The 115,343-nt window shown below is 51.6% G+C and carries 110 protein-coding genes and 2 pseudogenes (1 of these 112 running past the window's edge); 25 read left to right on the forward strand and 87 right to left on the reverse strand.

What is annotated here, in order from left to right; all coding sequences use genetic code 11:
• From EDM52_RS15605 to EDM52_RS15615, 3 genes and pseudogenes are all read left to right on the forward strand, one after another.
• Positions 1 to 166 (forward strand): annotated as a pseudogene (locus EDM52_RS15605) (IS5/IS1182 family transposase); the annotation flags it as partial.
• 187 nt (positions 167 to 353) lie between these two features.
• Complete coding sequence (locus EDM52_RS15610) at positions 354 to 1,361, forward strand: BMP family ABC transporter substrate-binding protein (RefSeq protein ID WP_122909904.1); 1,008 nt, start codon at positions 354 to 356, stop codon at positions 1,359 to 1,361.
• A 6-nt stretch (positions 1,362 to 1,367) separates the two neighbouring features.
• The gene (locus tag EDM52_RS15615; protein WP_122909905.1) at positions 1,368 to 3,188 is read left to right on the forward strand and encodes a sensor histidine kinase; all 1,821 of its coding nucleotides are present in this window, start codon (positions 1,368 to 1,370) and stop codon (positions 3,186 to 3,188) included.
• A gap of 3 nt (positions 3,189 to 3,191) precedes the next feature.
• Here EDM52_RS15615 and EDM52_RS15620 read toward each other — a convergent pair whose 3' ends face one another.
• From EDM52_RS15620 to EDM52_RS15640, 5 genes are all read right to left on the reverse strand, one after another.
• Entirely contained in the window at positions 3,192 to 4,028 is an 837-nt protein-coding gene (locus EDM52_RS15620; protein ID WP_245996996.1) for an alpha/beta hydrolase family protein, read from the reverse strand.
• 147 nt (positions 4,029 to 4,175) lie between these two features.
• Entirely contained in the window at positions 4,176 to 4,589 is a 414-nt protein-coding gene (locus EDM52_RS15625) for a S1 RNA-binding domain-containing protein (protein WP_122909907.1), read from the reverse strand.
• A 172-nt stretch (positions 4,590 to 4,761) separates the two neighbouring features.
• Positions 4,762 to 5,250 carry a VanZ family protein gene (locus EDM52_RS15630; protein ID WP_245996999.1) on the reverse strand — a complete coding sequence of 163 codons (489 nt, stop codon included), beginning with the start codon at positions 5,248 to 5,250 and terminating at the stop codon, positions 4,762 to 4,764.
• Positions 5,251 to 5,355: 105 nt separating this feature from the next.
• On the reverse strand, positions 5,356 to 8,604 hold the full coding sequence (locus tag EDM52_RS15635) for an efflux RND transporter permease subunit (RefSeq protein ID WP_122909909.1): 3,249 nt from the start codon (positions 8,602 to 8,604) through the stop codon (positions 5,356 to 5,358).
• Positions 8,597 to 9,835 (reverse strand): efflux RND transporter periplasmic adaptor subunit, encoded by a 1,239-nt coding sequence (locus EDM52_RS15640; RefSeq protein WP_122909910.1) that lies wholly within the window; start codon positions 9,833 to 9,835, stop codon positions 8,597 to 8,599. The genes EDM52_RS15635 and EDM52_RS15640 overlap by 8 nt, the downstream gene beginning before the upstream one ends.
• 347 nt (positions 9,836 to 10,182) lie before the next feature.
• Between EDM52_RS15640 and EDM52_RS15645 the strand changes: the two genes are divergently transcribed.
• The 3 genes from EDM52_RS15645 (at position 10,183) to EDM52_RS15655 (ending at position 12,402) form a co-directional block, all read left to right on the forward strand.
• Complete coding sequence (locus EDM52_RS15645; RefSeq protein ID WP_122909911.1) at positions 10,183 to 10,875, forward strand: CoA transferase subunit A; 693 nt, start codon at positions 10,183 to 10,185, stop codon at positions 10,873 to 10,875.
• A gap of 40 nt (positions 10,876 to 10,915) precedes the next feature.
• A complete protein-coding gene (locus tag EDM52_RS15650) occupies positions 10,916 to 11,572 on the forward strand; it encodes a CoA transferase subunit B (protein WP_122909912.1) in 657 nt (218 codons plus the stop codon).
• Positions 11,573 to 11,721: 149 nt separating this feature from the next.
• Complete coding sequence (locus EDM52_RS15655; RefSeq protein WP_122909913.1) at positions 11,722 to 12,402, forward strand: alpha/beta hydrolase; 681 nt, start codon at positions 11,722 to 11,724, stop codon at positions 12,400 to 12,402.
• Here the strand turns inward: EDM52_RS15655 and EDM52_RS15660 are convergent.
• A complete protein-coding gene (locus tag EDM52_RS15660; RefSeq protein WP_122909914.1) occupies positions 12,380 to 13,600 on the reverse strand; it encodes an MFS transporter in 1,221 nt (406 codons plus the stop codon). The genes EDM52_RS15655 and EDM52_RS15660 overlap by 23 nt on opposite strands.
• Positions 13,601 to 13,723: 123 nt before the next feature.
• Between EDM52_RS15660 and EDM52_RS15665 the strand changes: the two genes are divergently transcribed.
• Complete coding sequence (locus tag EDM52_RS15665) at positions 13,724 to 14,611, forward strand: LysR family transcriptional regulator (protein WP_122909915.1); 888 nt, start codon at positions 13,724 to 13,726, stop codon at positions 14,609 to 14,611.
• A gap of 78 nt (positions 14,612 to 14,689) precedes the next feature.
• On the opposite strand, the gene purU is transcribed toward EDM52_RS15665, so the two are convergent.
• The 5 genes from purU to EDM52_RS15695 all read right to left on the reverse strand — a co-directional run bounded on the left by purU (position 14,690) and on the right by EDM52_RS15695 (position 28,108).
• Entirely contained in the window at positions 14,690 to 15,586 is an 897-nt protein-coding gene (purU, locus tag EDM52_RS15670; RefSeq protein WP_122909916.1) for a formyltetrahydrofolate deformylase, read from the reverse strand.
• Between the two features lie 308 nt (positions 15,587 to 15,894).
• The gene (gene addA / locus EDM52_RS15680; RefSeq protein WP_122909918.1) at positions 15,895 to 19,725 is read right to left on the reverse strand and encodes a helicase-exonuclease AddAB subunit AddA; all 3,831 of its coding nucleotides are present in this window, start codon (positions 19,723 to 19,725) and stop codon (positions 15,895 to 15,897) included.
• A complete protein-coding gene (gene addB / locus EDM52_RS15685; RefSeq protein ID WP_122909919.1) occupies positions 19,694 to 23,194 on the reverse strand; it encodes a helicase-exonuclease AddAB subunit AddB in 3,501 nt (1,166 codons plus the stop codon). Before addB ends, addA begins: the two co-directional genes overlap by 32 nt.
• A 15-nt stretch (positions 23,195 to 23,209) precedes the next feature.
• Positions 23,210 to 26,860 (reverse strand): AAA family ATPase, encoded by a 3,651-nt coding sequence (locus tag EDM52_RS15690; RefSeq protein WP_122909920.1) that lies wholly within the window; start codon positions 26,858 to 26,860, stop codon positions 23,210 to 23,212.
• Positions 26,861 to 28,108, reverse strand: a complete 1,248-nt coding sequence (locus tag EDM52_RS15695) for an exonuclease SbcCD subunit D (RefSeq protein ID WP_122909921.1) — start codon at positions 28,106 to 28,108, stop codon at positions 26,861 to 26,863.
• Positions 28,109 to 28,265: 157 nt separating this feature from the next.
• Here EDM52_RS15695 and EDM52_RS15700 point away from each other — a divergent pair, with 157 nt between their 5' ends.
• Entirely contained in the window at positions 28,266 to 29,042 is a 777-nt protein-coding gene (locus EDM52_RS15700) for a hypothetical protein (protein WP_122909922.1), read from the forward strand.
• A gap of 83 nt (positions 29,043 to 29,125) precedes the next feature.
• Here EDM52_RS15700 and EDM52_RS15705 read toward each other — a convergent pair whose 3' ends face one another.
• The 32 genes from EDM52_RS15705 to coxB form a co-directional block, all read right to left on the reverse strand.
• Complete coding sequence (locus EDM52_RS15705) at positions 29,126 to 30,040, reverse strand: COX15/CtaA family protein (RefSeq protein ID WP_122909923.1); 915 nt, start codon at positions 30,038 to 30,040, stop codon at positions 29,126 to 29,128.
• A gap of 133 nt (positions 30,041 to 30,173) precedes the next feature.
• Positions 30,174 to 31,109 carry a heme o synthase gene (cyoE, locus tag EDM52_RS15710; protein ID WP_122909924.1) on the reverse strand — a complete coding sequence of 312 codons (936 nt, stop codon included), beginning with the start codon at positions 31,107 to 31,109 and terminating at the stop codon, positions 30,174 to 30,176.
• Positions 31,110 to 31,293: 184 nt separating this feature from the next.
• Positions 31,294 to 31,752, reverse strand: coding sequence for a DUF420 domain-containing protein (locus EDM52_RS15715; RefSeq protein ID WP_122909925.1), 459 nt, complete (start codon positions 31,750 to 31,752; stop codon positions 31,294 to 31,296).
• 41 nt (positions 31,753 to 31,793) lie between these two features.
• The gene (locus tag EDM52_RS15720; RefSeq protein ID WP_122909926.1) at positions 31,794 to 32,666 is read right to left on the reverse strand and encodes a cytochrome c oxidase assembly protein; all 873 of its coding nucleotides are present in this window, start codon (positions 32,664 to 32,666) and stop codon (positions 31,794 to 31,796) included.
• 227 nt (positions 32,667 to 32,893) lie between these two features.
• Positions 32,894 to 34,336, reverse strand: coding sequence for an NAD-dependent succinate-semialdehyde dehydrogenase (locus tag EDM52_RS15725; protein WP_122909927.1), 1,443 nt, complete (start codon positions 34,334 to 34,336; stop codon positions 32,894 to 32,896).
• Positions 34,337 to 34,358: 22 nt separating this feature from the next.
• Positions 34,359 to 34,862: a 1,2-phenylacetyl-CoA epoxidase subunit PaaD gene (paaD, locus tag EDM52_RS15730; RefSeq protein ID WP_122909928.1), complete on the reverse strand. Its 504-nt coding sequence runs from the start codon at positions 34,860 to 34,862 to the stop codon at positions 34,359 to 34,361.
• A gap of 14 nt (positions 34,863 to 34,876) precedes the next feature.
• Positions 34,877 to 35,710 (reverse strand): 1,2-phenylacetyl-CoA epoxidase subunit PaaC, encoded by an 834-nt coding sequence (gene paaC, locus EDM52_RS15735; protein ID WP_122909929.1) that lies wholly within the window; start codon positions 35,708 to 35,710, stop codon positions 34,877 to 34,879.
• 17 nt (positions 35,711 to 35,727) lie between these two features.
• Positions 35,728 to 36,069, reverse strand: coding sequence for a 1,2-phenylacetyl-CoA epoxidase subunit PaaB (gene paaB / locus EDM52_RS15740; RefSeq protein WP_122909930.1), 342 nt, complete (start codon positions 36,067 to 36,069; stop codon positions 35,728 to 35,730).
• Positions 36,070 to 36,078: 9 nt separating this feature from the next.
• Entirely contained in the window at positions 36,079 to 37,047 is a 969-nt protein-coding gene (paaA, locus tag EDM52_RS15745; RefSeq protein WP_122909931.1) for a 1,2-phenylacetyl-CoA epoxidase subunit PaaA, read from the reverse strand.
• Positions 37,048 to 37,168: 121 nt separating this feature from the next.
• Complete coding sequence (locus EDM52_RS15750; RefSeq protein ID WP_122909932.1) at positions 37,169 to 37,993, reverse strand: methyl-accepting chemotaxis protein; 825 nt, start codon at positions 37,991 to 37,993, stop codon at positions 37,169 to 37,171.
• Between the two features lie 116 nt (positions 37,994 to 38,109).
• Positions 38,110 to 39,342, reverse strand: coding sequence for an ABC transporter substrate-binding protein (locus EDM52_RS15755; RefSeq protein ID WP_122909933.1), 1,233 nt, complete (start codon positions 39,340 to 39,342; stop codon positions 38,110 to 38,112).
• 35 nt (positions 39,343 to 39,377) lie between these two features.
• Positions 39,378 to 40,121 (reverse strand): ABC transporter ATP-binding protein, encoded by a 744-nt coding sequence (locus tag EDM52_RS15760; protein WP_122910052.1) that lies wholly within the window; start codon positions 40,119 to 40,121, stop codon positions 39,378 to 39,380.
• Positions 40,122 to 40,129: 8 nt separating this feature from the next.
• Positions 40,130 to 40,909, reverse strand: coding sequence for an ABC transporter ATP-binding protein (locus EDM52_RS15765; protein WP_122909934.1), 780 nt, complete (start codon positions 40,907 to 40,909; stop codon positions 40,130 to 40,132).
• Positions 40,906 to 41,934, reverse strand: coding sequence for a branched-chain amino acid ABC transporter permease (locus tag EDM52_RS15770; protein WP_122909935.1), 1,029 nt, complete (start codon positions 41,932 to 41,934; stop codon positions 40,906 to 40,908). Before EDM52_RS15770 ends, EDM52_RS15765 begins: the two co-directional genes overlap by 4 nt.
• Complete coding sequence (locus EDM52_RS15775) at positions 41,934 to 42,812, reverse strand: branched-chain amino acid ABC transporter permease (RefSeq protein ID WP_122909936.1); 879 nt, start codon at positions 42,810 to 42,812, stop codon at positions 41,934 to 41,936. The genes EDM52_RS15770 and EDM52_RS15775 overlap by 1 nt, the downstream gene beginning before the upstream one ends.
• Positions 42,813 to 42,948: 136 nt before the next feature.
• A complete protein-coding gene (gene paaX / locus EDM52_RS15780; protein ID WP_122909937.1) occupies positions 42,949 to 43,776 on the reverse strand; it encodes a phenylacetic acid degradation operon negative regulatory protein PaaX in 828 nt (275 codons plus the stop codon).
• 164 nt (positions 43,777 to 43,940) lie between these two features.
• Positions 43,941 to 44,363: a thioesterase family protein gene (locus EDM52_RS15785; RefSeq protein WP_122909938.1), complete on the reverse strand. Its 423-nt coding sequence runs from the start codon at positions 44,361 to 44,363 to the stop codon at positions 43,941 to 43,943.
• Between the two features lie 45 nt (positions 44,364 to 44,408).
• Positions 44,409 to 45,608, reverse strand: coding sequence for a thiolase family protein (locus EDM52_RS15790; RefSeq protein ID WP_122909939.1), 1,200 nt, complete (start codon positions 45,606 to 45,608; stop codon positions 44,409 to 44,411).
• A gap of 43 nt (positions 45,609 to 45,651) precedes the next feature.
• Positions 45,652 to 46,851, reverse strand: coding sequence for a thiolase family protein (locus EDM52_RS15795; RefSeq protein WP_122909940.1), 1,200 nt, complete (start codon positions 46,849 to 46,851; stop codon positions 45,652 to 45,654).
• Complete coding sequence (locus EDM52_RS15800) at positions 46,848 to 47,603, reverse strand: 3-hydroxyacyl-CoA dehydrogenase family protein (RefSeq protein WP_122909941.1); 756 nt, start codon at positions 47,601 to 47,603, stop codon at positions 46,848 to 46,850. Before EDM52_RS15800 ends, EDM52_RS15795 begins: the two co-directional genes overlap by 4 nt.
• Positions 47,590 to 48,444, reverse strand: coding sequence for a 3-hydroxyacyl-CoA dehydrogenase NAD-binding domain-containing protein (locus EDM52_RS15805; protein WP_122909942.1), 855 nt, complete (start codon positions 48,442 to 48,444; stop codon positions 47,590 to 47,592). The genes EDM52_RS15800 and EDM52_RS15805 overlap by 14 nt, the downstream gene beginning before the upstream one ends.
• A 22-nt stretch (positions 48,445 to 48,466) precedes the next feature.
• Complete coding sequence (locus tag EDM52_RS15810) at positions 48,467 to 49,243, reverse strand: enoyl-CoA hydratase-related protein (RefSeq protein WP_122909943.1); 777 nt, start codon at positions 49,241 to 49,243, stop codon at positions 48,467 to 48,469.
• 9 nt (positions 49,244 to 49,252) lie between these two features.
• Positions 49,253 to 50,026, reverse strand: a complete 774-nt coding sequence (locus tag EDM52_RS15815) for an enoyl-CoA hydratase-related protein (RefSeq protein ID WP_122909944.1) — start codon at positions 50,024 to 50,026, stop codon at positions 49,253 to 49,255.
• 31 nt (positions 50,027 to 50,057) lie between these two features.
• Positions 50,058 to 51,386: a phenylacetate--CoA ligase family protein gene (locus EDM52_RS15820; RefSeq protein WP_122909945.1), complete on the reverse strand. Its 1,329-nt coding sequence runs from the start codon at positions 51,384 to 51,386 to the stop codon at positions 50,058 to 50,060.
• 91 nt (positions 51,387 to 51,477) lie between these two features.
• Positions 51,478 to 52,263, reverse strand: coding sequence for an enoyl-CoA hydratase-related protein (locus EDM52_RS15825; RefSeq protein ID WP_122909946.1), 786 nt, complete (start codon positions 52,261 to 52,263; stop codon positions 51,478 to 51,480).
• Between the two features lie 35 nt (positions 52,264 to 52,298).
• A complete protein-coding gene (locus EDM52_RS15830) occupies positions 52,299 to 52,685 on the reverse strand; it encodes a PaaI family thioesterase (protein ID WP_122909947.1) in 387 nt (128 codons plus the stop codon).
• A gap of 101 nt (positions 52,686 to 52,786) precedes the next feature.
• Positions 52,787 to 53,248 (reverse strand): PaaI family thioesterase, encoded by a 462-nt coding sequence (locus EDM52_RS15835; RefSeq protein ID WP_122909948.1) that lies wholly within the window; start codon positions 53,246 to 53,248, stop codon positions 52,787 to 52,789.
• A gap of 3 nt (positions 53,249 to 53,251) precedes the next feature.
• Positions 53,252 to 53,551, reverse strand: coding sequence for an EthD family reductase (locus tag EDM52_RS15840; RefSeq protein ID WP_122909949.1), 300 nt, complete (start codon positions 53,549 to 53,551; stop codon positions 53,252 to 53,254).
• Between the two features lie 225 nt (positions 53,552 to 53,776).
• A complete protein-coding gene (locus EDM52_RS15845) occupies positions 53,777 to 54,094 on the reverse strand; it encodes a cytochrome C oxidase subunit IV family protein (RefSeq protein WP_122909950.1) in 318 nt (105 codons plus the stop codon).
• Position 54,095: 1 nt separating this feature from the next.
• Positions 54,096 to 54,722 carry a cytochrome c oxidase subunit 3 gene (locus tag EDM52_RS15850; RefSeq protein WP_122909951.1) on the reverse strand — a complete coding sequence of 209 codons (627 nt, stop codon included), beginning with the start codon at positions 54,720 to 54,722 and terminating at the stop codon, positions 54,096 to 54,098.
• On the reverse strand, positions 54,722 to 56,566 hold the full coding sequence (gene ctaD / locus EDM52_RS15855; protein ID WP_122909952.1) for a cytochrome c oxidase subunit I: 1,845 nt from the start codon (positions 56,564 to 56,566) through the stop codon (positions 54,722 to 54,724). The genes EDM52_RS15850 and ctaD overlap by 1 nt, the downstream gene beginning before the upstream one ends.
• Positions 56,567 to 56,608: 42 nt before the next feature.
• On the reverse strand, positions 56,609 to 57,637 hold the full coding sequence (gene coxB / locus EDM52_RS15860; protein WP_122909953.1) for a cytochrome c oxidase subunit II: 1,029 nt from the start codon (positions 57,635 to 57,637) through the stop codon (positions 56,609 to 56,611).
• A gap of 336 nt (positions 57,638 to 57,973) precedes the next feature.
• On the opposite strand from coxB, the gene EDM52_RS15865 reads away from it, so the two are divergent.
• Positions 57,974 to 58,816, forward strand: coding sequence for an SDR family oxidoreductase (locus EDM52_RS15865; protein ID WP_122909954.1), 843 nt, complete (start codon positions 57,974 to 57,976; stop codon positions 58,814 to 58,816).
• A gap of 216 nt (positions 58,817 to 59,032) precedes the next feature.
• Here EDM52_RS15865 and EDM52_RS15870 read toward each other — a convergent pair whose 3' ends face one another.
• The 12 genes from EDM52_RS15870 to EDM52_RS15925 all read right to left on the reverse strand — a co-directional run bounded on the left by EDM52_RS15870 (position 59,033) and on the right by EDM52_RS15925 (position 74,568).
• A complete protein-coding gene (locus EDM52_RS15870) occupies positions 59,033 to 59,383 on the reverse strand; it encodes a hypothetical protein (protein WP_122909955.1) in 351 nt (116 codons plus the stop codon).
• A gap of 124 nt (positions 59,384 to 59,507) precedes the next feature.
• Positions 59,508 to 60,125, reverse strand: coding sequence for a SurA N-terminal domain-containing protein (locus EDM52_RS15875; protein WP_122909956.1), 618 nt, complete (start codon positions 60,123 to 60,125; stop codon positions 59,508 to 59,510).
• Between the two features lie 120 nt (positions 60,126 to 60,245).
• A complete protein-coding gene (locus EDM52_RS15880; RefSeq protein WP_183185139.1) occupies positions 60,246 to 60,665 on the reverse strand; it encodes a hypothetical protein in 420 nt (139 codons plus the stop codon).
• A gap of 186 nt (positions 60,666 to 60,851) precedes the next feature.
• Positions 60,852 to 63,728, reverse strand: a complete 2,877-nt coding sequence (locus EDM52_RS15885) for a VWA domain-containing protein (RefSeq protein WP_122909957.1) — start codon at positions 63,726 to 63,728, stop codon at positions 60,852 to 60,854.
• On the reverse strand, positions 63,718 to 65,571 hold the full coding sequence (locus EDM52_RS15890; protein WP_245997025.1) for a vWA domain-containing protein: 1,854 nt from the start codon (positions 65,569 to 65,571) through the stop codon (positions 63,718 to 63,720). The genes EDM52_RS15885 and EDM52_RS15890 overlap by 11 nt, the downstream gene beginning before the upstream one ends.
• 24 nt (positions 65,572 to 65,595) lie before the next feature.
• The gene (locus tag EDM52_RS15895) at positions 65,596 to 66,477 is read right to left on the reverse strand and encodes a DUF58 domain-containing protein (RefSeq protein WP_122909959.1); all 882 of its coding nucleotides are present in this window, start codon (positions 66,475 to 66,477) and stop codon (positions 65,596 to 65,598) included.
• Entirely contained in the window at positions 66,474 to 67,457 is a 984-nt protein-coding gene (locus tag EDM52_RS15900; protein WP_122909960.1) for an AAA family ATPase, read from the reverse strand. Before EDM52_RS15900 ends, EDM52_RS15895 begins: the two co-directional genes overlap by 4 nt.
• Before the next feature lie 17 nt (positions 67,458 to 67,474).
• Complete coding sequence (locus EDM52_RS15905) at positions 67,475 to 69,259, reverse strand: hypothetical protein (RefSeq protein WP_122909961.1); 1,785 nt, start codon at positions 69,257 to 69,259, stop codon at positions 67,475 to 67,477.
• 3 nt (positions 69,260 to 69,262) lie between these two features.
• On the reverse strand, positions 69,263 to 70,150 hold the full coding sequence (locus tag EDM52_RS15910; RefSeq protein ID WP_122909962.1) for an ABC transporter permease: 888 nt from the start codon (positions 70,148 to 70,150) through the stop codon (positions 69,263 to 69,265).
• Positions 70,147 to 71,073 carry an ABC transporter ATP-binding protein gene (locus EDM52_RS15915; RefSeq protein WP_122909963.1) on the reverse strand — a complete coding sequence of 309 codons (927 nt, stop codon included), beginning with the start codon at positions 71,071 to 71,073 and terminating at the stop codon, positions 70,147 to 70,149. The genes EDM52_RS15910 and EDM52_RS15915 overlap by 4 nt, the downstream gene beginning before the upstream one ends.
• Complete coding sequence (locus EDM52_RS15920) at positions 71,070 to 73,502, reverse strand: DUF7408 domain-containing protein (protein WP_245997002.1); 2,433 nt, start codon at positions 73,500 to 73,502, stop codon at positions 71,070 to 71,072. Before EDM52_RS15920 ends, EDM52_RS15915 begins: the two co-directional genes overlap by 4 nt.
• A gap of 106 nt (positions 73,503 to 73,608) precedes the next feature.
• Positions 73,609 to 74,568, reverse strand: a complete 960-nt coding sequence (locus tag EDM52_RS15925; RefSeq protein ID WP_122909965.1) for a proline dehydrogenase family protein — start codon at positions 74,566 to 74,568, stop codon at positions 73,609 to 73,611.
• Positions 74,569 to 74,690: 122 nt separating this feature from the next.
• Between EDM52_RS15925 and pdxR (EDM52_RS15930) the strand changes: the two genes are divergently transcribed.
• Positions 74,691 to 76,121: a MocR-like pyridoxine biosynthesis transcription factor PdxR gene (gene pdxR / locus EDM52_RS15930; RefSeq protein ID WP_122909966.1), complete on the forward strand. Its 1,431-nt coding sequence runs from the start codon at positions 74,691 to 74,693 to the stop codon at positions 76,119 to 76,121.
• On the opposite strand, the gene pdxR (EDM52_RS15935) is transcribed toward pdxR (EDM52_RS15930), so the two are convergent.
• Entirely contained in the window at positions 76,090 to 77,514 is a 1,425-nt protein-coding gene (gene pdxR / locus EDM52_RS15935) for a MocR-like pyridoxine biosynthesis transcription factor PdxR (RefSeq protein WP_122909967.1), read from the reverse strand. The two genes, pdxR (EDM52_RS15930) and pdxR (EDM52_RS15935), sit on opposite strands and share 32 nt — an antisense overlap.
• Positions 77,515 to 77,619: 105 nt before the next feature.
• On the opposite strand from pdxR (EDM52_RS15935), the gene EDM52_RS15940 reads away from it, so the two are divergent.
• Positions 77,620 to 78,201, forward strand: coding sequence for a GNAT family N-acetyltransferase (locus EDM52_RS15940; RefSeq protein WP_122909968.1), 582 nt, complete (start codon positions 77,620 to 77,622; stop codon positions 78,199 to 78,201).
• 328 nt (positions 78,202 to 78,529) lie between these two features.
• Here EDM52_RS15940 and EDM52_RS15945 read toward each other — a convergent pair whose 3' ends face one another.
• Positions 78,530 to 79,849 carry a ribonuclease H-like domain-containing protein gene (locus tag EDM52_RS15945; RefSeq protein WP_122909969.1) on the reverse strand — a complete coding sequence of 440 codons (1,320 nt, stop codon included), beginning with the start codon at positions 79,847 to 79,849 and terminating at the stop codon, positions 78,530 to 78,532.
• Positions 79,839 to 82,103, reverse strand: a complete 2,265-nt coding sequence (locus tag EDM52_RS15950) for a DEAD/DEAH box helicase (protein ID WP_221175553.1) — start codon at positions 82,101 to 82,103, stop codon at positions 79,839 to 79,841. The genes EDM52_RS15945 and EDM52_RS15950 overlap by 11 nt, the downstream gene beginning before the upstream one ends.
• A gap of 246 nt (positions 82,104 to 82,349) precedes the next feature.
• Between EDM52_RS15950 and EDM52_RS15955 the strand changes: the two genes are divergently transcribed.
• Together EDM52_RS15955 and EDM52_RS15960 are read left to right on the forward strand one after the other, a co-directional pair.
• Complete coding sequence (locus EDM52_RS15955; RefSeq protein WP_122909971.1) at positions 82,350 to 83,201, forward strand: VOC family protein; 852 nt, start codon at positions 82,350 to 82,352, stop codon at positions 83,199 to 83,201.
• 18 nt (positions 83,202 to 83,219) lie between these two features.
• Complete coding sequence (locus EDM52_RS15960) at positions 83,220 to 84,257, forward strand: LLM class flavin-dependent oxidoreductase (RefSeq protein ID WP_122909972.1); 1,038 nt, start codon at positions 83,220 to 83,222, stop codon at positions 84,255 to 84,257.
• On the opposite strand, the gene EDM52_RS15965 is transcribed toward EDM52_RS15960, so the two are convergent.
• The 7 genes from EDM52_RS15965 to EDM52_RS15995 all read right to left on the reverse strand — a co-directional run bounded on the left by EDM52_RS15965 (position 84,215) and on the right by EDM52_RS15995 (position 89,844).
• Positions 84,215 to 85,195, reverse strand: coding sequence for a zinc-dependent alcohol dehydrogenase family protein (locus EDM52_RS15965; protein ID WP_122909973.1), 981 nt, complete (start codon positions 85,193 to 85,195; stop codon positions 84,215 to 84,217). The two genes, EDM52_RS15960 and EDM52_RS15965, sit on opposite strands and share 43 nt — an antisense overlap.
• Before the next feature lie 28 nt (positions 85,196 to 85,223).
• Complete coding sequence (locus EDM52_RS15970) at positions 85,224 to 85,814, reverse strand: TetR/AcrR family transcriptional regulator (protein ID WP_122909974.1); 591 nt, start codon at positions 85,812 to 85,814, stop codon at positions 85,224 to 85,226.
• A gap of 21 nt (positions 85,815 to 85,835) precedes the next feature.
• Positions 85,836 to 86,621, reverse strand: a complete 786-nt coding sequence (locus tag EDM52_RS15975; RefSeq protein WP_122909975.1) for a DNA alkylation repair protein — start codon at positions 86,619 to 86,621, stop codon at positions 85,836 to 85,838.
• Complete coding sequence (locus tag EDM52_RS15980; RefSeq protein ID WP_122909976.1) at positions 86,618 to 87,049, reverse strand: VOC family protein; 432 nt, start codon at positions 87,047 to 87,049, stop codon at positions 86,618 to 86,620. Before EDM52_RS15980 ends, EDM52_RS15975 begins: the two co-directional genes overlap by 4 nt.
• A gap of 119 nt (positions 87,050 to 87,168) precedes the next feature.
• A complete protein-coding gene (locus EDM52_RS15985) occupies positions 87,169 to 88,203 on the reverse strand; it encodes a permease prefix domain 1-containing protein (protein WP_122909977.1) in 1,035 nt (344 codons plus the stop codon).
• Positions 88,204 to 88,206: 3 nt separating this feature from the next.
• Positions 88,207 to 88,551 carry a PadR family transcriptional regulator gene (locus tag EDM52_RS15990; RefSeq protein ID WP_122909978.1) on the reverse strand — a complete coding sequence of 115 codons (345 nt, stop codon included), beginning with the start codon at positions 88,549 to 88,551 and terminating at the stop codon, positions 88,207 to 88,209.
• A 132-nt stretch (positions 88,552 to 88,683) separates the two neighbouring features.
• Complete coding sequence (locus EDM52_RS15995; RefSeq protein ID WP_122909979.1) at positions 88,684 to 89,844, reverse strand: iron-containing alcohol dehydrogenase; 1,161 nt, start codon at positions 89,842 to 89,844, stop codon at positions 88,684 to 88,686.
• Positions 89,845 to 89,955: 111 nt separating this feature from the next.
• Between EDM52_RS15995 and EDM52_RS16000 the strand changes: the two genes are divergently transcribed.
• Positions 89,956 to 91,449, forward strand: coding sequence for a vWA domain-containing protein (locus EDM52_RS16000; RefSeq protein WP_122909980.1), 1,494 nt, complete (start codon positions 89,956 to 89,958; stop codon positions 91,447 to 91,449).
• A gap of 58 nt (positions 91,450 to 91,507) precedes the next feature.
• Here the strand turns inward: EDM52_RS16000 and EDM52_RS16005 are convergent, their stop codons facing one another.
• Positions 91,508 to 92,374, reverse strand: a complete 867-nt coding sequence (locus EDM52_RS16005; RefSeq protein ID WP_183185141.1) for a LysR family transcriptional regulator — start codon at positions 92,372 to 92,374, stop codon at positions 91,508 to 91,510.
• 163 nt (positions 92,375 to 92,537) lie between these two features.
• Here EDM52_RS16005 and EDM52_RS16010 point away from each other — a divergent pair, with 163 nt between their 5' ends.
• From EDM52_RS16010 to EDM52_RS16020, 3 genes are read left to right on the forward strand one after another with little or no spacing between them, the layout of a single operon-like run.
• Positions 92,538 to 92,789, forward strand: a complete 252-nt coding sequence (locus tag EDM52_RS16010) for a hypothetical protein (RefSeq protein WP_122909982.1) — start codon at positions 92,538 to 92,540, stop codon at positions 92,787 to 92,789.
• Complete coding sequence (locus EDM52_RS16015; RefSeq protein ID WP_122909983.1) at positions 92,786 to 94,267, forward strand: sodium:solute symporter family protein; 1,482 nt, start codon at positions 92,786 to 92,788, stop codon at positions 94,265 to 94,267. Before EDM52_RS16010 ends, EDM52_RS16015 begins: the two co-directional genes overlap by 4 nt.
• Positions 94,268 to 94,285: 18 nt before the next feature.
• Entirely contained in the window at positions 94,286 to 95,236 is a 951-nt protein-coding gene (locus EDM52_RS16020; protein WP_122909984.1) for a carbon-nitrogen hydrolase family protein, read from the forward strand.
• A 43-nt stretch (positions 95,237 to 95,279) separates the two neighbouring features.
• Here the strand turns inward: EDM52_RS16020 and EDM52_RS16025 are convergent, their stop codons facing one another.
• The 4 genes from EDM52_RS16025 to proV form a co-directional block, all read right to left on the reverse strand.
• Positions 95,280 to 95,876 (reverse strand): DedA family protein, encoded by a 597-nt coding sequence (locus EDM52_RS16025; protein ID WP_245997004.1) that lies wholly within the window; start codon positions 95,874 to 95,876, stop codon positions 95,280 to 95,282.
• An 866-nt stretch (positions 95,877 to 96,742) separates the two neighbouring features.
• Positions 96,743 to 97,672 carry a glycine betaine ABC transporter substrate-binding protein gene (locus EDM52_RS16030; RefSeq protein WP_122909985.1) on the reverse strand — a complete coding sequence of 310 codons (930 nt, stop codon included), beginning with the start codon at positions 97,670 to 97,672 and terminating at the stop codon, positions 96,743 to 96,745.
• Positions 97,673 to 97,684: 12 nt separating this feature from the next.
• A complete protein-coding gene (locus EDM52_RS16035; protein WP_122909986.1) occupies positions 97,685 to 98,524 on the reverse strand; it encodes an ABC transporter permease in 840 nt (279 codons plus the stop codon).
• Positions 98,521 to 99,744: a glycine betaine/L-proline ABC transporter ATP-binding protein ProV gene (gene proV / locus EDM52_RS16040; protein WP_122909987.1), complete on the reverse strand. Its 1,224-nt coding sequence runs from the start codon at positions 99,742 to 99,744 to the stop codon at positions 98,521 to 98,523. The genes EDM52_RS16035 and proV overlap by 4 nt, the downstream gene beginning before the upstream one ends.
• A gap of 256 nt (positions 99,745 to 100,000) precedes the next feature.
• Between proV and EDM52_RS16045 the strand changes: the two genes are divergently transcribed.
• Positions 100,001 to 100,546, forward strand: coding sequence for a GbsR/MarR family transcriptional regulator (locus EDM52_RS16045; protein WP_122909988.1), 546 nt, complete (start codon positions 100,001 to 100,003; stop codon positions 100,544 to 100,546).
• A gap of 247 nt (positions 100,547 to 100,793) precedes the next feature.
• Complete coding sequence (locus EDM52_RS16050; protein WP_122909989.1) at positions 100,794 to 101,354, forward strand: cysteine hydrolase family protein; 561 nt, start codon at positions 100,794 to 100,796, stop codon at positions 101,352 to 101,354.
• Positions 101,355 to 101,428: 74 nt separating this feature from the next.
• Here EDM52_RS16050 and EDM52_RS16055 read toward each other — a convergent pair whose 3' ends face one another.
• Positions 101,429 to 101,629, reverse strand: a complete 201-nt coding sequence (locus EDM52_RS16055; RefSeq protein ID WP_122909990.1) for a YwbE family protein — start codon at positions 101,627 to 101,629, stop codon at positions 101,429 to 101,431.
• Between the two features lie 98 nt (positions 101,630 to 101,727).
• Between EDM52_RS16055 and EDM52_RS16060 the strand changes: the two genes are divergently transcribed.
• The 5 genes and pseudogenes from EDM52_RS16060 (at position 101,728) to EDM52_RS16085 (ending at position 104,106) form a co-directional block, all read left to right on the forward strand.
• Positions 101,728 to 102,204, forward strand: a complete 477-nt coding sequence (locus EDM52_RS16060; RefSeq protein ID WP_122909991.1) for a hypothetical protein — start codon at positions 101,728 to 101,730, stop codon at positions 102,202 to 102,204.
• Positions 102,205 to 102,399: 195 nt separating this feature from the next.
• Positions 102,400 to 102,783: an Hpt domain-containing protein gene (locus EDM52_RS25710; protein ID WP_122909992.1), complete on the forward strand. Its 384-nt coding sequence runs from the start codon at positions 102,400 to 102,402 to the stop codon at positions 102,781 to 102,783.
• A gap of 183 nt (positions 102,784 to 102,966) precedes the next feature.
• Positions 102,967 to 103,095: pseudogene (locus tag EDM52_RS25715) on the forward strand (spore gernimation protein); the annotation flags it as partial.
• Positions 103,096 to 103,511: 416 nt separating this feature from the next.
• The gene (locus EDM52_RS16080) at positions 103,512 to 103,715 is read left to right on the forward strand and encodes a cold-shock protein (RefSeq protein ID WP_122909995.1); all 204 of its coding nucleotides are present in this window, start codon (positions 103,512 to 103,514) and stop codon (positions 103,713 to 103,715) included.
• Between the two features lie 79 nt (positions 103,716 to 103,794).
• Positions 103,795 to 104,106 (forward strand): hypothetical protein, encoded by a 312-nt coding sequence (locus tag EDM52_RS16085; protein WP_122909996.1) that lies wholly within the window; start codon positions 103,795 to 103,797, stop codon positions 104,104 to 104,106.
• A 58-nt stretch (positions 104,107 to 104,164) separates the two neighbouring features.
• Here EDM52_RS16085 and EDM52_RS16090 read toward each other — a convergent pair whose 3' ends face one another.
• The 4 genes from EDM52_RS16090 to EDM52_RS16105 all read right to left on the reverse strand — a co-directional run bounded on the left by EDM52_RS16090 (position 104,165) and on the right by EDM52_RS16105 (position 107,576).
• Complete coding sequence (locus EDM52_RS16090; protein WP_245997008.1) at positions 104,165 to 105,295, reverse strand: histidine kinase N-terminal domain-containing protein; 1,131 nt, start codon at positions 105,293 to 105,295, stop codon at positions 104,165 to 104,167.
• A gap of 126 nt (positions 105,296 to 105,421) precedes the next feature.
• On the reverse strand, positions 105,422 to 106,312 hold the full coding sequence (locus EDM52_RS16095; RefSeq protein ID WP_122909998.1) for a BclA C-terminal domain-containing protein: 891 nt from the start codon (positions 106,310 to 106,312) through the stop codon (positions 105,422 to 105,424).
• Between the two features lie 69 nt (positions 106,313 to 106,381).
• Positions 106,382 to 107,155 (reverse strand): hypothetical protein, encoded by a 774-nt coding sequence (locus EDM52_RS16100; RefSeq protein WP_183185145.1) that lies wholly within the window; start codon positions 107,153 to 107,155, stop codon positions 106,382 to 106,384.
• Positions 107,156 to 107,270: 115 nt separating this feature from the next.
• Positions 107,271 to 107,576, reverse strand: coding sequence for an alpha-helical endospore appendage domain-containing protein (locus tag EDM52_RS16105; protein ID WP_122910000.1), 306 nt, complete (start codon positions 107,574 to 107,576; stop codon positions 107,271 to 107,273).
• Positions 107,577 to 107,772: 196 nt separating this feature from the next.
• Between EDM52_RS16105 and EDM52_RS16110 the strand changes: the two genes are divergently transcribed.
• Positions 107,773 to 109,173, forward strand: a complete 1,401-nt coding sequence (locus tag EDM52_RS16110) for a methyl-accepting chemotaxis protein (protein ID WP_122910001.1) — start codon at positions 107,773 to 107,775, stop codon at positions 109,171 to 109,173.
• Positions 109,174 to 109,214: 41 nt separating this feature from the next.
• Here the strand turns inward: EDM52_RS16110 and EDM52_RS16115 are convergent, their stop codons facing one another.
• From EDM52_RS16115 to EDM52_RS16165, 12 genes are all read right to left on the reverse strand, one after another.
• Positions 109,215 to 110,060, reverse strand: coding sequence for an N-acetylmuramoyl-L-alanine amidase (locus tag EDM52_RS16115; RefSeq protein ID WP_122910002.1), 846 nt, complete (start codon positions 110,058 to 110,060; stop codon positions 109,215 to 109,217).
• Positions 110,060 to 110,518, reverse strand: a complete 459-nt coding sequence (locus EDM52_RS16120; RefSeq protein ID WP_122910003.1) for a phage holin family protein — start codon at positions 110,516 to 110,518, stop codon at positions 110,060 to 110,062. The genes EDM52_RS16115 and EDM52_RS16120 overlap by 1 nt, the downstream gene beginning before the upstream one ends.
• 117 nt (positions 110,519 to 110,635) lie before the next feature.
• Complete coding sequence (locus EDM52_RS16125) at positions 110,636 to 110,836, reverse strand: cold-shock protein (protein ID WP_122910004.1); 201 nt, start codon at positions 110,834 to 110,836, stop codon at positions 110,636 to 110,638.
• A gap of 121 nt (positions 110,837 to 110,957) precedes the next feature.
• Positions 110,958 to 111,743, reverse strand: a complete 786-nt coding sequence (locus tag EDM52_RS16130) for a LolA family protein (RefSeq protein ID WP_148038766.1) — start codon at positions 111,741 to 111,743, stop codon at positions 110,958 to 110,960.
• Between the two features lie 277 nt (positions 111,744 to 112,020).
• Positions 112,021 to 112,158 carry an XkdX family protein gene (locus EDM52_RS16140; RefSeq protein ID WP_122910007.1) on the reverse strand — a complete coding sequence of 46 codons (138 nt, stop codon included), beginning with the start codon at positions 112,156 to 112,158 and terminating at the stop codon, positions 112,021 to 112,023.
• Positions 112,155 to 112,283, reverse strand: coding sequence for a hypothetical protein (locus tag EDM52_RS25470; RefSeq protein WP_276330124.1), 129 nt, complete (start codon positions 112,281 to 112,283; stop codon positions 112,155 to 112,157). Before EDM52_RS25470 ends, EDM52_RS16140 begins: the two co-directional genes overlap by 4 nt.
• A gap of 254 nt (positions 112,284 to 112,537) precedes the next feature.
• A complete protein-coding gene (locus tag EDM52_RS16145) occupies positions 112,538 to 112,765 on the reverse strand; it encodes a hypothetical protein (protein WP_245997011.1) in 228 nt (75 codons plus the stop codon).
• Positions 112,766 to 112,789: 24 nt separating this feature from the next.
• Positions 112,790 to 113,563, reverse strand: a complete 774-nt coding sequence (locus EDM52_RS16150) for an XkdQ/YqbQ family protein (RefSeq protein ID WP_245997013.1) — start codon at positions 113,561 to 113,563, stop codon at positions 112,790 to 112,792.
• Entirely contained in the window at positions 113,536 to 113,889 is a 354-nt protein-coding gene (locus tag EDM52_RS25720) for a hypothetical protein (RefSeq protein ID WP_245997016.1), read from the reverse strand. The genes EDM52_RS16150 and EDM52_RS25720 overlap by 28 nt, the downstream gene beginning before the upstream one ends.
• Before the next feature lie 92 nt (positions 113,890 to 113,981).
• Complete coding sequence (locus tag EDM52_RS16160) at positions 113,982 to 114,260, reverse strand: hypothetical protein (RefSeq protein WP_122910008.1); 279 nt, start codon at positions 114,258 to 114,260, stop codon at positions 113,982 to 113,984.
• A gap of 231 nt (positions 114,261 to 114,491) precedes the next feature.
• The gene (locus tag EDM52_RS24745) at positions 114,492 to 114,740 is read right to left on the reverse strand and encodes a hypothetical protein (RefSeq protein WP_183185146.1); all 249 of its coding nucleotides are present in this window, start codon (positions 114,738 to 114,740) and stop codon (positions 114,492 to 114,494) included.
• Positions 114,741 to 114,810: 70 nt separating this feature from the next.
• A protein-coding gene (locus tag EDM52_RS16165) for a cupin domain-containing protein (protein ID WP_122910009.1) crosses the window boundary here: on the reverse strand, positions 114,811 to 115,343 show its 3' portion. The gene runs 28 nt beyond the window's last position; the window shows 533 of its 561 coding nt (coding positions 29-561); the start codon falls outside the window, past its right edge; its stop codon occupies positions 114,811 to 114,813.

Consider the following 115,343-nt stretch of genomic DNA (forward strand, 5'->3'; position numbering starts at 1 on the left):
GAATGCCTATTTGAAAGAATTTTTCCAACTGAACAACGTACGCTATCGCACAGGGAAGAGGGCCAAAGTTCATTTTGATTTGGTAACTCTTGTTTATAATGCCGCTAAATTAGCCACTGATCGGATTCGTAACGCACTGGAAAACAAGAAGCCAGTCGCGGCTTAGTTTTTAAAAAAGGATAAAGAAGAGATTGGGGCAGTCTGTATATTTTTAAGATGAGCAATTATGAAATTGATTCAAGTCGAAATGATTACCTTTTGACCCTGCCCTAACTATTTAATTGTAGTACATATGGCTCTCGTAAACTTGTTGGGTGCAAGAGTCGAGTCTTTTGTCACAGGAGGTATGGTACATGCCCGGACTGCGACCGTTTCCCACTCTGTTTATCGGCTTGATTATAGGACTGCTCATCCTCATCACGAGCCAGTTTCTCGTCAGCATGAAGCACATCCAATCGATTAACCAGAATGGACATTCATCCAATAAAATACGTGTTGCCCTGCTGCTGGAAGGCCCCACCTATGACCAGGGCTGGAACAGCAGTGCCTTGGAAAGCTTGACGGAGCTCCAGAAAAAGCTTGGCTTTTCACTCGAAGTCGCCAACAATGTGAAGCCTGAAGAAATTGTTGATGTCGCCCAGAAGTTCGCCTCCAATGGCTATGATCTATTGCTTGGGCACGGCGTCATCTTTTCTGAGCCATTCACGAAGGTAGCCGTCTATTATCCGCAGACTCGTTTTGTCTCTTTTAATGGTGAAGCTCCCCATGAAAACCAGACAACCATTCGCTATGACATGAAACCAGCGGGTCACCTTGTTGGCATGCTGGCTGCCAAAATGACAAAATCTAGTAACGTCGGCTATATTCTCGTGAACAAGCCACCTGAATTCGCACAGGTCGAAGGATTTCGCGAGGGCGTCAAAAGGGTCTCCCCCTCTATTGCGGTGTCGGTCGGGTATGTCCCAGATTTTAATGACCATGCAAAAGCCGTAGAGGTTACCCGTGAGATGATTGCCTCAGGGGTTGATGTCATTTATACCACGGGAGACAGCTTCAATCTGGACGTGATCACAGAAGCACAGAACGCAAAAGTCTATACGATCGGATACATCGCCGACCAGCGATATATCGCTCCTGACTACGTACTCGCTTCGCTCGTGCAGGATGTCGGGGAATGTTATCGCACGATTATGGAACAATTCATCCAGGGCAAACTTCCGCACGGAAAGGTCATGTACGGACTGTCCGAAGGGGTAAACCGCTTTAGTTCATTCGGTCCAATGGTCCCCCAGGAGATACGTGATGAAATCAATCAGGAGTTGAGTAAGCTCATTCAACAGCCTGTTCCGCATGGAGGGTAAAAAATCATGTCTCTCTTCCGCAACCTGGGTTTTCAGAAAAAAATGATGCTGAGCTATCTCGTCATGATGCTGTTGATTGGATGCGTTACCTCATTATTCAGCTATCAAATGACAAAGGTAACTGCAGATGAAATGTATTTGACCCAGACATTGTTGCCGCAAACCAGTGCACTTCTGGAAGTAAAAAATCAGGTGTACGAAAAATCGTACGCCCTGAAAATGTACACGACTACCAGAGATGAATCCTATCTCGACCAGTATTACACCAATCTGATCGACAGCTCCCGATTTGAAACAGTGGCGCCGACCCAGCTGAACAGCGGGCTGTTCTCTACCATCGATTCCATCCGCAAGCTGGACTTTCTGTTTATGAACAAGATCGATCCTCTCTTGCAAGCGAATAACGTGACAGCAGTCAGCTATGTCCTGAACCATGAGGTGCAGCCTCTCATCGAACAGCTGGAGCGGAACCTTTCCTTTTCGCTCGACGAGTTGGAGTATCAGACCAACAAGGAGTTTCAACAGACTACAGACAGCATCGAGGTCTCCTTGATCCTTACTTACTCGGTATCTGTTGCCGCAATCCTATTCGGGTCCTTCTCTACCCTGTACTTCGGCAGGGAGCTGCTGCGGCCGATCCAATCCCTGCTACGGCAGGTTCGTGAGGTATCGAGCGGAACATTCGGCCAGCAAATTGTCTACACCAGTCAGGATGAATTCCGTGAGCTGGCGGATGAAATCAACAAGATGTCGCTCAACATCGCTACGCTCTTTGAACAGGACAAGGCACAACGGCTGGTTCTGACCGAAGAAAGAAACCTGCGCGAGCAAATTCTCAACTCGCTGCCGGTGGGCATCATTACGCGCCCCACTCCTTCTGCCGACATCCATGTAAACCAGCTGGCCAAAAATCTTGTGAAACTCGATGAAAAAGGGTATCCCGTCTATCAGGAATCACCGGAGCCGCTTCTGGACGCAGAAGAATCCTCGTGGTTTGTGAATCGAAAAATGACGCTGTTCAAGCAGGACTGCACTCCTTTTACAGCATTGGTATCCTACGTTCCATTGCACAACCATCATCCACAGGCGGAAACAGGCTGGATGATTGCATTTCTCGATATAACCGAGCAGGAAAAAGTGCAGGAGTACCTCCATCAGTCCGAGAAGCTGGCGATGGTCGGTCAATTGGCTGCAGGCGCTGCCCACGAGATCCGCAACCCTTTGACTGTCATTTACGGGTTCATTCAATTGCTGGAGCAGCGCTTGTCCGAGGAGGAACGGGAACTTCATTTTGTGCCTTTGATCCTGAAGGAAATCGAGCGGGTAAACCGGATTGTGACAGAGCTGTTGATGCTGTCCAAGCCGTCCCTACCCAACTATCGAGAAGTCAAGCTGACCCATGTGCTACATTCGATCCTGCCTTTGATGCGGGCTGAGGCCATGTTGCACGGTGTTCAAATCATGGATCACTGCGACCCGGATACACATATTCACGTAGATGTGGAACAGTTCAAGCAAATCTTGCTGAATCTGATGAAAAACGGCATCGAGGCCATGGAAGAGGGCGGTGTCCTGACTATTGAAAGCCGTGTGGAAGAAAAAACCGTTCACATCGTGGTCAAAGACACAGGGGAAGGCATCGCACCTGAATATTTGGTACGCATTTTTGATCCATTTTTCTCGTTGAAGGAAGAAGGTACGGGTCTGGGGTTGCCCATATCACGCAGGATGGTAGAAAATCACGGCGGAGAGATCAACATCCAGAGCAAACGCGGACAAGGGACAGAAATCGATATCGCTCTGCCCCTTCATCCGAAAAATATATAAGTCTCATCCCTTGTCCTGGTGCCGCGTTCCCTGCTGGTCCAGCCAGTCGAACATGCGTCTGGTATACATCTCTATATCATCACTTTTGAACAAATGGCTGGCACCTTCTGCCAGCCATATTTCATGGGGCTTCCCGTGCTCCTGCAGGGCATTCGCCAGACGATGGGCATGCTCGACACTGACGTTCTCGTCTTCCGTACCATGAATGATCAGCACCGGGCAGGTGAGCTCCGACACTCGATACAGGGGAGTTCGCTCGCGGTATGCATCGACCTGCTTGTGTGGGTGACCGACGATACGCCGCAGCATTCGCCGAAGATCTACGCGCTCCTCATAGGTCAATAATAGGTCGCTGACCCCTCCCCAGACTACCGCAGCCAAGAGATTGGGACACTCCATCGCAGCGAACAAGGCCATGATCGCTCCCCGCGAAAAACCGTACACACTGATCCTTTCCTGATTGACGTAGGGAAGCTGACGCAGCACCTCATAAGCCGAAAAAACATCGTGGCGATCCTCACCACCAAATTCATCGCGCCCTTCCCCGCCTTCATTGCCCCGATAGTGAGGGGCCAGTACGACATATCCAAAAGCCGCCATCTGGCTGATCCTCTCGGGCCTTACCTGTCCCACTCCGCGTATCCCTCCACGACAGTAGAGCAATGCCGGCAAGCCCTTGTTTTCCCCATCTGCGCTCTCCTCCATATCGGGAACAGCCAGCGCAGCTTTGACCTGCAATCCCTGACTTCTGTAATGCACTGTATACAGGGATACGCCGGGAATCACAGCTTCTTCAGCCGTGATCGCTACCTCTGTGAGCCCTTCGTGACTCGTATACACCTTCTCCTCTCCTTTCCGCTGTGATTCATTGCCTAGTATCCGTAGCCTGCTTGTCCTCCACTCACAAAGAAAGCAGGACATACATCCCAAAAGAAAAAGGACGGAGATGTGATCCCGTCCTCTTTGTCTGTTACGTTATGACAAGGCTTAATAGCCACGTTTTGCGTTCTTTTTGTTAATCGTCGCAAGATTTTCTTCGCTGTGCTTCAGCCATTTCTTCAACTTATCTTCAAAGGAAGCAGCGTTATCTCGTCTTGCGTTCCCACCGCGGTCGCCTCCACGATATCCACCACCACGACGCTCTTCGCGTTCCGGACGCTCAGGCGCTGGGAGTGCGGCGCGAACCGAAAGCGAGATTTTACCTGCATCATCAATCGAGAGGACTTTTACCTTAACTTGTGCTCCCACGGAAAAGTGATCGTTGATATCCTTTACAAAACCGTTTGCTACTTGGGAAATGTGAACCAGCCCTTGTTCCGTTTCACTGATTGCTACAAACATCCCAAACGGTTTAATTGCTGTCACTTTTCCTTCGATGATGCTGCCCACTTGTACTGCCATCCAGTTTGCACTCCTTTTAATTTTTCCGAAAAATGGTGAGGGGCTCCAATAGATTCCTCATTACCTTAGTATAACAGAGAAATTCAAATACTGAAAAGCCTATTCTTACTAAGCGATGCAGCTAACCATACAATACTTCCTAGAATGGGTACTTTTCCTACATTTTATTACGCTATTTTCGTACTTGCCATATATTGGATACCACGATACACGCAAGCATGAACAGTGAACCAGAGGCATCCAGCAGGACGTCATTGACAGCTCCAACCCGATCCGGTGTAAAGGTCTGGTGCCATTCGTCCAAGACAGCCGTCCCGAGACTCAAGAATGCACTCCACGGCAATGCGGTTGCAAAAGACATCCAGTAACGCAACACACTGTACCAGCAGTAGGCCAAAAAGGCAAACGTGCAAAAATGAATGCCCTTGCGCATTAAAAACTCGATAAAGCCTGCTGTTCCCTTTTCTTCAACGCTCACTTCTCTGCCGCCGTACTGTAGCGTCACATCCTGAAATCGCGCTTCCCACTTGTTCTCATCTACCATTTCCGCTATCTTCCCCCGCATGTCCTGATCAGCATACGGTTGGGAAGAAGAGATGTACAAGCCGACCAGTACGGCGATCAAAAGCGTTATGTGCAGGAGCTTTCCGTATCTGTGCACCTTGTACCTCCTTTGGCTTTTTCCTGTGTATATCATACATGATCTTATGCAGCTTCGCCTCTATATGCGAAAAGCACCCAATCCATACAGATTGGGCGCTCCCCTTTAAGCATCTTTACCCAGAGAGGAGGAGACTGGCAGGAAATCTTCCTGGGACAACTCCTTCTTCCTATTGCTGGGCGTATGCTTGGAATCTTGCAGCGCTTCTCTTCTCGCCTTTTTCAAGCGAAGGATCGCTTCTTTTTTGTCCTGACGGCGAATACGCTCGTTCTCCCACCAGTTCCACAACGAACGAATCACGATCGGCAGAGACCACTCTCCTTTGACCGTCTGTTTCCATTCAGCGGCAAACTGCATACCGGGAAGCAGCACCATCGTGGTAAAGGCGGCCAGCAGCACCCCAAACAACAGACTGCTCGTAAAGGAAGAGACGAAGCTCCCCTCAACCAGCCAACCGGAGGCCAATGGCAGACAGACGATGAGAATAGCAGCAAACACGACTGCTTGACCGGCTGCCACGCGTGACGTACTCGCACACAGCTCTTTCCAGATATCCGTAGACGAGGTACGATCAGCCAAGATTTGGTCCAGATAAATCAACGACTGCTGAACCATAATCGCCACTGCGGCTGCAATTCCGTAGAAGCCCATGACATTCAGCGGATGGTCCATGACCAGCAGACCCAATGTGGCCGCCCCTGAGATGAGCGGCAGCAGGGCGATGCCAAACATCCCATCCCTCGTTCTTCTCTGCAGCAACAGACTGGCAAGGAGCACACTGACGGCTAGACCCACGATAGCAATCACACGGCTACTGAAATCGTTTTTGCTCGCAAGCTCCTTTTCCAGCTTCTCTAGCTGATCCGCATTCAGTATGGTATACCCTTCTGGAATCGACATGCTCTTCTGTAGACGAAGAGGGATCGTAGATGACATGATATCGAGACGCATCGGAGAAGAGACTGCACTGCTGATCTTGAAGACGTACAAGCCATCTTCCCGGTTGTAGACAGGTTGCGGATCGCCATACGACCAGTCAACCAATTGCTCCAGTGGGACGGCGCCTTCCGGTGTGCGAATCAAGATCTGTTTTACCTGATCCGGGTGGTCCATCCAGTTTTCAGGAAAACGGGCGTTCACTGCTACATTTTTGCCGTTCCAGTGGACACTTCCTAATGCCTGCTCGCCCAAGTATCCCTCCAATTGGCGTCTGATGTCTGCTTCCGTCACCCGATAGCGTGTCAACATGTCAGTCTTGGGGCGCAGATCGAGATACGTACCCTTTCGAGCTTCTCCAATCCGGGCGTCTGTTACAATCTCGCGACCTTTGTCATCCCGCGTCGTCACGCGCAGTATCAGATTGAGAATTTCTTTGGAGATCTCTTCCCCTGGTTGGATTGACGGGCCTTTTACCGTAAACTCCATGCGAGATTTGATTCGGTCGTTCACCACAAGCAAAAACGGATCAGTCCCCGGAATCTCACGCAATTGCTTATCCAACTCCTTGTCCAGTTCGATCAGGGAACGCGTCCATTCGTATTTGTCCTTCATTTGCAGCGTAAAGGCAAGTCGGTCACGAGTAGCGATGGTATACACGTCACGCACTTCGGAAATTCCGCGCAGTCTCTCCTCAGCAATCTGTGCGGCTCGTATCGCATCATCGATCGTGCTGCCCTGCACCATTTCCAAGGTAAGCTTCTTCTCGTCTACCGCTGTGTGCACATAGGGATCGACAAGAACAAAGGAATGCAGCAGTACTGTGACAAATAGGGAGACTGCCAGGGTAACCCCGTACGTCAAATAGCCTTTTTTAACGGTGCTCTCCCAACGATTGAGCAAGTAGCCCGCCGCTTTATTCCGTGGCTTCGCCGTGCGGACGAGTCTCTCCTCGCGCTCTGTGATCCAAGTACCAGCGAGCACGGGAAGGATGAAGCTGTAGACGAGCAGCATAGCCAGCGTACCGAACAACAAGATCGGCCAGGCGCTCTGAAGGACGACTCTGTCCTTTGCCTCAATAAAGTCGGTCAGCATGACACCGAACCAGCAGGCCGTAAGCATCACAAGCGTCAACAGCACCGGTCTTGTCAATGACCAGGATGCCTGTAGACTGGAGCTGACAGTCAGAGTAGATTGATTGTACAGGCGTGAAAACAATGCTGATCCTGCTCCGATATAAAGCAGCGCAAACAGACAGACTGGCGCCAGTGTCGGCAAGGTCAGCGGCAATCCCGCCAGCCACATTCCGCCAAGCAGACTGCCCGTGGCCATCAGAACGCCGACAAAAGAAAGCAGAGCCACCGTTATGCTTTTTTGAATATAGCCGAGGGAAATCGCGACGAGTGCAGTCGCCAGCAAAACCAACCAGGTAAGCTGACTGAGCGAACGGCTAAGCGGCTCCATATTGTCCTCTACCAGATCTAGCTGGTATATGCCGGCTGCAGTTTCGTTCAATTCCTCGACTACCTGGAGAATCTGCGAGCGCATCGTCGGCACCTGTCCTGTTTCCGCCGCGTACAGAGTCACTCCGACTGCAGGTTCCCCGCGATAGACGGGCACTTCCTCTCCCTTGCTGCCGCGCAGATCGCGAATATCTGCCAGCGTCTTCAGGGGTACAAAACCCTGCTGCGTCTCAATCATCTGCTTGCCGAGTCCGAACGGCCCTTCTGTCTCGCTGTACCATTGGACCGTTGTCTGTTCCACTCCTCTGCCAATAGACCCTATCTGATCACCCTTGACCTCAGCGGGCAACTGATTTAGAACATCTGCTGGAGTAAGCCCATAGGCGTGCAGCATAGAAGGACGGAAAAGAATATCTACTTGCTGCCTCGCTGCCTGGGTGTCCAAATCGATCCGAGCCACACCAGGGAGGTTGATCAGCTTTTCATATACGGTAAACTGGGCAACATCGGAAAGCGTCTGAACATCTGCACCGCGCAGCAAGAAATATCCGATGCGACTATCGGCCAGATTGTCCTGTCTGATGCTCCACTCTCTTACTGGCAGCTGCTTGGTTACATCGTTCAGCTTTTTTTCCAGCCGTTCCCTGTAATCTGACCCCAGCCTTTCCGTTGTTTGTACAGTTAGGGTCGATATTCCTTGCCTTGATTCAGCTGTTATTTTCAGCGAACTTCCTAATGAACGGACCGCTGCCTCCACCGGGAGCGTGATCGTCTGATCCACCTCCATAGAAGAGAGCCCTGGGACGGACATTTGGATGGTGTATTCCGGAACAGGCTGTTCAGGAAACTTGCGAATGTCCATCTTCATGAATGCGCCGATGGACAACAGGATGCAGAGGACAGCCAGGATGCGGGCCAGCGATGGTACTGTGGATAAAAACGTCCGATTATTCATTTTCCAGCTTCACCACTTCGCCGTCCACGACATACGAGAGGCCTGATGCCAAGATCATGTCTCCCTGTTCGAGTCCCTGTTTGATCTCGTAGTAGGTTCCGTGTATGGCTCCCACTTCAACCGGTACTTTTTTCACAACCTGCTCCACGATCTTCATGACGTAGTAACCTTCTTCGGAAACTCCGACGCTATTGACAGGAACCACCAGGAGATTGTCCGCTTCCAAAGGATATTCGCAGGTGACGCTCATGCCGCCCTTCCAGTTCACTTCACTGCCTGTAACCGTCACTTCGACGGGATATGCACCGGTTTTCTGATCCATGACGGGAGAGATAAAGGTGACTTTTCCTTCTGCTTGCGTGCCGTCAGCAGATCGAACCGTCACGCTCGCTCCTTGCTGCCAGCTGGCAATCTGCTCTCCCTCAACCTGCAGATTTACCAGCCACGAAGACGTGTCAACCAAACGCATGACCTCACTGCCCGGTCCCGTTTGTTCAGAAGCTGTCTGGGAGATAGCTGCAATAACACCGGAAAAAGGCGCCTTTAATACCGCTGCAGACGCTTCCTGTTTGGCCCGGTTCAGCTGGACATTTGCCTGCTGGACACTGACATTGGCCGCCTGCATATCAAGCTGGTCGGCTCCTTGCAACAGTTTGTTGTAGGCTACTTCTTCTTCCTGCAGACTGAGCTTGGCTTGTCGTTCGGCGAGTGCCAGTCGGTCCAGTTCATCCTTGGAGATGGCGCCGTTGTCATACAAAAGCTTGGCCTGAGCATGATCCTCAGCCGCTTTTACCGCCAACTGCTTGGATTTCTCGACCTGTAGCTTCTGTGTTTCCAGCTCATGCGATTTGGGTCCCTGGATGGCCTGGCTTCTCCGAATATTGGCGCTGGCTACCTGTCCCTGCGCAGCGTTGATTTCCTGCTGCCACACCTCACCATCCAGAATCGCCAACGTCTGCCCGGCCTGGACGAACGCCCCCTTTTGCACCTGGATGCTGGCAATTTTGCCGGAGGTGCCAAACGACAGAGACAGCTCCTGACGCGGAGTCAGTACCCCGGACAATTCCAGCTTTAGTCCGTCTCGCTTGTTCGCTACCGTATAAGCATTCACGGTCTTTACTTTCATCACAGTCTCTTCCTCAGTTCGCTTGAGCTGCTCGATTTCCCCCTCCAGCTTTTGGCAGCCCACCAGCAACAAAGCCGCGAGCGAAAGACTGATCCACTTTTTCATGCTATCAACCCCCGCGCCATCATGTATGGCTTCTCTATCTTTTTCCATGACAAATGATCATAATAAAATAACTGACAAAATATATTTTACAGAAATAAGAGATAGTTGTATCATTTTTCAGTTATTTTTTATAATTGTTTATACATTGACTGAGAGGCCTGTCTGAACAGGAAGGAAAACGCGATTTCCTTCCTTTTTTCTAGCCGGGGAAAACTGTCACTCTTTTGTAACTCAGAACCTTTATAATAACGAGAGAAGGAAAAAAACGTGTAGTTGCTGTAAAAGGCTAATGTCAGCGCTTACACATTTTCCATTATCATCATCTTTTTATGGTGGGAGTGATCGTTTTGGCAAAAATTTACACTTCATACACAGACATTGTGGCTGATATTCACGATGGAGCCACCCTCTTGGTTGGTGGATTTGGACTCGTAGGAATTCCCGAGAATCTGATTATCGCACTGCGCGACAAAGGGGTAAAAAACCTGACTGTCGTCTCCAACAACTGCGGCGTCGACGACTGGGGTCTCGGCCTCTTGCTGCGGGAAAAACAAATAAAAAAAATGGTCTCTTCTTATGTGGGAGAAAACAAAGAGTTTGAACGGCAATTCCTCTCCGGCGAGCTGGAGGTTGAATTAACCCCTCAAGGTACACTGGCAGAGCGCGTTCGTGCCGGCGGTGCTGGTATCCCTGCTTTTTATACGCCTGCTGGCGTAGGTACACCAGTGGCTGAAGGCAGAGAAACGCGTTCATTCAACGGCAAGGAATACTTGCTTGAGCATGCCATCACAGGTGATTTTGCTTTGGTCAAGGCGTGGAAAGCAGACAAGATGGGCAATCTCGTCTTCCGAAAAACCGCGCAAAACTTCAATCCGATGATGGCCGCAGCGGGCAAAATCACGATCGTTGAGGTAGAAGAGATCGTGGAAACCGGCGAGCTGGACCCGGATCAAATCCATACCCCGAGCGTTTATGTCCAACGCGTGATTCAAGCTCCATCTTTTGAAAAACGTATCGAGCGGCGCACAATCCGCTCCTAATCCTAGCCGTAGAGATTTCAATCAAGGGAGGAAACAGATGATGTCGCTAACTCGTGAACAAATCGCCATGCGTGCCGCCCAAGAGGTGGAAGATGGCTTCTATGTAAACCTAGGTATTGGAATGCCGACACTGGTAGCCAACTACATCCCGGAAGGAAAAACCGTCGTGCTTCAATCCGAGAACGGTCTGTTGGGAATTGGACCTTATCCGAGTGAAGAGGAGCTGGACCCGGATCTGATCAATGCAGGTAAAGAAACCGTGACAGCCATTCCAGGCGCAGCTTACTTCTCCAGTGCCGAATCCTTTGCGATGATCCGCGGAGGTCATATCGACCTGGCGATTCTGGGTGCGATGGAAGTATCGGAAAAGGGCGACCTGGCCAACTGGATGATTCCAGGAAAAATGATCAAGGGCATGGGTGGCGCGATGGATCTGGTGCATGGCGCAAAGAAGATCGTCGTGATTATGGATCATGTGAACAAGCACGGAGAAACCAAAATTCTGAACGAATGCGCTCTTCCTCTCACAGGAAAAAACGTGGTGAACCGCATCATCACGGATCGCGCTGTCATGGATGTAACACCAGATGGACTGGTCTTGCTGGAAGTGGCTGAAGGCTTCACTGCCGAAGCTATCCAGGCATGCACCGAACCCAAGCTGATTGTTTCCCCGAATCTGAAAACCATCGGCGTCTAAGCATGAGACAAAACAAAAGCTGACTTCATCCTCACGATGAGTCAGCTTTTTACTTATTTTTCCACTTAGGTGGCGAATCGCTTTTCATTCTTCAATCGTACTATAATACAGAAATGAACCATCGCCCTCATCTTGAAAGGAGACGCATCATGTCCGAAACAGTCGGTTGCCTCATCATTCACGGTTTTGCAGGAGATATCCATGACATCCTCCCACTGGCCAAGCGTTTGCGTGAGACGGGGTACCAGGTGGAATGTCCGACTCTGGAAGGACACGGGATGACCCGCCGTCACCTGGCAAAAAGCAATCGACAAGACTGGATTCGTTCCGTTGACGAAGCGTACAAACGTCTCTCCATGCGAGCTGACACCATCGTGGTCATCGGTTTTTCGATGGGGGGGCTGCTTGCCTTCCACATCGCAACCACGTATCCGGTCAAATTGCTGATTACATTGAATGCACCGTATAAATACTGGGATGTCAAACAGGCAATGCGCTATCTGCGAGCCGATTTCCGTACCCACTCGCGCCGGTATGTGTCTGGCATAAGAAGGATTCCGTTTCGCAGCATGATCCAGTTTCGCCGCTTGCTCTCGGAAACCAAACCTCTGCTGCCTCAGGTGGCCGTGCCGTATGTTCTGCTGCAGGCGAAGCGGGATGACACGGTGCATGCTGTCAGCGCCACCTTACTCGCAAACAGCGTAGGGAGCGTAGAATCCACCCAGGTCACCTGGTACGAGCAGTCCAATCACATGATTTTGCACGGTCCTGAAAAGGAAGATGCGATCGAGCAGGTCCTCACCACCATCAGAGAGCATTGCTCACACTGATTGCTTTCGCCTCACGGACACGCAGCCAGACCATCCCCATCAAGAGCATGACCAGGGCGATCCCGCCATACATCAAGTCCAGACCAAAGCTGCCATCCATCCAATAGGCCAGCAAAGGTCCCAGTGCAGCACCCATATCGGTTACGACAGAGTACGTAGTCATCATCGCCGTACTGTTCGGCTGTTTGGACGCTTCATCGGCTGCCCAGGTATCCATCAAGGTCGTCAGAATCGTAGCCGTCAGCTGAATACCGAGCAGCATGAGCACCCACCAGGCAAAGCTAATCGGTGTGTGGAGCAAGCCAAACAGAAGCCCTGCTGCAAACATCGTCCCAACCAGCAATGGCTTTCTTCCATAAGCATCAGAAAGCCTTCCAAACCAGGGAGCAGCCCAGGGCTCCCATCCCCATCGGGCGCCCTGGAATATACTGGCCATGACAGCGGCTCCGATCACGATGCCCCCAACCACTGTAACAGGCTGACGCAATTCGATCAGCCTGCTTAACGTGGAGGCAAACACTCCTTGATAGGCCATCGCAAGCAAAAGCCCACTCATAAGAGTCACCAGCACACTTCCCTTTTTCCACGCAGGTGTCTTGACTGCCAGAGGTGCAAAGGACACCTCTACGTCGGATGGATTGGACTGACGGATGTACACAAAAATCAGTGCCAACGCAGGTAAAACCAGTGCTGCAAATAAAAGCGAGGTCGCCTGCATGCCAAACTGCGCCACCAGCAGGGCACCAGCTACCATCCCCCCCAGACTTCCGAGTCGATACAATCCGTTGTACATCCCCATCAATTGCCCGCGATTATGCTCAGTGGAGACCGAAATGATCAGCGTGTACGCCCCTAACCGCAGAAAGGTCCACGCAATCCCCCATAAACAGCGCAGCACAAGCCAAATCCAAAACCCCTGCAGCGCATATCCGGCTGTGGTCGCTAATGTCAGCATGACGGCTATGATCAATCCCGTTCGCACTCCCGAGCGTTCATACCATTTTCCAATCAAAGGCCCCAGAGGGATGCGCACCAGCCGATTCACCGAAAGCAGGATTCCCACCTCAAACAGAGACATCAATCCAATCTCTCGCCAATAAATCGGCAAAACCACGTACAGCATGGAATCTCCCAAGAGACATAGGGCGGTAACCAACGCTATCGCCCTCACCTGTTTCTTTCCGCAGCTTTCTTTCATGATCAGGCTCTTCTCCTTTGCTTCGTCCGCATTCTATGCTATACAGTACTAAAGAAGAAGGAATCAAATCCAATACATCTTTGCGCATCACTCATAAGCAATACTTATGAATGGGGAAAAATGATGAACCTGCACGCACTGCGAATTTTTATAGAAGTCGCCTCCAAAGGCAGTGTCACCGCCGCTGCCGATGCCCTGTCGATCAGCCAGCCAGCTGTAACCGCACAGATACGCAAGCTGGAGCAAGAACTGGATCTTGTCTTGCTTACGCCACAGGGACGCGGAATTGCCCTGACGCATGAAGGGCGTTTTCTCTTCGAAAAAGCCGAGCGGATCTTTGACTGGGAAAAAGAAATTGAGGAGCAGCTGGCACAAATCAAGCAAGGCACCATCGGGAAATTGCGAATCGCTTCCACTTTTTTACCGTCTCTTTACCTGCTGCCCAAGTGGCTGGCTTCCTATAAGCAGCAGTATGAGCAGGTCGAGGTAGAGATTCGCACCGGCAACTCTCAGCAATCCATCGAACGCCTGATTCGCTGTCAGGCTGATCTGGCCATCATTACCAACGAGACGTGGGATGATCGTCCGATTCGACGCCATCATTTGAAGGATGTCTTCTTTTGGTTTATCGTGCCAGCCCACCATCCGTTCGCAGGACAGGAAGTAACCTTAGACAAGCTTGTTCAGGAGCCTTTTTTACTTCGTGAGCAAGGAAGCTCTTCCCGCGAGCGGCTCTTCTCGCTCTTTCGCCACCACGGAGTCCAGCCTCCAAGGGTCGGCTTGCAATACCACGGCCTCGTGGAATCCATCCAGTCGGTACGCGCCGGGTATGGAACGATGCTGGCTCCGGAGCTGGCTGTGCGGGAGCTGGTAGAGCGCGGAGAAGTCGGCCGTGTCTATTTGCCTGATATCGAGATCAAGCGCCCGGTCTATCTTTGCCTGCGCGAAGAAGATGGATCCCCTCTGCCTGCTGTTACCCGATTTTTGGAGATGCTGCTTTCGGCTCCTTAACTCCCCATATTGAAAGAGGGCATCCCTTCAGCAGTTCAAATCTGCTGTCGGGATGCCCTCTATTTCGTCCTCTATCTTTTATGGGAAAACAATTGTCTTGTTCCCGTATTCCAGCACGCGGTCCTCCAGATGCCAGCCGACAGCACGCGCCAGTACGGTACGCTCTACCTGACGTCCGAGCTGCTTCAGCATCTCCACATCTTCCTGATGGCTGACGCGCTGAACATCCTGCTCGATGATCGGACCCGCATCCAGCTCTTCTGTCACGTAGTGAGCGGTCGCCCCGATCAGCTTCACACCGCGACGATATGCTTGCTCATAAGGCTTTGCTCCTACAAAGGCAGGCAGAAACGAGTGATGGATGTTGATGATGCGCATCGCGTAATCCTCCAGAAAACGCGGCGACAGAATCTGCATGTAGCGAGCCAGGATGATCAGATCTACTCCCTGAGCCGCAGCCAATTGCGCTTCTTCCGCCTCGGCCTTGTTCTCCTTGGTCACTGGAATGCAATGATACGGAATGCCGAAGGACTCAACGGTCTCTCTCATATCCTCATGATTGCTGATTACGACCGCGATATCTGCGTGCAGCTCTCCTGATTTCCAGCGCCACAGCAGCTCGAGCAGACAGTGGTCCTCCTTGGAGACAAAGATCGCAACCTTCTTGCGCTTTTTCGCCTCTACCAGGTACCACTCCATCCCGTAGTTCTCAGCAATTGGCCAAAACGCATCCTTCAGACCCTCCAGGCGATCTGCCAGGTTGACCAGATCGAACTCGATACGCATGAAAAAACGGCCCGTTTCCGGGTCTGTTGTATATTGATCCGACTGGACGATATTCGCGCCTTGTGCAAACAAAAAGTTCGAGACGGCTGCCACAATCCCCGCTCTATCCTCGCATGAAATCAACATGCGGGCACGGTCCTTGTTTTTCTGCTTGTAAGCTAGCCATTCTCTCTCTGACAAACGATGCATGATTTATTCTCCTCCATGAAAAATAGCCAAAAGTTGTTTGCAATTATATCATTTCCTATCGTACTTGCCATACCCAAATGATCTGCAAAATGATCCCTGATCAATAAAAACTTTTCTTTTACTATCGATTTCCAATTCCGTTCATCTTGCATACAACCACCCCACCACGTTTGTGAAGTGAGTAATCACTCGCTAATGAAAGCAAAAGAATACCAGCTTGTTTAGTGAGCTGGTTTTATCCTCAGAGAGTGGGAACGATTCAGTCAAGTTTGAGCTGTTCAAGAGGGAAATATGCATATTCAGGGTTTTCAGGAGATCCTTACCGAAAAACCTCCCGCCAGCATGAAGAGATGGCTTTCCAGCTGATCGTGGCTCTTGCCTGTAATCTGTTGAATGGCCCTCCCGTACAATTTCAGTTGCTCCTCATAGCGTCTGGTAATCTCTTTTATGACTTGTGGAGTTGGCTCAGCTCCGATCCAGTCCGATTTGAAGTCGATCAGAAGCAGATTTCCATCCAGCTCTTCAATCAGACAATCAATCACCCCTTGGACGATGACCTGCTCATAGCTGTCTCCCAAATCCGGCTCAACTTCATTTGCAGGAATCGCCAAGGTAAAAGGCAGCTCGCGATGCACGATTTTTGCCCGTATCATCCGCTGTCCCAGTGAAGTCGCAAAGAATCCGGCAAGCCCTGCCACATCTACTGCCCGAACCTGCTCCTCGGTCAAAAAGCGCCTTGCAGCCAGTGCAGCCACCTGTTCGCTGATATCAGCTTCATCCAGCGAACGGCGTAAATCCAGATGCTGCATAATCAAATGGGTGAGGGTACCTTTCTCCGCTCCGCTGAGTCGATGCGGCTTTTGCTCTGTCAAAAACTTGGGCTTCTCCGTAATGGAAGGCAGGGAAAACGACTGGCTTTTCACCTTTTCCTGTGCGCGGCGCCTCAATTCGCTGACACTCCACCTCGCTGCCACAAGCGGAGCCACTTCATGCGGGTCGCTCCAGCCCAGGAGACGATCTACCAGCTCGCGCGACTTCTCATCTGCTGGTCGTTCTGCAACCTCTTTGCGCTCCGTCAGCTGCTCCCAGCTCGCCAGGTCATGCTCCGATAGGGGTGTCCGCGTCCGCAGCTCATCAGCCTGATAAAAGTGGAACGACCAGATCGATTCGTCTGGGATCGTCGTTACCCGTACTGCTTCTCCATCGCCATGCTTCTCGGGGTAATCCCGCAAAGGTCCTGCCTCCGGATGGCGCATTAAAGCTCTGCCTACCCAATCGAGATAGCCTTTTGCCCGGACCAGATCTTCGTCTATCAGACGTTCCCCTTCTCCCTGGCTCCCCCAGTCGGAAATGCTCTTCGCCAGATTTTTCGAAGAACCAAGCAAGATCAGCTTTTCCCGTGCCCGTGTCAGAGCTACGTACAAAACCCGCATCTCTTCTGCCAGCAGATCGCGACGCAGCTGCTGCCGAATCCCCAATGCTGCCATACTCGGATAGCGCACCTGAGCCTCCTCGTCCACAGCCATCGGACCAAAGCCCAGATCCTTGTGCAAGAGGAAGTGACTTTTCAAATCCATCGTGTTGAATTGCTTGCCCATCCCTGCCACAAACACGACCGGAAACTCCAGCCCTTTACTCTTGTGGATGGTCATGATGCGCACCACGTCTTCATTTTCTCCGACGGTCCGCGCCTCTCCCAGATCGTTGCCTGCTTCCTGCATGCGGTCCACAAAGCGAAGGAATCGGAACAACCCCCGATACGATCCTGCCTCGTACTGTATGGCTCGGTCGTGCAAGGCTCTCAGGTTGGCTTGGCGCTGCTGACCGTTCTCCAAGCCTGCTACATAGTCGAGGTAACCCGTTTCCCGATAGAGTGTCGTCAAAAGCTCAGATAATGCCCCTCTTCGGGCCTGTGTCCGCCATTTGTCCAGCTGGGTGAAAAATCGATGCAGATCACGTTCCCAGCCTTTTGTTACAGGCTGCTCCTGAACGTACTGCATGACTGCCTGATAAAAAGGACCAGACGGGTACTGAATGCGAATGTGAGCCAAATGCTCCTCTGCCAGCCCTACGATCACAGAGCGCAGCACACCTGCCAGCGGGATGTCCTGCATCGGATTGTCAATGACCCGCAGCAGCGAGAGGACTGTATCCACTTCTGTCGTCGCGAAATAACCTGAGGTTTGCTCGGCGTAGACTGGGATGTCCGCAGCCACCAGCTCCTCTTGCATCGTTTCTCCCCATCCGGAGGTGGCCCGAAGCAGGATCACGATATCGCGGTATGCCAACGGGCGCAGACCACCTGTCTTTTTATCAAACACGAGCTGCGGCGCTTCCCCTTCTCCCGGCTGCATCCAGCGGCGAATCCGCTCTGCGATCAATCTCGCTTCCAACTGAGCTGCGCTTGCTTCCTCTGCCACCTCAGCGTCCGACTCACTGCCTGGGACAGAAGATTCCGCTTCTTCCGTACTCTCCGTATAGGCATTCGTCTCCCTTTCCCCAGACGTGTCAGATCGATCAATCAGATGCACCTCCACACGCAAGCGGTCTCGCTCGACCTCCGGATAGGAGGCTCGGTTGATCAATTCTGCAGATCGGTCGTAATCAATCTCCCCCACACCTGGCGACATAATCTGCCGGAAGAGGTAGTTGACGGCATCCACCACTTCGCGCCGACTTCGGAAGTTGGCTGCCAGATCGATACGCCAGCCCTCATCTGACTGACACGACATTTCCTGGATATCCGTTTGATAGGCGAGGTACTTGTCCAGAAAAAGCTGAGGCTCTGCCAAACGGAAGCGATAGATGCTCTGCTTCACATCCCCTACCATGAAGCGGTTTGCTGAACCGTTCGTCTCCACATCGCGCGATACCATCTGCAGGATCGTCTCCTGAACCAGATTGATATCCTGATATTCGTCTACCAGCACTTCAGCAAACTGTTCCCTGAGCTGCAGGGCGAGTGAAGATGGACGTATCGTTCCGGTCTCATCCGGCTCGGTCAGAATCCTCAGGGCCAGATGCTCCAGATCGCCAAAATCCACCAGAGAGCGTTCCCGCTTTGCCTGCTGAAAGGCTTCTGCAAAAGTCGCAACGAGGCGTGCCAGCGTCTGCATATGCTCTCCCAACCGGTTCAAATCTGCCAGATACTGCTGGACGGAAGTGGTAAAATACTGTTCTTTCAGGTCAGCAATCGCTTTTTTCACAGCGTTGCGCAAATCCTGGACCTGCTCCTTCACAGCAGGATCGGTACCTTTCACTGGCGGCAGCTTGGCAAAAACGACTGCCCGCACCGCCTGTTCCACAGCTTCCCAACCATCGTGACAAGCCTTTCGCGCACGAGAAAGGGCGTCTGCCTCAGCCTCCAGCAAGGGCAGATAGGCAGCAGGGCCGTCTGCCGAAGCAGCCAGCTCGACAGCTCTGCGCATGCTTTTCTCCATGCCCCCCAGCTCGAGTGCCAGAGAACGGCGAACACTTCTGGTCCATTTCAGACCATCCAGTCCTCTCTGCTCATCAACCTCAAACATCCGGGCCGCATCCGTCAGCCAGCTCTCCGGATTGGGATGGCTGCGTGAAAACTCGTACAGGCGAAGCAGCAAGGATACCAGCACCTGATCGTCCTGACCATCAAGCATGACATTTGCCAGGGCATGAAATGCTGGGTCGTGCTCGTACCAGTCCTCCAGCTGCTCCTCCAGCGTATCCTGGCGCAAGAGGTCCCCTTCCATCTGGTCTGCGATGCGAAAATCAGGGTCGAGGTCGATCAAATAGTAATACTGCCGCAATATTCCTAAGCAAAAGGAGTGCAGGGTGGTGATCGTAGCCCGTTGCAAGAGAGCGAGCTGACGACGCAGATGGGCGGAGTGAGGGTCTTCTTTCAGCGCCTTGCGCAGCGCATCCCCGATCCGGTGACGCATCTCGGCGGCAGCAGCATTGGTGAACGTCACAACGAGCAGCTGGTCTACCCCGATCGGCTCCGCTGTATCCATGATGCGTCTGATGATTCTCTCTACCAGTACCGATGTTTTACCGGATCCTGCTGCTGCAGCGATCAACAGGTTGTTGCCGCGACGGGTAATCGCCTGCCACTGTTCATCGGTCCACTGCTCAGGCTTGGTCTGTATGGGCTGCTTGTCCATCCAAATCTGCCTCCTCTCCTGTCATCTGCTGGGCGATCATCTCCCAGATCTCCTTGTTGTTCCACTTGGGCAGCAGTCGATGCTGATTGCCCCCTGTCTGTCCATCAAAGTGACAAACCGGCTTGTACGCGCAATAGTCACATGCCGTCATCGTGCCCTTCGTGTACGGTTCGATCTGGATATCACCGTTTGTCATGCGCGTGCTGATATCTTTCACCGTCTCGCGCACATACTCGGTCAGAGACTCAAATTGGTCGACGGTCGCCACAGAAGAACGGGACGACAGCGTTCCATCCTTTTTGATCTCGAATGGCACAAGCTCAGAAGCTCCCTGTTCTACCTCAGCGTCCATCATTCTCGCAAGCTCCGTGTCCGCGAGCATCAGGCCCTTCATCCTCAGACGCTTGGCCCTTTCCTTCGCTGCTTCATCCGCACTGAGCATTCTTTTGGCGGTGATGAACGGATCTGCTACCTGATAGTAGAAGACGCCGCCCATTTCAGCTTGCTTGCCCAGCCATTTTTGAGAGTTGGAGACGACGACATCCAGGTAGACGAGCAGCTGCAGGTTCAGCCCGTTCCATACATCCGAAAGCTGCAGCTGCTTGGAGCTGGATTTGTAATCGATGACGCGCAAGTAAGGAGTCTCACTGTCCAGTGATTGGTCGACCCTGTCGATTCGTCCGATCAGCTGCACCTCCACTCCATTTTCGAGAGAAAGTGCAAGACCAGGCAAATCTCCTTTGGGGCCAAACGAAACCTCCAGTCCAATCGGTGCAAAGCGGCTTCTCTTGGCGTGCTCACCCAATACGTAGATCGCTCTGCCGACTGCCCGCTTGAGCTTGCCAGACAAGAAGCGGTAGCGTGCCGTCCTGTTCAGGATGCTGCTTCTCGTCGCGGGAACGAGTTCTTCCACCACGTCGCTAGCCAGCTGCATGCTGTTCGCTTCCGTCAAGCGCCCCCATTCCAGATTCTCCTCATTCATCTTCTCGACAGCCCGCTTCAACGAGGCGTGAAACAGCTCACCCACATCAAAGCGCTCCAGCTTGTAGAGTGTGCGCTCTGACAATCGCAGCCCATGCGACGAAAAATGGGAGAACGGACAAGAGGAGAAACGCTCCAGCCTGGACACGCTCATCCGCAGCTGCTGTCCGTACAAGCCTTTACTCGTCTCCTGGCGCAGCTTGCCAGGCCGGTTCTCATAGCGAAGACCTGACAGCAGCCATTTTTCCCGCTTCTGATCCTCTGATGAACGTAAAAACCAGTCGTAGACCTCCCACCAAAAAACAGGCAGCTCCCCGCTTTTTTTCATGGTCCTGACCAGGGTCAGCAGATGACTGAAGACACGGCGAGGGTTTCCGAGCAGAAAGGCGTCCGACTCGGGATTGCCAGTAGGTTCGTTGTGAAAAACCTGATGCGAGACATCGGGAAGCACCTCTCGTATTCGAGTGAAAACCGTCGATGGCAACAGTGCCTTTCCCTCGTGATCTGCCAGCGCGCAGCTGATCAGCAAACGCTCGGAAGGACGCGTCATCGCTTGATACAGCAGATACGGCTCGGCCATCAGTCGCTGTTTGGCGCTCGGTGCCAGCTCGACCCCCATCTCTCCCAGTCTTTCGCGTTCAGCTTCGTCGAGGATTCCGTCTTCCTTGGGACGCAGTGGGATGACACCTTCATTCACCCCAAGCAGGAACAACGCCTTCACATCCGGTTGCCTGGAGCGTTCCATCGATCCGATCAGCACCTGATCCAGCGCTGGCGGAACCAAGCCCATCTCGATTGTCTCCAGACCGCTGTCCAATACCCGGGAATAAGTGGACAGCTCCATCTGTTCATCGCCCATGACCTCTACGATCTGATCCATCAGTGCGATCAGACCATTCCATACCTGACCGTGTACCTGGGCAGTCTGCAGATCTCTGTCTTTCTCTGCCTGCTGCTGCCAGCGTTCAAGCTTTTGTGGAGCATCCAGCGCAATCAACAGCTGATACAAGGCAGTCGTCATCTCACGCACATTTTCACCTGACGCTCGCTTCATTTCACGCTCAAATTGCAGCAGGGGTGCCGCATATTTGCGTCGCAGGGAATCAATTTGTTCATCCTCCTGCGCTCCCGCCGCTCCGCCAAACTGCCAAGCCGAATCCGCCCCCCACTGGCTGCCGTATACGCCATGTGCCAGCACATAATTCTCCAACATGTCGATTTCCTGACGCGCAGCGTACTCTTCGTCTGCAGCCAACAAATCTGTCTTCAGACAGCGGAAAACGGCATCGTAGCGCCAGCGTGTCACGACCACCTCCAAGGAGGAGCGTACCAGCTCGACTAAAGGATGGTGCAAAAGCGTCCGCTTCTGGTCGAGGAAGTGAGGAATTCCGTAATCCGTGAAAACGGCGCTGATATCATCCGCATAAGTGCCAATCTCACGCAAAAGAACACCCATGTCCCGCCAGCGGTAGCCCTCCTCCCTGGCAAGCGAGAGGATTTTCAGCGCTACAGCCTCTACTTCTGCACGGCGATTGACTGCAGAAAGCAGGGCAACCTCGTCCTTGCGCTTCGGATCAGGCGCTTGTCCCGGATCCCCCCACTGGAAATAGACGTTCTCCAGTTTATTCAACCAAGGGCTATCCACAAACCGATGCGGCAGGGTCAACAGGATCGGGGTCTCGATGGCAACACCGTTTTCTCTGGCGATCATCTTCAAAGCCTGATAGGTTCGCCACGACGGATAGAACAAATTCAGCTCATCCAGCTGCTCATCCCGTTCATCCGGGTCCAGTGTGAGCGCAATCGTCACCTGACGGGCATGCAGCATCAACTGCTCGATCAGCCGCAATTCCTGATTGGTAAAGCCCGTAAATCCGTCGATGAAAATCTCTGCTTCGCGGATGTAGGCAGAGTCGCATACTTTGCTGGCGACACGGTTGAGTATATCCTCTGCATCGCAGTAGCCATCGGCCAGATAGCCGTCATACAGCTCCATCATCAGGCGTAGATCCCCGACTTTTTGATTCAGGCTGGCTGTTCCCCACTCCAGATTTTCCGAGTGGGCAAAGCTTGCGCCGTACGATTTGCACTCGCTGATCAATCGACCGAGCTGTGCCGTAAAACCTGGCTGCAACGCAGTACGGCCAAAAACTTGGAGCTCGTCTCGATGGCGCTCCAAAAGCATCCGCAGCACCATGTTTTTACCGAGATCGTCGACAGGAATCAGTGTGAGATCCCCCAGCTCCTGCATGAGGCGATGAGCCAGCCGGCCAAAGCTGAGCACCTGCGAGCCCATCATTCCTCCGTAGCCGGATTTGACAGCCAGCTCATACTCCGCCTGGAAGCTTGCCTGCTCCGGAACCAGCAGGATCATCGGAGAGCCCAAAAGCTTCCCCTCTCGCGTCTCATGTATTCGATTAAACAACTGCTGGTGGACCGCCGCTGTCTTACCCGTACCGGCTCGTCCCAGTACAAATTGCACCGCCATACTTTCCTCTCCCCGCTATTCCATTTCCAGATTCAGCCGGCTGCCTGCCCCCATCGGCTCAGCTGGCGTCACGACCAATCGTCGCGGCATGCGCACGCGGATTTCCGGCACGTGACTGATCACTCCGATCGTAAAATCCTCCATGCGAAGTCGTTCCAGCGCATCCATGACCGTCTCCAGCAATTCCGGATCGAGCGTGCCAAAGCCTTCGTCGAGGAAGAAAAACTCCAGTCGCCCGCCACGCATCTGAATCTCCATGGAGAGAGCCAATGCGAGCGACAGCGAGGTCAAAAACGTCTCTCCCCCAGACAGGGTGCTGACTGGACGCCTCAGTCCTCCCGCAGCCTCGTCGCGCAAGACAAATTCACCTTCGTCGCCAATTTCCAGACCGTAACGATTCGCGGTCATCTTTTTCAGATGGTAGGAAGCGTCTCTTGCTATGGAAACCAGCTTCTCTTCGGCAATAAACTGAACAAACGCTTTTGCCTCAAACAGCTTTTTCAGCTCTTCCAGCCTGCTCTGTTCGTCCTGCTGCTCCTCTAGTCGCACTTGCAGCTCCAGCCATTTGCTGTGATTGCTCTCCATCCGGTCCACATGCTCTTTGGCAACCGCCACTTGCTTTTGTGCTTCCTGGAAGGAGTTCTCCCATTCCTCCCACGCTTCTTTGGCTGCCAGAACCTCTTCTCGCGTGACCGTGCGCCCGGCAATCGCCTCATTAAGGCGATGCTCATCATAGCGCAGCTGCCCCATTGCCTGCTCATAGGACTGGACCTGTGACTGTGCATGCTCCATGCCGTCTCGCGCTGCGTACAGCTCCCGGACACGCTCCACCGTCTGGATGCCGCTCTCTTGCAGCGCGCTTTGCAAGGCTTCCTGTGCCTCATTGCGCTGCTTCGTCAGCACCGCGTAGGCTTCCGAGTATTTGACGAGGTTTTTTTGAACCTGCTCTCGCTGATCGGCACACGCTTTGCGCTTCGCTTCAGCGGCCGAGACAGTCTGACGCAATCCAGACAGCGTATCCTCCACCTGACGCAAGCATTCCTGGGCAGGCTTGCCGCCTGTGCGCTCCAGCCACAGCGCATGCTTTTGCTCCCACATGCGTTTCCGGTCTTCCAGACGTTCCTGCAGATTGGCCTCCCGTCCTTTGCCCTCTGACTGCTGCTTTTTGGCAGACTCGCATGCTGCAAGCAAAGTTTTGCGCAACGCTTCTTTATCCGCACGCAAGGCTTGCAGCTCGGCCAACCGACGATCCAGCCTGCCCAGCTCCTCGAAGCGCTGCTCGATTTCCTCTACCGCCAAGTCTCCCCGTCTCGCTTCCAATTCGTCTGCGCTGCGCTGCGCTTCTTTCGTCGCTGTATCCAGTCGCAGTCTGCCTTCCGCGATCGCTTTTTCCAGCTGTTCCTGCAGGATTCGGCTTCGTTCCAGCAGGCGCAACTCTGCCGATTCTTCCTCTCGCAGCTTCTCTACCTGCTTTTGCAGCTGTTCGCGTTCCAGCTTTGCCTGCTCACGTGCTGTCTGTTTGGCTAGAAGTTCTTTTTCCTCTCGTTGGTAGACTGCCAGCAGCTCTTCAAAAGACTGCACGGTCCAAGGCTCCCCTTCATTCCAGCACTCTTTTCGGATCGCTTCGATCTTCTCTTCGATCTGCTTCTGCTCCGATAGCAGGGCAGTCTGCCGCTCTTCCAGGGCCGCGTGCTCCACTTTTGCGGTCAGCAGGGATTCTTTGGCCTGACGAGAATGCTGCTCCGCTTCGCGCAAAGCAGCTTCTGCCGCCTTGATGCGCGCACGCAGCTCGTCCCCCTGGTTAAGATTATTTCCTGGCTCTGAGCTGCTGTTTGCCTCATGAGCATGGTGTGTCGAACCACATACCGGGCATTCCTTTCCATCCTCCAGGCGCTCACGTAAAAAGCGGGCCATGTTTTCCTGCTGCCACTGCTCCCAATCCTGCTTCAGCTTGTCCCATTCCAATTGCTTGCGGGCAACAAGCGCTTCTTTTTCCTGCCAATCTGCTTCATAACGAGCCAGGATTGTCTCTGCCTGCTTGCGTTCCTGCTCCAGATGGTTCTCTTTTTCCTGCCAGCCTGCTTGCTGTTGCAGCTGCTCGCGCCATTGACGGCCGGCCTGCTTCATATCATTGAGAATCTGTCGTTCCCGATCCCATTCACTGTCCGTCATGCCGGGATTGGCTTCCAAGGCAGTCCAGCGTTCCCTCATCAGCTGGAGTCTTGCCGCACTCTCCTCCCAGCTCCTGCGATGCTGTGCCGCTTCCGCAGATGAGCGTTGGGCCTGCTGTGCCAAATCCTCCAGCTCTTTCATCAGCTCCTGCTGCTTGATTCGGTCCCTGTTCCATTGCTGCTTGGCCTCACGTGCCGCCCCCACCTGATCACGCCACTCGGGTGTCACGGTGACAGCCCTCGTCTGCTCCTCGAGATGCTTCCATTCCTGCTCCCATAGCTGGAGGGCAGCCTCGTCCTTCGCCAGCCGCGCCTCTGTCTGTTCCAGAGCAGTCCGCACCTCTTGCCATTCCCGCTCCAGTGCCGTCCACTCTTCGCGGATTCGACCCAGCTCCACTTCCCATTCCTCGGCCAAAGCCAGCCTTCCCTTTTGCTCGATCAGAAGCGGCTCCTCAGCGGCATGCCTGGTCTGTGCCTGCTCGCAATCCGCTTCTGCCACTTGCAGGGCCAGTTGTACTCCGACCTGTTCCTCGCGGCTTCGTGCCAGCGCTTGTTCTGTCGCGTGCCATTCCTCGTCCAATCGCTGCCATTGCTGCAGCATCGGCCACAATCGTATACTCGACTCCCAATCCCGGATTCGGGCTTTCAAGTCAGCGATCTCCTCTTGTCTGGTAAAAAGCGCCTGCAGCTGAGTCTGGACACTCTCCATCTCCTGCAGCCATTGATACAGCTGCTCCAATTCCTTGATCTTGTTCGCCAGCCCCTGCTTTTGTTCCCTGAACTCCTGCTCTTGTCGGGCTGCCGCTGTCCAGATTTGCTTGGCTTCCTCCAGCGCATCCACTCCTGCATCTCCCAGTGCAGCCATCTCCAATTGCAGCTGGTGCATCTGTTCTTTTGCCTGATCCAGCGCATGGCGGACGCGTTCGCTCAGCTTTTCCCCGTAGATATGTAGCCGGAACATGCGCTGCAGCATTTCATTGCGCTCACTGCCTTTCAGGGTCAAGAAACGGGAAAATTGACCTTGTGGCAGCACAACAGCGCGGGTAAAATCCTGCAACGTGAGCCCGATCAACGCTTCTACTGCCGCAGTGGCCGAGGTCGCCTTGGATTCAAGGACGACATCAGGCTCGCCAGTCAGATGTCCCAGCTGGATCAGTCGAACTTCCGGCTGCCTCTTGTTCCCCTTCTTGTCTAGGCCAAATTCCCGCTCCACCGTGTACTGGCGGCGATCGCTTCCCTTTCCCAGCTCGAAGGTAAAGGAGACAAAGACGCGCTGCTCCAGCTGATTCAATACCTCCTTGGGATGATTGCCCCCGCCGAGACGGACGACTTGTCCATAGAGAGCAAGTGTAATCGCGTCCAAAATCGTGGACTTGCCGCTGCCAGTCGGTCCGAATATCCCGAACAGTCCCGCCTGACAAAGCGTTTCGAAATCAATCTCCTGCATTTCCCGGTAGCTGTGCATCCCAGCCAGCTTCAATCGAATCGGCTTCACCTACACTTCCTCCTCTCTGCCTGTGTCTGTCTCTGCGAGCAAGCGTTGAAACATGGTGACCAGACGTTCATCGGGCTGCGCCCCTCTTTTCCGCTCGTAAAAACGACGAAACAACTGATCAGGTGATAGTTCGGTCAGCTTCACGCGATCTTGCTCCTCGTCCTCCTCGCGATCAGCACGTACAACAACCCGCTGTATTTTGAGAAAATCGTCACTCAGCTTGCGCAAGCGTTGAAATTCTGTCGGATCAATCACATCGGATACATGGATCTCCAGATCAATCCAGGCACCTGCATCTCGGCCTTCAGCCAGCCAGCGCTCCACCTGTTCAATCCCCTCTGTGGCCTTCCAGCGCGCCAAGGGTCGGCCGCTCTTTAGATAAAGGATCTCTTCACGCACTTCACTTCCTGGCTCTACATCGACAAGCACCACGGCCTTGCTCTGTCCTGCCTCGGAAAAGCTGTAGCAAAGCGGTGAGCCGCTGTAGCGAACGAGCGGCTTTTCCCGCAGCTTTTGCAGGCGATGCAGATGGCCCAGCGCGACGTAATCCGCCTTTTCCGGAAACGCTTGTGTAGAGACGGTCATTGCTCCCCCGATCTGGATCGGCCGCTCCGAATCCGTCTCCTCGCCTCCCATGACAAACAGGTGGCTCATCACCAGATTGACGGTATCCTCGCGAAAATGGGCGGAAAGCTCTGCAAGCAGCTTGCCAATCCGGTCGGAAAAGGCCAGCTGCATGTCTTCCTGTGTAAAGCTGTCGCTGAGCAGCTCCTTTAATCTCGATTCGGATGGGTAAGGTAGAGCCAAAATGACAGCATGATGTTCACAGCCTGGAACCGCCAGCTCCAGCCAGGAAGGACCCCCTTGCACAATTTGAACGCGATCCGGTGACGGTTCTTCCGGTTGCAAAGGCGCTTCCTTGGGCAGTCCCAATAGTACGATCCCGTGTTTGGAAGCCAACGGTGCCGCTGCCCGAACGCGCTCTGGCTGATCGTGATTGCCCGCAATGACAACGACCCCGCGCTTCCCTTCTGCCGATAGTCGTTCGACCGCTTCGTAAAAGAGCTCTTCTGCCCAAGCTGGCGGATTGACTGAATCATAGACATCCCCCGCGATCAGCACCACATCTACCTCGCGTTCATCTGCAATCTGGCAGATTTCATCGACGAAAGCAGCCTGCTCCACGCGACGATCCCGCCCCTCCAGCTGCCGCCCGAAGTGCCAGTCGGCTGTATGTAAAATGCGCATTCGTTCCACCCTTCCTGTCACGATCATGTGTTTGCTTTTTATTGTAGCAAAAGAAAGCGAACTACGCGGTTGAAATTTACCCCACCTGGTGTAACTTTTCGCTTTCGGGACTCGTCTACATCACTACTATCCGTTTAAAAAGAGGTGCTTTCCAATCATGATCGACAAGCGTATACTCGTCCTTGCTGCGGGACTTGGACTGATCGGTGCTGTACAAACCTTCCTCCCTGTTTCTTCCTTATCAGCATCGACTCCTGTTCGACCAACAATCGGTGCTGCTACTGAAATAAATGAGCATCAGGTAAGAGAATGGATCAATGCCAAGGCACAAGAAGAAGCTTCCACAGAGTCTTTCACATTTCAACAGGTAAATCTCGATGAAGATGAGGATCTGGAAATCATCGCCAAACATAATGGCGCGGTCCATATCGGCAGCTTTTACGTGCTGGATCGCCAACCGGATGGCCGTTACTCCCTGATCGCGGAAAAATCCTGGAACGTCCCTCGTTTTCAGCTGGAGCGCTGGGATGTCACCCGCTATGAAGACGATTCGGAATGGAATACGCGGCCAGCAAAAGAACTGGGGATAGTAGCTGGCAAGCGCCTCTTTGAAACGGTCAACCACACGGGAGGCACAGGGCTCGACACGTATGAGGCACATCTTTGGTATCTGGAAAACGGACAGCTCGTCGATGCGTGGAACGGTACTCTTCAGGAAACATCACAGGTCCCAGGTGGCCAGCTTTTTCAAACCGCTGGCAGTTATCAGCTGGCTCTTGCTGACTCTGAACATCCCGTATTGTACACTTGGAAATTGACACAGGAGCTGGATCCGGAGTCAGGCGTTCCGCTTTCTGACCAACTCGAAACGACTGCGGAAGTGCTGTATTTTGAACAAGGAATGTTTCAAAAGCGATCTGCTCCCACAAAATAGTAGAAAAACTTGGCTTATCGCCAAGACAGATAGCGAAAGCCGCTTCCTCGTTCATCGGAAGCGGCTTGTGGTTTTCACCTTTTTTATTTCCCCGGCTTTTTTGCCTGTGGCTCCTTCAGTGATTGGAGACACATGTAGCACATGACGCCGAACAAAATCGTAATCACCATCGAGTGGAACAATGTCGTGTACAGATGCAGCTTGGACAGAACCAGGATTCCGCCGCTCAGCACCTGAACCAATACAAGCACGAATGAGAGGACGCTTGCTCCATACAGATCACGGCGCGTCTCTTTGTAGTGACGCATCGCATAGATCATAACCCCGAGTAGCAGGAAGACGAGCAATAACGCTCCCAGCCTGTGTACAAAGGCGATTCCCGCTTGCCCGGACAGCTCCGGAATGACTTGCCCCTGACACAGCGGCCAGTCGCTGCACCCCATACTGGAGCCTGTGTGACGGACGTACGCACCCAAATATACGACTCCGTATGCGTAAATCGTCACTCCCCATATCCAGTTGCGGAACTTTCTGGAGACTCCCCCTTGCACCATCTGTTCCATCTTGTCTCGCTGCAAGACAAAGAGCGTCAGCAAGAACACGCCGCTAAAAGCAAGCAAGGAAAAGCCAAAGTGAAGGGCAAGCACAGAGGAAGATTGCGGCCAGATCACCGCAGATGCGCCAAGAATCGACTCGACCACAATAAAGAACAGGCCGAAAATAGCGAGATTGCGGACTTCTTGATTGCCGCGATAATAACGCCAGCACATGATGGAGAACACGCCCACAATAATACCCGCAATCCCGGTAACCAGGCGATGTGAATATTCAATAATGGATGCCAGCGTATACTCAGGTACCCATTTACCGTTGCAAAGAGGCCAATCGTTTCCACACCCCAAAGCAGAATCGGTTTTGGTCACCAATGACCCAGCGACCATGACGATGAACATAACAATTGTAGAGAGAACGGCTAGTGGCTTGAGCCATTTTTCCATAGTCGATACACCCTGTTTCTGTAGAAGGATTGAGGTCCTTAGCGGTACCCCTAACATCTGTCCCTTCTTACGATAGTGAAACATCCCCTGCTAAGCAAGGGATGTTCGGTGAACATTTCGTGAGGTTTAAGTGTCAATAATGGTACACCATTGTACTGATGACAATGGCCACACAAAAGACGGTCAAATAGAGGATCGAATAGCCAAACAGCTTCTTCGCCCACGCAATATCGTCTTTGGTATGGAAGCCTTGATAGAGCAAGACCACGTAGATCAGACCCATCACGCCCATGACAGCCAGGTATACATATCCAACGCTGCCGTGCAGAAACAGGAGCAAAGATGCAGGGAACAGAACAGAACCCCACAGGAACATTTGACGTTTTGTTTCAGCAAAGCCTTTTACAACAGGCAGCATCTGCAATTCACCAGCGCGGTACTCTTCCGTTTTCATCATCGCCAAAGCGAGGAAGTGGGGCGGCTGCCACAAGAACAGGATCAAGAACAGCAACCATGCTGCGAAGTCCATTGTGCCCGTCACGGCTACCCATCCGATCACCGGTGGAACAGCACCAGACACCCCGCCAATGACCGTATTCAGCGTCGTAACCCGCTTCAGCGGCGTGTAGATCAATACGTAAAAAATATGTCCAATCAAGCCCCAGACAGCAGCCAACGGATTGGCATACACAGCAAGTATAGCCAAACCTGCGAGCAACAAGCCAATTCCGATCAAGAGTGCACTACGAGCAGAGATACGTCCCGTCGCTACAGCACGATTCTTGGTTCGAACCATCTTTTTGTCCAGGTCACGGTCGTAAAAATTGTTCAATGTACAGCCTGACATGATCACCAGTGCAGACCCGATCAGCGTCAGAATCGCAAGCTTCCAGTTTGGGAAACCAAAAGAGGCTAACCAAAGGGCCGCAAATGTGGTCATCATGTTGGACATGGTAATGCCGGGTTTCGTCATTTCCACGTAGTCTCGCCATGTAGCCTTTTCTACCCGTTGTGCTTGCAGGGAAGAGTCGGTATTGAGCGATTCCTGCATCGTCACTTGCTGGTCCACGATATATACCTCCTATCAGAATCTATCAGTGAATGCCTCTAGCACGGTACTCCTTCACTCGATTGAGCGAAGCTATGAACACGGCTTAGAGGTCGGTAAACGACGAATCTTCCTTCAAATGGCAAACTATTTTTCATTGTAGCCAATGCCTCTGAATGTAGTCAACTTGAATTGACAGTTGCTGTTACCAGCCGAAAATGACGTCAAGCACCCCGGTTGTCTCTCCACCCGGATAGACTAGGTACAGCAAGGAGTACACAGTCACACCGGTAATCGCTGTCACCAGCCAGATCACGGAAGTCCAAGGGCCGATCTTTCTGTGCTTGTCATAGCGCTTCTTGTAAGCATAGTTCAGCGTCACCAAGCCCATCACTCCACCTACTGTAGCCAAAATGATGTGGAAAATCAGGAAGATCTGGTAGATGACACGAATGTTGTCAGGTCCGCCAAACAGCGTGTTTCCAACGAAAATCGTGCGTGAAACATACGTGATGAAGAAAATGGTGGCACAAATGGCTGCCCATTTCATCAGCTTCATATGTCGTTCCATATTTCTCTTTGCGATGGCGTACCAGCCAAGCGCTACTAGAATACCGCTAATCGCGATAAATGATGTACTGATCGTGGGCAATAAAATGGCCATGTCCTACACCTCATTCAAATAATCTCGGATTCAAGCAATCTCTATCTCTCTACGATTGGAACAGATGGCTGCTGGTCCATCGGCAAGTCATCCTGTTTCTCATGCTTATACCAGTTGTAGAAGACGTAGGCGAGAACACTGCCATATACGGCCTCCTGAACCAGCTTCATAATGATTCCACCCAGTCGTTGATCATAAAACGCATCATGCGTCACGAAGAGCTGCGGAGCTGACATGTAGTAGTTGTACAACGGCTCTCCGGCAAAAATGATCAAGGCACAGGCTGGTGTAATCAGCACTCCGTTTGCGAAAATGTACGTCAGCTTTTTAAGCCCGGCCAATTGCTTCTTGTTATCGGATAGTGGACTCACGATCGGCCACCACATGGCAAAGGCAGCAAGCACCAGTATGATGTGGTAAATCGTCATCAGCGTATGATTGCTCATAGCTGAATCAAAAATGAACGGTACATGATAGAAGGAGAAAAGCGAGTTAAACATCAGTGCAGCCACCAACGGCTGAGTCGAAATTTTCAGCATCAGCTTCAGCGGCTTGGGTTCAAATATTTTCTCCAAAAGCCATTCCGGCATCGCCAGCAAAGCGAGCGGCGGCAGGGCAAAGTACAAAATCGATTGCTGCAGCATGTGCATACTAAATAGATAATGATGGCCGTAGTAGCTGATTGGACTCCCTTCCGCTGCATAAAACAAGATCAATGCAAGAACAAACAACCAGCGTTGTCGATTGGTTGCCGGCGCAGCATTGATAAATCTTTTATGCAGTGGGCCTGTCAGTAGAAAATATAGAATCGCTATGATCAGCGTGACAAGCATGATATCCGGACTCCATAAATCCGAGAAGGAACCCAGTCCCCCTGCTGTTGGCATATCATGTTGTTGATGGTTGTTTCCCATCAAAATCCTCCCTCCAAAAGAAAACCTCTAACCGAGGACTGTTCAAGGATGAGCGAAGCGACGAAGCAATACTGTTAAAAGGGTGCCCTCTTTACATTCTCCATTATACCGTTGTTTTCGCCAATCTTCTCGCTACAAATTGAACAAAGTGTTGACAAATCTGCTGGAAAAATAAAGAGGAGCCAGACAACGACGTCTTGGCTCCTCTTTCTATCATCTATAATCGATTACAGTCCAAACGAAACGAATTTGGTTTCCAGGTACTCATCCATGCCGAAGTGTCCGCCTTCGCGGCCAATTCCGCTCTCTTTAAAGCCTCCAAATGGCGCTTGTGTCTGGGTCGGCGAGCCATCGTTGATTCCGACGATGCCGTATTCCAGGAGCTCAGCCATACGGAAGCAGCGTTGGTTGTCACGCGTATACACGTAGGCAGCGAGACCATAGCGTGTATCGTTTGCCTGGCGCACGACATCCGCTTCATCTGTGAATCGCACGATCGGCACCACCGGACCAAATGTTTCTTCGTAGGTGATTTTCATTTCATCTGTCACATTGGCAATGACAGTCGGCTCACAGAAGAATCCTTTGGCGTAGTCGCCCTCCGTCATCCGGCTTCCTCCGTAAACCACTTGGCCGCCCTTGTCTTTGGCGTCCTCGATATGCTCCAGCACCTTGTTCAAGGCACGCTCGTTGACGAGTGGACCGATCTCGGTTTCCTTCTGACGTCCGTCTCCCACTTTCGCCTTTTTCAGACGTTCTACCAATTTCTCTGTAAAGGCATCGGCCACTTCCTCATGCACATACAGGCGATTGGTACAAATGCACATCTGACCGGAGTTGCGGAATTTGCTCTCAAACAGTCCCTTCACAGCGGCATCCAGATCCGCATCCTGGAACACGATAAACGGCGCATGACCACCGAGCTCCATGCTAACGCGCTTCACCTGCTTCGCCGCTCCCTCCATGAGGAGCTTGCCGACGCGGGTGGAACCGGTAAAAGCAATCTTGCTTACTTTCGGATTGTCGATGAACTCCTGACCGACTGCCTCCGCTTTTCCTACGACGAGGTTTACGACACCCTTCGGAAAGCCAGCCTGTTCAATCAGTTCAAACAGGCGAACGGCTGTGAGTGGCGTGCTTTCTGCCGGTTTGAGCACAACTGTGCAGCCTGCTGCCAATGCCGGAGCAATCTTGCGCACCACCATATTGATCGGGAAGTTCCACGGCGTAATCGCTCCGACAACCCCGACTGGCTGGCGCAAAACCATGATGCGTTTGTTGGCAACGGATGACGGTATCGTTTCCCCGTATACACGCTTCGCTTCCTCAGCGTACCAGACGAAGTTGTCAGCAGCCCCAAGGACTTCCCCTTTTGCTTCGCCCAAAGGTTTGCCCATTTCAGCCGAGATCAGTCCCGCGAGTTCGTCACGACTGTTCTTGACCAACTCGGACAAGGTGTACAGGTATTTGGAGCGCTCGCGTGCTGTCAGTTTCGACCAGCCGCCAAACGCTTCGTGTGCGGCATCGATTGCTTTTTTGGCTTCGCGACTGTCACCAAAAGAGGCCGTTCCAACCAATTCGCCCGTCGCAGGGTTGATGACCTCAAGCGTTTCGCCGCTCTCGGCGGTGACCCACTCTCCATTGATATACATTTGCTTGCTCTCTCCCATGACCCTCGCTCCTCTCATTCGTTCAATAGATAGGTTTTAGCGCCTCAAACGGATTCTTGCAGTGCCGGCAATACAATATGCTGCGACAAGCTGCAGGACCAAAAAGGTTCTCAATCTGTGTATATGGGGAATCGCAATACGGACAGCACACTTCCCACGAATCGCCTGGCTTGAAATCCAACGGCGGCGGGGCGATGCCAAAGCTGCGCAGCTTGTCTCTGGCATCCACGGCGATCCGGTCCGAAGTCCAGGCAGGATCGTATACAAAGTGAACCTGAACCTCGGAAACCCCTTCCGCCTCCACCAGCTTTTCCGTGATATTTTTCTTCATGATTTCAAGGGCGGGACAGCCGACAAAAGTAGGCAGAACCTCTACGATCACGATGCCGGAATTCACTCGCACCTGATGAATCATACCCATTTCTACCATGCTGATCACCGGAATCTCCGGGTCTGTTACTTCCTGCAGCAGTTCCCAGCATGTCGCTTCCAGCTGTTTCTCCATTTGATTCAGATCTTGCGCCATGCCCTTCACCCCTTTTACCAGCTAGCAGCCGGATCGATGCGATACACCTCAGACAAGGTAGCGACTGCCTGCTCCAGATCAACCGTATGCTCACCTGCGCGACCGCGCTCGGATGCAGCACCCGGTTCACCAGGCCAGTTCAAGCCCGCCTTTTTGAAAATTTCCTTCGTCTCATTCAACCATTTCTGTCTGAGCAGTTCTTCGCCTGCAATCAACCCATAGCGAACGATTTGCTCGGCATTCGGACCAAGATCACTCAGTTCGCCCGCATCTTCCCATACGAGGGAGATGGCTGCCTCCAGCTTGTGGCGCGCATCTGGCGTACTGTTGGCGAGCTGGTTCAGCCAGACCTGCCAGTGCATGAGATGATAGCGATGCTCGGTCAGCATTTTGCGGCTCACCTGCGCGAGCGGCACGTAGGAGGATTGCAGAAGCGCCTCCAGACGAACCTGCTTGTGCAAGCCGTACACATAGCTGCGAACGATCGCATACGCCCAGTCGTAATGCGGGTTGTCATTGTAATCTCCCGCTCCATTTTTACGCTCGACGAGGATCGCATTGCGGAAATCCTTCGCCTCGCGAAGCTGTGCGATATCATCTGCTTTCCCCAGTCCCAGCGCTTCCAGCATTTCATAAAACATGACGGCGTGGCCCATCATATCCTGAGACATCGAGGAAAAAGCGACGTCCTCTTCAATGTGGGGAGCCAAGCCCAGCCATTCTGATCCCCGGTAAGCCAGGATAAAATCGTCATCAGCCAGCTGGAACAGGAGATCAGCCAAGGCTTGCACGTATTCCTGGTTTTGTTTTGCTTGTTCTACCGTTTCTACACGTACCATATCGGCCATAATTGCTTCCCTCCCGCTTAGCTGCCGCTCTTCGCTTGTTTTTGCTGATCTTCGTAACGTTCCTTGTGCTGGCGCCATCTCGACTGCAAATCTCCGTAGCCCTTGGTCTCCCGGTAGCTTTTGTTGTCGAGACGCTCCAGGAACGGGCGCTCTTCAGGGGTCAATCCAAAGATGTCATCCCGCTTGACAACCCAGAGATTAAAGCAGGGCTCGCGTCGCAAAAAGTTCTCGCGAGCCATCGTCAGGGCCACTTCCTTGTTCGGAGCCAACAGACTGAACTGATGGGCAAAGGATGCCGTGACGTTCTTTTGACTGAATACCTCGTATATGAAAAAGTCATTTCTGGTTTCTGTACTCATTTCATTCACCTACCCTGCTTGGCGGCCAAACGACATGATCGCGTCCCGCACCCATTTTGATTCTTCATAAGAAGTTTCGCGAAGATTCAGACGGTGGGCAGAGCGCGGACCATTTCCTTTGACGATCTGCTTGAATGCCTCCCAGTCTGGTTGTTGATACACCCATTTTTGATTCGCTTCGTCGAAGTGAATCGTGTCATCCGGCAAGGTAAATCCAAGATGGAAAATACGTGGTACGTACTTCGTCAAGAATGCTTGTCGCAGCTCTTCATTCGTCTGCGTCCGAATTTTGTAGCGCATATTGGCAGCTTGATTACTGGTGACGTTTCCATTTTCTGGCGGTCCGAAGAACATCAGCAGGGATGGCCACCAGCGAGTGATGGATTCCTGCAGCATTTGGCGCTGACCTTCTGTACCCTCTGCCAGATCGAGGACGATGCTCTCGCCATGCTGGGCGTGGAACTTCTCTTCTGCACAGATGCGATGCAAAGCCCGTGCATAGGGAGCGTAAGAGGAATCGAGCGACATCGTTTGTGTGATAATCGCGGCACCATCCACCAACCAGCCGATCACACCGGCATCAGCCCAGGTCGGAGCTTCCATGTGGAATACGTTGTGGAATTTCAATTTGCCCGTGAACAGATCGTCCATCAGATCTTCACGCGTCTTGCCCAGAGGGGCCATCAGGTCTTCCGCCACGCGGAGCAAGAGCTGACCGTGTCCCATCTCATCCTGTACTTTTGCCATGATCGCCAGCTTGCGGCGAAGCGTCGGCGCTTTCGGCACCCATTCCTTTTCTGGCAATGCACCCATGATCTCGCTGATGCCATGCATGGAAATCAACTTGATCAGTTGATTGCGGTAATCGTCCGGCATCCAGTCATCGGCTTCTATTTTTTCTCCCCGGTCGATGCGTGCTAAAAACGCTTCCATTTTTTCATTCTCTGTCAGATCAGAACGTTCCATCTGTGTTTGCATGGAGCAATCCCTCCTTTTATCTCATTTACACTATGATATTTTTATAATACGTTTTTGTAACGTTATAATAACATAACGTCATACGTTTTTGCAATACTGCGAACTTTAAAACCATTTACCATTATTCAGACCCTGAAAGAGCCGATGCTTTGCGCAGCTGATCCGCCATCTGGCGAAGCTCCTGCATGACAGCATCCAGCTCCTGAATTCGCGTAGACTGATGGAGGCTGTGATTCATCGTCTTTTCCATTTCTCTCGATACCATGCCAACCAGCCCATTCATTTCATCCAAGATCCGAAATATGTCTTTCGCCGACGTAGAGGTGGTATGGGACAGCTTTCTGATTTCCTCAGCCACTACCGAAAAGCCTCGACCTGCAGCTCCAGCCCGAGCCGCTTCCAGCACAGCATTCAAACCAAGCACATTGGACCGCGTAGAGATGTCGCGAATCAGCTGACTGATTTGTGAGGTTTCGGCAATCTTGCTCTCCATTTGCACAGCGGTATCGCTCAACGTATGACTGGCCTGGGCTAATTCTTCCGCTTCCCTCGCCAGGCTTTCCGTATGCTCAGCAATGCCCTCCAATGCTTCTGTCAAGCTCTCTGCAAGCCCGCGCAGACGATCCTCCTGATCGGTCGTCACGCCTGTAGACAGACATCCGACGACCTGACCGTTTTCAACGAGAGGATAACCGACTGCGATGTACGGGATACCGTAAATCTCCTTGCCAATTTTTCGAACCATTCTCTGATTCTCTGCTACGGCCGTTGCATTGATGCTGCCTGGACGGAGCATGTCCCCGACCTTGATTCCCAGGTTCAAGCCCTTCGTCGGGTAATACGCCAGGAACTTTTCTCTGTCAGTGACGCCTATCATACAATCAAACAAAAATGCCTTCTGCAGGATCGGGGCAACCATAAGAACGCTGTTGAGAATATGAGACATGACCATACCTCCTGAGTTCGTGACGAAAACGGCTATTCCCTTCGCACCCATTCGTTTGCGAAAAGAACAGCCATATCGGTTCCTTCCATTCCACTTCTGCTTACTTCATGCGCTTCTTACTTCAAAAGCTGGAATTTTCCATCCTTCACTTCAACCATGATCATGCTGTCTTCTGTCAAACCGTTGTGATCCTCGGCAGAGAATGTAAATTCACCTGTGACCCCAACATATTTCACCTTTTCCAGTACTTCTCCGAGCTTGGATGCATCGCCGCCCGCTTGCTTCAAGCCCTCTACGAGCAGGTTCAAGCCATCGTAGCCGTATCCGGCAAAGCCGTCTGGCTCAGACTTGTATGCCGCTTGATAGCCATCGACGAATTTTTTGATGATCGCTGCTTGCGGATCGTTCGCATCTACCTGATCAGGTACCAGCAATTTACCCGCTACCATCAGCACACCTTCACCGGCATCGCCAACCAGCTCCAGGAATTTGCTGTTAGCCGAACCGTGGCTACTGATGATCGGAATGCCCAAATTCAACTGCTTTGCTTCTTTTACAATAGTCGCAGGGCCAGGGTTTGTACCAGCAACGATCAGCACCTGTGCGTCTGTACCCTTGATTTTGGTCAATTGGGAGCTCATCGACGGATCTTTGGTACCGTATTTCTCTTCCGCTACAATCGTAATGCCGTACTCTGGCGCATACTTCTGAATTTGCTGCGTCCAGCCGCTTCCGTATGGATTGCTGTCATTCAGCGTTGCGATTTTGGTGATGCCTTTTTCCTGCAAATATTTAAAGATGCGTTTGGTTCCATGAACATCCGTATGCGGCGTTTTGAAAATGCCCGCACGAACCGGGTTGGTTACTTGGTCAGCAGCTGCCATCGAGATCATCGGCAGATTCTCTGATGCGGCATACTCAGCCATTCCCAGGGAAGGACCGCTGCCGGAGGAGCCCAGAACCGCTACGATCTTGTCTTTGGATACCAGCTTTTTGATCGCTTTTACTGCTTCGGTATTATCGGACTTGTCGTCTTCAAAGACGATTTCGACCGGACGACCGTCTACGCCACCCGCGTCATTAATTTCTTTCAGGAGCAGCTCCACCGCTTGCTTTTCCGGTACACCCAACGGACTGTTGGCACCTGTCAAAGAAAAGATCGCTCCAACCTTAATCGGTTCCTTGCTTGCTGTTTCAGTAGCTGCAGGCTGGGACTGACCAGCTGCCTGGCCCCCTCCGGTGCTATTGCCTTCCGCCGCCGGCTTTGCTCCTCCACCACAGGCTGTCAGCAAGACGAGGGAAGCAACTGCCAAAGGGTATAACCATTGTTTGAACTGGCGTTTTTTCATTGTAAAACCCCCTATTATATTTGTGACTGTATAGGTCAAACCGCTTCGTGGGAATGTCCCAGATAAGCAGATTGCACACGTGGATCATGGCTGATTTGTTCAGATGTGCCTTCGAGCATGACCGTCCCGGTGCTGAGCACGTAGGCACGGTCCGAGATAGCCAGTGCGGCGCGAGCATTTTGCTCGACCAGCAGCACCGTTGTACCCCATTCCGATCGAATTTCCTGCACAATCGAAAGGATTTCCTTGGCGATCAGAGGGGCAAGTCCAAGCGAAGGCTCGTCCAGTAGCAAAAGTCTGGGGCGGGATAGCAACGCCCTGCCGATCGCCAGCATCTGCTGCTGTCCACCGGAGAGCGTCCCGCCGAGCTGCCATTTGCGTTCGGCTAGAATAGGAAAGCGCTGGTAAACAGTCTCGATCTCCTTGGCAATCTCCTTTTTGCTTGTCTTTGGCATTCGATGCGATGCTCCCAGCCAGAGGTTATCCTCTACGGTCAGTGTGGAAAAAATCTGTCTGCGCTCTGGTACATGCGCCATCCCGCGTCCCACCACCAGCTCGGCTGGCACACGCGTGATTTGCTCATCGCGAAACCAGATCTGTCCCTCCTTGGCGTCATGCAGCCCGCAAATACAGTTGAGCAGCGTGGTCTTGCCCGCACCATTCGATCCGAGCAAGGAGACGATCTCTCCTTCGTTGACCTGCAGATTGATGCCGTGCAGCACCTCTACAGGACCGTAACGCGCCACGATATTCTCTACTTTCAAGATCGCTTTTTCCATCACTCTTTTCACCCCCGGCCTTCCTCTTCTTCCGTTCCCAGATAAGCGGCGATCACTTTTGGATTCTCCTGGATTTCACGCGGTGTTCCCTCTGCGATTTTGGTACCTTGATCCAGTACGACGATGCGATCGGCAATCGCCATGATCATGTCCATATCGTGCTCGACCAAGAGAATCGCCGTGCCATTTGCGCGAATCTCCTGAAACATTTTGCTCATCTCCGCTGTCTCTGTATGATTCAAACCGGCAGCCGGCTCGTCCAGCAGCAACAAGGTGGGTTCTGTCACCATCGCTCGGGCGATTTCCATCAGACGAAGCTTTCCATAAGGCAGGCTGCCTGCTTGGGAGAAAGCCAGTGAAGCAAGACCTACCTGCTCCAGCCATAGCTGCGCCTTCTCCTTCATCTGCTGTTCCTCTCTGCGCGCCCGCCCCAGGTTCATCCCGCAGGAAAACAGGCTCGATTGCGTCTTGGTATGCATGCCGACCATGACATTTTCCAGTACGGTCATATCGTCAAAGGTCTGCAGGTTCTGAAAAGTCCGCGTGATGCCCAGTCCGGCATATTCATAACCAGGTACGGGGCCCATCCCTTTATTATTGAAGCGAATCTCACCCTCGGAAGGTGGGATGACGCCTGATACCATATTGAGCACCGTGCTCTTGCCTGCACCGTTGGGACCGATCAAAGCCAGGATTTCTCCTTTATTGACCTGAAAATTGACTTGATTGACTGCGCGTACACCGCCAAAATCGCGTGAAAGGTTTTGTATTTCCAACAGAGCCGTCATGTTGTCGCCTTCCTTTCCACTCGCTGATCGGATTGAAGATTTGCCGCCTTGGCTTTCGCCTTCTTCGCTTGCGATTTTTCATAGAGCGTGCGGAGACGTGGAACCAGCCCTTCTGGCATGAACATCACGATCAGTACCAGAATCGCTCCAAAGACGATGGTATCGATATCTCCCTGGAGGCCAGGAATCACTTCACTCATCATGATCAAGCCTTCACTGATGAAGTTGATCAGGACCGTTCCGACCAACGCACCCCAAATACTCGTCATACCGCCGATGACTACCATCGTCAGAAACTTGATCGATTCATGCAGTCCAAACGGCTGAGGGTCGAGAATCCCCATGTAGTGGGCGTACAGCCCTCCGGAAATCCCTGCGAACATCCCGCTGACGACGAAAGCGTTCAGCTTGAATTTGCGTACATCAATCCCCATCGAGGTTGCGGCAATCTCGCTTTTGTGGATGGCGCGAAATGCGCGACCGACCCGGGAGTGAAGCAGATTGAGCGAAAAGAGCAGGACACAAGTGACAACGCCCCAAATCAGGTAGTACATCGACAGCTCGCTATCACCAAAAAACGTGACTTTCGGGATGCTGATCATGCCGTTGGCTCCACCAGTTACCGGCTCCCACTCTGTAATGCCGATCTGAACGATGTAGCCGAAAGCCAAGGTAGCCATCGCCAGATAATACCCTTGCAAGCCGGCGATCGCCCTGCCAAGGATAAAGGCAAACAGTCCCGGTATGATTGCCGACGCCACCAGTCCAACAAACGGTGATAGACCGTATTTGGTCGTCAAAACAGCTGAGGTATAGGCACCGATGCCCCAAAACGCTGCTTGTCCCAGGGAGATTTGTCCCGCCAGCCCCATCACCAGGCAAAGTCCGATCGTCACGATGGCGTGGAGACCGATGATGATTCCTACCGAGCGGTAATATTCATCCGGCATCACGAACGGAAAGACAATCATCAAGATCAGATAAATCCCAAAGCTTTTGCCCCATTTATCGATTACCTGCTTCATCATAGCCCTCCTTTGCCAACGCTGCGTTCACCAAAAATGCCGGATGGCTTCACCAACAACATGCCGATCAATACGAGAAATGCGATCGCGTCCTTCATGCCGGAGCTGACATAGCCCGCTCCCAAGGATTCCACGATTCCGAGCAGAAAAGCCGCTACGGCTGCACCGAGAGGATTGCCCAGACCACCCAGAATGGCAGCGGAAAAGCCTTTGATCCCGAGCAATACACCGATGTCATACGAGGTGACGGAAAGCGGCGCGATGACAATTCCCGCGATTGCTCCTGTCGCACCACTGATGGCGAAGGCGAGCATGCTCATTTTCGCTGGACTGATTCCCATCAGGCGAGCTGCCATCGGATTGACGGAACATGCGTTGATCTTTTTGCCGAGGATTGTTCTCTCCATCAAATACCAGAGCAGGAAGAGGATGATGAGAACGGCAGCCAAAATCCAAAGGCTTTGCTGAGCTACCATGACTCCTCCAAACGAGATGGGTTCGTTGCTCGTGATCGGTGCCAACGCAAACGCGTCTTTTCCCCAAATCAAGCTGGCAACCCCGCGAAACAGGGTGGAAATTCCAATTGTCAAAATTATCAAACTTATTGGATTAGCTTTCTTCACATAGGCAATCACATACTTCTGCATCATGATACCGACCAAGGTGACGAGCAGGATCGCCAGTACGACAGCTATTACATACGGAACGTTCATTCCAATCATGGCAACCGCTACCATCCCGCCAAGCATCAAAAACTCCCCTTGTGCCAGGTTAATCACTTTGCTGACGTTGTAGATCGTGATAAACCCGACGGCTACAATGGCGTAAATGCCGCCACTGACCAATCCGTTCGCAACATACTGCAAAAATTCTGTCATAAACGTGCTGTACCCCCTTTTGTGTCTAAGTTCTAACAATTACCAGTTTAAACGCTTACATTTAAGAAAATGGGAGTTTTCGTGTCAACAGGTAAGACCTTAGCTTTCTAAGGCCTTACCTGTGTGTGACTGCCTCCTACTTGGATGGCGCTGCCTCATACACGGTCTCGAAGAATCGAATAGCCCCTGGATTCAATAATTGATAGTAATTCTGGAACAGCTCATCCGCTTCTTTGCCGAGCCAGAGCTCCGGCAACAATTCTTGCGGCAAATCCGGATCGATAAACAAAAACTTGCGGTACTGGTGAACCAGATTGGTTTTCTCGACGAAGCACAGACTGTCGGCCACCTCTTGGTTTTGACGGACCATTTCAGCCAGCTTTTCGTAATCCTTTTGATAGGTATCGATAAAGCCTTTGTATTTCTCATTGATCTCGTCGATATTCCAGCATTTTTGCACCAGCTGCTTCGATTCACTCCAGCCTTTGTGCTCGGCTGAGAAAATCTCTACATGCTCGGTAATTTCATACGCTTCCGTCAAGTCTTTTACGCGATCCTCCAAATGGTTGGGACTAATCCATGTACTGGTAGTCAGCATGCCGAACCCCATGTATCCCAGCTCCTTGCGAAGTTGATCGCGCAACGAGCGTCGCTCTTCCGGGATGTTGTAACTGACGATGCACCATTTTCCGTCCCATTTGTCTGACTCTACCTTGTAGATCCGTTCACCCGCCTCTTCCAGATGTTTTTTCCCTCGCTCCGATAGCGAATAAAAGCTTCTATTCCCTACCTTTCGGGACACCAGCCATCCCTGGCGAAGCATCCTGGAGATCGCTGCGCGGACTGCAGGCTCGGACAATTCGAACTCGCCCATCAGCTTGGTCAGACTGCCAATCCAGATCTCACTTCCGTAATGACGGACATATTCACCATAAATGGTAAACAGCATAGATTGTGGCTTCACTTTATTCACCCCGTAGATCGATTCATACCTATTCGCTTCGCTGTGAAATTGTACCATATTCTTTGCAAGTACGTGAATCGACCCAGCGCATATGACGCAATAATCGTATTACGTAATAATAACGTCATTATATAAAATCATTTCATAATAGTCAATTTTTTCTGTCACATTTTCTTATTTTCTGTATCTACCTCTTCTTGTAGAGTCTGGAATTTGCGACTCATGTCGTGCTTGTTGAATATCGCCTGGGTAAAAGTCCCTAATGCAACCGCATTGCGGGAAGTGTGCGCACTAACCTCGCACACCACCCGCTTCTCGGTCACTTCCACGCAGACTGCCCGAAAGGTTACCTCCTGACCGACTACGGCCGGACCGACATGCTTGATATTCACGGCATACCCGCAGCCTTCCTCGTGATCCTCCAGATACGGCAAAATCACCTGCCTGCCTGTCAGCTCCATATAGTAAATCACGCTAACCGTAGACATCACAGGATGCACCATCTGTCCTTCGAAGACAGGGAGCATATCCGGCGTCACGGTCACGGTTATTTCTGCTGCTGTGCCTGGTCGAAGTCCGCTTTCCAGGGTAGACTGCCTCCTTCGTGTGACCGCCTGCGATCAACACCGTTATTAGACGCGTTCAATAATCGTCGCTATCCCCTGGCCCACGCCAATACACATGGCAGCTAGCCCGTAGCGAGCCTCTCTGCGCTCCATTTCATAGAGCAAGGTAGTCAGAATGCGCGCACCGCTGCATCCGAGGGGATGTCCCAACGCAATCGCCCCTCCGTTCACATTGACACGGTCGATATCTACACCTAATTCACGCACGCTGGCAACAGCCTGCGCGGCAAAGGCTTCATTAAACTCAAACAGATCGATTTCTTCGATGGAAAGCCCCGCCTGCTTTAACGCTTTTCGTGTTGCAGGTACGGGACCGATGCCCATCACGGAAGGATCGACGCCTGCTACAGCAGAAGCGACGATTCTTGCCCTTGGTTTCAGGCCCAGCCCAAGTGCTGTCGACTGTTCCATGATCAATAGCGCACTGGCTCCATCGTTCAAACCACTGGAATTGCCTGCGGTCACTGTGCCACCCGCCTTGAAAGCGGGCTTCAGCTTTTGCAGCTGCTCCAGTGTAGTTTCAGGACGTGCATGCTCATCCCGTTCAAAGAGCGTCACTTCCCCCTTGCGACCGTGGAGTTCTACAGGAACCATCTCTGCTTCCCATTTTCCCTCTGCCAGGGCGCGCGCATAATTCTGCTGGCTGCGCAGTGCAAAGGCATCCTGGTCCTCGCGGCTGATCTGGTACTGCTCCGCTACCTTCTCCGCTGTCTCACCCAAGCTGATCGGCGGATACATCTCCACCATTTTTTCGTTGACCAACCGCCAGCCCAGGGTCGTGTCCACCAGTTGCTGGTTGCCGCGTTGAAAGGCTGTCCCCGGCTTCATCATCACCAGCGGAGAGCGCGTCATGCTCTCCGTCCCTCCGGCGATATAGACCTGTCCGGCACCTGCTTTGATGGCATGGGCGCTTTGATTGACAGCCTCCAGACCCGACCCGCACAAGCGGTTCACAGTAACTCCCGGAACATCTACGGGCACTCCGGCCAACAGAAGGGACATCCGTGCTACATTGCGGTTATCCTCTCCCGCCTGATTCGCACAGCCCATGATCACATCATCGATCTGCTGTGGATCTATCGGGTTGCGCTCCAGCAGCTTACGAATGACCAAAGCTCCCAGATCATCGGGACGCACGTCTTTTAGTGATCCGCCAATTCGTCCGATCGGTGTCCGTATGGCATCTACAATGACAGGTGTGTTCATCTCCAAACCCTCCCATGTGGCCTGTATGTCGGCCCTCTCATTTCTACAAGGCTTCTACCAATGTTGCTAGTCCTTGACCTCCGCCGATGCACAGGGAAACGATGCCATACCGCTGTTTGCGACGACGCAATTCATACAGAATCGTCCCCAATAGACGGGCTCCACTGCAGCCTAATGGGTGACCCAATGCGATTGCTCCTCCATTGACGTTGGTCTTTTCCGGTGACAGGCCAAGTTCTCGCATGCAGGCCAGTGACTGGGAAGCAAAGGCCTCGTTCAGCTCGAACAAATCGATCTGTTCGACTGTCATGTTCACTTCAGCCAGCAGTTTGCGAATCGCAGCGACAGGCCCGATTCCCATCACTCGCGGGTCCACACCTGCACAGATAAAGTGGACAATCCGTCCCAGCGGAGAAAGTCCGTTCTCTTTCAAGCTTTCTTCATTCATGAGCATCACCGCTGCCGCTCCGTCGTTGATGCCTGACGAATTGCCCGCTGTGACGCTTCCATTTTTGCGAAACGCCGGACGCAGCTTCGCGAGAGATTCGACACTGGAATCTCTGCGGGGGAATTCGTCTGTATCGAACAGCGTGACTTCCCCTTTTCTTCCGGTCAGTTCAACGGGGATGATCTCCTCGCGAAATCGTCCCGCATCGATGGCTTCGATGGCGCGTCGCTGACTCTGTGCCGCGAAATGATCCTGATCCTCTCTGGTGATGCCGAATTGCTCGGCCACGTTCTCTGCTGTATCGCCCATCGTCAATTCGCCATACAAAGCGACAGGAGCCGAACGAGGGCCGCCAAAGGATTCCATCAAGGTCTGAGCGCCGCGTTGGAAAGGCTGTTCAAACTTTTCCATGATGTAAGGGGAGCGCGTCAAATTCTCCACTCCGCCTGCCAGCATGACACGGCTATGACCTGCCTGAATGGATTGTGCAGCGAGGTTGATCGCTTCTAAACCTGATGCACAGACGCGGTTGACCGTCAGTCCCGGCACCGATTCCGGCATCCCTGCCTTCAACAGCCCGACACGCGCGATATTAATGAAGGGACCTGCCGAAATCACATTGCCCATGATCACACCATCGACGCTCTCACCCGGCAGTCCTGTCCGTTGCAGCGCCCCGTTCAACACATGGGCTGTGAGATCATCGATCGGCGTGTTTTTCAGGCTTCCGCCCAGTTTGCCGATCGGTGTACGGACTGCCGCTGCCACATAAACATCCGTATGTGCCTGCATCATGCTTCACGTCCTTTTTTTTGCTCGTAGCTGTAAAAGCCTTGCCCGCTCCTTACTCCATATCGCTTGGCTAAAACCAGCTTGCGCAGAAGCGGCGCAGTGCGATAGCGCTCCTCAGCCAGGTCGCGATGCAAACCGCGGGAGATCGCGTAGATTTCGTCCAAGCCGATCCGATCCGCCCACTCCAGCGGGCCATACGGATAGTTCGTGCCTTTTTTCATGGCGACATCGATGTCATGCGGGGTAGCTGCTTTTTCCATCAAGGCAAATGCCGCTTCGTTGATGATGAGCGTGAGAATCCGCGGAAAGACCAGTCCTACCTCGTCCTCGACCAGCTCGCTTTCCTTGCCTAGCGATTGAAAAAAGGACTCGGCCTTGCGGATCGTCGCCTCCTCTGTTTGCAGGGCAGGTGCGATCTCGATCAGCTGTCGTTCTGCCAGAGGTGCCAGTGTGCCAAACCCACAAATCCGCTCTGGATGAAGCGTCCAGGACGCTGCTTCCGTCGCCGTGATCGCCAAGGATGTCGTCACAATCGGTACATGAGGCGGAAGCAGACGATCCAGTGCCTGGAGCTGTTCTTCTTTCTCTTTCAGATCGAGGCTGTTTACTTCCACGGCCAGCTGCACTTCTTCAGGTGTTTTCAAAGCCTCACCCAAGGAAAGCACGCGGTACCCTTTTTCGTTGAGCAACTCGTATAGCTCCGCATACAGCGGGCTTTTTCCCACCAATGCCACTGCCTGATCAGTTGTAGTCATAAAAGCCTTCCCCCGTCTTTCTGCCCAGACTGCCGGCCTGTACCATCCGCTGCTGAATCCGGCTGGGCTTGAATCGTCCTTCCTGGAAGAAGTCGTTGTACACCGATTGAGTGGTGGCGAAATTGATGTCAATTCCGATCATGTCCTGCAGCTCGAACGGTCCCATCTTGAATCCGCCGGCCAGCTTCATGATTCGATCAATCTTGGCCACATCGGCGACATGGTCACCATGAATGCGCAAAGCTTCATTATAGTAAGGACGCGCGATCCGATTGACGATAAAGCCAGGAGTATCTGTCACCCGAACGGGCACCTTTCCCAGCTCCTCGGCAAAGCGGTAAGCGGTCTGCATGTTTTCTTCGCTGGATTTTTTCCCCTGGATCACTTCTACTAAAGGCATGACAGGAGCAGGGTTGAAAAAATGAAACCCGAGAATGCGCTCGGGGTGAGGCAGTCCTCCTGCGATTTCTGTGATCGAAATCGAGGACGTATTGGTCAACAGCAGTGCATCACAGCGGCAAATCCGGGAAAGCTCACTGAAAATCGTTTTTTTCAAATCGAGACGCTCTGGTACAGCTTCGATGACGATGTCACAGGAAGCCAATCGTTCCATATCCGAGACGAAATCTACCTGACCCAGCGTCTGTTGCTTTTGTTCTTCGCTAATCTTGCCCTTCTCCACATCTCTGGACAAGGTGGATTGCAAGTAGCCATTTGCTTTTTCCAATACAGCCTGATTGGCATCCAGCAGCTTGACCTCATGTCCTTTTCTGGCGCAGACGAGGGCAATGCCTGCCCCCATCGTTCCGGCACCGATGACACCCACTGTTTTGGTATTCACTTGCCTTACCTCCCTTTTGCGCCTATCGTCCTGTGAATCGGGGGGCACGTTTTTCCATGAAGGCATTGACCCCTTCCTTGTAATCCGCAGTCTGGCCAGCGATCTCTTGTGCGTAAGCTTCGTATTCCAGCGTCTCTTCCAGTCCAAGCTCCAGACCTTTATACATCGTGCGCTTGATCAACCCAATGCCACGTGTAGGCAGGGCTGCCAGCTTGCGCGCATAGGCGAGTGATTCTTCCCAAAACTGCTCGGTTGGATAGACTTGATTGACCAAGCCCAGTCTCAACGCTTCCTCGGCAGGTACCTTTTCTCCCGTCATCGCCAGCTCCAGGGCCTTGCCCATCCCTACGATCCGAGGCAGATAGTAGCAGCCTCCGGAGTCAGGTACTAGACCGATATTGACAAAAGCATTCACCAGCGAGGCTTTGTCCGAAGCCAAACGGATGTCACAAGCGAGTGCTATGCTCATCCCCGCTCCTGCAGCTACGCCATTGATTGCCGCAATGATCGGCTTTTCCGTCTTTTGAAACTGGAGAATCATCGGATTGTAGCGGTTGCGCAAAAATCCGCCGAAATCCACATCCCCTTCCAACACATCCCCGAGGTCTTGCCCGGCGTTGAAAGCTCGTCCTGCACCCGTCAACAGGATGCAACGCACCTCTGGATCTTTCTGCGCCTGCTTCAGTGCATCGGTGATTTCCTTGTTCATCCGTTCGTTAAAGGCATTGAATTTGTCAGGTCGATTCATCGTCAGGATTGCGACGCCTTCCGAGACTTCATAGAGAATGGTTTCGTACATGGCAGCCTCCTATTTACCCGAAAAACGGGGTTTGCGTTTTTCCAAAAAGGCTTGCATGCCTTCTTTTCGATCCTCGCTTGCCATCAACAGGTAAAAGCCGTTGCGCTCGTAGTCCAACGCGTCTGCCAGTGGCAAATTATCCGCTTTATGCACACTTTTTTTGATCACCTGAACTGCGAGTGGGGCTTGCTCGGAAATCTGCTTGGCCAGCTTGAGCGCCTCCTGATAGTACGCTTCTACCGGAACAACCAGGTTGACCAATCTGTAACGGAGAGCTTCCTTCGCAGATATCGGCTCTCCGGTCAACAGCATTTCCATTGCCTTGTTCAGGCCGACTGCGCGGGTCAGGCGTTGTGTTCCGCCTGCACCCGGCATAACCCCCAGCTTGATCTCCGGCTGTCCGATCACTGTGGTTTCTGAAGCGATGATCATGTCGCAGTTCATCATCAGTTCACAGCCCCCACCTAAAACAAATCCGCTAACTGCCCCGATAATCGGCTTGGAAATCAACGATATCCGATCCCACACGGCAAACTGGTCCCGCTTCAGGATTTCCATCGCAGACGCTTCCGCCATTTCGTTGATATCAGCACCAGCTGCAAAAGCCTTGTCATTGCCCGTCAGAACGATGACGCGAATAGCAGGGTCCTGATCCATTCGTTCCAGTTCGCTGACCAGCTCATTCATCAACTGAAGGTTCAATGCATTGAGAATCTTCGGTCGATTGAGGGTAATAATCCCGATGGAATCCACACATTCTGCCTTGATGTATTCGTAGGTCATCACTCGTTCACACCTTTCCCGTACCCACTGGCTAGATCGCTGCCTGGGTTTTGTTGCGGTTATCCACGATACGAATCGCTTTTCCTTCACTGCGCAACAGGGAGTTCGGAGGCAGAACGCGCAGGACTACGGTTACACCAAGCGTGTTTTTGATCATGTGGCAAATTTCTTTGACTAACGGCGAAAGAACGGCGCTGTCAGTTCCACCCATCTCATTTGCGTATTCCTGCGTCAGCTCACAGTGCACTTCAAAACGATCCAGCGCGCCATCTCTCTCAATCACGACCTGATAATGCGGCGCCAGTTGATGGAAGGTAAGCAGCACAGATTCGATTTCGGTCGGGAATACATTGACACCGCGAATGATCAGCATGTCATCCACCCGTCCTTTGATCCGCGACATGCGCATGGTCATGCGTCCACACTTGCACGGCTCTGGATTGAGGGATGCGATATCGCCAGTACGATAGCGAATGACAGGGAATGCTTCCTTTGTCAAAGTGGTGAAGACGAGCTCTCCTTCCGCTCCATATGGCAGCACTTCTCCAGTATTCGGGTCAATGATTTCAGCGTAGAAATGATCTTCTGCAATATGCAAGCCATCCTGAACCTCATGACATTCGATGGATACGCCTGGTCCCATGACTTCGCTCAGCCCGTAAATATCAACCGCTTTAATGTCCAGCGCTTCTTCCAGCTGTACACGCATCTCTTCAGACCATGGCTCTGCTCCAAAAATGCCGTATTTGACACTGGTCTCGCGTGGATTGATCCCTTGCTTTTTCATTTCCTCGACGATATTCAACACGTACGAAGGCGTAGCTGCGATCCCTCTTGGCTGGAAGTCTTCGATCAGCGTAATTTGACGCGTCGTATTTCCCCCTGATACAGGCACCGCTACTGCTCCCATGTGCTCGATCCCGTTGTGCAGGCCGAGTCCACCTGTAAACAGACCATAGCCATAGGCGTTGTGAAAAATATCTCCGGGTTGACCACCCGCACAGCACAAGGCACGCGCGACGATCTCCGCCCAGTTCTCCAGGTCTTTTTTGGTGTAGCCTACGACTGTCGGCTTTCCTTTGGTACCCGACGAGCCATGGATGCGAGCCACCTCTTTCATATCCACCGCAAACAGATTAAAAGGATAATTTTCCCGTAAATCTGTTTTCTTCATGAAAGGCAGCTTCTGAATGTCCTCGATCGTTTGAATATCCTCAGGCTTGACTCCAGCTTCGTCCATTGCTTGTTTATGGAACGGCACCCGTTCATATACCCGTTTTACCGTCTCCTGCAGGCGCTTCAGCTGGAGCTCTGACATCTTATCCCTTGGCAGCGTTTCCATTTCCATGTTAAAAATCATCGACATTCTCCCCCATTCCGCTTTGTGCTCTTCTATCTTTCACTGCTTTTCTGGCACGCCGCCGAGCGTTTCATCTGCCAGAAAACATGGATTATTCACCTTTAAAAACAGGCTTTCGCTTTTCACGAAATGCTTCCAACGCTTCCAGCCGATCTTGAGTTGGAATAATGACCTCATAGCACATGGTTTCGATGTCCAACCCAGTCTGCAAATCCACACTCGCTCCACGGTCAATCGCCGCTTTTGCCTGGTAGACCGCCAACGGTGCATTGGCCAGAATTTCTCGGGCTAACCCGAATGCACGCGCTTCCAATTCGTCGTGATCAGATGCAACTCCATTCAAAAAGCCAAGCTCATACGCATCTTTCGCGCTGATACGGCGTGCAGTCAGGATCAGCTCCTTGGCAAGGGCTGGTCCGATCAAGCGCGATAGTCGCTGTGTTCCTCCAGCGCCCGGGATGATCCCCAAGCTGACTTCTGTCAGCCCCATCTTGGCTTCTTCTACCGCAAAACGGAAATCACAGGCCAGTGCCAGCTCGAAGCCACCGCCAAATGCAAAGCCGTTGATCATGGCAATAGTAGGCTGCGGCAGCCTTTCCAATGCGGTAAACACGTCCCTGATCTTGCGGACATTGCGCCGTACCTGCTGCTCTGTCAGCGTGCGGCGTTCCTTCAAGTCCGCCCCTGCACAAAAAGCACGTCCCTGCGCCCTGACGATGAGCACGCGGGTCTCTTTTTGATCCAGTCGCACCTGATCGAGCATTTCGCCCAATCGCTCCAGCGTGTCATAGTTTAAGGCATTCAGTTCGTCTGGACGGTTCAGTGTGATGATGCCAATGTGTCCGTCGCGTTCAAACTTCACGTTCTCCTGAATCATCCTGCTCCTCCTCCGTGAAATCGACACCGTTACGTCTATTTGTTGTTTACCCTGGCGTAGGTTCCTGTCGCACAGGCCACTAGCTTGCCGTCGCACGTAACACGTGCCTCCATGATGATCAGGCTCTTCCCTCTTTTCAGCACAAATGACTGTGCCTCCAAAAGCTCGCCGCGTGCGGGGTACAAATATTGAATTTTGCTCTCTACTGTCACGCACTGCTGTACACCATCGACGTGAGGAGCAGCTCCATGCCCCATCGCCACATCCGCCAATGTAGCCGTCACTCCGCCATGTACGACTCCCTCGATACTGTTGAACAGGTCAGGGCGTATCTTTAACGCTACCTTGCATCCTTCATCATCGCGATGCAGGACCTCAATACCCAGGTAGTGATTGAATCGATTTTTGATTTCCTCGGTCACTTGCATCGTCTCCATTCCCTATCCATTTTGAGCTTTAAACAGGGAAAGGAGCCCAAGCACGAGGCTTTCGGCATCCTTTTCCTGTCCGCAACTCCTGTTTTCTATCTCTCTTCATCAATCGCAACAAAGTATTCGTTTTTCCGATAAGCCAGTGCGTCGAGCGTAGCTACCAGTCCATGCTCTGTCTCGACACGAATCCGATACCAGGCAGTTCGATTGTTTTTCTTTTCCTCCGTCGCCGTCGCGACCAGACGATTTCCTTTCATTGCAGCAGCCAAAAAACCGATATTCATGGAAAGGGCTACCGAGGTTTTCCCGTAGGAGTTGCACGCAGCTGCAAAAGTGAAATCTGCCAGCGAAAAGATAATGGCTCCATGTGCGGTTCCATGCGCATTCAGCATGTGATCCTGCACAGTCACTTCTGCTGTAGCTGTACCTTCGCCCAGCTCAACCAGCCTGATCCCCAAAAACTGAGCGAACTGATCCTGGACCAGCTTGCCACAGATTTCATCGTAATGCTTGCGGTGCAGCTCACTTTCGTCCACGATTCGTTTTGTACTCATCGCTTATACCACTTCAGCAAAGTGCATCGATACTACCTGACCAGCGAAACCGCGCAGGTCTTTTCCGGATGCACGGCCCTCTGGTGATGACAACGCTTCCATCATGGCCTCTTTGGATTCGAAGTACATTTCTGCCATCAGATGCAAATCACTTTCGCCAGCAGGCGAACCCACAATTTTGCTTACCTCCATTTTGATCAGGCCCGGCATTTTTTCAGCCAACGGTGCATGCACCTCGAAGTAATGCTTGTCAAACGCCTCGACATCCTCAGGTTTCCGATAAATCGCTACCAATTTAACCATCATGATTCCACCCTTTTCTTTTAGAGTCATTACAAAATATGTGACGACTTATTTATATAACGTTATTATAACGTTCGTTGTTTTTTTATTATATAAACTCTTCGTAAGTGGCGCAAGTATTTTTAAAAAAGCAAATAAAAAGGGAATACATTATATTCAGATAGTTTGCAGAAAAAAAAGAGAGCAGACCAATGTCTACTCTCTTCCAATACGATTGATTTTGTCCTACACCCAAACCCAGAACACGAACACGACAATCGCTGCTGCGATGAAAAACAACCCAGCAAAGATACTGATTCGCGCAAACTCATGTCCTTTTTGGTCCATATGCATCCAGACAAAGAGTTGGAAAAATGCTTGCACAAAAGCGAGAATCACGATAAACGGTACGGTGAATCCAATCGGAACCACTTCAAAGGCTACCGCGATAAAGGCAAGTGCAGTCAGCACGAGGGAGCCGATAAAGGCCACCATGTGCCTTTTTACTCCTCCGTGACTTACTTTCGGCTTACGTACTTCTTCGTTATGTGCTCCTGCTCCCATATTAACCCACCTTTCCACCGATCATACCCATGAGGTATACCACGGTAAAGATGAATACCCAAACTACGTCAATGAAGTGCCAGTAAAGGCAAGCCAGATAGAATTTTGGAGCTGTAACTACTGTCAGGCCTTTTTTCACGGTTTGCAATTGAACGGATAGAATCCAGCAAATCCCGAATGCTACGTGACCGCCGTGGAAACCAACAAGCGTATAGAAGGCAGATCCGAAAGCACTGGAACCCATTGTATGTCCCATGCTTGTGTAATGAACAAACTCGTAAATTTCCAAAGCCAGAAACGCAGCGCCCAAAATAACGGTAATCGTCATCCAGGTTTGCAGTTGTTTCAGGTTTTTCTTGTGCAAAGCCAGAACAGCCATTACACTCGCCATCGAACTGGTCAAGAGGAGCAAGGTAGCTGCTGCTACGAGTGGCATGTCAAACAATTGCTGCGAAGTTGGTCCGCCATTCGCTTGGTCGCGAAGTGCGATAAAAGTAGCAAACAAGGAACCGAAAAGGACGGTCTCGCCGCCGAGGAAGAGCCAGAAGCCAAGAATCTTATTCTTGCCTTCAAGGGTGGCTTTTTCCGGTTCGTCAGGCAATACTGCATGTGCGTGATGTGTAGCCATTAAGCCTTAACCCCTTTCCCTTCAATTTCTTCCGGTTCGATGTGGTAACCAGGATCATCCTTCAACGAGCGAGCCAGCATGCAGCCAAAGTTGACTGCCATACCGAGCCCTACGAGCCAGTAGTTGTGGAACATGAAGCCATAGCCTGCGACAAACAATGCCACAGACATCAAGAATGGCAAGATAGAAGGCGATGGCATGTGAATAGAACCAAGCGGCTCTGCCGGAGTCATACCCTTGTTGCCAGCCATTTTTTCTACCCACAGTGCATCCAGTCCGCGAACCAGTGGAGTTTGTGCAAAGTTGTACTCTGGTGGTGGCGATGGAATCGACCATTCCAGTGTGCGTGCATCCCAAGGGTCAGCAGGTGCTTTTTGCGTGCTTTTTGCAGCTACAAAGCCGTTGACAATGAACAGGATGGTACCAAGCGTCATTCCAATTACACCGATCGAACTAATAAAGTTACCAACTTCCAAACCTTGACCAGCCAGGTACGTATAAACGCGGCGTGGCATCCCCATCAGACCCAAGAAGTGCTGCGGGAAGAAGGTCAAGTGGAAACCGATAAAGAACGTCCAGAAATTCCATTTACCGATGGTTTCGTTCAGCATTTTACCGAACATTTTTGGCCACCAGTAGTAGAGACCTGCGAACAGTCCGAATACCAGACCACCGACGATTACGTAGTGGAAGTGAGCGACTACGAAGTAGCTGTCATGGTATTGATAGTCAGCCGGAGGAACGGCAAGCATGATCCCTGTCATCCCACCGATTGTAAATGTCGGGATAAACCCTACAGCAAACAGGTTAGCTGTCGTGAAGCGGATTTGTCCACCCCACATGGTCAACAGCCAGTTAAAGATCTTAATACCTGTAGGTACGGCAATCAACATGGTTGCCAGACCGAACAAGGTGTTTGCAATAGCTCCAAGACCGGTAGTAAACATGTGGTGAGCCCACACCATGAAGCCCAAGAAACCGATCAGCGCTGTCGCGAATACCATGGAGCTGTAACCGAACAGACGCTTTCTGGAGAATGTACTCACAACCTCGGAAATGATACCGAAAGCCGGGAGAATCAAAATGTATACTTCGGGGTGACCGAAGATCCAGAACAAGTGCTCCCAGATGATAACGTTACCACCAGCATCAGGGTTGAAGAAGTTTCCACCAAACAGACGGTCGAACATCAGCAATACCAGACCAACCGTGATCGCAGGGAAAGCGAACAGGATCAAACCGGAAGTGATGAAGGACGCCCATGTAAAGATCGGCATGCGCATGAAGGTCATACCTGGCGCGCGCATGTTGATAATGGTAACCAAGAAGTTGATACCACCGATCAGAGTACCCAGACCGGCGATCTGCAAACCAAGAACGTAGAAGTCTACACCACTACCGCTATATTGGTTCAGCGACAAAGTTGCGTAGGATGTCCAACCGGCATCAGGCGCTCCGCCCATGAACCAGCTGGTGTTGAGCAATACTCCCCCGAAGAAGAAGAGCCAGAAGCCAAGGGAGTTCAAAAACGGAAACGCTACGTCGCGTGCACCAATTTGCAAGGGCACGACAGCGTTCATCAGTGCAAAGATGATCGGCATCGCTGCCAAGAAGATCATCGTGGTGCCGTGCATAGTAATAAGTTCGTTAAAAGTCTTGGCACCGATAACGTTGAGCTCTGGATAAACGAGCTGCAAACGGATCAGTATTGCCTCTAAACCACCGGCAAGGAAGAAAATCCCACCGGCGATCAAGTACAGAATCCCGATTTTCTTGTGGTCAACTGTCGTGAGCCAATCCCACAGCCCGGTACGTTTTGGTGCGTGAGAAGCATGTGCAGACACGGTTTTACCTCCTTTTAAGCGTCACTGCCTACGGCAAGTACATTACTTTTTATCTTCCACACTCAGTGTAGACATGTACTCTACAAGTGCGTTAACTTGCGTTTCATCTAGGTTGAGGTTAGGCATGTTATTAGCTGGCTTCACCTTTTGAGGGTCTTTCAACCACTCCGCAACGTTTTCAGGTGTGTTTGCCAGAATACCAGCAACACGCTCACGATCTGCAAAGTTGGTCAGGTTTGGACCCAATTTTCCACCTTTACCTGCAATCGCATGGCAGCCCAAGCAGCTCTTGTTAAAGAGTTCTTCACCTTGTTGTGCAACCTGGGAAGTAGCAGCTACTGGTTCTGCAGCTTGAACACCCTTCATTTTGGCAGTCCAAGCATCGAAATCAGCTTGTTCCATGACCTCAACTTTGAAGTCCATCAAGGCATGGGACGCTCCACAGAGCTCCGCACATTTTCCGTAGAAAATACCGGTTTTGTCTGCTTGCAGCCAGAGTTCGTTCTCTAAGCCCGGGTTGGTATCGATCTTACCACCAAGAGCCGGAATCCAGAATGCGTGCTTTACGTCAGCGGCTGTCAAGGTAAACTGAACCTTTTTGCCAACTGGCATAACCAGATCCTGTGCGGTAGCTACACCAAGATCAGGGTATTCGAATTCCCACCAGTACTGGTGAGCGGTTACCCTTACTTGAATAGCTTCTTCAGGGGAATACTTTTTGTGCAGTTCAAAACCTGTCGTAACAGTTGGAACCGCCATCACAATCAGAAGCAGGAACGGAATGACAGTCCAAAGAATCTCTAACGCATGGTTGCCTTCCACCTGTTTCGGAATTCCTTGCTGTCCCGGACGCTTACGATATCGAATAAGTACGTACGTAAAGATCAGCATAACGACAATAAATACGCCGATCATGATAGAAAAGGACAGCTTCATCAAATCGAATTGCATAGCTGCAACTGGACCTGAAGGCCTGAGAGCGGAGAGCTCTTCTCTGCCACAACCGGTTAATGCCAGCGACAGCAGACCAAACAGGAGCAGCTGACGCCAATACTGTTGCCAACCCTTCATACCTATGAACCCCTCTTTCTTCGTGTTGGTAACGTTCTAGCCACGCCTTGCAGCTAGAATGTAAATGCTCGCTCATTTGTTCGTTTCCGTTGGAAAACTCTACTTTTCACAACTATGATACCCAATAGCGAAAAGTATTAGCAACCATTCCGTGAACAAACAAAATGAGTAAAAGGGTATCTAACCCTCCTACCCAGCGTAGTACCCATTTAAGTATACATAAATTTGCCTTATTACAAAGTCTATTTGTTATCATTTTGTTAACAAATTTATGAACAAATTTGTGAACTTTCTTTTATTCTAGAAGTTATACCAGAAACAAGAAGGAGAAAAGTCATGCACAACAGGCCGATTGCACTAGTTACAGGAACTTCAAGCGGTTTCGGTATGCACGCATCTGTCGCTCTCGTCAAGGCGGGGTTTCATGTAATTTCTACCATGCGGGATACCAGCAAGCGCGCTGAACTTGACAAACTGGCAAGCATGTATCTAGCCAGCGAGCATTTGGAGGTGCTTTCTCTCGACGTCACCAGCCCAGCTGAAATTTCTCGTACTGTCGCATCCATCCTCAACCGCCACCAAACGATTGATTTACTGCTCAATAATGCCGGACATGCCTGCGGCGGCTACGTAGAGGAGATCACGAGCGAGGAGTGGCGCCAACAATTTGAAGTGAATGTCTTCGGCTTGATTGAAGTCACTCGTGCCGTACTCCCTATCATGCGAGAACAAAAGTCAGGCCGGATTATCAATCTGAGCAGCATCAGTGGCCGTTTCGGTTTTCCCGGACTTGCTCCCTACTCTGCCTCCAAGCATGCTGTGGAGGGGTTCAGTGAATCACTTCGTTTGGAAATGCTCCCTTTTGGCATTCACGTCGTGCTGATTGAACCCGGCTCCTACCGCACGTCCATCTGGGAAAAAGGAATCGCCCAAGCACATATTCGATCTGACTCCCCTTACCAGAAGCAGATGAACCAGATGATGAAAATGGTAGGAAAGATCGCCCGGGACGCCCCTGTTCCTGACGAAGTGATCGCGGCGATTGTTCATGCTGCGACGACGCCCAAGCCAAGGCTGCGCTACCCCGTCGGCCGCGGCGTTCGACTCACGATGATGGCCAAGCAATGTCTTCCTTGGAAGTGGATCGAGTCGGTCGTGTTGCGAAAAATGAAGCCTTAGTCCCATGTGCGGAATTTTCTGACCAAACAAAGAATTGGGCGAGGAGCCAGCCACGAGCCGAAGCGCTGCTCTTAGTAGTGTATACTTTCCGATACTGTAAGAATACCTCTATCGTGGCCCACTCAAGGAGATGCGACCGCGTACTAGAGGTAGGTTCTTCTTGGTCCAGCTATATACATGTAGAATATCGCTTGCTGACCTTTCTGTCAAAGCAGCCTAGATTTCCTCTGTTCTTCTGCTGTTAATCAGCCACCTGTGCTGTAGATACTCTGCCACTCCGAAAAAAATCGCGACAAACCCGGCTCCAATCCCTGATATTTGTGCGGTTGGCAGGAAAAACAGACTTCCATAGACGACTAAAAAGCCAATGATAAAATCGGCACCCGTGGTCATCCACAGCGTACCTGGGTGCAGCATGGCCCGCTCCAGTAAAAATCCGATAACAGCAAGGGCAAACCCTACCCCCACCGACTGGTACAAGGAGGCAAAATTCACTTCTGGAAACAACGCATCAGCCAAAATCACTACGAGAGGACTAATAATCAGCTTTACGATCAAACCGTCCATCCTCTTTCTCTCCTTCCTTTTACGTGGTTTCAGTATGCCCGCTTGCAAGAAAAAAAACCTGCGCCGCTATGGTAGGCTGGCACAGGCTTTACTGATTTCTCGCACGTATGAAGTGAGCTTGCCGTTAAGACTTGTCTGCTTTCAAGGTAGGATCGGCATATTTCACATGATGTTTTTCTTGCAATTCTGTCCACCATTTATCGTAATTCTCCGCCCGACTGCTATCTGTGAGAATCATTTTGATCTGGTCCTTTACCTGCTCAAGCGCGGGGGCCGGCGATCCCATCTGGTCCTTGTTCTGATCATAGTAGGCTTGAATTTGCTCGTCCGTAATCGGAAAAGCTTGATCCAATAATTTATCGCGCGTCATCAGCACCTGCATTTTTTCAGTCAGCTTCACCTTATCCATTCCCATGCTGTTCAAGTAATCGAGGAATGCTTCTTCCGAGCCGATCTGTTGCTGCATCGCAGCCAATTCCTTGTCAATCTCTTCTTTGCTAACGGTTATATTTTGCTGCTTGGCCTCTTGAACAATCAAGGACTGCGCAACCAGCTCATTCATCATTTGCTTTCCGTACAAGCCTTTCATTTCATTGTACAGCTCATATTGGGTAATTTCGGTATCCCCTGCTTTGGCCAAAACCGGATCGCTCTTTTTGCCCCAGGACTCGTACACCCCAAGGACAACTAAACCCAGCAGCAAGATGGAAACCGACAGTATCGAAATATCAAACTTCTTCACGTGGATGTCCTCACTTTCATTTGACTGTCTATAGTATAGCGGATATTTGCGGTAGAAAAATGGAATGGTTGTTACACATCTTTTACACATTTGCATCCGCGTAGCTTTGCATGAAATCGCCTACCAGAAAAACTTCGTAAACAAAGAGGCAAGCACGGAGGCGAGAACCGGCCCAAGGATTGCCCATATTTGCAGAAAGCGTTCCTGCTTTCTCGATTTGTCTTCTTCTATGCTTCGTACAGCCTGATCCTTTTCTCTACTTTCATTGTTCAGCAACTTCATGATAATATCTTTATCTTTATCTGTCATGAAGGTCTTCACTTCTGCTTCCGTTTGCAGTTTCGTTATTGCTTGCAGCAACTGTATCCGCGATCCGTCCATGTTTTCCAAACGCTTCTCTATTCTCTCCAACCATTTCGTCGCAAGTGCCATTTGTCCCTCAAGCTGATCCATTCGGTCTTCAAACTTGTCCAAACGTTGATCCATTCTTCTAATCTGATCCATTATCGTTCTTCTCTGCTGTTGCTGGTCTCCTGACATCGCTGGCTGCCCTCCTCCGTCTATTGAATACTACTTATATATGTAGAAGAGAGCCTCCTTGCTTGTACCAATACCCCGTTCCGGCTTCACATTGAAGAAATCAGGCTTACTTCCATGCTTGATTGCAGAAGCAAAAAGATGGAACCCTTCTTCTACTAGGTTCCATCTAGGAATGTGGAAAAAAGCCTATTTGTTTCTTCGCTTTTTAGCAGCCAACAGACGATTAAATGTTTCATCCTGTTTGCCTTCTGCTTGATCAGCGTTGTTCTGCTCCTTGTGACCCAGAACAGCTTCTGTTTGTTCTGCTTGCTGTGCCGCGACCTTTCTGCCCGATTCCGTTGGAGGCTTTACAGGCTGACCTACGTTCATTTTTGGGGGTTCATCGACATTTGGTTGAGCTTGTGTTCGCCTTTTCGCCCGTTTCTCCTCCAGCCTGGTCCAAACGGCGTCCTGTTCTTGCTGGGGGGTGTTGGATGAGCGTTGAACCTTTCTACCCTTCCAAAGGCCGCCGAGACGAGACCACCACTGATCCGGTAATTGCAGGCGTCGAACCGCCACATCGAGTGGCCAAAGCAGCGCTGCCAGTATCAGCAGCCATTCCGCTACGAGCTGTGTCTCCCATTTTTCCGGTAGTTCCTTCCCAAAGACTTCATCAGGAGTCGTAATAAAGGAACCCCCTCCTGCCATCAGCCAGCTTTTGGCGACGTGCTCCCCGTCCTCGGTCAGTCCGTATTCCGGCGAGTAGGAGACCGTCAAGCCTGTGGTTTGGCTAGCAGTTACCTGTCCTCCACCCTTTTCCACGATCTGAATCAGGTAACTGCCTGGCTCTGAGGCCGCAAATTCGCCTTCCAAAGTACCCGGTGCAGTCGGTTTCAAACGGATCACCGTCCGCTCCATCTGCTGGTTTAGAACGATTCCCTCCAGCTCTTGTGGCATGGCGGCTCCAGATGGAACGGACACCGTTACTTTTCCGTTGCCACCCACAAGCTCTGTCTGGGTCTTCCATGTGCCTTCATTCACTTGCGGCAGTGTCCAGGCGACGATTTCATTCCAAAACCTGCTGCCGGCTCCCCAGCTTACCCAATCCGGCGCCCATTTGCCTTCCAGATCGCTGGTCCAAGCAATCGTTCTGCCCAGACCGTACTGCCATCGGGCCAAAAGCGGATCATCGTCCTGGCTGATCAGCGATACTTCCGCTGTCTGCTTGGGCGTCGTAGCGACGTAGGCACGCAAGGCTGGCAACTCCTGACGCAAGGAAGACCACTGCCCCGCTCCCGTTCGCGCTGGAACCTGCGGCTTTTCCACGATGAAGGTCCGGCTCGCCAGCGCTGTCTCTTTACTGAAAATCTGCGGGATGGAGGCTGCGTCGTTGGCGAAGTAATAGCGCCCTTTGCCACCCTGGGCAATCATCTCCAGCAATTGTGTATCCGCATCAGCACCCAGCGCTACGGTTGAGACCGTGATGTTTTCAGCAGTCAATTGCTGCAAAAGTGCATCATAGGCATCATTTGAACCGGACTGGCCGTCTGTCAGCAAAATGATGTGCTTGCGCTGGCTTTGCATGGATTTGATTCGATCATAGGCCATTTGCAGGGCGGGGAAAATATCAGTACCGCCGTCAGCCTGGATACTGCCGATCTGCTGGTGAATCGCGCTCAGATTGGTTACAGGCTGCGGTGAAACCACTTCCCACGGCGTTCCGTCAAAGGCAATCACTCCGATCTGATCCTGTGCGTTCAGCATGGAAGTGGCACGAATCGCCGCTTCTTTGGCCAATTCCATCTTGTCGTATCCGGTGGCATCTCCCGTCATACTGCCCGACTTGTCGATCACCAGCTGCAAACCGAGCGAAGGCAGCTCCTCTTTTCCCCTCAGATCCATATGGACAGGCAAGGCTTCCTCGATCGGCGTCTGAAACCAGCCACCCATGCCAAAGCTGTCAGCACCGCCCGTCATGATGAGTCCCATACCAAGATCGCGCACGGCTGTCCGCATTCTCTCCATGTCTGTCTCACCCAGCTGCGTCGCCGATACATCGGCCAAGATCAGGGAAGCGTATTGCTTGTATGCATCCAGCTCCTTGGGAAGCATGGCTAATTCCTTGACTTCCACCTCTATGTTGCCTGCCTTTAGCGCTGACACCAGATTGCTCGCCGCCCCTGGATGCCCTTCCACGATCATCACGCTAGGTGTGCCTGCCACTTGGGTATAGGCAGTCGCCTGGTTGTTGGCGTGACTGGTATCGCGCTGCGCCTCTATCTCGACCCGATAACGGTGAAAGCCCTGTTCTGTCGCCTTTTGGCTAAACACGTAGCGATTTTTCCCCTTTTCCACCTGCACCCTCTGGCTGCCCGCTTCCCGATTGCCTTCATACAATCGCAGGGTCGCCTGGGTCGCTATCGTGCTCTCTACCTCAACGCTTATCGCGTATTCTTCACCGGCGTACAATTGCTGCGGCACTTGCAGGGAGGTCAAAACCACTTCATTGCCTTGAGGCTGTTGCAAAGAAACGACCTCCACCTCAATGCCTCGCTCTTTGACCAACTGGGTCTCTCGTCCAGCATCACCATGTGTAGCCACACCATCTGTAAGCAGTACGACTTTTCCACGCGCCTGACTCGGGATCAGCGCGGCGGCCAGCCTGATTCCTTCCGCCAGATCCGTCGCATGCTTGTTGATCTCTACCCCCAGCTGCTGTACTTCTGCCCGCAAGGTAAGCGGCTGATCCACGGCCGCAGTTGCGCCGACCACCACGACAGCGTACTGGTCGTCCGCCCTCTTATTTTGGACAGCTTCCCTCATAAACGATATGATCCTCGGATCGTCCTTCATCGAAGCAGAGCGATCCGCCACGAAAACGATCGTTTTGCCTTGTACGGGAAATAGCAGCTGAAGGCCGGACAGAACCAAGATCAAGAGTGCGAAAACCATCATGCGGATAATGGCGATCGTCATTTTTTTGCTCGTTGCCATTTGCTTTTGCCCCTGCCACCATCGTACGACTACGTAAACGGCGGGTATCAAGAGCAGCAGGAACAGAGGTTGGAGAAAGTTAATACCCACGTTGATACACCCTCCATTCCACAAAAACAACCAATAGAGCCAACGCGACCAGCCAGTTCGTCAGCTCCCTGCTTCCCAACGGTTCGGGTGCCGTTGTCCCATCCCCCTCCGCAGGCTGTCCTCCGCTCGCTCCTACCGCGATAAATCGAGGGGTAATATCGGATTCCTGTTCACTCAAATGAACAGCAAAGTAGCGACTTTGCAAGCCGCTCTCAAGTTGTTCATCCAGGCGGTACAAACCGATCTGATCGGGCACTTGAAACAGCCAGCTCGTTCCCTGTGCCTCTATTACCTGCTTGTGACCATCCGGATAAACGAGTGAGCGTTGGGTTCCACCCGGCGTAAGCGGTACGTTTAGCACCTCGCCAACAGACGCCTGACCGATCGGTGAGGCCTGAGTCGGCGAGAGCCAGCTGATACTGTTTTGCATGAAGATCGGAAATGCAGGACGCAATGGCAAATCGGATTGGTGCAAATCAAAAGCAACGATGACCACGCGCCGTCCTTCCATCATTCCCGCTTTGATCAGATCGCGATTCCCTGCGCGTACCAATGTTTTCATCCCCGGCATCTCATCCAGGACAGCTGCCTTCGCGACATGCACGTCCCGCCAGTCCACATATTTCATAAGCGGATCATCTGGCACGACGGTTTGTGGCTGCTGCTCCAGCTCAGCTACTCCCTTGTAAGGCAGCCAGCTCGTCGCCCGCTCAGGAGCGATCAGCAATATGTTCCCTTCCGGCAGCTGCTCCGGAAGAACACCATCGAAAACCCAGATGTCGCGCGCCTGCGTTGTTTGATCCGGCATGTGCTGCTGTGTCTCCACATCCAACCTGCCTACTGTCTGCAAAGCCTGATGCAAGAAGCGATTGCCCTGTGGTGAGACGAGCACTGCTTTTCCCACACCAGGCGCAAACGGTACGCTCCATCGCTCATTGTCCTGAATCAAACCATCCTGTTCTGGCTCAATCCTCGCACGATAGACAGGTGCCTGCGGCAATGAAGAAAAGGAAAGAGTCTGAGAGCTTCCCGCTGCCACTGAAAACTCCTCAGAATCCAGCAGCTGATTCTCCCCGTTGTACACCATGACTTTGCCGCTAGAAGGCTGTGTTCCCTGATTGTCGATGCGAAGCAAACCTTCCACGCCTGATTTTCCCGGCTGCGTCACAAAGACGCCGATCGCTGAATTTTCCCGAAACAACCCCATTTGCATGAAGCGAAAGGGTCCCGGAAATACGGTAGGTGTACTTGTATCAGAAAGTCGTTCGGACCTTCCGTCTCCCAACCAGACCACTCCACTCCCTGTTTCATTGGCAGCAATCGCTCCTGCCAGAGACAGCGCTGCACTGGTGTCTGATGAGCCCATCTGGGGTGTGATAGACCGGATCGCTTGCAGGATTGCGTCTCGATCGCCGCTTTGCGCCAGCAGCACACGCGGCTGTCTTCCTGCTTCGATCAACGTCATCACTTGCCCGCTGCCCAATTTCTCCACCAGTTGTGTGGCCGCGTGGACAGCCCGGTCAAAACGCGTACCTTCTCCCTCCGTCGCCAGCATGCTCCCGGAATTCTCCACGACCAGAATCGTATGCTGATCCGCGATCCCCTGCGTAGGAATGGCAAGACGCATCAAGGCCAAGACCAACAAGAGTGCCGCCAGCAGCTGCAAAAACAACAGGAGGTTGCGCCGCAGCCTTTCCCACGGCCTGACCGCTTCCCAGTTCTGCATCGTGCGCTGCCACAGCAGGGTGCTAGGCACCACGCGATCCTCCACTTTTCGCTTGAGCAGGTAGAGGATGACGATTGCCGGAATGATGAGTGCGAACCAACTGTTACCCAATGCCATCCACTGCAAGTTTCTCTCTCCTCTCTAGCGAATGATTCCTGCTTGTCTGAATACTTGAAAGACGATCTGTTCCAGCGGTTGCTCCGTTTGTACAGCTACATAGGATATTCCTCGTCCGAAGGCAAAGGCAGACAATTGCTGTTGGAAATCACGCAAGCTATTCCGGTACTCCTCCATCAGCAGCCCACTGATGGACACCTCTTTTGCCTGTCCAGTCTCTGAATCGATCAGACGGAGCTCACCTTGATAGGTCGGGTCAAGCTCTTCCCCTGACAGCACCTGCACCAGCGTTACATCCTGCCTGGCTGCCTGGAGATAGGCGATTCCCTGCTCATAGCCGGACTCAAACAGGAAATCAGACAGCACAATGGAGACTCCTGCTTTACCGTGTACAGCACCCGGCGAACGCATGGCGGCATGCAAATCACCTGTCCCACCTGACCCCATGCGGGATAAAAAATCGAGCAAGCGCATCGCCTGGTTTTTCCCCTGCAATCCACGCAAAGATGCCAGCACTCGTGAATCAAAAGCGTAGACCGAGACATGGTCCAGATGGCACAGAGACAAATACCCGAGAGCTGCAGCCAATTGAACGGCAAGTTTCATTTTGTCCGGTTGACCATAGCTCATCGAGCGACTGCAGTCGACGTAGATCGTGACATGCAGCTCGGTTTCGTCCAGAAATTTTTTCAGAAACAGCTTGCCCGAACGAGCGTAAGCATTCCAGTCCAACTGACGCAGATCATCCCCCGGTACATACGCGCGGTAGTCAGCGAACTCCATCGAGCTGCCCAACATTCGGGAGCGGCGTTTTCCCGCCTGACTGCCGCTTGCCGTCCGCTTGCTCGCCATCTGCATGCGTTCGAGCCGAGCCAGCCACGACGGATCTAGAATTTGGCTGTTCATGCCTTGTGCGACCCCATTTTCGTGAGAATCTCCCCGACGATCTGATCAGGCAAAATCCCGTTGGCCTCTCCCTCGAAGTTGAGAAAGATCCGATGACGCAGCGCAGGCAGAGCCACAGCGTCGATGTCCTCATAGGCCAGATTGTAGCGTCCGGCGAGCAAGGCGCGTACCTTCGCCAAGGAAACCATCGCTTGAACACCGCGTGGTCCAGCGCCATTGCGAACATATTGGTTGACGGAAGGTATGGCTGACTCTCCCGGCTGTGTCGCGAGCAGCAGCTTGACCGCGTAATCCAACACGCTGTCTGCGACCAGAATGTCCCGGGCAGACTGCTGGATTTCGTAAATTTGCGCTCCTGTCGCCACTTTTTCTACATCATCGAAAGACCCTGTCGTGGTTCTTTTCACAATCGCTTTCAGCTCTTCTTCTGTAGGAAAAGGCACTTGGATTTTGAGCAGGAAACGATCCATTTGTGCTTCAGGCAGCGGGTAGGTTCCCTCCTGCTCCAATGGATTCTGAGTCGCCAGTACGAAAAACGGCTCGGGCAGCGGACGGGTCACACCGCCTGCCGAGACAGTCCGCTCCTGCATCGCCTCCAGCAGGGCGCTCTGGGTCTTCGGTGTAGCGCGGTTGATCTCATCCGCCAGGACTACATGGGCGAAGATCGGACCTGGCTGGAACTGAAAGGACTGCTGTCCCGCTTCGTCCACGCGCAAAATATTGGTTCCAGTAATATCAGTCGGCATCAGGTCAGGGGTGAACTGAATGCGCTGAAAGCTCAGCTCAAAAGCTTGCGACAGCGTGCGCACCAACAGGGTTTTACCCAGGCCAGGCACTCCTTCGAGCAATGCGTGCCCACCGGCAAACACCGCCCACAACAGCTGTTCTACAACCTCTTTTTGTCCCACCAGCACTTTGGCGATTTCCTGTCTTACACGCTCAACCTGCTGCTGACAATCTGGCAAGGCTTGCTGTGTCATCCCCCACTCCTCCATCCTTAATCAGGTTCAATGTTGCTGAAATACTGCTTCACGACTTCTTGATAATCACTCGGAATACTGCCTTTCTCCATGCTTTCGCGGGCAAATTCTGCGTACTCGCCATAGACTTCCGCGTAAGGGAGAGTCCCACCGGAGGAAACTTGCGTGTTTCCGCTTTGCTGCGACTGCGACGGTCCTGCTCCCAAAGGGCCGCTGACTGTATCAGAGGGACCACTGCCATCTCCGATACGCTGGGAAGGCACCGTGACCAGTTCGTGATTTCCGGCTCCCAGTCCAGCGCCTCCACCTTGACCGCTTCCCGCTCCAGTACCTGAACCAGCCCCGTTACCTGCGCCGATTCCTGCGCCAGTCCCTGTACCTGCCCCGTTGCCTGCTCCAGCACCATTCCCGGCGCCCGCTCCATTTCCTTCCGTGCCCGCTCCATTTCCTTCCGTGCCCGCTGGATTGCCAGTCCCTGTACCAGAGTCACCTGGAGTGTTGCCTGCAGCAGTACCACTCGGTTGCTGGGATGCACCCGTGCCTGGAGTGGCTGTCCCGGAGGCAGGTGTGCTTGGGCCTGCACCTGCCTGAGCACCTTGGCCTGCTGCCGCATTGTTACTGCCTTGACTGCCTGCGGCCGCACTGGCCAGCGTCATCTGCGACTGCTGCAAAGAAGCTGCCGTCTGTGCTGCTGCGAGCATCCCCTGCTGCGTCTGCCCAGCTGTCGTCAATGCCTGCATCATGCTTTGCTCCAGTACGAGCATGCCTTCCGGGATTTGCCCCTGTGCCAGCTGCTGTGCTGCTTCGGCCATTTGCTGTGCAGCCTGCTGCGCTTCCTTGGAGCCGGTAGCCATCGCTTCCTGACTGAGCTGATCGGCCGTCTGCTCCAGTTCTTTTGCCAGCTTTTCCAGCTCTTGAGCCGACATCGCCTCCATCGCTTGCGCCGTCTGCTGCAAGGCTTCCACCAGCAATTCACGGTCTGCTTTTGCCAGCGCATCGGCTAGCGGACTGGTTGCTGTATGATTGCTCAGCGCCAGCTGTACTCGCTGCAGGGCAGCCTGCTTTCGTACTTCGTTTTCTCTCCATTTATCCAGCTGCTTTTCCGCTGCACGCAGCGCGCTCAGGCGTTCTGCCGGATCATCCGCTTTGGCTAAAGCCTCTTTGGCTTGTTCCAACAGCTCTTCCAGCTGCTTTTTTTGTTCTTCGCTCAATGTGTTGTTCGTCTTTGCTTCCTCCTGGATGGCCGCAAGCTCCTGCTGCGCTTCTTCCAGGGCTTGCTGCTCCAATGCCATCTGAGCCAGCCTGCCGTCCTGTGGATTGGGTACGATCAGCAGAACGACCACTACCGCTAAAAGTCCGCCCATCGTGTAGATGTTCCTGCGCACCTGCGGCCAGATCAGGATGCTTTCCACAATCTTGGGCAGCTGCCTCCGCAAGTGGCCAAGCGCATCCTCTCTCTGACGCAAAGCGATCACGGATTGACTCTCTCGATGCTCCCATGCAGTAACGGCTCGCTGTGCCAAGCCTTGCTCATCTGCCACTTGCGCAGACTGCTCTAGCGTAGGCCGCTTCCCAAGTGTCAGCAGACCACCCGTCAGCAGCGCCAAGAGCGGTACTGCGATCGCCAACCAGGCGTAATATTGGATTGGCCAAAAACGGGCAACGAGGAGAAGCAAAACGCTTCCCCCCATACCCCACAGGCCGTAGATCGTCAATTGACGAACAAGCTGCCTGACTCCCAGGCGCTTGCGTATCGGCTCCAGCAGCGACTGCAATTCGTTGTTGGATTGGTTCGTGAACATGGCTTACTTCTCCTTGCGTGCCGCCCTGAACAGGCGAGGGCGAACAGGATGGATCGCGTAAATAGCCAGCAACAGGCAAACCACCGTCACCATTCCAAAAAAGATGACATAGTACCAGAAAGGATCGATCGCGGGAAACCAGGTTCCATACCTCAAGCCCACATTGTTCGTTGGTCCTTCTTCAAAAATGTGAAGGATCGCAAACAGGGGGTTCAGACTGTAAATGATGTCCGTCCAGTCTGAATTGGTGCTGGACGGCAGATTGCCCATACGACGCTGGTAACGTATAAACTCCCGAATGATTTCCGCCAGAACCATCGTACCGATCGAATAGCCAAAGACGATGGCATACGTGACGACCGTCGAAATGCCGGTTCGCTTGATCAGGGTGGACAACAGCACACCGATACTGCCGATCCCGAACATCGTGATCAGATAAAAACCAAACACCTTGACTACTTGCACAGGAGAAATACCACCGTACAGAAAGACAATGGCGTACAGCGGAATCGTGGCAAATACCAGAAACGTCATGAAGCTGAGTGAAGACAGCCATTTGCCCAAAATCAGCCGAGTAGCGCTCACGTTGGTGGTCAAAAGAATGCTCAACGTCTGCCTCTCCCGCTCGCCGGAAATAGCGCCCGAAGTCAGACCCGGCACGACAAAAACAATCATGCCCAGCTGCAGAATAGACAGCATCATGAAAAGCTCCCGCGTGTCGTTGGGATTGTAATACGTCCCTCCGTCAGTCTCCAGGAAGATGTAGAACAGGGTGATGCCACCTAAAATAAGCAGGTAGCTAAAAATCATCCAGGGCGAACGCCCGCTTCTCATTCTCATCTTCCACTCGTTGAACAAAACGGGATTGTTCAATCGTCTCAGGATGTTCATGAGCCCACCCCTTTCGTGATTTCCAAAAAGATCTCTTCCAGATCCCCCTGATCTTCATTGAAAGCCGCCACGGGGTAACCGGAAACAGCCAGATCGCGGAACAGCTCGACCTGCTGCTGGTCGTCTCCTGTAAATCCTACTGCGATCCAGTTGCCCTCCTGTGTCACACCTGCGATAGTGGGCTGCTGCCTCAGATGTTCCATCGTCTCCTCGATCCGGTCGAGCAGGCGAATTCGCAAAAGCTTTTTCTCCTGCATCTTGGTGTAGATTTCATCAACCCGGCCAAATGCGACCAGATTTCCTTCCTCGACAATACCGATCACATCACACATCTCCGCGAGCTCCGGCAAAATATGCGAGCTGATAATGATCGTCTTGCCCATGTCCCGCAGCTCCTTGAGAATCTCCCGCAGTTCGATTCGGGCACGCGGATCCAGTCCGGACGCCGGTTCATCCAGAATCAGCACTTCCGGATTGTGAACCAGGCAGCGGGCAAGCCCTAATCTCTGCTTCATTCCGCGAGAGAGCGAGTCTACATAGGCATCACGCTTATGGGTCAGATTGACCAGCTCCAGCAGCTGCGGTATGATCTGTTTTCGCTCTGCCAGAGGGATATCGTAATTGGCGCCGTAAAAATCCAGGTATTCTTCCGCTGTCAAATTGTCGTATACGCCGAAAAAGTCTGGCATGTAGCCGATCAGCTTGCGCACTTCCTTGGGCCGCTCTGTGACCTCATATCCACCCACGTACGCTTTTCCGCTGGTAGGCTCCAGTAGAGTAGCCAAGATAGACATTGTCGTAGACTTTCCTGCCCCATTGGGTCCGACGAAGCCAAACACGGTCCCTTTCTCGATTTCCAGTGTCAGTCCTTTGAGTGCTTCCATTTTGCCGTATCGTTTTCGCAGATCCTGAATCCGTATCATCGGGTGATCACCTTCCCTTCCACACTGACAAGCGGTCTGCCAAGGTGGCGATTATCATCTGCGTCATGAGACAGCTGGATGCGAAGTATGCCAGCTTCAGACACGTAGCTCGCGGCTTTGTCTCCCGTCATGATGTTGTTCACAAACACATTTTCATACGCTTCAAAGCTTTCCGTCTGCCAGTTGTAGATCTCCTTGGAGAAATAGGCACTGTCCTCCGACCAGGTGAACATGTAGAGCTTGCTGATCTCCAGCTGCTCACCATTGGGACGAAGATCGATATCAAAGGCGATATTCCCTTTTTCCATGTAATAGCCATTCGGGACCTCTTCCAGTTTGGCTGTATTTCCCGACTTGATGATATCGAAGGAACCTGCCGGATAAAACACCTCTCCACTCTCGGATGGCTTCACCTGCAATGGTGCTTTGACCAACGCGATGCCTTCTGACTTTGCTGGCGAACCCTCTACGGAGACCTCTGTCACGGCCTGATCTGTCCAGCCCATGATCATCAAGGGAGAGGCCAGACTAGGATCGTAGCTGCCGTAATCTCTTTCCTCCAGTACCTGAACCATCAGCTCTTCACGTGTTTCGTACCGCATGCCGGTCTGTTTGTTCTGTGGTACCAGTCTGCTGCTGATCCGATGCATCTTGCCCTGCAGCAGCTGTGCAGACGGCGCGTAGTTCAGATCTACCTCTACCGAGCTGCCAGGCGCAAGCTCCTGGACGTCCTGTATCTGGGTTCCAGCCAGGATTCGCACGTCACGCAAGTGGTACTTGGTCTGATTGGTGACCGTTCCTTTCAGTTTTCCATTCGAATACGTCAAGGCCGATACAAACCCGCCTGTATCTGCGACATATTGTTGGGATACGACATTGCGCATCGACCAGAACTCTACATTGCGGAAGTTCAGCTCGGCACGATCCACATCCAGCAGGGACCAGAGATTCAGATTCTCTTCTGATCGTCTTCCTGTGAGTGACGGTTCCGCCAAGCCCGGACCGTGTACGATCATCTTGTAATCGCCACTGCTCGGCACAAACATCGCGGTGACGGCACTCACCTTGGCCTGTCCGGAATTATTGAGCTCTACCAATCCAGCCTGATGCAAGGAAATGCCTGTACCACGCTGATAGGCCCCGAATGAAAAAATGCCCAGACCCGTGATCACCGAAAGAATCGGCACCACTACCCACATATAGTTTTGTTTTCTTTTATATCGCAAAATAAAGAACAGAATGGGGCCAGCAATCAATGCATAGACACCGAAAAGCAGTGCAAACCAGCTCACCTCTGGAAGCTTTAAAGAAGGAATCTGCTCGGACGCTCTTCGCAGCGGCCAGACCTGATCCTGCAGCTGGTAGTTTTTTTCCTGAAACAGTGTCGAGCCGAAAGCATTGGGCAGCATTTCTGCCCACAATCGGCCATTTCCAGACCAGCTTGCCAATGGCTCCTGCGCCAGATCATAGGCGACGTACAGGACTTTTCCCTCACCAAAGTTGCGGGCGACGAACAAAGGAATCCCGTTTTCTTCTGCGAGCACTTTCCCTTCCTTGAGGGTACCTGTACTCACCGTAAAGGGAGAAGTCAGTTCAAGCGCATTTTCCTCCACCTGCAATGCAGTAAATGTCTGCACAAGTGCTTCCCCTGTCACCTCAACTGGCGACAGGTCCTGCAAGGTTCCGACTGTTTTCTTATATTGAGGTCCTCCTGCCACGACCAGCAATCCACCTAACTGGGTCCATTCGCGAATAGCCTGAATTTGTCCGGCATTCAGCGTATCAAGCGCAAAATTGTTCAAGATGAGCATGTCTACCAATTGCAGCTGTACACCTGATACGGGTACCAGCTCCGGCTTCATGGGAAAAACCTTGACGTTCTTGGTCCATACATCTCTTGGCATGACACCGAGGTAATTGGCTGTATTCGGATTTTGGGCCAACACGCCGATCATCAGGGTATTGCCACTGTATCCCATGCTGGATACGCGCGTCTGCGCCAGCACTTGATCGCCTTGCATAAAGGAGACGTGTGTATACGTTTGAATGTGATGTCCCGGAACGACAATCGTGACCTGTTTCGTAACCCCGCTCGCCACGGATACAGGTTGGTAATGCGCAACCCCGTTCGTGCTCGCATTATGATCACCAGCCGTCACAACCAAGTCGCCTTCGATATCAGCGCCTAGATTGGTGATACTCACCTGGACGGGAACCAGACCCGTTTCTTTAAATGACCCCTCAAAGCCGATCTTGGCATCCAGCTTGATCGCCACTTCTGCTTGCGCAACTGCAGCAATGCCCGTGGGCATCATTGCCATCATCATCAAGCACATGCATAACGCCAGCAACCAGCGCCTCGACTTTCCTGTAACCATGAATGCATACCCCCATAGACGGCTCATCTGCGAATGGTCCGTCTTTTTCATACAAATATAGACGTTTACAATCATGAAAAAGCTACATGATTATGCAGGAAGAACGAAAAAAAATCCACCCTTTTCCAAAATGGGTGGATTTTGCTGTCTGGTCTGCTCATTCGTAACCCGGATTTTGGGTACGAGAAGGCTCCGCCATATCTGCAATGGCCTGGTGGATGTGAGGCGGATATTCTGCCAACCGATGACAAAGATAGAGGTACCACTCCGTCCCGTAGGTGAGGTAGAGTCGCACAGTGACACCTTTATCCCGCATCAATCTGGCCTGCTCTGGCCGAACGCCGTACAGCATTTCCAGCTCAGCGTGCCGCAGGTGCAGATAGCCTCTTCTCTCCAGCTCGTCGATCAGGAGCTGATCGTGGGTCGCAAAAGAAATGTCGTGACCAGACAGGGCACACCGCTCTGCAAGCAGCAAATACCGTTCGTTCAACTCCTCGCCGCGTCCCAAGGCGACCGCTTCATGCTCCCGAAACGCTCCTTTCACCAGCCGAATTTTCCCTGGCTTCTGCAAGACCTTCGTCAGGTCGTCGAATGACCGATGGAGATGGGCTTGAATGGTGATCCCGATATTTTCATGCCTCTCTGCCAGCTGCTCATACAGCTGGACAATAGCTTCTGTCTTAGTCGATTCCTCCATGCTGACCATGAGGTAATGATCCTGTTTGCGCGCCTCTTCCGCCATTTCCTCCGCATGGGTATACGCCAGCTGCGGATCGAGAAGCAGCCCAATATGTGACAAGTCGAACGATATTCCAACAGGTCGGCGGATTCTCCCGCAATCTCGTGCTAGCTGAATAAAATGCTCTTTTGCCTGGCTACACTCCTGTATGGTCTTGGTATTTTCCCCGATGTACTCGGCTGACAGCAGGTATCCCTGATCCGCCAGCACGACGGCCCGCTCCAACAGCTCCGCACTTGTCTCCCCAGTCACGTATCGCTTCGCTGCAGCCAGCAGCAGCGTGTACAACTGCGGTGACTGCATCACCATTTCCTGGATTGCTGGATTGCGCGCAATCGTCCTCAACACTTCCGCTGTCTTGATTTCCTCTCCTCGCATGGTCTTGCCTCCCGTCATGGATGTGGACTTCTTCGCACAACCATATCATGGTAAGCTAAACTCGATTAGGACCAGTTTCCAGCTATTTTGATAGAACCACTTTTTAAGGGGTGTGCACGCACTTGCTCTATCTAACCATCGACCGTGACAGTCCGCTGCCGTTGATTCGGCAATTGTACACCCAGCTGCGAAGCAAAATTTTGCAGGGGGAATTAAAGGCAGGCCAAAAACTCCCTTCTACACGACAAGCCGCTCGGGAGTTGTGCATTTCCCGCAATGTCGTGATCGAGGCCTTTGACCAGCTTCTCGCTGAGGGCTACATTGAAAGCAAGCAGGGCTCGGGCTTCTACGTCGTACCCGACATGTACCTGGAGCAACAAGCTCGGCAGGAGGAAGCATGGCTGATACCAGAAAACGACCTGCCAGCAGCTCCCTCTCTGATCGATTTTCGCTCCGGTGTGCCGGCACTTGATTTCTTTCCGCGTACGGTCTGGGGCCGAATGGTGCAGCGCGTCTGTCACGAGGCTCCGCTCTCCGCGCTCGGCTACAATCGCCCCGAAGGACGCCTGGAGCTGCGCCAGATATTGAGCCGCTACTTGTACCGGACACGAGGCGTGCAATGCGAGCCTGAGCAAATCGTCATGACTTCCGGTGCCACACAGGCGCTGACGCTGATTGCGAAGGTGCTGCTGACCACAAACAGCCAGGTTGTAATGGAGGATCCCATCACACAAGACATCCAGACGATTTTTTCCTCTGCTGGCGCCAGCTTGATCCCTGTACCCACAGATGAAGCCGGAATGATGACCGACTTGCTGCCAGATCCCGAACAGGTGCGCCCCAGCTTTGTTTTCGTCACGCCCTCGCATCAGTTTCCGCTGGGGGGTACGTTGCCGATCCAGCGGCGCATCCAACTGATCCAATACGCTCGTCAAGCGAACTGCTACATTGTAGAAGATGATTATGACAGTGAGTTTCGCTACGACAGTCCGCCGATCAGCTCCCTGCAAGGACTGGCAGCCGAGCGCGTGATTTACGTCGGTTCCTTCAGCAAGATCCTCTCGCCCGGCTTGCGCCTCGGTTATCTCGTCCTTCCGCCAGAGCTCGTCCATCGCTACCAGGAGGCGAAATGGTTTACGGACCTGCATACGCCTTCACTCGACCAGCTCGCTCTCGGGCTTTTCATCGAGGACGGACATCTGGAAAAGTATCTGAATCGTGTCAAAAAACTCTACAAAAAAAGAAGAAAATGCCTGTCCGATGCTCTGACACAGGCATTCTCGAACAAGGTGAGCATATGGGGGGCCTCCGCTGGTCTGCATGTAGTCGCGGCTTTTGCAGGGGTACGCTTCACACCCGCTCTGCTCAAAGAGCTGGAAGATTGCGGCGTTCGTCTGTACCCCGTCTCTGATCACACCATCCAAAAAGACAAACACACGGAAAAGCTAATCATCGGCTATGGCAACCTGTCCGAAGAGCAAATTATGGAGGGCGTCGACAGGCTGCAAAAAGGGCTGGCAGTTAGTCAAGCCAGGCTCCAGCCAACGCTTTGATACCCGGCTCAATCTTTTCCAGCGGTATACCGGCAAAGCCGAGGAAAAATTCCTTGTGCTGCTCTGCCGGAGGGCGCAGCCAGGTATACGATGCCGAGGAAGTGTGCACTCCTGCCTGTCGCGCCCGCTCGTTCAATTGGAGCTCGCTATGAGGGGTTTCTACCCGAAGGAGCATGTGAAAGCCAGCGTCTTTTCCAAAGAGGACAGCCCGCTCGCCAAAATGCTCTTGTACTGCATGCATGACGGCATCGTGCTTTTTGCGATACAGGCTGCGCATTTTGCGGAGATGCTTTTCCAGCATCCCTTTCTTCATAAAGGCTTCCAGGGTGACCTGGTGGAGTCGCGACGAGGATTGCTCCAGCAGCGTCTCTCTTACAAGTTGATAATAGCGATCCAGCAGGCTCTGTGGCAGCACCATATACCAGATGCACAGGGCGGGCGCGATGACCTGCGAAAAGCTGCCCATGTAAATCACGCGGGCGTTCGTCTGAAGTCCCTGCAAGGATGGGATCGGCCTGCCGTGATAGCGGAATTCTCCATCGTAATCGTCTTCGATGATGTAGCCGTTCACCGCTTTTGCCCATTCCAGCAGCTGCATGCGCTTGGCAACTGGCATAATCATGCCGCGCGGATACTGATGCGATGGAGAGACGACCGCGAGTCTGGCGCCGCTTTGCTCCAGCTCCCTCACGTCGATTCCATCCTCCAGAAGCGAGATGGGCTTTACTTCAAAGCCATGACGCGCAAACGTATGAGCGAACAGCAAATAGCCCGGATTTTCCACAGCAATCTGCGGATAATCTGTCTTCAGCATCAGACTGAGTAGAGAGAGCAATCCAAACTGATCAGAGCAGATGACGACCTGGTCGGGGGTACAGACGACTCCCCGATGCTGGTGCAGGTATTCGGCGATTTGCTTGCGTAGTCCAGGCTCGCCTTGAGGATCGCCGAAAAACAGATCCTCCTGCCGTTCCAGACGAAGCGTCTGATTGTAGAGACGGCGCCAATCCGCATAAGGAAAAAGAGAAAAATCGTTCTGTGACATGTGAAAGTCGTATTCGTACTGGCGAGCATCCCTGAGCAACGGACGATCCACTCCCGCCTGTCCATCCCTTGGACGGTTCGCTCGGGGAGCTATCTCCGGCTCCGGCAAATGCTCGACGTAGTATCCGCTGCGCGGCCGGCTGATGATAAAGCCCTCTGCAAGCAGCTGCTGGTACGCCATCTCGACAGGCGTCGTGCTCAGCCCCAGCATATCCGCCAGCTTCCGCACTGAAGGCAAGCGTGTCTTCTCCGGTAAGGTTCCCGCGACGATCTCTTTTTTGATATAGGCGTACAATTGTACATACTGTGGTTCATTCCCGTTATCTGTCCAGACCGGTGTCAGCAGCATCGAATCTCTCCAATCTGTCCTTTTCACTTTGATAAAACTGCATATTTTCAAGTATACACAAAACAATTAAGCTAGTGGAAACGAATCGGAAGGAAGGAAATCACCATGTCTCATCAGGAACATTCAATCACTCCCGTGCGCTTTCTGGAAGGGGAGCGCGTCTATCTGCGTCCAGTCGGGCTTGATGATACCGAGCTGTATTTTCAAATGCTGTTCAACTCCGAAGCACGTCGCTTGACGGGCACCCAGAAGGCATTTACCCGCGAGGAAATCGCTCAATATATTCAAGGAAAAGCCAACGACTCCTCAAGTGTGCTGCTGTTGATTGCACTGCGCGAGAACGACCAAGTGATCGGAGATGTGCAGATCGGAGGAATCGACCGGAACAATCGAAATGCCTACATCCGCATCGCCATCGACTCCTCCAAGTTTCAAGGCAAAGGCTATGGCAGCGAAGCCATGCTGCTGATGCTGGACTACGGCTTCGGCATCCTCAATCTGCATCGAATCGAATTGAACGTCTTCGCTTTTAACGAACGTGCGATTCACACCTACGAAAAACTGGGCTTCCAGCGCGAAGGCGTACAGCGTCAGGCCCTGTACTACAACCATGAGTACCATGACTCGATCCTGATGGCGATGCTTGCAGACGAGTACCGGGAGAAATATGTGAAGTCCTCCAAATAAAAAATAGCCTTCCTTCGCCTGCGCGTCTATTCTGCACCTGGCAAAGGGAGGCTTTCTCGCTTATCTGCTGATACTGACCGATTCAAAATACAAGTATTTCCGCTCGTCCTCTTGTATGTCCGGCTCCAACCCGACCTTCGGAATCGTATTTCACCATGAATACATGTTCAAAAAATCTTTCGCTATAGGATGGTTTCATGTACTTCGCTGTATAGGCCTGGATGCACGCCTCCACTTCCTGCTTGCTCATTCCAAGCTCAATCGTGCCAACTCCTCCTTATGGCCAGCCGACCATTCTAGACAATGGGATGGATGTCCCCTTTTTGAATCAGAAAAACAGACTCCCCATCCCATCCACTTCCTCAACAGCTCCGCTCAGCTTCTGCTCCAGACGCGTGATCCGCTTTTCGTAGGCCTGCGCTTCTGCTCTGTTTTTTTGCCGCAGCAGGGATGAACGCTGCTTCCATTGTTCGTACGCTTTTCTTGTGTAAGACAAAGCTTTTTCCCAGTCCTTGAACTGATGCTCGCATAGCTTTGCCGCTTCGATGTAGATCTCTTCCGGAACAAATCGCGTCCCTTGCATGCAGGACTCCCAGATGTGCAGCGCTCGCCTCCAGTCCTTTTGCTTTTTATAAAGCTGCCCGAGCGCCAGCTTCGCCCGAACATTCCAAGGGTGCTCACTATCCGCGACAAACGCATAGGCCTGGATCGCCGCTTCCTGATCTCCCAGTGCATCATACCATCGGGCTATGGCAAAGCATTCTTCGCAGGACACGTCCTCATGCTCGTGCTGAAGGATCAAGCGGGAAATATGCGTGTAGAGCGTAATCAGAGACAGGACGTCCAGCTCGTTGTGGCGCAGAACACCCTCGATCACAGATGGGTCCTGGCTGTGGAGGAAGTCGAAGTAACGGATTGGCGCCAAAAAACCGGGCAGGTCGTCCTCACGAGTAACCTGCAGCTTTACCTGCTCGATCAAAGACAGGCGGCAGGATTCCAGCTCGTCCTTCCACAAGCGCCTCGCCCCGTGCAGCAGATCCAGATGGCCGAACACCGGCAGGGCTGACACCTGATCGCGGATCAAGGTATGCCGCGTCTTCACCTGTGGCCAGTCAAAGGATTTGCCGTTGAACGTCACGAGATGGGATGACTTCTTGGCCTGCTCCAAAAACGAGTGATACAAGGTGACTTCCGCGTGCGGGGCGGGAAGAAAATGCTGGCGCATCACGACCTCGTCCCCCTCTACGCGGCTGTAGCCGAGCAGAAACACGGTGTTTCCCGCTCCGCCGGAAAGTCCTGTCGTCTCTGTATCGAAAAAGAGCAAATCCTCGGCCTTTCTGCCTGACGCCGACAACGGATGCTGCCTGCCAGATGCTTCCCAGGCGGCAATCGCATCATGCAGCTCGGCGAATGAATACGCTCCATGCTGATGGGCGACAGGATAGCGCACCTCGCGAATCATCACATGCTCGCCTTCCCATACGTAAGGCTTTGCTTGCAGCTCTTTCCAGCGATCAGAAAAAGGAATGTCCGCCTCCACTAGAAGCGAAGAGTCCGGCACCTGCTCCTGCCGTGTGTCCGTCTTCTGCTGGTCGCCTTCTTTAACGAGATGCCCTTTCATGCGTTGCAGCTTGGCTTTAAGAGACATAGGTGCTTCCCCCTTGCGCGACACGCAGCAAGGTCATAGCCAGCCCTTTGCTGCCATCGTCCGTTGCTCCGACACAAGACGGACAGCCTGACTCGCAAGGACAGGAGGTGATGAGCTGCTCCGCCTGTGTGAGAATCGTCTCCATTTCCTTGTACACCTGCTCGCTAAGTCCGATGCCGCCCGGATAGCGGTCGTAGAGGAATATCGTCGGCTGCTGGGAATGCACGGCTTTTCGCTGCGGAATCACGTGCAGGTCCATCGGGTCACACATGACAAACAACGGCGCGACGTGCTGCAGGACATGTGCCAGTCCGACCAGCCCGCGCTCCACATCCTCCTTCCCGATCGTTTCCAATAAGGTGTTGGAAAAGCTGATCCAGGCTGCATTGGTATGCAGCTCTTCCTCAGGTAAATGGATCGGGCCGGAACCGATGTTTTCGTGTGTCTCGAACTTGATCTTTTTAAAAATCGTCGCCATCGCATGAACAGACACTTCCCCGTAGGCAAAGGCACTTTCCGCATGTCGTCGCGACTGATCCTCTTCCAGCACCTTGAGCTGGACAGCAAGGTTGGCATCGGTGTAGTAATCGACCTGGACTTCCCGCACATACGCCTTCTTTTCCTCGTAATCCAGCTTTTCCACCTGGAACTGTATCCCCTGATGCAGATAAATGGCTTCGTCATGCAGCAGCGTCATAGAGCTGAAGCGGTCCATTTCCCCGATGACACGCTCGTTGCCTCGTTCACTGATATCGATGATGACCACGTTTTCCTGCGAAGCCGAGCGCAGACTGATGTTGTGAGCCGGAAAGGAATCGTTCATCCAGAACCATTTTCCTCGGGAAAAATGCAAGACCTGCTCTTCGGTGAGGAATTCAAGAACTTCCGTGATCTCCGCTCTGCCGAAGCGCTCTCCCTCCTTGAAAGGAAGCTCATAAGCAGCGCACTTGAGATGGTCGACGAGAATGATCAGATTGTCCGGGTTGATTCTCGCGGTCTCCGGACTGCGGTCGAAGAAATACTCCGGATGGGAGATGACATACTGGTCGAGCGGTGTCGAGCTGCCCACCATGACGACGACCGACTCCCCTTGCCGTCTGCCTGCGCGCCCAGCCTGCTGCCAGGTACTGGCGACAGAGCCCGGATAGCCCGTGATGACACACACCTGCAGCTGACCGATATCTACGCCCAGCTCCAGCGCATTCGTACTGACGACACCCATGATGTCGCCATTGCGCAGACCGCGTTCGATCTCACGTCTTTGACTTGGCAAATAGCCACCGCGGTACCCCTGAATGGTCTTAGGTCCCAGCTTTCGCTTGATCAGCTCCTGCAGGTAGGTCAGCAAAATTTCCACACGGACACGGCTGCGTGCGAAAAGAATCGTCTGGATGCCATTGGTCAGGAACTGCTCGGTGATGTCTCGCGCTTCCAGGGTGGCGCTGCGCCGGATGTTGAGCTGCCGATTCACCACAGGCGGGTTGTAGAACAGGAAGTGCTTGGTCCCTGCTGGCGCCCCGTTGTTGTCGACCAGCATGACAGGCTCCTCTGTCAGCTGTTCTGCCAGCTCGCGCGGGTTGGCAATCGTCGCCGATGTACATATAAACTGCGGATGACTCCCGTAAAACGCGCAAATCCGCTTCAGTCTGCGAATGACATTGGCGACATGACTGCCAAAAACACCGCGATATGTATGCAATTCGTCGATGACGACGTATTTCAAATGCTCAAAAAAGGAAACCCACTTGGTATGGTGAGGCAGGATTGCGGAGTGCAGCATATCCGGATTGGTGATGACGATATTGCCTGCTTTTCGCACGGTCTGCCGAATCTGTGCCGGCGTGTCGCCATCGTAGGTTTCGGACTTGATGGATAGCCCCATCTCATTGATCAGCTCGTGCAGCTCGCTTTTCTGGTCCTGCGCCAGTGCCTTGGTCGGAAAAAGATAGAGCGCTCGTGCCTGTGTATCCTCAGACAAGGTCTGCAGGACAGGCAGATGATAGCACATGCTTTTTCCCGAAGCCGTCGGCGTGACTGCCACAATGCTTTGGCCTGCCATCACATGGCGAAACGAGGTCTCCTGATGGGTGTACAACGCAGGAATGCCCCTTCTCTCCAGCGCTTCTCGAATGCGTGCATCCAATTCTGTCGGAAACGGTACACTCTTGGCCTCTCTGCTGGGTATCGTTCGCCAGTGGACAATATTTTGGGCGAAACGTTCTTCTGTTTTCAGGTAATCGAGGATTTCGCCCATTTGTTTTTTTCTGTTCACCTACATCACCTACTTTCTGTTATTGTACGAATGGATGTTCGGGATGTAAATGGAATAATTTATTCCGTCTCCTGAATGCTAACGATTGTTGGGAGAAATAGGGTTCATACACTCGCAGGCTGGATTGTCCGTGCGTCTGTACGCTATTATTTTTACATAAAGATCTGATTTCCGGCTGAACGTACATACGACTGTACGGAAGATAACATCCAAAGGGAGGTAATCAAGATGGACTTTCATCGTGAACCGAACACATACGTAGGTCATGTCAGGATCAAGGTTCAGGATTTGCAGCGCTCTCTCCAGTATTATCAGGAGGTCATCGGCTTTCAGATTTTGGAGCGAACTGATACCTCAGCCAAACTGACGACAGATGGCAAAAGCAGCGTGCTGTCCCTCGAACAGCCGGACAACGCTTTGCCGAAGGAAGGAAAGACGACTGGATTGTACCACTTTGCGCTGCTTTTGCCGAGTCGCTCCGATCTGGCGAATATCGTCAGGCATTTCGCTCAGTTAGGCATCCGGATTGGCTCATCGGATCATCTGGTTAGCGAGGCCCTTTATTTATCGGACCCCGATGGCAACGGGATTGAAATCTACGCGGATCGTCCTGCGTCTGTGTGGAGCTGGGTAAACGGAGAAGTGCAAATGGCAGTAGATCCATTGAATTTCGAAGACCTTCTGGCAGAGAATCATCAAGCTTCCTGGACGGGGCTGCCTGCCGATACCGTCATGGGGCATATCCATCTGCATGTGTCCGAACTGAAAAAGACAGAAGAATTTTATACGAAGGGGCTTGGGTTTGAAGTCGTCAATCGCTTTGGGACACGGGCATTGTTCATTTCTACAGGCAAGTACCATCACCATATCGGCCTCAATACCTGGAATGGGGTTGGTGCTCCCCCACCGCCCGCAAACAGTGTCGGTCTCGAATCCTTTACGCTAATTTTGCCGAGCGATGAGGTTAGAAGACAGGTTGTCTCAGACTTAAAACAGATTGGTGCGCCTGTAGTCGAGAATGGGGATGCATGGGTGACCACTGATCCTTCGGGGAATCGGATTCTTTTACAGCATGCGTAAGCGAAAGAAGGTACACCTATGACAGCAGACGTGAACAAAAAGCAATCAGGAATAGAAATCGGGATCTACACATTAGCCGATCTAGGACCTGATCCTCTGACCGGAAGAACGATTAGTGCCCATCAGCGCATAAAAGAAATGATCGAAGCAGCCAAGCTGGCAGACGAGGCTGGACTGGATGTTTTTGGCTTGGGCGAGCATCATCGGCTGGATTATGCCGTATCCTCTCCGCCTGTTGTTCTGGCTGCGATCGCCCAGGCCACCAAGCGAATCAGACTGACCAGTGCTACGACTGTCCTTAGTACGGTTGATCCTGTCCGTTTATTCGAGGACTTCGCGACGTTGGATCTGGTTTCGGATGGACGTGCCGAAATCATTGCGGGTCGAGGAGCGTTTGTGGAATCATTCCCTCTATTCGGCTATGACACCCATGACTACGATGCCCTTTTCTCCGAAAATATCGAGCTCCTCCTCAAGCTGAATGAACATGAAAAGCTCTCTTGGAACGGTCGCTTTCGTTCTTCATTAAATGCGGCAGAAATTTCCCCTCGTCCTGTACAAAACAAATTACCGATCTGGGTCGGGGTTGGCGGTACACCCGATAGTGCCATTCGTGCTGGGCGGTTAGGTGTGGGGATGGCAATGGCGATTTTGGGAGGAGATCCTAAAAGATTCGTTCCCCTTGTGGATGCGTACCGAAAAGCAGCAGCCCATGCAGGACATGCGCCCGAAGAGCTTTGCATCGGCGTAACGGGTCACTGTTATCTCGCTTCGACTACACAACAAGCCAAAGACGAGTTCTTTCCGTATTACTCCAATTACTGGGCTTACGTGAATCGACAGCGGGGAATGGGGTTCAGGATGTCCAGAGATGATTTTGAACAGATGGCTGCTGCTGACACCGCTCTATTCGTAGGAAGTCCTCAACAAATCATCGAGAAAATCCTACGCCAGCATGAACTGTTTGGACATCGGCGATTCCTGGCTCAGATGGACATCGGTGGTCTGCCCTTTCAGAAAGTCATGGAGGGCATTGAGCTGCTGGATTCTGCATAACGCACCGCCTCGTGCACCTGAGACAGGCTGTAATGAGCGTCAGGCCTTCTGAAGGTCAGCTTTTTCTTCTGGATGAGTGAGATCAGATGCTGAAAGGTATTTTGCCAGGCTTGTACGGAGACCTGTTGATTCCAATGCCGCAGATGAAGCATTTTCACCTGAACGTTGGTCTTTTTCGAGATCTCAGCCCAATGGACAGGCTGCCCAGACAGCAGGCCTATCGTCAATACAATGCCGCCTGACTGAACCAGAAAAGCCAAGTCGGAGCCATCTGTCCCACCGATTGAGTCAATCGCGGCCTTCGCCCCTCGTCCATTCGTCCATTCCATCACTGTCGGCTGCAACGGGGTTTCCGCCGTATTGATGACATGAGTGGCTCCGAGCTGAAGCAGTTCTTCCGTATAGTGATGATTACGGGTGATTGCAATAAGCTGAAAGCCGAGAACCTGAGACAGCTGGGCAAAGATTCGGCCAATAGACGAGCCGCATGCGTTGACCAGCAGCACATCACCCGGTTTTAATGCCAGCACTTCGGTACACGCAACCCAGGCCGTGATCGGATTGATATACAGCTGAGCCGCCATGTAATCCTCCATAAAATCCGGCACTGGTACAGCGAGTTCCGCATTGCAGGTGACGTATTCCTGCCAGATCCCCTCTCCTCGCAAAGGTAGGACGCGCTTGCCTATCCACTGACTGGAAACGAAAGGCCCTACATCTACGACCACTCCAACTCCTTCATAGCCGGGAATGGCTGGCAGGGAGATCCGGTGCGAGTAGACCCCGTAAACCGGGAGCAAATCCGAGGGATTAATCGGGCGTTCAGTCATTTGGACAAGCACTTCCCCGGCCTTGGGTCGTTGAAGCTCTCTATTTTCTACTTTTAGTACCTGCCCGGGACTTCCAAACTCGTAGAATGTGACATAGGCAGCATCCACATCAAAACCCCCTTTGCGCTCCATTCATTCACTCGGGTTTCCGGAACCCTTCCAGCAACAACGAAATCATCTGCGCGGTTTCCTCCAAGGCTTGACTTGCATCCGCCATTTGGGCAATCCAGAGCGCAGATTCATTCAATGCGCCAGAGAGAAAATGGGTCAACGCCTCGATGCTGACCGGTTTGAGCTGACCTTGCTGCTGCATGCCCTGCAGCTGCTCGCGCAATAATCGCATGGAGTGCTGCTCGTCCATCCTGCGCCACTCCTCCCATCCGAGTACGGCTGGTCCGTCCAAGAGCAGAATTCGCTTGTTTTGTGCTTCTAGGGCTGCACCCACAAATGCGCGACATCCGAGTGCAAGCTGTTCCCAGACGTCTTCACTCTTTGCCGCCTGTGTCTCCACCTTTTCGGCTACTTCTTGCTGGACTGATTCCAGCACAGCCTGAAAAAGACCCTTTTTGCTGCGAAAATGGTGGTAGAGTGCACCGCGCGTGAGCTGTGCTTCCTGGACGATATCCTCCAATGCCGTATCCGCATACCCGCGTTCGGTAAAATGAAGTCTGGCGATTTCGAGCAGCTTTCGGATTGTCGCATTCGTCTCTTCTTGATTCCGTTTCATGGATGTTGTGTACTCCTTTTCTTACAGCTTTTCCAACAGGGCGCATGCCTCTACGTCCCCTGACTTGACCAGCGATCTTAAGGCATGACGAACCATCCAGGCAAAATGCTCGTCTCGCCCCCTGCGATCGATCTGTACATGAAGCCAGCCTAGCGTCGCTTCCCTGTAATCTTTGGTCAAATCATTCAGATGATTGGCGACCGACTTCCTGACATAAAAAGAAGGATCGTTCAACAATGGGACAAGCAAAGCGAGATTATAGGCAGGGTCGCCTTTGAGAGCAGGCATGCGCTTGGCCCAAGGCAGACGAGGTCGCGTCCCCTCACTGACCAGACGACGCACATGCAGATTCGGATCGTGGCGCCATTTGTTCAATAATTCCATACACGCATCCTGATGACAAGTCAGATACGGGCGAATCGCATACTCCGAGGTGTGCCGCTTGGTGATCTCATACATGGCTTGCATAGAGAGGTCGAAATGCTGCAACCCGTATTTTTCTACGTAAAACGCAACAGGCATCAAAAAATAGCCGTTCGTAAACATCCCCTCCTCGGTCTCATTCTCCTGCCCCAGTATCGTCAAGAGAATCTGCAAGGACTGTGCATAATCAGGCGGCAAGGCACGGTGCAAGGTATCCGCGATGACAGCTACTCTTGCTTTGAGTGGAAGGGGTCCTACCTGATCAGCAACTGCGTGCACAAACCATTCATCCGGAAAATCGGGATGGCTAGGCTTGATCAAGTCGGATAGACGATGCGCCAGTTCAACTCCGAAATACTCTTTTAATGCGACCGTCTCACTCATTCTTGCCAGATCTTCTCTGCATACTGCAGGCTTTCTGCCTCTGACGGCGGGATGATGGCGATGACATCGATCAAGACTCCGTTTGGATCACGCGTAATGAAATGTCGCTGTCCAAATTCCTCGTCACGGATATCCAGCTCCAATGCCAGCTTTCCCTCTACAATCAACCTCTGGTACTCCGCATCCACATCATCTACTTCAAAATTGAGAATCAAGCCCTGCACAGGTTTGCGGTAGGCAGCTGGAATGGTCGGATGTGTGAGATCCAGAAGAGCCAGTTCAAATGGAATATCCCCCGTCGCCAGCCTCAGGCTCACATACCAATCAGCTTCATAAACCTTCTCAAAGCCAAAGTACTCCGTATAAAATGCGGCACTTGATGCGACCTGCTCTGTCAAAATGACGGGATAAAAGCTATTCGTTTTCATCTTAGAACCCCCTGTTGGATGATGTTGGTATTCATTTTACATACATACTGTATGTATGTAAAGGGGTGAAAAAATCTCCCCGTTTATTTCCGGAGAGATTTTACCTTTCTCATCATGGCTTAGACGATTTTGGAGCCGTGACTACGGCGAAAACGAATCCACTTCACACCGGACTGGATCCCTTCAATCAGCGTAGATGCTCCGATCAGATACACGATCCACTCGATAGCCAGACTCCAGATCTTGGCGAGCGTATCCAGCTTCTCACTGCCCGCCTCCACCATGCCATACACCACAAGTTCATTCATAAATTCCGCGTTGTACAGCTCAGGATTGGCAAACATGAATACACCGAACAAGCCCGAGATGATCGTGAAGAGTATGTGGGTAAGAAAGACGCTATTCGTCCAGCTCTTTTTCACCCAACGCACGGTGTCCTTGAAAAGACCGAGCAATCCCAATATCCAGATGAATGGAAGGTATTCACGAAATACTTCGAGATTGAAAAAGGGAATGACATTTTTCAAATTCCCCTCCGAAAATACCGTAGCCCCGATGAGATGCGGCGAGAAGGTAAAGAGCACCAGAAAGAAGATGGTAAACATGATCCCGAGCACGGACTCGGATTGCTTGATTTCCCATTTCGCGTCGGGGATCGGCGGAAGCTTGGCTGGATGCCATCCGCTCTTGCCCGCAATGCCTGCCTTCTTCTCCTTTCGCATGGCGTAATCCAAAAAGGCAAAGGTAAGTGTCGTCCAGGCAAACCCCTGCACAGGTACAAAAATCAAGGCACGAATCAAATGATTGAATTGTTCCTGAACATGTGTGGGGTCAAGGATAAAGGAGATGCCGAAGACAAAGATTTGAATCAACACGATGCAGATAAGGATGATTTTGAGTACAGACAGATACGTGTCAAACAGCAGAGGGCTAATCAAATACCTCGGTTCACTTCTGTATTTGGCAGCCAAGTCATGCGGATTCCCCAGCTCTATCAATACTTGCTCCGCAGCCGACTCATCCTCCTCCCCACCCATGACCCGCTCCTCGATCATGTCTTCAATCAGTCCCCGCAGCTCTCGCTCAATGTCAGCTCTCTGCTGTTTGGGCAGCTTTTGCGTCACGACATAAATATATCGATTGACTTGTTCCATCTTCTAGCCTCCCGGATGATCGATCAGGCTTTCCACACTGGCGATCATGTTTTTCCACTCTATACAAAGCTGTTCGTAGACTTCCTTGCCAAACGGACTGAGCAAATAATACTTGCGTGGGCGAGCTTCATTCGTGTCCCACTTGCTTTCCAAAAGCTCCTGTTTTTCCAATCTGCGCAGGAGAGGGTACAGCGTGCCAGGATCTATCGAGATGCCCTTCTCCTCCAAAACGGAGACAAGGGAGTATCCATATTGGGGCTCCGACAATTGGCTCAAAACGCCGATAATGATCGTTCCACGCCGTAATTCCTGCATTAATCCTTGGATAACCTCTTGAACGTCCTTCATATCACCAACTCCTGCGGTTATTATACTGTGTTACACACACTATTGTAAATGGTTCATTATCATTCGTTTTTTATTATTAAAAAAAAGCCGCGGAAAAATGGCTTTCCGCAGCTGTTCCTATAAGTATGCCTATTAAGCCCGATACGCCTCCTGCAAAATTTGCAGGTAGTCCTCTGCTGTTACGGTGCGGACATTGCTCGGTGTAGAGCCGTTCTTGACAGAGAGCTCGACGATCCGTGGGAAATCCTCCTCGCGAACTCCCGGCAAGTCCCTGAGCCTCGGAATATTGAGGCTGTTCGTCCAGTCCACGATTCCCGCGACCAGCTTTTCGCAGGCCAGCTCGTCTGCATCTGCATCGCTGGCAAAGCCCATAAAGCGTGCCAGACTCGCGTGCAGCGCTTGATCCTCTTGGGCATTGAAGCGCAGGACATACGGCAAAAAGACCGAATTCGCTACACCATGCGGCGTGTCGTACAAGCCACCCAGCGCTTCTGCCAGGCAATGCACTGCGGCTACATCCGCCGAACCAAAGCACAGCCCTGCCAAGAGACTTCCCTCCAGCATGTCATAGCGGGCTTGCTCATTTCTGCCGTCTGCATACGCATCGGGCAAAGCCTTCACGATTTTTCGCATCGCTTGTGCGCCGAACGCTTGGGAGATGGGATTGGTCACTTTGCAGGTATAGCCCTCGATGGCATGCACCAAAGCATCTACCCCTGTGGCTGCTGTCACGGCAGGCGGTACGCTGTAAGTCAGTGCCGGGTCCAGAACGGCCAGTGTCGGTCGAAGTGCTGCGTGTTTCAAGGTCATCTTGCGATGGGTCGCCGCTTCCGTGATCACGGAGGAGCGCGTCACTTCCGATCCGGTACCCGCAGTGGTAGGTATGCAAATGATGGGCGCAATGTTCGCGTATGGCAATAGCCCGTCTGCATATTCAACAGGCGTTCCCCCATTTCGGCCGATGAGCGCAATCGCTTTGCCCGTATCCATCGCGCTGCCTCCCCCGATCGCAACGACCATCTCGGCCGAGGACTCACGGAAAAGTGCCGCTCCTGCCAGACACTCGGTATCGCGTGGATTTTGGCTGAGTGCGTCAAACAGCGTGACCGAAAATCCCGCTCTCTCCAAAGCGGACTGAATCGGCTCGACCAGCCCTGCACGAATGACGCCTGGGTCACTTACCAGAAGAATGGACCTCCCCAGACCCAAGGATTCCAGGATAGCTGGCAGCTCCAGTGACTTCCCTGTCCCCATCTCGATTCTGGTCGAGCAATAATAGCTGTATGTGTTCATGCGACCTTCCCCTCCCGCTCTTTTTTTCATCATACAAGGGTTGGACCGAGCCTACCAGTGTAACAACCTATTTTTTTCCACGTCAGATAGGTCAAAGGGGGTTTTTAATAGATGAGAAAAAAAATCAAAAGCGCAACAGCTGCCGTATGTGTGGCATCGCTAATGGGTTGCAGTATGTCAATGGCTCCAGAGAATTCAGCGCCAGTCTCCATGCAGGATCGAGCCTATCCAGCGGTCAGCTCCAGCCAGGCAGAAATGCCAGCAGCTCCTCGTCAACCAGAAGCTATGACCTTCAAGCATTACGGCACCAATCCGTTTATCTCTACCGATGAAGACAATCTCTCCACGTTTGCCGCTGATGTGGATACAGGCTCCTATTCCATCATGCGCCAGTACATCCGAGACGGCAATCTTCCGCCCGCAGATGCTGTTCGCGTGGAGGAATATATCCATTATTTTTCGCCGAATTACCCCGCTCCCCGGGACCAAACATTCGCTATTCAAGTGGATGGCGGCCCCTCTCCTTTCGGTTCAGGCTACGAGCTCGTCCGCATCGGAATCAAAGGCAAGGAAATCCCGGCCGTGGATCGAAAGCCAGCTCACCTCGTCTTTGTGATCGACGTCTCTGGATCGATGGAGCAGGAGAACCGCCTGGAGCTGGTAAAGAAAAGCTTGCGCATCCTCGTCGATCAGCTCCAGCCCTCCGATACAGTAGGCATCGTCGTCTATGGCTCGACAGGAGAAGTCATCCTCGACCCTACATCGGTTGAGGACAAGAAAAAGATCCTTGCTTCCATCGACCGCCTCGTTCCCGGCGGCTCGACCAATGCGGAGGAAGGGCTGATGTTGGGCTATGAGATGGCATCGCGTACTTTCGATAAGCAGGCCATCAACCGGGTGATTCTCTGCTCAGACGGTGTCGCCAATGTCGGGGAAACCGGCCCGGACGGTATCCTACGCTCGATTGAAGATTACGCCCGCAAGGATATTTACTTGAGTACCTTCGGCTTCGGTATGGGGAATTACAACGATGTCCTGATGGAGCAGCTCGCCAATAAGGGAGAAGGCAATTACGCGTACATCGACTCCTTTTCAGAAGCAAGGCGAATTTTCACAGAAGCATTGACCGGGACTCTGCAAACGATCGCCCGCGACGTTAAAATCCAGGTGGAGTTCGATCCGCAAAAGGTCGAGCGCTATCGCCTCCTCGGATACGAAAACCGCGATGTGCGGGACGAAGATTTTCGCAACGACGCCAAAGATGCAGGAGAGATCGGTGCCGGCCATGCCGTGACTGCCCTGTATGAAGTCAAGCTGAAGACTGAACAAAAGACTGATCTTGGCACCGTTCGCGTCCGTTACCACGATGTTGCTGCCAATCAGGTAGCCGAGGTTGCCCAGCCCGTGCAGATTCATTCCGAGCTGTCTCAGGAATTGCAATTCCTCGCCACTGTCGCGGAGTTTGCGGAAATTTTGCGCGAGAGCTACTGGGCAAAAGACAGCTCCCTAGAGCAGGTACTGGCATCAGCAGAAGCTACGGCCCAAGGAGAACAGCAGCTTGAATTCGTCCGTTTGGTAAAGGACAGTCTGGTTATCAAACGCTGAATGAAGTAATGTAACACAAAAACGCTCTCTTGGCTTGTTCAAGGGAGCGTTTTTCATCTTAGCCGTAGATCTTACGTATAGTTTCCAGGAAGCGCCTTAACGCCGTAGACTGATAGTATTTTTTGCTCGTAATCACCCCTACTTTCCACTTGAATACAGGATTGGTAATAGGGATGGAGACGATTTCGATATTTTTTAGTTTATGCGCAAACACCCGTGGCAGAATGGCAATACCCATCTGCACGGAAACCAGCTCTAATATCAAATCCCATTGCGTGCTTTCCAATAGGACATTCGGCTGGAATCCAGACCGCTCACAAGCGTTCATGACGATTTTGTACAACGCAAACGTCTTGGCGAAAACGATAAATGGCTCGTCCTTCACTTCATGCAGCTCGATATGCATCCGATTGCTGAGCGGATGGTTGGTTGACACACAAAGAACAAAGGAATCCTCATAGATTTGCTCCGTATCCAAGAGTGGGTTGTCTACCGGAAAGACGACGAATCCAACATCCAGCTCTCCTTTTTCCACGAGCTTCTCTGTTAGAAGGCCGCCTCTTTCTTCTATTTTTAATGTCACTCCGGGATAGCGCTCCGTATACGCCTTTCCAATCGGTGGAAAAATGAACGTCCCAATGATCTGCGGCAACCCGATTTTCAAATGACCGGCTGTTGAATCCGACAAATCTTCAATCCCGATTTGCATGCGCTTCATCATCGCGAGTATCTCTTTGCTATGTTCGTACACGATTTCTCCAGCATCTGTCAGCGTGACGTCCCTCATCCTGCGATCAAACAGAGTGACTCCCAATTCTTCCTCCAACCTCTGAACAGACTTGCTGATAGAAGGCTGGGCGATAAACAATTTTTCGCCCGCTCTCGTAAAGTTACGTTCTTCCACCACGGTTACCAGTATTTTCAAGTCTCTTATTTTACAGTCTAAAAGGTTCACTGTTATCACTACTTTCGCTTTTCATTCCAAAACGGAATAGTGTGTATATGATATATATATTTCTCATTATAGTTAAAATGTCTTACTATTTATACTATAAACAATTTTCCGTATGCAAAAGGATGGTGAACCTATGAGAAAACTACATGCCGTATACATTGGCGCCTTTTTCTTTTTTTATGCTTTATCATATTTGCCTAATTTTAATATTTTCAACGAGGCAACATTCATCGGATTCTTTCCGCAGCCCTTAATCTGGGTACTTCTGTTAAATGCGCTTAATACAGTGATTATTTTCATAGTCTATAAGAAATTCTTTAAACCATTCGCTGAACGAGCAGAAAGAGAATTTGAAGCTTACGAGGAAGGAGAGGAAAACAAATGAGCCAAGCTGTTGTAACCATTATCGTACTCGTTCTTTTCTTGTCGATCTTGCTATGGATTAGCAACCGGGCTTCAAAAGAAAACGTGGCAACACCGAATGACTTCTTCCTCGCTGGACGCGGCTTGGGAACAATCGTCATGACGATGACAACCGGAGCAAGCTATTTCAGTACATGGACACTTCTGGGTGCAATCGGCTCTCATTACCGGGATGGGGTTTGGTTCGTCGCGTTTGCCGCATGGGCTGTCGTACACGCGATGTTCATCTGGCTTTTCGGTACACGGATTTGGTATTTGGGCCGCAAGCATAACTTCATCACACCCGGGGACATGGTAGAGAAATACTTCGACAGTCCTTTCCTGCGAATCCTTTTTGCCGCGGTAGGAATTATCGGCTTGGTTCCGTATATGCTCATCCAAATCACCGGTGGTGCATTCGCTTTAAACAGCTTGACGAATAATGAAATTCCTTATTGGGTTGGCGTATTGATCATGGGCGCGTTCGTAGGAATTATCGTGACATTAAGCGGCGGACGGGGAGCTGCGTGGGCAGATACCTTTATGGGCTTCTTCTTCGGAACAGTTCTACTGCTCATTACCGTTATCTTTATCGTTCGAGCAGGTGGATTCGATGCGTTCAAGGGGCTGCAGGAAACCGCCCCTCAAATTCTCGTGAACAAAGGAAATTTCTGGGGTATTCTGGAATCAGCGCTCGGTCTCGGGTTTGGCTTCTGGATCATGCCTCATATGTGGCAGAAATTTTATTCGGCCAAATCGCCATTGATCCTTGCGAAGACATCCATCATTACTCCGTTCTGGAATTCATGGCTGATGGCTCTGGGTGCTCTGTTCATCGGCATGCTCGCTCATACTCCCGGCCTGGTTCCAGGATTGACCGTGGAAAATAGTGATCGGATTATCCCCCTGTTCTTCTCAAGCTATGCGCCAATCTTTGGTTCCATCGTGGTGGCGGCGGTCATTGCAGCTGGTATTTCTACGATTAACAGTGCTTTGTTATCCTCGGCAAGCTTACTGGTAAATGACTTGTTTGTTCGCTTCGTGAAAAAAGATGCCTCGCTAGAGAAGACAACGCTGATTGCGAAGGCAACCATTTTGCTGATGACCGTATTGATTATCGTTATTTCATTCATTCCTGCTGCACAGGGCTTCCTGGTTCCAGTCGCAGCACTGGGCTATGGAATTGTATTGCAGCTCGTACCAGCTGCACTTGGTCCTCTGTATTGGAAGGGCGGCACCAAGATCGGAGCCATCTCCTCGATCTTCGTCGGCCTGGCAGGTCTCACGTTTGTCTATTTAGGCGGTTCTCCATTACCGATTGGCCCTGCGGCAACCGGATTGATTTTAGGTCTGGCAACTTTCTTTCTCGTCAGCCTGGCTACACAAGATCGTCAGACCCAGACTAAAGAGCAGTTTCACAGTGACCTGAATCGCATTTTTTATCCAGAAAACTCAAGGTAAAGGAAGGGATTGAAGATCATGTCAAAAAACAAACCATTTAAAGTCGCGGTCGTCCAAGCAGGCTCTATCGTCATGGACAAAGAGGCAACTGTAAACAAAACGATTCAGCTGATTAAAGAAGCCGGAAAAAATCAGGCAAAAATCATCTTGTTCCCTGAAGCCTTTATTTCCGCGTACCCGCGTGGCATGTCATTCGGTGCCAAGGTAGGAAGCCGCTCACCGGAGGGACGCAAGGATTTCGCCCGCTATTCGGAAAGCGCCATTACCATTCCAGGTGCAGAGACGGAGGCGATTGGAAAAGCGGTGAAAGAAGCTGGTGCCTACGTCGTGATCGGGGTTATCGAAAAGGATGCTGCCTACAGCGGTGGAACCCTGTATTGTACTGCACTATTCTTTGGACCGGACGGCAGCATTCTCGGAAAGCACCGCAAGCTGAAGCCTACCGGATCGGAGCGACTGATCTGGGGCGAGGGCGACGGAAGTACGCTCCCCGTTTTCGATACGCCATACGGTCGCATAGGTGCCTTGATTTGCTGGGAAAATTACATGCCGCTTGCCCGTGCAGCCATGTACGCCAAAGGTGTTCAAATTTATTTGGCCCCTACCGCTGATGCGCGTGATTCCTGGCTCGCTTCCATGCGCCATATCGCACTGGAAGGACGCTGCTTCGTCCTCTCCTGCAACCAGTATTCCACGAAGGCCATGTACCCGCAGGATATTGTAGAGCGTGCAGAGTTCGCAGATCTGGACGATGAATGTTCGCGTGGCGGTAGCTGTATTGTCAGTCCATTAGGCGAGTTCATTGTTGAGCCTGTAGTCGGAAAAGAGGAAATCATTTACGCCGAGCTCAATCTGGATCAGATCACGGAAAGCCAATTTGATTTCGATGTCGTCGGACACTACGCGAGACCAGACGTGTTTCAATTGCTTGTAAATGAAGAGAAAAAAGAGCATACGAAATTTTTCTAAGCAAGAGGGTAATCCATGATCGGATTACCCTCTCCCCTTTTTGCTAGTGACGAGAGATTTGAGACTTTCGCCACACATAGACGCCCATCAGAACCAAGATGACAATCACCAAAAGCCAGACTCCGTAATGTCTCGCGTAGACGATCACCCGATACCACTCCTTGCCCAACGCGAGTCCTAGCTGCAAAAAGGTCATGCTCCAAATAAAAGCACCCGCATAGGCAAAGCCGATGAATTTTCGCACCTCCATCGCTGCCATTCCTGCCAGATAGGCCGTCAAATGGCGAATACCAGGCAAGAAGTAGCTAAAGAGCAGTAAATAGGTGCCGTAGCGGGTGAACATGTTTTGTGTAGCAGCGATCCTGTCGGGTGTGATATGCAGGTATGGCCCTACCCGCAGCAAGAAGGGAAGACCCCATCTCAAACCAATCGCATAGCTGACCGTAATCCCTACCGTCGCACCAAGAAAAGCGCTCAGCAGCGCAAATGGCATCAGCAAAACGCCGCGCGCAACGGAAAAGCCTGCGTAGGTCATTAGCACTTCATCTGGTATAGGCAGACCCACCACGCCCAGCGCAAGAGAAAAAAAGATGCCAAGGTATCCGTACTTCATCACCAAAACATCCAGTATTTGCTCCACGTCAAGCCTCCCGTAATCCCTTCTCTCCTTTATCTTATTCTCAGCACGTCCACTCCCATTCTGGCTTTTTTGGCCCTATCGCAGCAAAAAAGCCCGTTCCCGGTTACGCCCGGGAACAGACTTCTCATGAACGACATTAGGCAGTTGGCTTTTCTTCGTCAGCTTCCTGAGTCTGACTGTTTGCGGATGCCTTCTTGGCTTTGGAATACGGCAATGAACCGGAGTTTGCTGCACAGGCTGTCCTGGTCTCTACCCTGCTCAGTACCCTTACGCTGACGTTTTGCATTGCGCTGGCGGCACAATTGTTTCCTTGAATGAAACAAAACCGGAAGACGGTCGGACTTTAGGGGAGGAGAGAAAAAAGGGAAACCCGCGTCCAAAGCAGCCGGTTCATGATGTATATCATGGGTGGACGCTAAAAGCAGGTTTCTCTTTTTTCACTCAACAGCTTGAGTGCTAGTTCAAAGATTACACCATCTCATTGTTTGGCTACGTAGAATGCTTCGTCGAATAATCTTTACATGAGCATGAAAGAGACGGGGATAAAGCTGGCCACAGGAAACAGGAGAAATAAGCGAAGATCGTTGGGTTGCCTACCGAGACGGAGTGAAAAAAACGAAACACGCCTTTAAGCGTCCACCCCTGAGAGACTCCTTGGAGGTGACTGCTTTGGACACGGTTTCGTTTTTTCATGGAGTCGGGCAGTGAACCTCCTATGCAGGCAGCCCAAGAAGCTGGAGCGTTTTCTCCTGTTTCCTGCCCACCACAACGTTTGGATCAACGTGTCCTTTATTCATTTTTCACGTCAAAAAGCACCGCCGGAGGTACATCCGACGGTGCTTGCTCTATCCTTGTAATTATTGCTCCTACTTCTTCAGATCCTCGATGGAGTTGATCTCCATGTACTTTGGCACAGCCAATCCCAGCTTGGTTCCGCTCAGGTTGGGGCCAAGGTCTTCGATCTGGTCGCCCAGCTTCTTGTAGTAATCCTCATGCGTAGTTGGCAGCCAAGCCGCTACCATACCGTCTACATCCCCATTGGAAACACCAATCCACATCGGTCCGGCTTCCACCTGGCTCAGCTCGACCTTGTACTTCAGCTTTTGCTCCAGTACTTGCTTGACGACATTGGTGCTGGCAATCTCGGAATCCCAAGCAACATACGCAAGGGTCAGTTTTTTACCCTCTGCCGGCTCAATGCCTTCGACCCACTGGTTCACCAAGGGTTCATTTTCCTTCACCCAGGCATCAGCTGCTTCCTCGGGCTTTTTGCCATCGGCAATCTCGAGCATCACTTTTTCCATATCTGCTGGCGTCCAAGAGAACTTGTCGAGGAAGGCATACGCACTAGGCTGCTCCTCTTTCAAGCCTTTGCGGACGATCGTGTGGATTTGCTCATCCGCTCCATACACGCCTTTTGGATCCTCCAGGTATTTCATTTCAAACTTGGAGAACATCCAGTGTGGTGTCCAGCCTGTCACGATGATCGGCTTTTGATCCTTGTACGCTTGCGTCAGTGCCGCGGTCATCGCCGCACTGGAGCCTTCCACCAGCTCCCAATCCTTGAGATCGTATTCGCTCATGGCTTTTTCGGTTGCCTTCATCAGGCCGGCACCCGGGTCAATTCCGATGATTTTGTAATCGACTTGTTGACCGACGGCACCTTGCGCACTTTCACCGTTATTCGGTGCTGGCTGATTTCCTTCAGGTGCTGGCGTAGCGTTGGAGCATCCCACCATCAGCATGCTGATTCCGAGTGCCACGGTCAAACCTTTCCAGATATGTTTTTTCTTCATGAAAAACCCCTCCTAGGCATTTTTTCTCTTTCCTACACTTTGGGTGATTCGATCCAGCAGAATGGCGATAATGACGATTGCCAATCCAGCCTCGAAGCCTTCCCCGATCTTGATCTGGGTTACAGCGCGATAGACGTCGGCACCCAAGCCCTTTGCTCCAATCATCGAAGCGATAACCACCATCGAGAGCGCCAGCATGATGCTTTGATTGATCCCGGCCATCATCGTGGTTTTGGCGATAGGCAGCTGTACCTTGAACAATTTTTGAAAATAGGTAGAGCCGAACGAATCTGCAGCTTCGATCAAATCCGAGGGAACCTGCCGGATACCCAGATTGGTCAGGCGAATCGTAGGTGGCATCGCAAAAATCACAGATGCGATCACCCCCGGTACCTGTCCCAATCCGAAGAAGAAAATCGCTGGAATCAGATAGACGAAGGCTGGCATCGTCTGCATGAAGTCCAACATCGGTGTGATCACATTTTGCACTGCATCCTTACGCGCACACCAGATCCCGACTGGAATCCCGATGACGACAGAGATCAGTCCTGCGGTCAGCACCAGCGCCAGCGTCTGCATCGAATGTTCCCAGTACCCGAGATTTTGAATCAATAGGAGCCCAATAAATGTAAAAAGAGCAATCGATAGTTTACCTGCCCGGTACGCGAGCAGTGTGAAAACGATCAACAGTACCCAAAATGGCAAGCCTGTCAAAATAAAGTGAAACAGATCCACTGTCCCGCCAATTCCTGCCGAAATCAGGTCGAACAAAAATCCCAGCTTGTCATCCAAGACATCTACAATCGTCTCTACCCACTCATCGAGCGGCAGCTTGGGGATCATTTGACTCATTGTTCCTTCACCTGCCCTTCATCTGTCGGCAGACCTGTTTCCTGGTTGACCTTACCTGCCAAACCACCCAGAACGGCCCCCTTCACGATCACACCCAGCAATTTCCCTTGCTCTTCGACTACCGCAACGGGTACATCCGAGAACGCCACCAGGTCAAACAGATCGTTCAACAGGGTTTGCGGTCCTACCGTAGGTACTTCTTTTCTCAAGACATCTTCCAGTGTCTTGCCTTCCTGCTTGGCTTCGTTCACCGCATCAGCTGTCAGTACGCCAAGCAGCATTTTTCTTTTGTCCACCACGTACAAGGTAGAAACCCCTCTGTCCCGCATCAACTGCAGAGCTACACGCGGACCTCTGTCCAGCGTAATCGTCTCGGCGCGCTTCATGACATGTTCTGCTGACAGGATTTTGGAACGGTCTACATCTTCAACGAATCGCTCTACATATTCGTTGGCGGGGTTGGTCAGGATTTCTTCTGGCGACCCTACCTGTACCACGGCTCCATCCTTCATCAACGCAATCCGGTCTCCGATCTTCAATGCCTCGTCCAAATCATGCGTGATGAAGATAATCGTTTTTTGCATCGAGCTCTGGAGCTCCAGCAGCTCATCCTGCATGTCCTTGCGAATCAACGGATCAAGCGCACTGAACGCCTCATCCATTAACAACACGTCCGGTTCGTTCGCCAAAGCACGAGCGAGACCAACACGTTGCTGCATCCCGCCGCTCAATTGATCAGGATAGCTCTTCTCCCAACCGGCGAGCCCCACCAACGCGAGGGACTCCTGCGCTTTTTTCTCGCGCTCTGCTTTTGGAACGTTTTGGACCTCCAAGCCATACGCGGCATTGTCCAGCACGGTTCTGTGCGGAAACAAAGCGAATTTCTGGAACACCATCCCGAGCTTCTTGCGGCGTACCTCCTGCAATTGTTCCGTATTCATCCGCACGATATCCTGGCCGTCAATGAGCACCCGTCCACTCGTCGGCTCAATCAGACGATTCAATAACCGAACCAGTGTAGATTTCCCGCTCCCGGAAAGACCCATAATCACGAAAATCTCTCCAGCATGCACTTCAAAGTTAGCTTGGTTGACACCAACAGTCAGACCCGTTTCTTTCAGGATTTCCTGTTTGGATCGTCCCTGCTCCAACAGCTGCAAGGCACGTTGGGGCTGGCGTCCAAAGATTTTTGTCAGATTTTCTACTTGAATCTTGGGCATATGGTCACCTCCAACTTTCTGCCCGAATCCGGACTTTTCTTTACACTATCCATTCTATCGGAGGGGTCGGTTTTACCTCAAATTGGGTGAGGCGTGATATTCGGGCGTTTTTAGCGTTCAGAAAAAACTTTACGTACTTTTCTTACCGTATTCGCAGAATAACTCGGATATACTGTACGATATATCCATTTACTTTTTGCAGTCAGAAACGTACAATCTACTCAGGCAAATTGACCAGAGGAGTGCTTTTTTCAAAATGGAACCCAATCAGGAAAAAATCCTCGCCAAGGCACAAGATCGCGTGATTGAGACTCTGGCCCGAAACATGGATTTGTACGGCATCACGATGTCTACCGGTCTCTTGTACGGCACCCTGCTTTTTCAGGACAAGTCCATGACGCTTGATGAAATGGGACAGGCTCTGGGAATGAGCAAGACGAGCATGAGCACCAGCGTGCGTACATTACTCGATATGAATATGGTTGATAAGATATGGAAAAAAGGAACTCGCAAGGATCACTACGAGGTAAATCTGGACTGGTACCAGAATTTCATCGATCTTTTTTCCACCAAATGGCGGCATGCCTGTGAGCAAAATGTAATGGTTTTGAAAAAGTCCTTGCAGGAGCTTTATGCGCTCAAGGAGTCGGAAGAATGGTCTGCCGAAGACCTTGAACGTGTAAACCTCAGTATTCAAAGGATCGAGAATGGCTTGGAGTACTACCAATGGCTCTCCCGCTTGATCGACTCCTTTGAATCCCACGATATCTTTCAGTTTGTACCGAAACAGGAAAAAGAATGAGAAGAAGCCCAGATACAAAAAACGCTCCTGCTGTTGGGATCATGCAAACAGCAGGAGCGTTTTTGTATTTGTTTCCCATGACTCATGATATACTTCTCTTGCAGCCCTTCGCTGCCATTCTTTCCCTTGAAAGGAGCTGACGAAAATGAACAAACACTATGAGCTTTCTTATTCTTGCATGCAAACCACCAGCAACCACAGGGGGAACCTGGCAGACTGACGTTCTCCCACCATAGGAGGAAACGAAATGATTCGCAAAACAGCACTACTCGTCATTGATGCCCAAACAGGCATTATCGAAGATCCATCGAATGGTCCGGTTCACAATCCAGCAGGCTTGATCCAGACCATCCAGCATGTGCTCACAGAAGCACGTCAAAGATCGATACCGGTTCTGTATGTACAGGACCTGGATGTTGCCGAGGCAGGAGAAGAGGCTTTTGCTATTCATCCCGCCATTGCACCCCTGCCTGATGAACCAGTCGTCTTGAAAAGAGCAACGGATTCCTTTCACGGAACCACCTTGCATGAACAGCTGCAGGCGAACGGCATCAACCATCTCGTGATCGTGGGATGCAAAACCGAATACTGCATCGACAGCGCTTGCCGCAAAGCAACGACTCTCGGCTATGATGTCACCCTGGTCCGTGACGGCCACTCGACCAGCGACAGCGCGGTTTTGTCTGGTGAACAGATCATTGCCCATCACAATACCTGCCTGCATGGTCTTGGAAATCTGGAGCCTTTTATTCTGGTTCGCCATTCGCAGGAAAACGTCTTCGAACCTACTCACGACTCGTATCGTTAACGCCAATACAATTGAATCATAAAGAAGGATAGATCCAGCAAACGGGTCTATCCTTCTTTCATTACTGACCTACACTATCCCTTTCGGATGATTTCCTGCACTCTTCCCACCTGTCCATCTGTCAGACGAACCTTGATGCCATGAGGATGTGTCGCCGAGTTGGTTAGAATGTCTTTGACGATACCCCGCGTCCTTTTGCCAGTACGCTGGTCCTGTTTCAAAACAATATCAACTTCAAGTCCTGCAAGGACATCCTTGCGATTTTTGCCATTCATGCTGATTCCCTCTTTTCCCTTGCCTCTCAAGATTTTCATTCTTTGTGCCTACGTGTGATATAATCGACGAACAAACTATCCAAATCACGGAGGAATCCATGCTATCTTTTGAAGATAAACTGGCGATCATCGAATCATTTCCCCAGTTAACCCGTAATAACGTCTCCCTCAAGCGTGTCAATTTCCATTATGAAGGCAGCCTGCACGATAAAAAAACAGTCGTGTATCATCTCCATCCGAACGGCAATGGCTTTGTCTATGGGGCGTACCTCAAAGGCTATAGAAAAGATGATAAAGGCTTCGTCAACATTCGCGATTTCTCAGAAGACGAGCTTCGCACCATCATCGAGGCTTCCATTCAGATGCTCTCGGAAAAACGGGAGCCTGTCGTACAAGCAGCCGCACAAAAAGAGGAGCTGGAGGAAACCTGGGTCGACCAAGAGAACCGTACCTTGATCCTTCAAGAGGAAGACACGCTGTGGAACGTCTACCACGGTTTGAACCTGGAGGCTTCCTTTGAATCGTACAAGGAAGCTGCACAGTATCTGAACGAAGAAGGCTTTTTTAAAAAATAGGCAGGACCTGTCTCCTTTCAGCTGTCCCCTCGTTCGCTAATCTGACAAGGAATATGGATTGGATAAACGCACCTGTTGTGATACTCTTCGACCTAGTTAGATGTACATTACCAGATCGCTGACGTTTCAACAACTTGCACAAACAGCGCTGATGACTGTATGTGGCGATCGCAACCAACGGGGGACAATACCGGCATGAAGAAATACCGCGATACCTTGATTCACAATATACACAAGCAACTGGAGGCCTGGTTTGACCAAACCGGGCCTATTCCTCATGAGGAGCTTTACCGTTTCCTGCATTCGTTAAAAGGGACTGCTGGCACGATCGGACTTCAGGATTTGGCCGACGTTGCGCAAGTCTTGCTGGACCAGCTAGAAAGCTTGCCGCCAAAAGATTGGAAATCAACGGAATGTCAGCAATTCATCCTCACCAGGAGCTCATTTTTGACGACGAAATCCATGAACTCCCTCATCTCCCGCATTCTAACGTACTATCCAAGGAGTCTAACCCTATTGACATCAGCTCCAGCAATGGCAGTGAAAAAGGACAGGTCGTCATCATCGGGGATGACCTGAACCTGTCCGAGCTGCTGCGCGACGAGCTGATCGGATCTGGCTTTACCGTCCATTCCTATTCCCAGGTGTCCCAAGCATTGCGTGCCATCGAGGAGCTGAAGCCTGACGCCGTGGTCCTGGATCTGGTACTCAAGGATGGCGAGAACGATTGGGAAGTCATTGAGAAGATGAGAAATCACCCCCATGAAAAACCATACCATTACCTTCTTTCAGACTGGCATGATGATGATGCTGACGATAGGCTTAATGAACCATGTGATCGTCATTCCGATTCTACTGGATGCAGCAAAACGAGACTCGTGGATTTCTGTGCAGGCAAAATCTTCTTCTCCATGTTTCTGTTGAAGGCGAGATTACACAGCTGTTGCGCGTAACTAAAGAAGCTGAATGAAAGAAATGGATTCGAGAAGCTATCGCCGGCGAGATTCGGAGAACGTATCAGGAAGGATTGAAATTTAAGGTCGATGCGCTCCAGCTATCGAACGCCTTGTACAGAAAGTATCCACATCAATGGCATCGCCTGGCGGTTGACCGGGAGCTGCCCTTGGATGAGAATTCGATCAAATCCATTAAGTTTCAGGTCAAGTTGCTAGGCGGCAATTTATCAAAGCTCAGGGAACATAAATAATGGGCAGACTAAAAATAATGTTGGTATAAATATCGATGCTTCCTCACACATTAATAGAGGTTACTTTTTTGGAAGGATGCCCCGCGAAGGAGGAGTTCACATGTATTTCTCAAAAAAAGCAGTAGTTCCTGTCGAAGAAGAAGAAACTGACGTATGGACTTGCAGTACGGACGGCTGTACGTGTTGGATGAGAGATAACTTTTCCTTTGAAAAAAGCCCCACCTGTCCCTTTTGTCAGGGTGAAATGACCAAGGACACCCGCATGCTCCCCGTGTTGATGAATCATAGCAAACGAAATTCCTGATTTTCTTCTCACTCGAACTCTTGCCGGAACTCCTCTACTTCCCTACAATATACATACGATGATTTTGAGGAGCATGCCGATGAACAAAAAAGAGATGGAAGCCCAAGTGATTCAAGCCTACCAGCGAGACGAGGGCATGATGATACTCGTCTTTGCGCAGTGGTGCGTCAATCAGGGGCTTGACGCGCGTGAATTGTATCGCCGCGCTTACCCTGATCAGGGCGATAATCCGCTTCTTGCCCAAATGCTTGACAATACGGTTCCCAAGGAAGAAGCTGAGGAGATTCCCGACGGAACTTTACTTGGCGTTCTCTCCCTTTTCGGCAATGACGATTTGGCATTTGTCGTAAGTGAAGAGATCGAGCGACTCCAAAAACAGAAGAAAGCATAGAATAACCGCTAGTCTTTTTCACTGAAAAAAGCAGGTGCAGTCGGATCAACGATCCGATCTACACCTGCTTTTTGTCATACTCATGGAAGGCATGTATTTGCTCAAAGCACATGGTAAACGTCGTCCGTTCGTCAGAGGATTCGCAAGTAATCGTACCTTCATGGCGCTCAATGATCTCCTTGCATACATACAGTCCGATACCCGTTCCAAGCTCCTTGGTTGTAAAAAATGGCTCAAAAATAACAGGCAGCACATCTGGCGGAATAGGTACCCCATTGTTGGAAATAGCGATGTTGGCTTGTTTGCCCTCCTGACTGGCTTCGATGCTGATGAGCCTCTCTCCTGTGATCCGCTGCAGGGCATCCAGGGCGTTGGAAATGATGTTGATCAGCACCTGCCTGATTTCATCCCTGCTGCCAGTCAATTCGCATGCTGGATCGATGACACACGTGATCTCAGCGTTGACATCCACAATCGTAGGGTAGAGAAAAGCCAAAATCTCTTCAAACAGCTGATGGACATTGAAGATTTCGTCATTCTTTAGCACAGCCGAACCTTTTTTTGAAACAAGCAAAAATTGTGACACGCTGTAGTTCAACTGATGTAATTCATTTTCAATAATATGTAGGTAGGGCAATTCTGGATGATCTTCGCGAATTAGTTTGGAAAACCCAATGATCGAAGTTAACGGATTGCGGAATTCATGCACAAAGCTGGATGCCAATTGGCCCAAAATGGTCAGCCTGTCTTTGTGTGATCGCTCGATAAACATCTGCTTTTCTGCCAGATCCCTGTTTTTCAGTTCTGTGTATTTGGATACGGCATGAACCAGGAAAATGTCAAAACATTCATTTATTTTCAACAAGGCCGGTAGCAGAACAGGAGCAGAAATCCCTCCCTCCTGCAAGCAATCGAGGATCAGTTTGCGTCCCAAGCAAACGTTGTGAACAAAATCAGCAATATTGATTTTTGCCTGATTACGCTTACACGCCACCTTAAAGGCCAGGTTTCGAATATCCTCCTCGGTTATCTCGGAGCGAAAATACCCGATGACCATTCGATACATCGCTTGTCCATTTAGATGAATTCTGTCTTTTAAATGATCGTGTTCGGATACCACTACCTGGTTTTTAAACTGTTCTACGATTTTTTCTTCCTGTTCGTCCAGAAATACTGTTAATGGATCCATGAACAACGCTTTCACCTCGTATGAGTTTTTTTCATATATCTGCCATCATTATACAATCACCGACTGGATGTTGAAAGGAAACAATAGGAAAAGAAGGCACCAAAAATCGGAGCCTCCTTTTTATCTTTATAGCAGTTTCACTATCGTCATTGTAGCACCTGCTCCAGCAATCAGCATCACTTCCCCAGTAAAGTCAAACAATTGCAAGGAAAGCGTGTCGCCAGGCTCTAATGGCACAATCACGGTATTGTAGAAAGTAGAAGCCTCGTGATCAGAACCAATGACGGACGGTGTAAAACTCGATCCATTCATGATCAAACGCGCGCTGATCGGTATTGCTTCCGTCAAATGCACGGAATACGTCACAACGTAATGACCTGCAACCGATACAGTGAAAACAGCATTACTGTCATCTACGGAAATTCCTTGCAGCACTTGACTTTGCGGTAAGGGAATATTCGTACCCTCGTCTTCAATGCTGATATCAGAGCCATCTGTGTTGGCTCCAAAAGCACTTACCTGCGACAGCGGTGTGCGAGGATCCCAACCTATTTCCGCGGTTTCATCCGTTTCTGCTGTTGCCGTTATCTCTTCCTCCTCCGACATTTCGGCCTCTTTGATGTATGCTGCAGGTTCAGCCGACTCCATAGCTTCGGTGATGACGACAGGCTTGACGCTCGCATGAGTCGATCTCCCTTCAGAACGTTCCCCCGCAAAGCGTTCCGATACATTCAGCAGTGTTTCCAGCCTGGATTGCAGCAGCATTTCTAGTCGAATAGCGGTATCCAGCGTCCCCTTGACACTTTGGTCGATGGTCATCAGCTCATCTACACCCACGCCGGAACTGTCCGCTCCTGGCAGTGTTCCCAGCGCATATTTCATTTTTTCTCCTTCTGCCGCCAGGATTTGCGTGAGGCTCAGCTCCTCCATCGCAACCGCAGATAAAAGCAAATTGATGGCATCGTCTCTGGTAAGCGTGATCTCCGGGTTGATATGCGGAAAATTGGGATAAGACATACTCCTCCCCCTCTCTTGAACGACACTCCTCCTATACACCATATTCGCGACCGAGACGATTCTTTTACTTTATTCACTGTTTTCTTCTTCATCTTTTTTCGTGGAACGATTGGCCCGCTTCCTGCGCTTAATTCCCGGTGTCACACCTTCATTCAGCCAGGGCTCTTCCACAGGTCTTGCCGAGTGAAAAGAGGCTTGCACTTGAGGGGTCTTGAACACGCTGTATGGCTTCATCCGAATTAACGTCTCTTTGGTTTTTTGGGTGACAGACTTTGAAAAAGGAGAGTGCAGGTCCAGCTGAGTTCTCAGCTTTTCCAAAGCGAGACGAAAAGAATGCTTGCTACGCTGTTGTTCATCTCCTGGTTCTGCCTGCCAATCCTCCCACAGCTCCAGCACTTCCCGCTTCCTTGTCTGCAAACGCAGCATTTCTTCTCCCTGCAGCAGCAAGATCATCATGATGCTTCCCACACCATCCGCCTTTTGACGCTCTTGTCTCGCTGGTTGAATTTGTGTCACATAAAAGCTCAAAAAACTAAAAAGCGACTCCAGCAACGTGCATACAGAGGCTTCATTGGCCACCAACGCTTGCTTCAAAGCCTGCTTGTGAGAGGATCCCTCCAGATCTCTGATCATGGTCAAGGAAGAACCGACGAAGAGAACCTGCATTCTTCTATACAATGCCGATTGAATCAGGAGTATGGCATCCAGCCAGGCACGGTACGTATCCAGCCAGCGAATGAGCTGTTGTGTCGTCACAACAGATTGCTGTTCCTTTCTGGCATGCACCCAGGAATTCATTTGCGCTGCTTGTGTCATGACGATGGCGGCTACAGCTTTTTCCATCGAAATTGCGGCTTCGAGCAAGCCCAAATGGCTGGAGCCCTCCGCTTTTCTGGCGAGCGTCCTTACGCTGTGGGCGGCTATTCTCAGAACATGCTCCGATACAGGGCTGTTCCCTCTATTTTTCATCGTGTACACGACTTTTTTCGTCTAATTCCACGATCTGATCCAGCTTGAACTGTAACAGGATTTGCTTTCCAACCATCGTCCGAAGCATCCGCTCAACGCTCCGATTCATGCGAATCAGATCCTCCACGGATACATCTTCTTGCTCCAGAATTCGCTGCATTTTTTCTCCCTCAGCTGTCATGATCTGCGAGAGGCTGATCTCTTCCATCGCAATCGAAGACAGCAGAAGATGGACCACTTCATCTCTTTTCAGATCGATTCGTGGTGTGATATCGGGAATGTTGGGCAGTGACATTCGCTGACACCCTCCATTTCACTACACGCGTGGCTCGTTGCTTGTCCGCAGACAGCCTTACTACCACCATATTTCAGAAAACGGGATTTTATGAATACTGCCTCACACAGAAGCTCTTGTCATATTCGCAAATATTGATGTAAGATTATATAACACATAAGTAACATGAAAAGAAAGAAGGAAAGGATGAGGTCGCTTGGGATTGCTTTTGAAAATTGTCAATGCGTATAAAAACCCCTCGAATCCGGAAAGCACCTCGGATGGTCAGCTTTTGACGGACGACATCCTGGTCGCAACGGATCGCTTGGAGTCCATCGTAGAGCGGATCTATAACGAATCCGGAAGAATAGAGCAAGTATCTGACAACGTGTTGAACATGAGCGAAAACATCGTGCGCAACCAGACAGAGACTCTAGATGGAGTGGAAACGTTGACTCATTATTTGCAAACGGTTCAGCATCGTGCAGAAGATACCTCCGCTCAAGCCAAAATCATGCGTGAAATCAATGCCTCTCTGGAGCGAGATATTGACTTTGCTACCAACGCGTTGACAAATACGAGCGAGACCTTTTCCAACCTGACAGCCAATACGCGGCGCACCTCGGAGTCCATTCACTTTTTACTCGAACAAATGCAGCATATTTCGGAGATCCAGCAGATGCTCAAAAACATGGTCGAACAGACAAATCTACTTGCTCTGAATGCTTCGATTGAATCTAATCGCGCAGGCGAGCACGGTCGCACTTTTTCTATTGTCGCGCATCGGATCCAGGAGCTGGCAGATGAAGGAAAACAAAACCTGCTCAAAATCGATCCACTGATGAACAGTATTCAACAGGCATCCAACGAGGTATTGGGCGTGCTTAAGGAAAGTCAGGAGTGGATCGCGGTAAATAAGGAGGAGTTGGAGGAAGCCCGGCGCTCTTTGGGCCAGGTTCAGGGGCAATTCAACGTACTGGAGCAAATGATTTCTGAAAATGAAGCATCCTGCATCAAGCAAGTGGAGATCGTGCAAAACATGACCGGCCAGCTCTCTCATTTGTTACATAAATCGAGGGAAAGCACCCAGCTTGCGACGGATGTACAGGCAATCTCTTCCAGCCAGAACGGGATCGTCAAGCAGCTGCTGGAAGCGAGCAAGCACCTCACCCACATATCTGATGAATTTTCCGAGGTCGTCAAGCACCATGCTGATGCACCAGACCTTCTGGATAACCCTCAACTGACCATCGACATGTACGCCCAATGGAAAAATAAACTCGAGCTGTGGGCGAGTCATCCACAATTGATAACATCACCACCTGAACTGCTACAGTCCATTTTTCAAGCCTGGATGGAAGAAACCGACGAGCTGGAAGCTGTCTGGCTCAATCAAACCAACGGAGATTTTCTCCACTCCCTGCCCCCCGCTGGCATTATCAACGCCAAACGTCGGCCTTGGTTTGCTGGAGCCCTGCAAGACGGTTTTTACATTTCTGCGCCTTATGTATCCGCCATCACCAAGCGCCCCTGCGTCACCATCTCTATTTTGTTGAAGGATTCAGATGGTACACCGCAGGGGATACTCGGGACGGACATTCGTTGCCATATGATCTAACTTTCACCATGTACGACCGCAGCAGCAGGCACATCATCCGTTTACTTCTGTTTCGCTTCCAGAATGACCGCTTTGCGTACGGCATCCCATGTCGCTTGCATGCCCAAGGCTTCGGCCAGCTCGCGTGCAGGTGTATAGGAGATGCCGCTTACGTTTTCTGCGGTCACGGTCTGGCCATTCACTCGGACGACTTTCGTATGCGGGTCCCACTCCACACTGCAACCCGCTTTTTCTGCGACTGCACGAACAGGCAGATAGGAAATCCCCTGTTTCAGATATCCTTGAGCTCCTAGAGAGAGTTGCCCATCACACTTATCCACATGCACCTCTGGATATTGTGGATGACTTGTTAATAAATTGTGGACATCTTCCTTAAACCTTTTCCATGCCTCTTCGGCTGACAACCCGCGATACATCTTGGCTTCCTGGTCTGCTACGAAGAACGCGGGACAGATTTTTCCGGTAATATCGTAGTGCCGCCACAACTTATTCACATCCCAACCATAGCGCTTGAGGATGTGGACGACCAGCTCGACTGTCTGTTGATACATGATCGAAAATCGCCCATCCGCATTCACGCACATCTCGATCCCGATCGTGCAGTTGTTCGGATAGCTGCTGAGTCTGGCGAGTGCATCCTGCTTGTAGGATTTTGCCCCGACGTGATACCCCATCTCCGTCTCAGGCAAACAGCGTACAATCTGCTTGTCGTCCACAATGTAATGCGCGCTGGCTACGGTCGTCGGCTTGTTGAAATAATGACGGTTGGCCATCGCGTCGGCCCCTGCCTTTGGATTGGCCGTCCAATGAATGACCACGCCTTTAGGGACAATGCTTTTCCCTGGACGGGCATTTTTGTTCGTCAACAAAGCTTCCGTGATCCTCATCACCCCTTCCCCTTTCGCGCTGCTCGCTCTGCCTTGGCCTGGATCTCAGATGAGACCAGCTTGACGACAGACTTTGGCAGGGGCCATCCCGCGCAGTAAGCGTTGGCAGTCAGGCTGGTCCAGGTATGGTAGATCAACCCGAAGGTGACGCCGAAAAACAAAAAGCCGGGTGTCCCCACCACTCGATCCAGCAGGTTGGCGACCGCTGGCAAGGCAATCAAAAACAGCGATCGCGGGACACGATTCAGCCCGTAATCCGAGGAATACGTCAAATCCTTTTCCGCTGCATACACGCCAGTCAGCCAGTCCAGCGCGATCATGACCAGCAGGACGACGAGAATGTCCCTGCGCTCACTCCCGTACAGATAATGAAAAACAGGAGCCATACTGGCCCCTGCTGACACGGCCCACCCATTGGCGTGTGTGGCTAGTGTATCCAAAGATTGGAGAAATCGCATATACAGCTCCCTCCTTTTTTTGTACAAAAATTCAACAAGCCCTGCCAGTGCGGCAAGGCTTGTTGTAATGGCGAAAATGAAAACAGACCCTTTTTCCAGGGTCTGTCGCTTTATCAGTTATGCCTTGCGGACGTTCGTCGCTTGAGGCCCGCGCTGGCCATTTTCAACGTCAAACGTAACCTCTTGTCCTTCCTCCAACGTTTTGTACCCTTCTCCTTGGATGGCGGAGAAGTGTACGAATACATCCTCTGCTCCCTCGCGCTCGATGAATCCAAAACCTTTTTCACTGTTAAACCATTTCACTTTACCGTGTTCCATTGATTGCCTCCTAGCATGTAGCACATACATGTTCGTAATGTTTGACTTACCTCGTTAGTATGTCCCGCGGAAGGGAAATCTAACCTGACTTTTTTTAAAAAAGATGGACGGGACGATCGAACTACGGAGTTTGCTTCGCTTGCTCTTCCTTCATCAAATCCTCCTGCGTTACCGTTTTTACTCCCTGGGGAAGTGTCAACGTAAAAGTATCAGGCGCAAATGGCGGTGCCACATCCAGTTTTGTCACCAGCGTCTCGAAATGATCCCCTTTGCTTTTCATGACAATTCCAGTCTCTTTGTCGATCCATAATTCCAGATCCGGATACTTTCTGTTTTTGGATGCTTCGAGCACAGGCATGTTTGGCGGGATAGGAACCGCTTTCCCTTTGCCTACGAAATGATAAGTAGGCCGATTGCTGATCTGCTCTTCTCCTGCAAGCGTAATATCAGTGGTTGCCTTCAGCTTGTTCAGATTATAGACAGGATCGATGCTGGCTGCAAAGGTCGTCGGAGCAGGGTACACAATCGCTCGAGGGTCCCCAACTTTGTAAATCGTCGTTTTTCCATCCTTGCTGACGACCTGATGCACCGGCCCATCAGACATTGTGCTCGCCTCGTCCCGGTATAGCCCGTTTGCCGTATTGTCCCAGTATATAAGCTTGGTGATATCGTATCTGTTGAAATTGAACTGGTAGACGGTTGAAGTACATTCGGCATAGACAGGAACACGTTTTTTGGCCAGAATTTCTTCGATAAGCCGGGCAGTCTGGGTTTGGTTCTGGTTCTGGTTCTGGTTCTGCGTGGCGCTTGCAGCCATACCGCTGCCTTCCCCTAATGGACTTACCGTACCGCCAAGGAGTATAACTGCGCACAGCGCTCCAACCAAAAGGCCTTTTTGCTTGTTCATCCTATCGCACACCCTTCTGTTATTTTTCAACATTTTATCGATCATCCTTTTTTTAACGAAAAGGATCTACCCTTTAGACGTTGGAAAGGAATGGCTCTTACACCTGTTTGGAAAAATACGCAGAATGAGGATGTGGATCATGGACTTCAGATCCGATCGATCCCAAGGGTGGCTGGAAAAGCTCTATGATTTGGGGAAGTGGGAATCAGAATAGTTGCGGGTTTCGGATAGTCTTTACAATGACGGTCTCGTCTTTTGATCGGCACCTGTACGAGATTTAATATTCTTCTCCCGTAATGGTGAAAAATTCCTCTGCGGTGATTTCCCCGTGTGGCCGTTCTTCGGTTTTCACGGCGAGGCGAAGCTGTTCGAGAGATACCCATTTCAGCGTATAAGCCATCTTCCAGAACGTCATTGGGCCTCTCCTCCTTTGCGTTCGATCAGCTTCAGCTTGACCAGGGCCAGCTCCTGACCCAAGGTGTAGATCATCGATTCTTTTTCGAGATCGGCGGTTTTCAAGGCAGATAGTTCAGCTTCCATGGTTTGAAACGGCTTTTTTTTGATTCTGTTTTTCCTGTTTTACTTGCGAAAGCGGTTTTGCGTTGTACAGCTCGACTGACAATGAACACACCTCCTGATTATGAAACGTTTTGAGGTAAATGATTAAGAACCTCTTCTAAAGTTATTCCAATCGCTTACTGGCGGCCATCCAACGTATTAAAACTAATCACAAACCGGTTATCCCGAAAATCATTGGTCAAATGATGCTTCTCCTCCACCAAGCTCAGGAAACATCACTCCACCACCCCGCAAACGAGATATTGACCGTTTGTGCAGCGCATCAGGGCTACCGTCCTGCCGATATCCTCCACTCTCAAGTTGGCAGAACGCAAAACTTCCAGCTCATAGTCTTCCAAGGGCGTCGGGTCCTCGTCCAGTTTTACGGAAAGCGGTGTGATCGACAGTAAAACCCCAAATTCCCCCTGCGTGTCCACCAGCCCTTCCTGAGCTGCTTTTCTCAATCTAGCAAGTACCGATTACATCCCTTACCCCCTCCTTTCCAGCTGCAAATCCACCGTGTAAAAGCCACCCTTCCAATGGGTATTGCTGCTCGTCACAATCCAGTCTGTGATACTCACATGGTCCTTCTCCAAAATGCGAATCAGCCAACCTGCACGCAATCTGGCCGCCTGATCATCCTGATGCCTGACCGTAATGGAGCGTGTGCGAGGAATCCTCGACAGCTCCGACAGCTGCTTGGCTGCTAGAGCCGCGAGATTTTTGTCCTCCCCTGCATCGATCACCTTTTGCATGCGTCCGATCTGTTTGATCAGGCTCTCATTTTCTTTTGTTACCTGGCTCGCAAGCTTGTCGTCCTTGTATCGCTCGACCGTGACCACGGTGTACACATCCTCGATGCTTTCCCCAATCGAACTGCTTTCCAGCATCCCTGCCTGAAACATCGGGATGATGCTGTTCCCGCCCTCCGGAACCACCGTCAGCTTGTCTCGCTGATGAGTAACAAAATAGCGTACCCCTGTTTTTTCGTACGCCTGCTCCGTCAGCATCGAAAACAAAGCCGTATGGATTGCGGCATGATCCGCTCCTTGATCGAAAAACCAAAGGCCGGACAGGAAAAGGATATGCCTGATGAGCGAATGACTCGGGCAAGCTCCGTACCGGCATCTCCGTCCAGCTTCATGCGCGAGATTTCGTTTTTTTTGCAAATACCAGCTTAACTCGTATGCCGTGACAGTCAGGTCCCCATTCTCGTCGTAAATCTGGCAGTTCTTCAGCTTGATATCGCGTGCAATCGCCATTTACAGCACCTCCCAATCGATGATAAAGTATTCAATCGCATCCAGCGGTTTCGCAGAAAGCAAGAAGCCTCGACGATCCCCGGAGCCGTTTTTCTGGTCGGTAAAGGTCCAGCCCGAATCGATGCCCCCTGCTGCTCACGTACGGTCAAATAGGCATGTACAGAAGAGACAAATACAGCTCCACCGAGGTAGGCTGTTTGCTGCACACGAGCCACCGCTGCCTCACCGAGCTTTTTCACCCGTACATAGACGGATTGCTGGGTCTTGCTCACCAGCTCTGACGCGTCTGCAAAGGAAAATTTCTCCGTCGTCAATGGCCCCGTCACTTTCTACTCCCAGATAGAAGGCGCTCTTGATCCACTCTTGCTTGCTTTTCATCAGCTCAGCACCGCTTCTTGCTTTGCCGCTCGTCTAGCCACTACGTCCAGTCCCTCTCGATCTCAAATACGTTGATTTTGGTTTCAGGCTGTCTCGGAACCGTTACCTGATAGGTAAAGCGAAAGGTGATATCGGTCCGATCTCGCTGATCGTTCCAGATTCGAAACGTCGAACTGTCGATCTCGATGAGCGTACCACCCGACTGGCCTCGGAAGCTGTACCCCTTTTGTCGCAATAGCTTGCGCAGCGGTTCGGCCGATATCGGCTGATAGATTCCGTCCACCTGGGGATAATGAAGGACAATTCCCGCATCCGCCACCACCTCCGAGTATTTGCACCGAAGGCTTCCGTAAATGGCGACCCTCTCCCCCTTTGGGCAAGGATCGTTCCTGTTTGGCTCATCATTGACCACCTCCCCCACATGTCGTTATGAAACCGATGAATTCTATCGACGAGCAACGCTCGTCGAGCAAGGAGCGAGTGGACACAAGCCTTCAACTCGCTAATCTATATGGCGCTGTCGCCTGATATCCCTGCTCGTCAGGCGTCTCTACTTCATCTGCTTGACTCTGACACAGGGCATCCGTACACAAAGAACACGCTGCTCGAGAACATGCGCCCACACACACCCAAAGCATTTGTGCCTTTTTGGCAGCTTGGCTGCACCTGCCTTTTTGATCACGCTGCTGTGCTTGTTCAATTCCATCACCTCCCTCTGCTCAGGCATGTAAAAAGCCACCCGGATAAGTACCGGATGGCTGTTGTCTTGCTCTCTTTTGATTTCTTTCGCTTGGCTCAAGTATAACCGGAAGTGAGGAAGCTTTGGCAAAATGAACGCTTGTGTAAAGATGTGTAAAGGATTGTCTATTTTATCCCTCAGCAGCCTGGGCCATTTCTTTTGTTTGGTGAACAGTACCAAAGGGATGGTGTGGAGGCGCATAAATCACGTATACCTTTAGTGGCTTATTACCTGTATTGATTACATTGTGCCATTTTCCGGCAGGGATCATGATCGCGTAGTCATCATAAGCCATTTGTTGAAAGTCCAAATGATTTTTGCTGTCACCCATTTGAACAAGTCCCTGACCTTCTTCAATACGAATAAATTGATCAGTTGTTGGATGGACTTCCAAACCGATGTCATCTCCTACAGGAATACTCATCAAAGTTACTTGCATGTGCTTCCCTGTCCACAAGGCGGTGCGATAATTATTGTTTTGTTTCGCCGCTTGCTCAATATTTACTACAAACGGCGTTGGTCCATAATCTCTTAATGGGATGGATGCGGAGTAAGGATTCCAGGTTTCATTCCAATTGGCATGGTTCCAAGCAAAATTGCTTGGATTCCAATAGTAACCACCATAGCTGTTATACCAGTTGACATGCATAGGGTTAGGCCATA

The sequence above is a fragment of the Brevibacillus invocatus genome (genome assembly GCF_003710915.1).
Taxonomy (GTDB): Bacteria; Bacillota; Bacilli; order Brevibacillales; family Brevibacillaceae; genus Brevibacillus; species Brevibacillus invocatus.

Coding starts and splice junctions, on each gene's coding strand:
- EDM52_RS15610 (WP_122909904.1), top strand. CDS start 354: ATGCCCGGACTGCGACCGTTTCCCACTCTGTTTATCGGCTTGATTATA.
- EDM52_RS15615 (WP_122909905.1), top strand. CDS start 1,368: ATGTCTCTCTTCCGCAACCTGGGTTTTCAGAAAAAAATGATGCTGAGC.
- EDM52_RS15625 (WP_122909907.1), bottom strand. CDS start 4,589: ATGGCAGTACAAGTGGGCAGCATCATCGAAGGAAAAGTGACAGCAATT.
- EDM52_RS15635 (WP_122909909.1), bottom strand. CDS start 8,604: ATGAATAATCGGACGTTTTTATCCACAGTACCATCGCTGGCCCGCATC.
- EDM52_RS15640 (WP_122909910.1), bottom strand. CDS start 9,835: ATGAAAAAGTGGATCAGTCTTTCGCTCGCGGCTTTGTTGCTGGTGGGC.
- EDM52_RS15650 (WP_122909912.1), top strand. CDS start 10,916: ATGTCGCTAACTCGTGAACAAATCGCCATGCGTGCCGCCCAAGAGGTG.
- EDM52_RS15655 (WP_122909913.1), top strand. CDS start 11,722: ATGTCCGAAACAGTCGGTTGCCTCATCATTCACGGTTTTGCAGGAGAT.
- EDM52_RS15660 (WP_122909914.1), bottom strand. CDS start 13,600: ATGAAAGAAAGCTGCGGAAAGAAACAGGTGAGGGCGATAGCGTTGGTT.
- EDM52_RS15665 (WP_122909915.1), top strand. CDS start 13,724: ATGAACCTGCACGCACTGCGAATTTTTATAGAAGTCGCCTCCAAAGGC.
- purU (WP_122909916.1), bottom strand. CDS start 15,586: ATGCATCGTTTGTCAGAGAGAGAATGGCTAGCTTACAAGCAGAAAAAC.
- addA (WP_122909918.1), bottom strand. CDS start 19,725: ATGGACAAGCAGCCCATACAGACCAAGCCTGAGCAGTGGACCGATGAA.
- addB (WP_122909919.1), bottom strand. CDS start 23,194: ATGGCGGTGCAATTTGTACTGGGACGAGCCGGTACGGGTAAGACAGCG.
- EDM52_RS15695 (WP_122909921.1), bottom strand. CDS start 28,108: ATGCGCATTTTACATACAGCCGACTGGCACTTCGGGCGGCAGCTGGAG.
- EDM52_RS15700 (WP_122909922.1), top strand. CDS start 28,266: ATGATCGACAAGCGTATACTCGTCCTTGCTGCGGGACTTGGACTGATC.
- EDM52_RS15705 (WP_122909923.1), bottom strand. CDS start 30,040: ATGGAAAAATGGCTCAAGCCACTAGCCGTTCTCTCTACAATTGTTATG.
- EDM52_RS15715 (WP_122909925.1), bottom strand. CDS start 31,752: ATGGCCATTTTATTGCCCACGATCAGTACATCATTTATCGCGATTAGC.
- EDM52_RS15720 (WP_122909926.1), bottom strand. CDS start 32,666: ATGGGAAACAACCATCAACAACATGATATGCCAACAGCAGGGGGACTG.
- EDM52_RS15725 (WP_122909927.1), bottom strand. CDS start 34,336: ATGGGAGAGAGCAAGCAAATGTATATCAATGGAGAGTGGGTCACCGCC.
- paaD (WP_122909928.1), bottom strand. CDS start 34,862: ATGGCGCAAGATCTGAATCAAATGGAGAAACAGCTGGAAGCGACATGC.
- paaC (WP_122909929.1), bottom strand. CDS start 35,710: ATGGCCGATATGGTACGTGTAGAAACGGTAGAACAAGCAAAACAAAAC.
- paaB (WP_122909930.1), bottom strand. CDS start 36,069: ATGAGTACAGAAACCAGAAATGACTTTTTCATATACGAGGTATTCAGT.
- paaA (WP_122909931.1), bottom strand. CDS start 37,047: ATGCAAACACAGATGGAACGTTCTGATCTGACAGAGAATGAAAAAATG.
- EDM52_RS15750 (WP_122909932.1), bottom strand. CDS start 37,993: ATGTCTCATATTCTCAACAGCGTTCTTATGGTTGCCCCGATCCTGCAG.
- EDM52_RS15755 (WP_122909933.1), bottom strand. CDS start 39,342: ATGAAAAAACGCCAGTTCAAACAATGGTTATACCCTTTGGCAGTTGCT.
- EDM52_RS15760 (WP_122910052.1), bottom strand. CDS start 40,121: ATGGAAAAAGCGATCTTGAAAGTAGAGAATATCGTGGCGCGTTACGGT.
- EDM52_RS15765 (WP_122909934.1), bottom strand. CDS start 40,909: ATGACGGCTCTGTTGGAAATACAAAACCTTTCACGCGATTTTGGCGGT.
- EDM52_RS15770 (WP_122909935.1), bottom strand. CDS start 41,934: ATGAAGCAGGTAATCGATAAATGGGGCAAAAGCTTTGGGATTTATCTG.
- EDM52_RS15775 (WP_122909936.1), bottom strand. CDS start 42,812: ATGACAGAATTTTTGCAGTATGTTGCGAACGGATTGGTCAGTGGCGGC.
- EDM52_RS15790 (WP_122909939.1), bottom strand. CDS start 45,608: ATGAACACACCTGTCATTGTAGATGCCATACGGACACCGATCGGACGA.
- EDM52_RS15795 (WP_122909940.1), bottom strand. CDS start 46,851: ATGATGCAGGCACATACGGATGTTTATGTGGCAGCGGCAGTCCGTACA.
- EDM52_RS15800 (WP_122909941.1), bottom strand. CDS start 47,603: ATGACTACAACTGATCAGGCAGTGGCATTGGTGGGAAAAAGCCCGCTG.
- EDM52_RS15810 (WP_122909943.1), bottom strand. CDS start 49,243: ATGTACGAAACCATTCTCTATGAAGTCTCGGAAGGCGTCGCAATCCTG.
- EDM52_RS15815 (WP_122909944.1), bottom strand. CDS start 50,026: ATGACCTACGAATACATCAAGGCAGAATGTGTGGATTCCATCGGGATT.
- EDM52_RS15820 (WP_122909945.1), bottom strand. CDS start 51,386: ATGATTTTTAACATGGAAATGGAAACGCTGCCAAGGGATAAGATGTCA.
- EDM52_RS15825 (WP_122909946.1), bottom strand. CDS start 52,263: ATGATTCAGGAGAACGTGAAGTTTGAACGCGACGGACACATTGGCATC.
- EDM52_RS15835 (WP_122909948.1), bottom strand. CDS start 53,248: ATGAGTACAAAACGAATCGTGGACGAAAGTGAGCTGCACCGCAAGCAT.
- EDM52_RS15840 (WP_122909949.1), bottom strand. CDS start 53,551: ATGGTTAAATTGGTAGCGATTTATCGGAAACCTGAGGATGTCGAGGCG.
- EDM52_RS15845 (WP_122909950.1), bottom strand. CDS start 54,094: ATGGGAGCAGGAGCACATAACGAAGAAGTACGTAAGCCGAAAGTAAGT.
- EDM52_RS15850 (WP_122909951.1), bottom strand. CDS start 54,722: ATGGCTACACATCACGCACATGCAGTATTGCCTGACGAACCGGAAAAA.
- coxB (WP_122909953.1), bottom strand. CDS start 57,637: ATGAAGGGTTGGCAACAGTATTGGCGTCAGCTGCTCCTGTTTGGTCTG.
- EDM52_RS15865 (WP_122909954.1), top strand. CDS start 57,974: ATGCACAACAGGCCGATTGCACTAGTTACAGGAACTTCAAGCGGTTTC.
- EDM52_RS15870 (WP_122909955.1), bottom strand. CDS start 59,383: ATGGACGGTTTGATCGTAAAGCTGATTATTAGTCCTCTCGTAGTGATT.
- EDM52_RS15880 (WP_183185139.1), bottom strand. CDS start 60,665: ATGTCAGGAGACCAGCAACAGCAGAGAAGAACGATAATGGATCAGATT.
- EDM52_RS15890 (WP_245997025.1), bottom strand. CDS start 65,571: ATGGCATTGGGTAACAGTTGGTTCGCACTCATCATTCCGGCAATCGTC.
- EDM52_RS15895 (WP_122909959.1), bottom strand. CDS start 66,477: ATGAACAGCCAAATTCTAGATCCGTCGTGGCTGGCTCGGCTCGAACGC.
- EDM52_RS15900 (WP_122909960.1), bottom strand. CDS start 67,457: ATGACACAGCAAGCCTTGCCAGATTGTCAGCAGCAGGTTGAGCGTGTA.
- EDM52_RS15905 (WP_122909961.1), bottom strand. CDS start 69,259: ATGTTCACGAACCAATCCAACAACGAATTGCAGTCGCTGCTGGAGCCG.
- EDM52_RS15910 (WP_122909962.1), bottom strand. CDS start 70,150: ATGAACATCCTGAGACGATTGAACAATCCCGTTTTGTTCAACGAGTGG.
- EDM52_RS15915 (WP_122909963.1), bottom strand. CDS start 71,073: ATGATACGGATTCAGGATCTGCGAAAACGATACGGCAAAATGGAAGCA.
- EDM52_RS15920 (WP_245997002.1), bottom strand. CDS start 73,502: ATGAAAAAGACGGACCATTCGCAGATGAGCCGTCTATGGGGGTATGCA.
- EDM52_RS15925 (WP_122909965.1), bottom strand. CDS start 74,568: ATGCGAGGAGAGGAAATCAAGACAGCGGAAGTGTTGAGGACGATTGCG.
- pdxR (WP_122909967.1), bottom strand. CDS start 77,514: ATGCTGCTGACACCGGTCTGGACAGATAACGGGAATGAACCACAGTAT.
- EDM52_RS15940 (WP_122909968.1), top strand. CDS start 77,620: ATGTCTCATCAGGAACATTCAATCACTCCCGTGCGCTTTCTGGAAGGG.
- EDM52_RS15945 (WP_122909969.1), bottom strand. CDS start 79,849: ATGTCTCTTAAAGCCAAGCTGCAACGCATGAAAGGGCATCTCGTTAAA.
- EDM52_RS15950 (WP_221175553.1), bottom strand. CDS start 82,103: ATGGGCGAAATCCTCGATTACCTGAAAACAGAAGAACGTTTCGCCCAA.
- EDM52_RS15955 (WP_122909971.1), top strand. CDS start 82,350: ATGGACTTTCATCGTGAACCGAACACATACGTAGGTCATGTCAGGATC.
- EDM52_RS15960 (WP_122909972.1), top strand. CDS start 83,220: ATGACAGCAGACGTGAACAAAAAGCAATCAGGAATAGAAATCGGGATC.
- EDM52_RS15970 (WP_122909974.1), bottom strand. CDS start 85,814: ATGAAACGGAATCAAGAAGAGACGAATGCGACAATCCGAAAGCTGCTC.
- EDM52_RS15975 (WP_122909975.1), bottom strand. CDS start 86,621: ATGAGTGAGACGGTCGCATTAAAAGAGTATTTCGGAGTTGAACTGGCG.
- EDM52_RS15980 (WP_122909976.1), bottom strand. CDS start 87,049: ATGAAAACGAATAGCTTTTATCCCGTCATTTTGACAGAGCAGGTCGCA.
- EDM52_RS15985 (WP_122909977.1), bottom strand. CDS start 88,203: ATGGAACAAGTCAATCGATATATTTATGTCGTGACGCAAAAGCTGCCC.
- EDM52_RS15990 (WP_122909978.1), bottom strand. CDS start 88,551: ATGAAGGACGTTCAAGAGGTTATCCAAGGATTAATGCAGGAATTACGG.
- EDM52_RS15995 (WP_122909979.1), bottom strand. CDS start 89,844: ATGAACACATACAGCTATTATTGCTCGACCAGAATCGAGATGGGGACA.
- EDM52_RS16000 (WP_122909980.1), top strand. CDS start 89,956: ATGAGAAAAAAAATCAAAAGCGCAACAGCTGCCGTATGTGTGGCATCG.
- EDM52_RS16010 (WP_122909982.1), top strand. CDS start 92,538: ATGAGAAAACTACATGCCGTATACATTGGCGCCTTTTTCTTTTTTTAT.
- EDM52_RS16015 (WP_122909983.1), top strand. CDS start 92,786: ATGAGCCAAGCTGTTGTAACCATTATCGTACTCGTTCTTTTCTTGTCG.
- EDM52_RS16020 (WP_122909984.1), top strand. CDS start 94,286: ATGTCAAAAAACAAACCATTTAAAGTCGCGGTCGTCCAAGCAGGCTCT.
- EDM52_RS16030 (WP_122909985.1), bottom strand. CDS start 97,672: ATGAAGAAAAAACATATCTGGAAAGGTTTGACCGTGGCACTCGGAATC.
- EDM52_RS16035 (WP_122909986.1), bottom strand. CDS start 98,524: ATGAGTCAAATGATCCCCAAGCTGCCGCTCGATGAGTGGGTAGAGACG.
- proV (WP_122909987.1), bottom strand. CDS start 99,744: ATGCCCAAGATTCAAGTAGAAAATCTGACAAAAATCTTTGGACGCCAG.
- EDM52_RS16045 (WP_122909988.1), top strand. CDS start 100,001: ATGGAACCCAATCAGGAAAAAATCCTCGCCAAGGCACAAGATCGCGTG.
- EDM52_RS16050 (WP_122909989.1), top strand. CDS start 100,794: ATGATTCGCAAAACAGCACTACTCGTCATTGATGCCCAAACAGGCATT.
- EDM52_RS16055 (WP_122909990.1), bottom strand. CDS start 101,629: ATGAATGGCAAAAATCGCAAGGATGTCCTTGCAGGACTTGAAGTTGAT.
- EDM52_RS16060 (WP_122909991.1), top strand. CDS start 101,728: ATGCTATCTTTTGAAGATAAACTGGCGATCATCGAATCATTTCCCCAG.
- EDM52_RS25710 (WP_122909992.1), top strand. CDS start 102,400: ATGAAGAAATACCGCGATACCTTGATTCACAATATACACAAGCAACTG.
- EDM52_RS16080 (WP_122909995.1), top strand. CDS start 103,512: ATGTATTTCTCAAAAAAAGCAGTAGTTCCTGTCGAAGAAGAAGAAACT.
- EDM52_RS16085 (WP_122909996.1), top strand. CDS start 103,795: ATGAACAAAAAAGAGATGGAAGCCCAAGTGATTCAAGCCTACCAGCGA.
- EDM52_RS16090 (WP_245997008.1), bottom strand. CDS start 105,295: ATGGATCCATTAACAGTATTTCTGGACGAACAGGAAGAAAAAATCGTA.
- EDM52_RS16095 (WP_122909998.1), bottom strand. CDS start 106,312: ATGTCTTATCCCAATTTTCCGCATATCAACCCGGAGATCACGCTTACC.
- EDM52_RS16100 (WP_183185145.1), bottom strand. CDS start 107,155: ATGGAAAAAGCTGTAGCCGCCATCGTCATGACACAAGCAGCGCAAATG.
- EDM52_RS16105 (WP_122910000.1), bottom strand. CDS start 107,576: ATGTCACTGCCCAACATTCCCGATATCACACCACGAATCGATCTGAAA.
- EDM52_RS16115 (WP_122910002.1), bottom strand. CDS start 110,060: ATGAGGATCACGGAAGCTTTGTTGACGAACAAAAATGCCCGTCCAGGG.
- EDM52_RS16120 (WP_122910003.1), bottom strand. CDS start 110,518: ATGCGATTTCTCCAATCTTTGGATACACTAGCCACACACGCCAATGGG.
- EDM52_RS16125 (WP_122910004.1), bottom strand. CDS start 110,836: ATGGAACACGGTAAAGTGAAATGGTTTAACAGTGAAAAAGGTTTTGGA.
- EDM52_RS16130 (WP_148038766.1), bottom strand. CDS start 111,743: ATGAACAAGCAAAAAGGCCTTTTGGTTGGAGCGCTGTGCGCAGTTATA.
- EDM52_RS16140 (WP_122910007.1), bottom strand. CDS start 112,158: ATGACGTTCTGGAAGATGGCTTATACGCTGAAATGGGTATCTCTCGAA.
- EDM52_RS25470 (WP_276330124.1), bottom strand. CDS start 112,283: ATGGAAGCTGAACTATCTGCCTTGAAAACCGCCGATCTCGAAAAAGAA.
- EDM52_RS16150 (WP_245997013.1), bottom strand. CDS start 113,563: ATGGCGATTGCACGCGATATCAAGCTGAAGAACTGCCAGATTTACGAC.